General features: G+C 71.3%; 75 protein-coding genes (1 of these 75 running past the window's edge). 24 read left to right on the top strand and 51 right to left on the bottom strand.

Going from position 1 to position 115,343, the window contains the following annotated elements; genetic code table 11:
• On the top strand, positions 1 to 674 hold the 3' portion of the coding sequence (locus tag ACWD0F_RS09845) for a class I adenylate-forming enzyme family protein (RefSeq protein ID WP_449873733.1). Its footprint begins 646 nt before the window's first position; only the last 674 of its 1,320 coding nucleotides appear in the window; its start codon lies off the left edge, out of view; the stop codon is at positions 672 to 674.
• Here the strand turns inward: ACWD0F_RS09845 and ACWD0F_RS09840 are convergent.
• From ACWD0F_RS09840 to ACWD0F_RS09795, 10 genes are all read right to left on the bottom strand, one after another.
• Entirely contained in the window at positions 671 to 1,204 is a 534-nt protein-coding gene (locus tag ACWD0F_RS09840) for a DUF1697 domain-containing protein (RefSeq protein ID WP_449873731.1), read from the bottom strand. The genes ACWD0F_RS09845 and ACWD0F_RS09840 overlap by 4 nt on opposite strands.
• A gap of 5 nt (positions 1,205 to 1,209) precedes the next feature.
• Positions 1,210 to 2,271, bottom strand: coding sequence for a flavin-containing monooxygenase (locus tag ACWD0F_RS09835; RefSeq protein WP_449873729.1), 1,062 nt, complete (start codon positions 2,269 to 2,271; stop codon positions 1,210 to 1,212).
• Between the two features lie 107 nt (positions 2,272 to 2,378).
• Complete coding sequence (locus ACWD0F_RS09830; protein ID WP_449873727.1) at positions 2,379 to 2,777, bottom strand: DUF3224 domain-containing protein; 399 nt, start codon at positions 2,775 to 2,777, stop codon at positions 2,379 to 2,381.
• A gap of 56 nt (positions 2,778 to 2,833) precedes the next feature.
• Entirely contained in the window at positions 2,834 to 4,087 is a 1,254-nt protein-coding gene (locus ACWD0F_RS09825) for a beta-ketoacyl synthase N-terminal-like domain-containing protein (protein WP_449873725.1), read from the bottom strand.
• Positions 4,084 to 4,323, bottom strand: a complete 240-nt coding sequence (locus ACWD0F_RS09820) for a phosphopantetheine-binding protein (RefSeq protein ID WP_449873723.1) — start codon at positions 4,321 to 4,323, stop codon at positions 4,084 to 4,086. Before ACWD0F_RS09820 ends, ACWD0F_RS09825 begins: the two co-directional genes overlap by 4 nt.
• Positions 4,320 to 5,537 (bottom strand): hydroxymethylglutaryl-CoA synthase family protein, encoded by a 1,218-nt coding sequence (locus ACWD0F_RS09815; RefSeq protein ID WP_449873721.1) that lies wholly within the window; start codon positions 5,535 to 5,537, stop codon positions 4,320 to 4,322. The genes ACWD0F_RS09820 and ACWD0F_RS09815 overlap by 4 nt, the downstream gene beginning before the upstream one ends.
• Positions 5,534 to 5,770, bottom strand: a complete 237-nt coding sequence (locus ACWD0F_RS09810) for a phosphopantetheine-binding protein (protein WP_449873719.1) — start codon at positions 5,768 to 5,770, stop codon at positions 5,534 to 5,536. Before ACWD0F_RS09810 ends, ACWD0F_RS09815 begins: the two co-directional genes overlap by 4 nt.
• Entirely contained in the window at positions 5,757 to 6,689 is a 933-nt protein-coding gene (locus tag ACWD0F_RS09805) for an LnmK family bifunctional acyltransferase/decarboxylase (RefSeq protein ID WP_449873718.1), read from the bottom strand. Before ACWD0F_RS09805 ends, ACWD0F_RS09810 begins: the two co-directional genes overlap by 14 nt.
• Positions 6,673 to 27,312, bottom strand: a complete 20,640-nt coding sequence (locus ACWD0F_RS09800; protein ID WP_449873716.1) for an SDR family NAD(P)-dependent oxidoreductase — start codon at positions 27,310 to 27,312, stop codon at positions 6,673 to 6,675. The genes ACWD0F_RS09805 and ACWD0F_RS09800 overlap by 17 nt, the downstream gene beginning before the upstream one ends.
• A gap of 4 nt (positions 27,313 to 27,316) precedes the next feature.
• A complete protein-coding gene (locus tag ACWD0F_RS09795; protein ID WP_449873714.1) occupies positions 27,317 to 40,048 on the bottom strand; it encodes an amino acid adenylation domain-containing protein in 12,732 nt (4,243 codons plus the stop codon).
• A 98-nt stretch (positions 40,049 to 40,146) separates the two neighbouring features.
• Here ACWD0F_RS09795 and ACWD0F_RS09790 point away from each other — a divergent pair, with 98 nt between their 5' ends.
• Positions 40,147 to 40,884, top strand: coding sequence for a thioesterase II family protein (locus tag ACWD0F_RS09790; protein ID WP_449873712.1), 738 nt, complete (start codon positions 40,147 to 40,149; stop codon positions 40,882 to 40,884).
• Here ACWD0F_RS09790 and fabD read toward each other — a convergent pair.
• From fabD to ACWD0F_RS09770, 4 genes are read right to left on the bottom strand one after another with little or no spacing between them, the layout of a single operon-like run.
• Positions 40,881 to 43,076, bottom strand: coding sequence for an ACP S-malonyltransferase (gene fabD / locus ACWD0F_RS09785; protein ID WP_449873710.1), 2,196 nt, complete (start codon positions 43,074 to 43,076; stop codon positions 40,881 to 40,883). The two genes, ACWD0F_RS09790 and fabD, sit on opposite strands and share 4 nt — an antisense overlap.
• Positions 43,077 to 43,091: 15 nt before the next feature.
• Entirely contained in the window at positions 43,092 to 43,814 is a 723-nt protein-coding gene (locus ACWD0F_RS09780) for an enoyl-CoA hydratase-related protein (protein ID WP_449873708.1), read from the bottom strand.
• Complete coding sequence (locus ACWD0F_RS09775; protein ID WP_449873706.1) at positions 43,805 to 45,022, bottom strand: hydroxymethylglutaryl-CoA synthase family protein; 1,218 nt, start codon at positions 45,020 to 45,022, stop codon at positions 43,805 to 43,807. Before ACWD0F_RS09775 ends, ACWD0F_RS09780 begins: the two co-directional genes overlap by 10 nt.
• 3 nt (positions 45,023 to 45,025) lie before the next feature.
• Positions 45,026 to 45,859 carry a DUF6039 family protein gene (locus ACWD0F_RS09770; protein ID WP_449873704.1) on the bottom strand — a complete coding sequence of 278 codons (834 nt, stop codon included), beginning with the start codon at positions 45,857 to 45,859 and terminating at the stop codon, positions 45,026 to 45,028.
• Between the two features lie 127 nt (positions 45,860 to 45,986).
• Between ACWD0F_RS09770 and ACWD0F_RS09765 the strand changes: the two genes are divergently transcribed.
• The 3 genes from ACWD0F_RS09765 to ACWD0F_RS09755 all read left to right on the top strand — a co-directional run bounded on the left by ACWD0F_RS09765 (position 45,987) and on the right by ACWD0F_RS09755 (position 52,481).
• Entirely contained in the window at positions 45,987 to 47,258 is a 1,272-nt protein-coding gene (locus ACWD0F_RS09765) for a cation:proton antiporter (protein WP_449873702.1), read from the top strand.
• Between the two features lie 173 nt (positions 47,259 to 47,431).
• Positions 47,432 to 50,725, top strand: a complete 3,294-nt coding sequence (locus tag ACWD0F_RS09760; RefSeq protein ID WP_449873700.1) for an NACHT domain-containing protein — start codon at positions 47,432 to 47,434, stop codon at positions 50,723 to 50,725.
• Between the two features lie 49 nt (positions 50,726 to 50,774).
• Positions 50,775 to 52,481, top strand: a complete 1,707-nt coding sequence (locus ACWD0F_RS09755; RefSeq protein WP_449873698.1) for an SPFH domain-containing protein — start codon at positions 50,775 to 50,777, stop codon at positions 52,479 to 52,481.
• An 11-nt stretch (positions 52,482 to 52,492) separates the two neighbouring features.
• Here the strand turns inward: ACWD0F_RS09755 and ACWD0F_RS09750 are convergent, their stop codons facing one another.
• From ACWD0F_RS09750 to ACWD0F_RS09725, 6 genes are all read right to left on the bottom strand, one after another.
• On the bottom strand, positions 52,493 to 53,548 hold the full coding sequence (locus ACWD0F_RS09750) for a VWA domain-containing protein (protein ID WP_449873696.1): 1,056 nt from the start codon (positions 53,546 to 53,548) through the stop codon (positions 52,493 to 52,495).
• Positions 53,549 to 54,499, bottom strand: a complete 951-nt coding sequence (locus ACWD0F_RS09745) for a VWA domain-containing protein (RefSeq protein WP_449873694.1) — start codon at positions 54,497 to 54,499, stop codon at positions 53,549 to 53,551. It lies immediately after the preceding gene.
• A gap of 43 nt (positions 54,500 to 54,542) precedes the next feature.
• Positions 54,543 to 55,511 carry a DUF58 domain-containing protein gene (locus ACWD0F_RS09740; RefSeq protein ID WP_449873692.1) on the bottom strand — a complete coding sequence of 323 codons (969 nt, stop codon included), beginning with the start codon at positions 55,509 to 55,511 and terminating at the stop codon, positions 54,543 to 54,545.
• A gap of 3 nt (positions 55,512 to 55,514) precedes the next feature.
• Positions 55,515 to 56,504 (bottom strand): AAA family ATPase, encoded by a 990-nt coding sequence (locus ACWD0F_RS09735; RefSeq protein ID WP_449873691.1) that lies wholly within the window; start codon positions 56,502 to 56,504, stop codon positions 55,515 to 55,517.
• Between the two features lie 83 nt (positions 56,505 to 56,587).
• A complete protein-coding gene (locus tag ACWD0F_RS09730; protein ID WP_449873689.1) occupies positions 56,588 to 57,373 on the bottom strand; it encodes a S1C family serine protease in 786 nt (261 codons plus the stop codon).
• A 102-nt stretch (positions 57,374 to 57,475) separates the two neighbouring features.
• Positions 57,476 to 58,006 (bottom strand): GNAT family N-acetyltransferase, encoded by a 531-nt coding sequence (locus ACWD0F_RS09725; protein ID WP_449873687.1) that lies wholly within the window; start codon positions 58,004 to 58,006, stop codon positions 57,476 to 57,478.
• A gap of 73 nt (positions 58,007 to 58,079) precedes the next feature.
• On the opposite strand from ACWD0F_RS09725, the gene ACWD0F_RS09720 reads away from it, so the two are divergent.
• Positions 58,080 to 59,213: an FHA domain-containing protein gene (locus ACWD0F_RS09720; protein ID WP_449873686.1), complete on the top strand. Its 1,134-nt coding sequence runs from the start codon at positions 58,080 to 58,082 to the stop codon at positions 59,211 to 59,213.
• A complete protein-coding gene (locus ACWD0F_RS09715; RefSeq protein ID WP_449873684.1) occupies positions 59,206 to 60,240 on the top strand; it encodes a serine/threonine-protein kinase in 1,035 nt (344 codons plus the stop codon). The genes ACWD0F_RS09720 and ACWD0F_RS09715 overlap by 8 nt, the downstream gene beginning before the upstream one ends.
• On the opposite strand, the gene ACWD0F_RS09710 is transcribed toward ACWD0F_RS09715, so the two are convergent.
• A complete protein-coding gene (locus tag ACWD0F_RS09710) occupies positions 60,224 to 61,828 on the bottom strand; it encodes a protein kinase domain-containing protein (protein ID WP_449873682.1) in 1,605 nt (534 codons plus the stop codon). The two genes, ACWD0F_RS09715 and ACWD0F_RS09710, sit on opposite strands and share 17 nt — an antisense overlap.
• Positions 61,829 to 61,936: 108 nt before the next feature.
• Between ACWD0F_RS09710 and ACWD0F_RS09705 the strand changes: the two genes are divergently transcribed.
• Positions 61,937 to 62,179 carry a hypothetical protein gene (locus ACWD0F_RS09705; protein ID WP_449873680.1) on the top strand — a complete coding sequence of 81 codons (243 nt, stop codon included), beginning with the start codon at positions 61,937 to 61,939 and terminating at the stop codon, positions 62,177 to 62,179.
• Between the two features lie 118 nt (positions 62,180 to 62,297).
• Here ACWD0F_RS09705 and ACWD0F_RS09700 read toward each other — a convergent pair whose 3' ends face one another.
• Entirely contained in the window at positions 62,298 to 63,050 is a 753-nt protein-coding gene (locus ACWD0F_RS09700; protein ID WP_449873678.1) for a glucose 1-dehydrogenase, read from the bottom strand.
• Between the two features lie 165 nt (positions 63,051 to 63,215).
• The gene (locus tag ACWD0F_RS09695) at positions 63,216 to 64,109 is read right to left on the bottom strand and encodes a helix-turn-helix domain-containing protein (protein ID WP_449873676.1); all 894 of its coding nucleotides are present in this window, start codon (positions 64,107 to 64,109) and stop codon (positions 63,216 to 63,218) included.
• Between the two features lie 262 nt (positions 64,110 to 64,371).
• On the opposite strand from ACWD0F_RS09695, the gene ACWD0F_RS09690 reads away from it, so the two are divergent.
• The 4 genes from ACWD0F_RS09690 to ACWD0F_RS09675 all read left to right on the top strand — a co-directional run bounded on the left by ACWD0F_RS09690 (position 64,372) and on the right by ACWD0F_RS09675 (position 66,224).
• Positions 64,372 to 64,695, top strand: a complete 324-nt coding sequence (locus tag ACWD0F_RS09690; RefSeq protein ID WP_449873674.1) for a sigma-70 family RNA polymerase sigma factor — start codon at positions 64,372 to 64,374, stop codon at positions 64,693 to 64,695.
• Positions 64,692 to 65,831: a hypothetical protein gene (locus ACWD0F_RS09685; RefSeq protein ID WP_449873672.1), complete on the top strand. Its 1,140-nt coding sequence runs from the start codon at positions 64,692 to 64,694 to the stop codon at positions 65,829 to 65,831. The genes ACWD0F_RS09690 and ACWD0F_RS09685 overlap by 4 nt, the downstream gene beginning before the upstream one ends.
• Before the next feature lie 73 nt (positions 65,832 to 65,904).
• Positions 65,905 to 66,054 carry a hypothetical protein gene (locus ACWD0F_RS09680; protein ID WP_449873670.1) on the top strand — a complete coding sequence of 50 codons (150 nt, stop codon included), beginning with the start codon at positions 65,905 to 65,907 and terminating at the stop codon, positions 66,052 to 66,054.
• Between the two features lie 38 nt (positions 66,055 to 66,092).
• Positions 66,093 to 66,224 (top strand): hypothetical protein, encoded by a 132-nt coding sequence (locus ACWD0F_RS09675; protein ID WP_449873668.1) that lies wholly within the window; start codon positions 66,093 to 66,095, stop codon positions 66,222 to 66,224.
• A gap of 7 nt (positions 66,225 to 66,231) precedes the next feature.
• Here the strand turns inward: ACWD0F_RS09675 and ACWD0F_RS09670 are convergent, their stop codons facing one another.
• Both ACWD0F_RS09670 and ACWD0F_RS09665 read right to left on the bottom strand, forming a co-directional pair.
• On the bottom strand, positions 66,232 to 66,861 hold the full coding sequence (locus ACWD0F_RS09670) for an isochorismatase family cysteine hydrolase (protein WP_449873666.1): 630 nt from the start codon (positions 66,859 to 66,861) through the stop codon (positions 66,232 to 66,234).
• Positions 66,862 to 67,060: 199 nt separating this feature from the next.
• Positions 67,061 to 76,195: a SpvB/TcaC N-terminal domain-containing protein gene (locus ACWD0F_RS09665; RefSeq protein ID WP_449873664.1), complete on the bottom strand. Its 9,135-nt coding sequence runs from the start codon at positions 76,193 to 76,195 to the stop codon at positions 67,061 to 67,063.
• A gap of 315 nt (positions 76,196 to 76,510) precedes the next feature.
• Between ACWD0F_RS09665 and ACWD0F_RS09660 the strand changes: the two genes are divergently transcribed.
• Complete coding sequence (locus tag ACWD0F_RS09660) at positions 76,511 to 77,782, top strand: cryptochrome/photolyase family protein (protein WP_449873662.1); 1,272 nt, start codon at positions 76,511 to 76,513, stop codon at positions 77,780 to 77,782.
• Between the two features lie 61 nt (positions 77,783 to 77,843).
• Here the strand turns inward: ACWD0F_RS09660 and ACWD0F_RS09655 are convergent, their stop codons facing one another.
• From ACWD0F_RS09655 to ACWD0F_RS09635, 5 genes are read right to left on the bottom strand one after another with little or no spacing between them, the layout of a single operon-like run.
• On the bottom strand, positions 77,844 to 78,800 hold the full coding sequence (locus ACWD0F_RS09655) for an LLM class flavin-dependent oxidoreductase (RefSeq protein ID WP_449873660.1): 957 nt from the start codon (positions 78,798 to 78,800) through the stop codon (positions 77,844 to 77,846).
• The gene (locus ACWD0F_RS09650; protein ID WP_449873658.1) at positions 78,797 to 80,044 is read right to left on the bottom strand and encodes a threonine synthase; all 1,248 of its coding nucleotides are present in this window, start codon (positions 80,042 to 80,044) and stop codon (positions 78,797 to 78,799) included. Before ACWD0F_RS09650 ends, ACWD0F_RS09655 begins: the two co-directional genes overlap by 4 nt.
• Entirely contained in the window at positions 80,041 to 81,219 is a 1,179-nt protein-coding gene (locus ACWD0F_RS09645) for a M24 family metallopeptidase (RefSeq protein ID WP_449873656.1), read from the bottom strand. The genes ACWD0F_RS09650 and ACWD0F_RS09645 overlap by 4 nt, the downstream gene beginning before the upstream one ends.
• A complete protein-coding gene (locus ACWD0F_RS09640; protein WP_449873654.1) occupies positions 81,216 to 82,208 on the bottom strand; it encodes a TIGR03619 family F420-dependent LLM class oxidoreductase in 993 nt (330 codons plus the stop codon). Before ACWD0F_RS09640 ends, ACWD0F_RS09645 begins: the two co-directional genes overlap by 4 nt.
• On the bottom strand, positions 82,205 to 83,530 hold the full coding sequence (locus ACWD0F_RS09635) for a cytosine permease (protein ID WP_449873652.1): 1,326 nt from the start codon (positions 83,528 to 83,530) through the stop codon (positions 82,205 to 82,207). The genes ACWD0F_RS09640 and ACWD0F_RS09635 overlap by 4 nt, the downstream gene beginning before the upstream one ends.
• 95 nt (positions 83,531 to 83,625) lie before the next feature.
• Between ACWD0F_RS09635 and ACWD0F_RS09630 the strand changes: the two genes are divergently transcribed.
• Complete coding sequence (locus tag ACWD0F_RS09630) at positions 83,626 to 84,846, top strand: PucR family transcriptional regulator (RefSeq protein ID WP_449873650.1); 1,221 nt, start codon at positions 83,626 to 83,628, stop codon at positions 84,844 to 84,846.
• An 87-nt stretch (positions 84,847 to 84,933) separates the two neighbouring features.
• Here ACWD0F_RS09630 and ACWD0F_RS09625 read toward each other — a convergent pair whose 3' ends face one another.
• The 6 genes from ACWD0F_RS09625 to ACWD0F_RS09600 form a co-directional block, all read right to left on the bottom strand.
• On the bottom strand, positions 84,934 to 85,071 hold the full coding sequence (locus ACWD0F_RS09625) for a hypothetical protein (protein WP_449873648.1): 138 nt from the start codon (positions 85,069 to 85,071) through the stop codon (positions 84,934 to 84,936).
• 3 nt (positions 85,072 to 85,074) lie between these two features.
• Positions 85,075 to 86,223, bottom strand: a complete 1,149-nt coding sequence (locus ACWD0F_RS09620; protein ID WP_449873646.1) for a 5'-methylthioadenosine/S-adenosylhomocysteine nucleosidase family protein — start codon at positions 86,221 to 86,223, stop codon at positions 85,075 to 85,077.
• A gap of 7 nt (positions 86,224 to 86,230) precedes the next feature.
• The gene (locus ACWD0F_RS09615; RefSeq protein ID WP_449873644.1) at positions 86,231 to 86,926 is read right to left on the bottom strand and encodes an NUDIX hydrolase; all 696 of its coding nucleotides are present in this window, start codon (positions 86,924 to 86,926) and stop codon (positions 86,231 to 86,233) included.
• A 99-nt stretch (positions 86,927 to 87,025) separates the two neighbouring features.
• Positions 87,026 to 87,535 (bottom strand): DinB family protein, encoded by a 510-nt coding sequence (locus ACWD0F_RS09610; protein ID WP_449873642.1) that lies wholly within the window; start codon positions 87,533 to 87,535, stop codon positions 87,026 to 87,028.
• Positions 87,532 to 88,065: a hypothetical protein gene (locus tag ACWD0F_RS09605; protein ID WP_449873640.1), complete on the bottom strand. Its 534-nt coding sequence runs from the start codon at positions 88,063 to 88,065 to the stop codon at positions 87,532 to 87,534. The genes ACWD0F_RS09610 and ACWD0F_RS09605 overlap by 4 nt, the downstream gene beginning before the upstream one ends.
• 85 nt (positions 88,066 to 88,150) lie before the next feature.
• Positions 88,151 to 88,825, bottom strand: a complete 675-nt coding sequence (locus ACWD0F_RS09600) for a TetR/AcrR family transcriptional regulator (protein WP_449873638.1) — start codon at positions 88,823 to 88,825, stop codon at positions 88,151 to 88,153.
• 166 nt (positions 88,826 to 88,991) lie between these two features.
• On the opposite strand from ACWD0F_RS09600, the gene ACWD0F_RS09595 reads away from it, so the two are divergent.
• A complete protein-coding gene (locus ACWD0F_RS09595; protein WP_449873636.1) occupies positions 88,992 to 91,463 on the top strand; it encodes an MMPL family transporter in 2,472 nt (823 codons plus the stop codon).
• A 36-nt stretch (positions 91,464 to 91,499) separates the two neighbouring features.
• On the opposite strand, the gene ACWD0F_RS09590 is transcribed toward ACWD0F_RS09595, so the two are convergent.
• Positions 91,500 to 92,090, bottom strand: a complete 591-nt coding sequence (locus ACWD0F_RS09590) for a TetR/AcrR family transcriptional regulator C-terminal domain-containing protein (RefSeq protein ID WP_449873634.1) — start codon at positions 92,088 to 92,090, stop codon at positions 91,500 to 91,502.
• Positions 92,091 to 92,174: 84 nt separating this feature from the next.
• On the opposite strand from ACWD0F_RS09590, the gene ACWD0F_RS09585 reads away from it, so the two are divergent.
• Positions 92,175 to 93,338 carry an FAD-dependent oxidoreductase gene (locus ACWD0F_RS09585; RefSeq protein WP_449873632.1) on the top strand — a complete coding sequence of 388 codons (1,164 nt, stop codon included), beginning with the start codon at positions 92,175 to 92,177 and terminating at the stop codon, positions 93,336 to 93,338.
• Positions 93,335 to 94,201 carry an alpha/beta fold hydrolase gene (locus ACWD0F_RS09580; protein ID WP_449873630.1) on the top strand — a complete coding sequence of 289 codons (867 nt, stop codon included), beginning with the start codon at positions 93,335 to 93,337 and terminating at the stop codon, positions 94,199 to 94,201. Before ACWD0F_RS09585 ends, ACWD0F_RS09580 begins: the two co-directional genes overlap by 4 nt.
• A gap of 42 nt (positions 94,202 to 94,243) precedes the next feature.
• Here the strand turns inward: ACWD0F_RS09580 and ACWD0F_RS09575 are convergent, their stop codons facing one another.
• On the bottom strand, positions 94,244 to 94,633 hold the full coding sequence (locus ACWD0F_RS09575; RefSeq protein WP_449873629.1) for a RidA family protein: 390 nt from the start codon (positions 94,631 to 94,633) through the stop codon (positions 94,244 to 94,246).
• 69 nt (positions 94,634 to 94,702) lie between these two features.
• On the opposite strand from ACWD0F_RS09575, the gene ACWD0F_RS09570 reads away from it, so the two are divergent.
• Together ACWD0F_RS09570 and ACWD0F_RS09565 are read left to right on the top strand one after the other, a co-directional pair.
• Positions 94,703 to 95,305: a CGNR zinc finger domain-containing protein gene (locus tag ACWD0F_RS09570; RefSeq protein WP_449873627.1), complete on the top strand. Its 603-nt coding sequence runs from the start codon at positions 94,703 to 94,705 to the stop codon at positions 95,303 to 95,305.
• Positions 95,306 to 95,436: 131 nt separating this feature from the next.
• Complete coding sequence (locus ACWD0F_RS09565) at positions 95,437 to 96,180, top strand: hypothetical protein (protein WP_449873625.1); 744 nt, start codon at positions 95,437 to 95,439, stop codon at positions 96,178 to 96,180.
• Between the two features lie 62 nt (positions 96,181 to 96,242).
• On the opposite strand, the gene ACWD0F_RS09560 is transcribed toward ACWD0F_RS09565, so the two are convergent.
• Positions 96,243 to 97,793, bottom strand: coding sequence for a M4 family metallopeptidase (locus tag ACWD0F_RS09560; protein ID WP_449873624.1), 1,551 nt, complete (start codon positions 97,791 to 97,793; stop codon positions 96,243 to 96,245).
• Positions 97,794 to 97,981: 188 nt separating this feature from the next.
• Positions 97,982 to 99,808 carry a hypothetical protein gene (locus ACWD0F_RS09555; RefSeq protein WP_449873622.1) on the bottom strand — a complete coding sequence of 609 codons (1,827 nt, stop codon included), beginning with the start codon at positions 99,806 to 99,808 and terminating at the stop codon, positions 97,982 to 97,984.
• A gap of 75 nt (positions 99,809 to 99,883) precedes the next feature.
• Between ACWD0F_RS09555 and ACWD0F_RS09550 the strand changes: the two genes are divergently transcribed.
• Positions 99,884 to 100,018, top strand: a complete 135-nt coding sequence (locus tag ACWD0F_RS09550) for a hypothetical protein (RefSeq protein WP_449873621.1) — start codon at positions 99,884 to 99,886, stop codon at positions 100,016 to 100,018.
• 38 nt (positions 100,019 to 100,056) lie between these two features.
• On the opposite strand, the gene ACWD0F_RS09545 is transcribed toward ACWD0F_RS09550, so the two are convergent.
• Positions 100,057 to 100,614: a hypothetical protein gene (locus ACWD0F_RS09545; RefSeq protein WP_449873619.1), complete on the bottom strand. Its 558-nt coding sequence runs from the start codon at positions 100,612 to 100,614 to the stop codon at positions 100,057 to 100,059.
• Between the two features lie 211 nt (positions 100,615 to 100,825).
• Positions 100,826 to 101,167: a VOC family protein gene (locus tag ACWD0F_RS09540; RefSeq protein ID WP_449873617.1), complete on the bottom strand. Its 342-nt coding sequence runs from the start codon at positions 101,165 to 101,167 to the stop codon at positions 100,826 to 100,828.
• Positions 101,168 to 101,252: 85 nt separating this feature from the next.
• Between ACWD0F_RS09540 and ACWD0F_RS09535 the strand changes: the two genes are divergently transcribed.
• Complete coding sequence (locus tag ACWD0F_RS09535; protein WP_449873615.1) at positions 101,253 to 101,861, top strand: CGNR zinc finger domain-containing protein; 609 nt, start codon at positions 101,253 to 101,255, stop codon at positions 101,859 to 101,861.
• Positions 101,862 to 101,956: 95 nt separating this feature from the next.
• Here the strand turns inward: ACWD0F_RS09535 and ACWD0F_RS09530 are convergent, their stop codons facing one another.
• The gene (locus ACWD0F_RS09530) at positions 101,957 to 102,754 is read right to left on the bottom strand and encodes an alpha/beta fold hydrolase (protein WP_449873613.1); all 798 of its coding nucleotides are present in this window, start codon (positions 102,752 to 102,754) and stop codon (positions 101,957 to 101,959) included.
• Positions 102,755 to 103,139: 385 nt separating this feature from the next.
• Between ACWD0F_RS09530 and ACWD0F_RS09525 the strand changes: the two genes are divergently transcribed.
• Complete coding sequence (locus ACWD0F_RS09525) at positions 103,140 to 104,552, top strand: dihydrolipoyl dehydrogenase family protein (RefSeq protein WP_449873611.1); 1,413 nt, start codon at positions 103,140 to 103,142, stop codon at positions 104,550 to 104,552.
• Positions 104,553 to 104,627: 75 nt separating this feature from the next.
• Here the strand turns inward: ACWD0F_RS09525 and ACWD0F_RS09520 are convergent, their stop codons facing one another.
• On the bottom strand, positions 104,628 to 104,969 hold the full coding sequence (locus ACWD0F_RS09520) for a UBP-type zinc finger domain-containing protein (RefSeq protein WP_449873609.1): 342 nt from the start codon (positions 104,967 to 104,969) through the stop codon (positions 104,628 to 104,630).
• 261 nt (positions 104,970 to 105,230) lie between these two features.
• Here ACWD0F_RS09520 and ACWD0F_RS09515 point away from each other — a divergent pair, with 261 nt between their 5' ends.
• Positions 105,231 to 105,623, top strand: a complete 393-nt coding sequence (locus ACWD0F_RS09515) for a PPOX class F420-dependent oxidoreductase (RefSeq protein ID WP_449873607.1) — start codon at positions 105,231 to 105,233, stop codon at positions 105,621 to 105,623.
• Positions 105,624 to 105,664: 41 nt separating this feature from the next.
• Here ACWD0F_RS09515 and ACWD0F_RS09510 read toward each other — a convergent pair whose 3' ends face one another.
• From ACWD0F_RS09510 to ACWD0F_RS09480, 7 genes are read right to left on the bottom strand one after another with little or no spacing between them, the layout of a single operon-like run.
• A complete protein-coding gene (locus ACWD0F_RS09510) occupies positions 105,665 to 106,330 on the bottom strand; it encodes a hypothetical protein (RefSeq protein ID WP_449873605.1) in 666 nt (221 codons plus the stop codon).
• A 14-nt stretch (positions 106,331 to 106,344) separates the two neighbouring features.
• Entirely contained in the window at positions 106,345 to 107,955 is a 1,611-nt protein-coding gene (locus tag ACWD0F_RS09505; RefSeq protein WP_449873603.1) for an FAD-dependent oxidoreductase, read from the bottom strand.
• 1 nt (position 107,956) lies between these two features.
• On the bottom strand, positions 107,957 to 109,012 hold the full coding sequence (locus ACWD0F_RS09500) for a LacI family DNA-binding transcriptional regulator (protein WP_449873601.1): 1,056 nt from the start codon (positions 109,010 to 109,012) through the stop codon (positions 107,957 to 107,959).
• On the bottom strand, positions 109,009 to 110,502 hold the full coding sequence (locus ACWD0F_RS09495) for a DUF4127 family protein (protein WP_449873599.1): 1,494 nt from the start codon (positions 110,500 to 110,502) through the stop codon (positions 109,009 to 109,011). Before ACWD0F_RS09495 ends, ACWD0F_RS09500 begins: the two co-directional genes overlap by 4 nt.
• On the bottom strand, positions 110,499 to 111,383 hold the full coding sequence (locus tag ACWD0F_RS09490) for a carbohydrate ABC transporter permease (RefSeq protein ID WP_449873597.1): 885 nt from the start codon (positions 111,381 to 111,383) through the stop codon (positions 110,499 to 110,501). Before ACWD0F_RS09490 ends, ACWD0F_RS09495 begins: the two co-directional genes overlap by 4 nt.
• Positions 111,380 to 112,327, bottom strand: coding sequence for a carbohydrate ABC transporter permease (locus tag ACWD0F_RS09485; protein WP_449873595.1), 948 nt, complete (start codon positions 112,325 to 112,327; stop codon positions 111,380 to 111,382). Before ACWD0F_RS09485 ends, ACWD0F_RS09490 begins: the two co-directional genes overlap by 4 nt.
• A 42-nt stretch (positions 112,328 to 112,369) precedes the next feature.
• A complete protein-coding gene (locus tag ACWD0F_RS09480) occupies positions 112,370 to 113,671 on the bottom strand; it encodes an ABC transporter substrate-binding protein (RefSeq protein ID WP_449873593.1) in 1,302 nt (433 codons plus the stop codon).
• 263 nt (positions 113,672 to 113,934) lie between these two features.
• On the opposite strand from ACWD0F_RS09480, the gene ACWD0F_RS09475 reads away from it, so the two are divergent.
• A complete protein-coding gene (locus ACWD0F_RS09475; RefSeq protein ID WP_449873591.1) occupies positions 113,935 to 115,314 on the top strand; it encodes a hypothetical protein in 1,380 nt (459 codons plus the stop codon).
• Positions 115,315 to 115,343: the final 29 nt, after the last annotated feature.

Raw genomic sequence — 115,343 nt, 5'->3', positions numbered from 1 at the left:
ACGAGCGGTTCGACCTGTCCGGATTGCGGGCGCTCATGCTGGGCTCGGCGCCGGTGCCGATGGCCACGGTCGCCCGGCTCATGGAGGCCCTGCCGGGCGTCCGGATCGTCATCGGCTACGGCTCGACGGAGTCGGCCCCGGCCTTCGTGCACCGTCCGGTGGAGACGCTTCCCACGGAGGCCGACGAAGGGCTGCTGGGCCGGCCGAGCGCGGGCACCGAAGTGAAGATCACCGACGCGGGTGAGATCTGCCTGCGCTCCGACGCCCCGCCCCGCTTCTACCTGACCGACGCCGCCGCCAACGAGCGGACCTTCCGCGACGGCTGGACCCACATGGGCGACCTGGGCGAACTGGACGGGGAGGGGCGGCTGCGCTTCTTCGACCGCGCCGCCGACGCCATCATGTCCGGCGGGCGCCGGATCTCCTCGCTGCGGGTCGAGCACGCGCTGCACTGGCATCCCGAGGTGGTCGAGGCCGCCGCGTTCGAGGGGCCGCAGGGCGTCACCGCGGCCGTCGTCCTGCGTTCCGCCGTGCCCGAGAGCGAGCTGAGCGCCTTCGCCGCCGACCGGCTCGAACCGGCCGAGCGGCCCGCGCGTTACGTCGTCACCGAGACGCTGCCGCGCGGCCCGATCGGCAAGACCCTCAAGCGCGAGCTGGCCCGCACGGCGGGCTAGCTCGCGAGTTCGTGCAGCTTGGTGACGGTCTTCCAGTTGCGGGCGGTGGCGGTCAGGCCGAGCTTCTTCTCCCAGAAGGAGTACGACAACTTGGTGTTGCGCACCCCGTTGGGGCACCAGACGTAGATCTCCTTGCCGACCTGCCGGAACACGTCCGGCTTGAAGGTGTCCGGATCGAGGTCCTTGATCGGCTTGCCGGCCGGCTTCCCGGACAGGAACGTCACCAGGTAGAGGGAGTCGTTGCCGGCCACGTCGCCGAGCGGGTTCGCCTTGAGTATCTCGCCGAGCTGGGTGCCCGTCCTGGCCAGGACGGGCACGTCGACGTCCAGGTCGCGGGCGAGCGCGGCCTTGATCTCGGCCGCCGCCTTGTCGGGGCTCTTGCCGCTGGTGTAGACGACGTTGCCGCTCTGCAGATGCGTCTTGACGTCCTCGAAGCCGAGGCCCTCCAGCAGTTCGCGGAGCTTCGGCATGCTCACCATGTTCCGGCCGCCGACGTTCACGCCGCGCAGCAGCGCCACCTGCCTGGACATGTCGCTCAACCCCTCCTGCCGGCCACCGCTTGGGGACGGAACTGCCTGATGCGCTCAACGAGGTAGGCCGCGTCGTCCTTTACCCACCAGATGAGCGCCGAACCGTAGGAGTGCTGGCACTGCATGCCCAGGACGTAGAGCCCGGGGGCGGCCGTCACGCCGCGCTCCTGCACCGGGGCGCCGCCGTCGTCCAGCACCGGCACGTGCGCCCAGGAGTAGTCGTAGCGGAAGCCGGTGGCCCAGACGACGGCGTCGACCTCGGCCGAGCTGCCGTCCTCGAAGCGCATGGTGCGGCCCTCGGCGCCGACCGCGCGGCCCACGAGCTCGAAGCCGTGCCGCTTGGCCAGCTTCTTCAGGCTCGGCCCGACCAGGATCGTCTTCTTGTGCAGGCGGTCGCGCTCGCCCATCAGCGGCTTGGCGATCAGCCCGAACTTGTCGCCCCACCAGTGCAGGCCCTTGCCCAGGAAGCGGCGGCCGAAGTGCGGCAGCGGCGAGCCCTGCGCCAGCAGGACGCGGCGGCCGGCGGCCAGCTCGGGCGCGATCTGGGCGCCGGAGTTGGCGGCGCCGACCACGACGACCGTCCCGCCGGGCACCTGCGACGGCCTGCGGTAGCGGCCGGTGTGCACCTGGAAGACCTCGGGGTCCAGCCTGCTCGCGAGGTCCGGCAGCTTCGGCAGCCGGTAGGCGCCGGTCGCGATGATCACCTGGGGCGCCTCGAACGTGCCCTTCGTGGTCTCCAGCCGGTAGCCGCCTTCGATGGGCTCCAGGGAGGTGACGCGGGTGCCGAGCTTGACCGGCAGGTCGAACTCCTTGCCGTACGCCTCCACGTAGTCGGCCATCTCCTCCTTGGTCGGGAAGCGGTTCTTCCTGCCGGGGAAGCGCCGGCCCGGCAGGGCGCAGTACTCGGCGATCGTGAAGAGCTCCAGCGAGTCCCAGCGCTGGCGCCACGCCTCGCCGAGCCGGGGTTCCTCGTCCAGGATGATGAAGGGGATGCCGGCCTGCTTCAGGTAGTAGCCGGCGACGAGCCCGCTCTGGCCGCCGCCGACGACGATCACTTCAGTGTCCATGCGGCCATCGTTCCGCGCGGGCGCGGGCCGGTCTGCTCAACACTGAGCATCTCCTGACATGCGAGTACGCGGGGCGCGCGGCCCCGCGTACTCGATGCCGCCGGTGCCTACTTGAGGTTGAAGTTGAGGGTGACGTCCGCCGAGCCATCGCTCTTGGAGACGTAACCCCCCTTGCCGCTCAGCCCCTTCAGGTCGTCGGTGCCGGAGTCCGGCACGACGAACCAGTCGGCCTTGGCCACACCGCCGTCGAAGGTGCCCGTCGTCTGCAGCACGAAGGAGCCCTTCTTGCCACGGACGCTCCCGACGACCTTCTGCAGGCCGACGAAGCTGGCGTCGGTGTCGCTGGCGTAGGCCATGAGGTACTCGGCCCGGCCCTCTCCTTCGATGTCACCGGTCCATGCGTTGGTGACGTGGGCCTGAGTGAGCTTGGGCTGGCCCTTCTTCTCCTCGTAGGGCTTCTCGTCCCATCCGGTGATCTGGTACGAGCCCTTACCTTGGGTAGTCATGTCAGCTCCTTTTTTGCTCTGTTTTTGCGCTACCCCTAAGCCGGGGCGCTATGCGTTCACCGCGCACGCCCCAGGACGATGCAGGTGTTGAAGCCGCCGAAACCGAAGCTGTTGGACAGCGCGTAGCGGATGTCGGCCTTGCGGAGTTTGCCGGGCGCCAGCCGGCAGTCGTCGTTGATCGGATGGCGCAGGTTCAGGTTGGGATGGACGAAGCCGTGGCGGATCTGCACCACGGTGGCGATGGCCTCCACCACGCCGGCCGCGCACATGCAGTGCCCGACCAGCCCCTTGGTGGAGTTGACCCACGGCCGGGCGAAGCTGTCGCCCAGCGCCCGGCGCAGCGCGGCCATCTCGGCCACGTCGCCGATCGGCGTCGCCGTGGCGTGGGCGTTGACGTAGTCGATGTCGCGCGCCCCCACGCCCGCGTTGGCCATGGCGTTGACCATCACCTTGGTCTCGCCCTCCTCGCGCGGGTCGGGCAGGCTGTTGGCGTCCAGCTTCAGGTCGTAGCCGCACAACTCCGCCAGGACCGTCGCGCCCCGGGCGGCGGCCGAGCGGGCGCTCTCCAGCACCATGCAGGCGGCGCCCTGGCCCGGCACGAACCCCTCGTTGTCCTCGTCGAACGGCCGGCACCGGGCCTCCTGCGGCTCCTCGACGCCGGCGACCGCGCCCAGCGTGGCCAGGCCGCGCTTCTCCATCGGCGACAGGTCGGTCATGGCGCCCACCACCAGGCAGACGTCCACGGCCCCCGACTCCACCAGCCGGGCGCCGTTGATGATGCCCACGTTCCCGCTGGCCGAGGCGCCGCCCACGGTGTAGCCCTCGCCTCTGACGCCGAACACCTCGCTGAGCGTGCCGACCCGGTCGGTGTCCATGAAGTGCAGGGCGAACCTGGCCGGCAGGTGGGCCGGGTTGTCCTCGTACTTGGGGTGCAGGTCGTGCGCGTAACCGGAGCTGAGGTTGTGCCCGGCCACGACCAGGCCCATCCGCTCCGGGTCGGCCTTCGCCTCGTGCAGCCCCGCCTGCTCGAACGCCTGCATGGCGGCGACCAGGTCCATCTGCACCGGCTCCGGCGAGCGGCTCGCGGCACGCAGCGCGCTGCGCCGCGTCTCCTCGGGCAGGCGATGGCGGGCCGCCACGGCGTCCTTGAAGCGGAAGCCTTTGACCAGCGCGGCCAGCCGCGGCCCGCCGTCGCCGGGGTCGGCCACGGGGCCGATCCCGCACCGGCCCGCCCGCAGCGCCCTGGTGAACGACGGCACGGTGGAGGCGATCGAGCAGACGATGCCCATGCCGGTGACGACGGTCCTCATGAGTGCCTCGCCAGCAGGTTCACCAGGGACCGGATGTCGTGCACCTCCTGGAACTCCGACACTGGCACGGTCAGTCCGAGGTCCTCCATGCTCATGGTGACCACGTCGGCCCTGTCGATGCTGTTGGCCCCCAGATCGGTCAAGGTGCCCTCGGTCGTCACGTCCTGGGGCCGCAGGTCCGGCAGCACCTTCAGGACATTCTGTTTGACGGTCTCGAAAATCTGCGCGTCGGTCATGGTGTCAACCATTCGTAGGTTCGGTGATAGTCCTTCGTCCCGGTGTTCACCAGGAGGTCCCGATCGAAGCGGGCCCGGCCGAGCAGGTGCTCGTACGCGCCCACGTCGACCTCCTTGTCCCGTTCCGGCACGAGGCAGGTGAGGGTGGCGGGCAGCAGCGCCGCGTACTCGTCGAAGCCGAGCTCGCAGCGGCCGTCCAGATGCTCGCCGATCCGCATCTCGGCCAGCGTCCGCGCCGACTCCTCGTCCACCAGGCCGCTGAAGAACTCCGAGGAGCAGCCGGAGCCGTAGGAGTAGAGGCCGACCCGGGCCGTGCCGTCCAGGGCGGCGTGGTCGATCAGGCTGGCCAGCGCCAGGTAGACCGAGCCGGAGCAGAGGTTGCCCACCCGGCTCGGGTAGGCCAGCGACGGTGACATCCGCCGCTCGAAGTCCTCCTCGACCGACGCTGCCGCTCCCCCTGACTCCCTCATCAGCTTGCGGTGTGCGGCCTTGACCATCCCGGCGAACGGGGTGTGCATCGCCAGATAGTCGAAGGTGGTGGCGAAGTCGGCGTCCTCGACCCTGGCCCGGTAGCCGGCCAGGCAGCTCGTGAGGCAGTCGAGGTAGGCGAACAGCGAGCGGTCGGAGTCGGCGACGTCGAACGTCGGCCCCGGCCGCGCCGAGTCCATCGTCTCGTAGCTGTGGTTGCCGAACGCCCCCAGGTCCAGGTCCAGGATGCGCGGCCGGTCACTGATCAGCACGGCGGCCGCCCCGGCGCCCATCGCGGGCTCGGCGTAGGCGGCCCGCTCGTCCACCAGCGCCACGTCCGTCGCGATCACCAGCGCCTTCGCGCCGGGCGACACACCCGAGGCGACGTACGCGGCGGCGAGCTGGACCGCGGCCGTCGCCGCGTAGCACGCCTGCTTGACCTCCACGACGCGGCAGCTCTTCGGCAGGCCGAGGTACTCGTGCACATAGGACGCCACCGACTTGCTGTAGTCCAGGCCGGACTCGGTCGAGGTGATCAGGATCTCGATACGGTCGTCGCCGGCGATCGGCCGGGCGGCGTTGACCGCGTTCGTCACCGGGTCCTCGAAGGGCAGGCCGACCGAGCGGTTGTGCATCATCAGGTTGCCCAGGCGCTCCGCGTCCAGCCCGCGCCCCTCGAACAGGGCCGGTACCGGGATCTGGGCCAGGCCGCAATAGACGTTGAGCGCCTCGATTCCGACGTTCATCTCACACGCTCCCACAGGAAGTCGACCAAGGCGTCGATGCTGGGCACGCCGCCGAAGGAGGACAGCGGCTCGGAGACGCCGAGCCGGTCGAGCACGGCCAGGATGATCTCGACCCGGTCCACGGAGTCCGCGCCCAGGTCCTTCAGGTGCGCCCCGCCGTCGATCTCGACGCCGGGCAGGATCTCGTCGATCGCCTTGTGCACGACGCCTTCGACGTGTTCACGCGTCGCCATCGGTGTCTCCCCTCCTGAGCACGTGCAGGGTGCTGACCGCGATCGTGCGGCCCCGGTCCTCCATGACGAGGTTGACGATCTCCTCGTTCTCGTTCGCGTTCTCGGTCGGCGCCGGCCAGCTCTCCAGGCGGACGCGCAACACCGAGTCGGCGTTCGCGTTGCCCAGGTAGCAGAGCCGCTGGTCGAGCACGACCCGGCCGAGGAAGTCCGCGACGCTGAAGCCCCGGTGCCGCCAGAAGCGCAGCAGCGCCCAGTCGATGATCGAGAAGTAGGAGGCGAAGTAGAGCAGGCCCACGCCGTTGAGGTCCCTGGACGGCTCCACCGGGTAGTCGGCGGTGAAGGTGACCGGATCGTCCAGCTTGCGGGCCAGGAAGGTGCCGGTGCTCCGCGCGTGGCTGTAGACCCTCCTCGGCGAGTACGCGCCGGGCAGCGTCGGCAGGTGCTCATGCCGGAAGTCCACCGGCGACGACTTGACCAGACCCTCGTTGCTGCCCGGGGCGCTCCGCGAGATCCAGCGGTTGAAGGTCTCCACGTAGATGCGGCCGGGGTCGTCGAAGGCGTAGAAGCGGTCCGGGTCCAGCGCCTCCGCCTGGCCGCCGCCGCGGCCGATCCGGTGCAGGGCCAGCACCGACTCGCTGCCGAAGCCGAACAGCCGGGAGGTGACCTCCAGCTCGTCGCCGAACGTCAGCGCGTTGACGTGCAGGTCCCGGCTGCCCCGGACGTGGAAGTAGTAGAACGACAGGTACGTCGGATCGCCGGCCGCGTTCTTCGCGTCGAAGGCGTTCGTGCCGCACAACGCGCTGACCGTGTCCCAGGTCCAGTCGCCGACCTCGCCCATGAACAGCGAGTTGTGCCCGCACATGCCGGGTTTCACCAGCGCGGTCCTGGTCACGGTGCTCTCGTCAATTCTGTTCATCATGGACCTCGCTGAACTCGCAGAAGTCGAGGATGAGCCGGTTGACCCGGTCGGGACTGGTGAGCTGCGGGAAGTGCCCCGCGTCGGGGATCTCCTCGTAGCGGGCGTCGGGGATCGTGCCGTGCAGCAGGTGCGCGGTCTTGGCCGGGATCACGGTGTCGTGCCGGCCCTGGATGATCAGGGTGCGCGCCCGTACCTCCTCCAGCCGGTCGCCGAGGTCGGGACGCTCGGCGAACACGTCCAGGTAGCGCAGGCCGACCTGCGGAGCCATGCTCTCGGCGCGCAGCAGCAGCCGCATCAGCCCGGCCCGCCGCTTGCGCAGCCGCTTCGAACCGCTGCCCTCGATGACCCGGTCGAAGTCCTGGGTGGCCACCACCTCCAGCTTGTCGATGTCGCCGGCGCGGTTGCCGATGCGGTAGGAGCTGCCGATCAGGATCAGCGACTCGGTGTCCTCCGGGTAGGCCAGCGCGTACGTCAGGGCGATCAGGCCGCCGAACGACGCCCCGGCCACGTGCGCGGGGCCGCCCGCGACGTCGTGGCAGAGCCTGGCCAGGCCGTCGAGTGACAGGTCGGCGGCGGCCGTGGTGTGGCCGACACCCGGATGGTGCACGCTCGTCACCCGGAAGCGGTGCGCCAGGCCCTCGAACTGCCGGGCGTAGACGCCGGCGCCGATGTTGAACGGGTGCATGAGCAGGAGCGGCGGCCCCGAACCGGCGCTGAACATCTCGACGTCCCCGTCCGGGGTGTGCACGATCTCGTGCTCCACGTCGGCGTGGTGCTCGCGCAGGATCGCCAGGTTGAGGTTGTCCGCGTCCTTGCTCCGCTGCTCGGGATGAGCGTCCTTTCTCCGTTGTTCGGGTGCTTTGTTGGAATGAGCGTCCTTTCTCCGTTTTTCCGTGGACCTCTTGGCAGGAGCGTCGCCGCCGAGGACCGTACCCAGGCGGGCGGCGGCCTCCTTGGCCTCCTCAACGCTCAGACCGACCGGCACCGCGAGCCGCACCAGGCCCGCGCGGCCGAAGTGCGGAGCGCCCCTGATGCCCGTCTCCCGGAAGATCCGGACGTGGTCGGCGTCCTTGAGCAGCACGCAGTGGCCGCCGGCCGGGCCGTCCAGCGGCACGCCCGACTCCGACAGGCCCTGCCAGAGCGCCGTCACCGCGTCCATCCGGGCACGCACCTGCTCGACCACCGTCTCGCGATCCTCCAGCGCGGTCGCGATGATCCTGCGGTTGGCCAGAGCGACGTCCCGGCCCCACGTCTCCAGCCGTTCGTCGACCCGCCGCCGCAACGCCTCGTCGCGGGTGGCGAGCAGCCCGCCGAACGGCACCCCGAAGTCCTTGGACAGGCTGATCGTCGCGCTGTCGGCCAGGCCCAGGATCTCACGGACGACCTCCCACACGTCCCGGCCGTCCGCGACCGCCACCGCGTTCTCCACCACGCGGGCACCGTCGATCACCAGCGGGACGCCGTGCCCGGCCGCGGCCTCCTTGACCGCGCGCAGGTTCGCAAGGGAGGCCGGCCGGCCGCCGGCCGCGTTGTTGCTCACCTCCACGCAGACGAACGACACCGGCTCGTCCCCGGCCAGCTCCGACCGGAGCGCCTCGACGTCGACCTCCGCGCCGCCCGGGATCTCGACCGGCTTGAACCCGTTGTCGGCCAGGCTCAGGAACCACGTCGGGAACAGGCCGTTGTGCAGCACCCGTCCCCGCCGCCCCGGCCACGACCGGCACAGCAGCGCCTCCGCCGACCGTCCGGAGCCCGTCGGGACCACGAAGGGGAACGGCAGGACCTCGGTGCCGGGCGTGTCCGGGCGGGTGGCCGACCGATCCGTCAGCCGCCGCAGCCGCTCGGCGATCCAGGGGGCGTCCAGCTCGGCCCAGGAGTCGGTGATCAGGTCGGTGGTGATGTGGTGGGCGGGGATGCGGGCCGGCTCGTCGCCGTGCGCGGCGAGCAGCCTGTCCCTGGCGGCCGGCTGGTCGTCGGTGTCCCCGGAGGGCTCCTCTTCCACGACAGGCGTACGCGCGTCGGGCTTCGCTTCCACGACCGGCTTCTGCTCCGTGGCGAGCTTCGCTTCCGGCTTCTCATCGGCGGCGGGCTTTCTGTCCGCAGCAGGCTCTTCTTCTGCGGCGGTGCTGATGTTCGGGTCCGCGATCATCAAGATGATCTCGGACACCGGAGTACGGTCCGGCCCTTCCGGCTGGCACAGGTAGATGGGCACGTTGACCGGCCGGAACTTGTTCTTGAACTGGAAGTTCCCCTCGCCGAAGATCCCCACCGAGCGCAGCTCGTCCAGCGCCTCCCTGACGTCCGGGGCCGCGTTGGCCGACTCCTCCGTCTCCACGCCGAAGCTCGCGCCGAAGCTGAACATCGTGCACCCCTCGTCCACGAGCTGCTCGATGACGCGCACGATCGCGAACTCCAGCCCGCCGAGCGGCATGCCCTTCGGATAGAACTCGACGTCCAGCAGGTAGCCGTGCTCCGACGGGATCTCCGTGATGACGACGGCGTTGGCCACCTCGTCGCCCAGATACGTGACGAAGACGCGATGCCTGCGGTCAAGCCGGCCCTCCTCGATCTCCCGCCGGACGACCGACACGTACGGGTTGACCATCTGCTTGCGGTCGGCCCACTCGTTCACCAGCTCGGCCAGCCTGCGGTCCATCGCGGGGTCGTCGCCCGAGCGGTACTCGACCGTCCGGCACTCGCCCGCCTTGCAGAAGCGCCGCACCATGTAGCGCAGGCGTTCCATCCGGCCGCCCTTGAGGGTGAAGGAGCCCAGGTCCTCAAGCCGCTGCACGGCCCCGAACGGCGTCGCACTGTACGGCTGCCCGGCCACCTCGCGCACCGGGATGAGGGAGAGGAAGTTGGGCCGCAGGCCGTTCGCCTTCGCGTATCCGGCGTACTCCTCGACCAGCTCGTGGAAGTACTCTTCCGAACCCGCGTAGTTCCAGGCCAGCATGTTGCCGCCACCCTCGGAGAAGTGCAGGTATCCCTTTCTGGCCGAGCCGATGAAGGCCAGCGGCGCGATGTCGCGTCCGGCCAGGCCACCCTCCTTGGCGTGGCGGCGGTCGATGTCCGCCACCAGTTCGCGCAGCTCCGGATGCCGGTGCAGGTCCCGCTTCAGCAGCACGACCGGCTCGCCGTCGCGCGCCTCCGCCTCGTGCAGCGCGGGCTCGTCCGGCTCCAGCGTGCTCTGAACGGCGTCGGTGCCGCACTCTTCGCGCAGGTGCGCGGCCAGCTCCGCGAGCGTGGGGTGGTCGAACAGCAGGGTCTTGTGCAACGCACCGACCTGCTTCTCCAGGGCGCTCACCACGCGCAGCATCTCGAAGGAGGTGAGCCCGTTGCTAGCGAAGTCGCGGTCGCGGTCGAGCGGGCGCTCGATGATCGAGCCGATCAACTCCGCGAGCTGCCCGTCCAGACCGGTCGCCACCTCCTCCCGCACGGACTCCTGCTCCGGCTTGGGGTCCGGCTTCGAGGCCGGCTTGGGGTCCGGCTTGGTTCTCAGCTCCGGCTTGGGGTCCGGCTCGGGCCGGGGGGTGTCGGTGATGGCCGCCTCCACGGCACCGGCGAGCCGGTCCACCGTGTCGTACTCGTACAGCTCCGCTGCCTGCAGATCGAGGGAGAAGGCGGTGTTGATCGCCTTGACCAGCTCCATCCTGAAGATGGAGTCGAGCCCCAGGTCCCCGAAGGGGGTGTCCACGTCCACGCCGGCCGGGTCGGTGTTCAGGATCGAGGAGAGCCGTTCGCGCAGCATCTCCTCCACCCCGGCGGGCCCGCCGGCGCTCCCGGCGGGCGCGACCGGCGTCTCGTCCAGTTCCACGGCCTCCGCCCGCTCGGCCGGGCCGGCCACGCTCCGCGCCTGGCCGCCCTTGGCGGCGCGCAGGCGCACCTTCCCGTCGCTCGTCCGCTGGACGACCCCGCCAACCCCGCCGACCTGCTGGAGGAGTCCGTCGGCCTGCGGAGCGATCCGGTCGGCCTGCGGGGCAGCCCCATCATCCTGCGAGGCGGGCCGCGTCGGCGTGGGAACCGTGAACCAGTGCTCGGTGCGGGCGAAGGGCGGGCCGGGGAGCGAGACCCGCACCGGGCGCGGGTCCTGCCACATGTGCAGCCAGTCCACCTCGCTGCCGGAGACCCACGCCTCCGCGACGTCCTCCAGCCCGGTGCCCCACGGCGCCGGGGCGTCCTTGCGGGCGGTGCCCCTCTGCACCTCGTCCAGCTCACCGCTCAGCGCCCGGACCGCCTGCTCGCGATCGCGGACGACCACGGCGAGCCGCTCGGCGAGGGGGCGGCGTCCGACCTGCAAGGTGTACGCGATGCGGTCGAGCCCGATCTCCGGATGTTCGCGCAGGTGGCGGGCGACGCTCGCCGCGTACTCCTCCAGGGCCTCCTTACTGGCCGCCGACAGGACCAGCAGCCGCGGCTCCCCTTCGGCGTCCGCCGGGATCTCCTGCCGGTACGCCTCCAGCACCACGTGCGCGTTCGTGCCGCCGAAGCCGAACGAGCTGAGCCCGGCCACCCGGTCCGCCCCGTCCCACGGTGTGAGCTTCGTGTGGATGGCGAACGGAGTCCCTTCCAGCCGCACGTACGGGTTGGGGCGCTCGTAGTTGATCGTCGGTGGCAGCGCCCCGTGACGCATGCAGAGCAGCACCTTGAGCAGCCCGGCGATGCCGGACGCCGCCTCCAGGTGGCCGATGTTGGTCTTCACGGAGGCGAGGGCGATGTGCGGGGCGTCGGGCGCGGGCCGCCCCCGGTCGGCGTACAGCCGGGCGAACGCCTTCTTCAGGCCCTCGATCTCGATCGGGTCGCCGAGCCTGGTGCCGGTGCCGTGCGCCTCGATGTAGCTCACCCGCGCGGGATCGACGTCCGCCTTGCGGTAGGCGTCGAGCAGCACGCGCGCCTGCGCCTCGGGGTTCGGCGCGGTGAGCGAGCTGGCCCGGCCTCCGTGATTGACCGCGCTGCCCCTGACCACGGCGAGGATCTGGTCGCCGTCCGCCAGCGCCGCCTTCAGCGGCTTGAGCAGCACGGCTCCGCAGCCCTCGCCCCGGCCGTAGCCGTCGGCGCGCTCGTCGAACGTCTTGCAGACGCCGTCCTCGCTGGTCATGCCGGACTGGGCGAACGCGATGTAGAGCCCCGGGCTCAGCGTCAGGTTGACGCCACCGGCGATGGCCGCGTCGCATTCGCCGTCCTCGATGGCGCGCACCGCGTGGTGCAGGGCGACGAGGGAGCTGGAGCAGGCGGTGTCCACCGCCTCGCTCGGGCCGCGCAGGTCCAGCAGGTGCGAGACGCGGTTCGCCAGGATGCAGTTGGCCACGCCGCTGGCCGTGTGCGCCTCGACCGGCACCCCGTACTCGCGCAGCAGGTCGTCGTAGTCGCAGGCGGACACGCCCGCGAACAGGCCCGTCCTGGTCCCCGCCAGGTCGGCGGGCCGGTAGCCGGCGTCCTCGACGGCCCGCCAGACGGTCTGCAGGAACAGCCGCTGCTGCGGGTCCATCATCGCCGCCTCCTTGGGCGAGATGCCGAACAGCGCGGCGTCGAAGGAGCGGACATCGTCGAGGAACCCGGCGCGGACGTTCGCCGTCTCGGGGTTCTCGCGCAGCTCGCGCCGGTCCTCGGGGACCGAGCGGGTGAGGTCGTGTCCTTCGGCCAGGTGCCGCCAGAAGTCGGTCAGGTCGGCGGAGCCGGGCAGACTGCCCGCCATGCCGACGATCGCGACGCCGCCGAGGGGGGAGGTCCCGGCGCCGGGCCGTGAGGGCGAGTTCACGGTCTCCGGCGCCGGGCCTGGCTCGGCGTTCTCCCGCTGGTCAGCGGGCTCTGCGACAGGTAGTACGGAAGGTGTGTGGACGGCAGGCTCTTCAGCAGGTACGGGCGGCGTGTGGACGGCAGGCTCTTCAGCAGGCACGGGCGGCGTGTGGGCGGCGGCCACTTCGGCCGGGTGCTCCGTGAGCAGGTGGTCGCAGAAGGCGGCCAGGTTGGACGCCTCGAAGAGCACGGTCGGCAGCAGGTCCAGCGAGTAGCGCTCGTTGACCTGGTCCACCAGCTCGGTCAGGGAGATCGAGTCGAACCCCATGTCCATGAGCTCGGCGTCGAGGTCCACGTGCTCCTCGCCCACCAGCAGGAATCCGGCCGCCGCCCGGCGCAGCTCCGCCTGGACCGCCTCGCTCGGATCGTCGCCTGACCTGGTCGTCTCCGGCGCGGACATGGGCTCGCTCATCTCCATAACCTCGGGTTCGGGGGTCGTGGGCGGCTGGGACTGTTCGGGGGCGGGGGCGGAGGGGCCCTCGACCACGGCGAAGCTCGTCTCGGATCCGGCGAGCCCCCTGGTGAAGGCGGTGAGCCCGGCGGCGGTGCCCATCGGGACGCTGCCCCAGCGGCGTTCGAACAGCCGGCGGGTGGCGTCGTCCACCGTCATGCCGCCTTCCTCCCACAGCGGCCAGCCGACGGCGAGCGTCCTGCCGTACCCGAGCCGCTCGCGCCGGTCGGCGAAGTGGTTGAGGAAGGCGTTGGCGTAGGCGTAGTCGATCTGCCCGATGTTGCCGGTCTCGGCCGCCACGGACGAGAACAGCGCCAGGAAGCCCAGCGGCTGCCCGCGCAGGGCCTCGTCGAGCAGTGTGGTGCCGAGGATCTTGGGGCTCAGGACGGCCCGCGTGTCCTCGGGACGTTTGCGCACGGCTCGGGCGTCCCGGTGGATTCCGGCGGCGTGGATGACGCCGTGGAAGGGGCCGTACTGATCGAGCAGGTCGCGCAGGTCGCCGGCCGAGCACACGTCGGCGCGCACGTAGACGGCGGGCAGCCCGGCGATCCGCCGTGCGGTGTCGTCACCGGGCTCGGACCGTCCGGTCAGGACCAGCTTCGCCGCCCCCCGCTCGGCGAGGAAGCGGGCGAAGGTCAGCCCGATGGCGCCGGCGCCGCCGGTGATCAGGTACGTGCCGTCCCGGCGGACGTCCAGGCCCGGCGGGGGCGGCTCGTACGGTTCCATGCCCTTCAGCAGGCGGGTGCCGTCACGGTAGGCGACCTCGGAGACCCGCTGCTCCGGACCGGTGCCGGCGGCGGGCGCACGCAGCTCGGCCGCGACCTGCTCCGGGCCGGCCCCCGTGACGCACACGCCGCTGAACTTGGTGTGCTCCAGGGCCAGCGTTCTCAGCGCGGCGGCCAGGGCGGTGTGGTGCGGCTCGCCGGTCGAGGCGGACACCACCACCCGCAGCGGTCCCCCTTCGCGCAGGACGGCCGTGGCGGTCCACAGCAGGGCTTCGAAGGCGGCGCTGCCGGGGAACGGGTCCGACGGGGCGATCACGAGCGCGTCCGGCGCCTCGTCCAGGTCACTGAGCAGGCGGGCGGCGTGCTCGGGCTCGGCGGGGTCGATGGTGTACGAGCCCGCGTCCACGGCGAACGCGTCCCCGAGCCGGACCCGGACGCCGCCGAGCACCTCGGCGAGCCGGTCGTCCTCGGTGACCACCAGGACCGCGCTCGGCTCCCAGGTCTTGCCGGGAAGCGGGGCAGGCGTCCAGACCGGCCGCAGATAGGTGCAACGCACGTCGGCGGCTTCCCGCCCCACCGGCTCACCCTCGGGGGTCGATACGGAAACCGGCGCGGGGACCGGCGCTGCGGCCGGTTCAGTGGCCGGTTCAGCCTTCACTGCAGCCGCCGGTTCAGTGGCCGGTTCAGCCGCCGGTGCAGTGGCCGGACCCGCCTCTGCGGACTCCGAACGCTGCACGGACCCGGCCGGCTGCGCCGGTGCCGGCTGCTGGGCGGAGTCCGACGGCAGCCAGTAGCGGCGCCGGTCGAAGGGGTAGGGCGGCAGCGTGACGCGGCGCGGGTGCGGCGCGGGCCACCTCGTCCCCCAGTCCACCCGGGCGCCCGCGACCCATCTCTCCGCGAGCCGCCAGGCGCCGTCGTCCGGCGGAACCTCGTCCGACCCGGCTTCCGCCATACCTGCGATCATTCTCTCGTCCGACCCGGCTTCCGCCGTACCCGCGATCACTCCCTCGGCCTCGCCGGCCTCCGCGAAGGACCGCAGCCGGGCGGTGAGCTCGTCCAGGTTGCCGGCCCGCACGGCGAGCCGTTCGGGCAGCTCCGCCCGGCCCACCTGGGTGGTGTAGGCCAGCTCGGCCATCCTGCTCGCGGCGACGTCGGCGGCATCGGCGACCCCGCCCGCCATGGCGCGGAGCTGGTCGTGGGTGCGCGCCGAGAGCAGCACCACGTGCTCGCCCGCGTCGGCGGGCGGCGCTCCGGTGACGGGCACGTACTCCTCCAGGACCACGTGCGCGTTGGCTCCACCGGCCCCGAACGAGCTCACCCCCGCCCGGCGCGGGAACGTCTCATCGTCCAGGACGGGCCGGTGCCAGTCGGTCAGCCGGTCCGGCGGACGGAAGGGTGACGCGGCGAAGTCGATCTTCGTGTTGGGGGTCACCAGGTTCGCGCAGGGAGCCACCTGCCCGTGCTGGAACTGCAGCAGCACCTTCGTCAGCCCGGCGATGCCCGCCGCCCCCTCCAAGTGCCCGATGTTGGCCTTGACGGAGCCGACCATGCGGTCCACGCCGTCTCCGTCGTCGGAGCCGAACGCCCTGGTCAGGCTGGCGATCTCGATGGGGTCGCCGAGCGCGGTGCCCGTTCCGTGCGCCTCGACGTAGGAGATGGTCCGCGGGTCCAGCCCGGCCCGCCGCACCGTCTCGGAGACCAGATCGGCCTGGGCGGCCGGGTTGGGCACGGTGTAGCCGGCGGTCTTCCCGCCGGCGTTGGCGAAGGCGCCCTTGATGACGCCGTAGATCCGGTCGCCGTCCGCCTCGGCGGCGGCCAGGGGCTTGAGCAGCACCGCGCCGACACCTTCACCCGGCACGAAGCCGTCCGCCGCCTCGTCGAACACCTTGCAGGCGTCGTCGGCGGCGAGCATGTTCAGCGAGCAGAGCGCGACGAAGTGGGCGGGGTGCAGGATGAGGTTCACGCCGCCGGCGATGGCGTGCGCGCATTCGCCGCGCCGCAGGCTCTCGCAGGCGAGCTGGATCGCGGTCAGCGAGGACGAGCAGGCCGAGTCGACGGCGAAGCTCGGCCCGCGCAGGTCGAAGAAGTACGACACCCGGTTGGCGATCGACCAGTACGCCGAGTGCGCCCCGGCGAACCTGCCGCGCGGCCAGCCTTCGGCCGCCGCCATCCGGCCGTAGGAGCCGTACATGGTGCCGACGAAGACACCGGTGCGCTGCTGTCTGGTGTGCTCGCTCAGGTAGCCGGCGTCTTCGAGCAGGGTCCAGGCGGTCTCCAGGAACAGGCGCTCCTGCGGGTCGGTGATCTCGGCGTCGCGCGGGAGGATGCCGAAGAACGGCGCGTCGAACTCCTCGACGCCCTCGATGAACCCGCCCCACCGGCTGTAGGTGCGTTGCTTGCGGCCGCGTTTGGGGTCGTACAGGGCGTCCAGGTCGAAGCGGTCCGCCTCGGTGATGCAGTTCGTCCCCTCCGCGAGGTTGCGCCAGAAGGCGGGCAGATCAGGAGAGGCCGGGTAGCGGCCGGTCACCGCGACCACGGCGATGTCGAGGGCCTGCGTATCGGGCTCCCGCCGCCGTGTGACCGGCGCCGGCTCCTCCCGCGCGGGCTCCTGTCCCAGGGCCGCGCGCAGGCGCTCGCCGTGCTCGGCCTCCAGGTGCGCGGCCAGCTCCTCGATGGTCAGGTTCTCGAACAGGAGGGTGGACGGCAACGGGCCGAGGTCCTGTTCGAACCGGTGGATGACGTTCTGGCTCACCAGCGAGTCGATGCCGAACGTCTCGAACGTAGCGCGCTCGTCCAGGTCGGCCGAGCCGTACTTGAGCACCTCGGCGAAGACCCGCTTGACGTAGTCGCGCGCGCCGGTGCCGGTGGCGGCCGCCGCCGCGCCCACCAGGACGCACTGGTCGAGCTCCTCGACGGGCGTGCCGGGGATGCCCAGCGTGCGGGCGGGCGTGAGACCGGCGTCCCTGAACGCCCGGTGCCACTGGACGGCGCTGAGCAGCGGGCTGTGCGGCAGCCGCAGCTCCTCGTCCGTGGCGCGCCACCATCCCGGGGTCAGCCCGAAGGTGAGGGTCAGGAAGTCGGCCGCCCGGGTCACCTCGTTGACCAGCAGCCGCCCGCCGGGGCGCAGCAGGGCCGCGGCGTTGCGCAGCGTCCGGCCGAGGTCGGCGGTGGCATGCAGCACGTTCGTGGCCAGCACGACGTCGTACGTCCCGGTCTCGAAGCCCTGCTCGGACGGGTCCCGCTCCACGTCGAAGAGCTCGTAGCGGAGGTCCGGGCGGCGTTCGCCGAACTCCCGCTCGCCGTGGCGCAGGAACCCGGCCGAGATGTCGGTGTAGGTGTACTCGACGTCCCGGCCTTCGAGGGCGTCCAGGACGAAGCCGGTGCTGGCGCCCGTACCGGCCCCGATCTCCAGAACGCGTCCGGGCCCGCCGCGGGCGACCTCTTCGCCGAGCAGCCGGTTGAAGTGGTCCGAGACCGCCTGCCCCTTGTAGACCTGCTCGACCAGGGTCATCGACCCGCCGGGGAACAGCACCTCCATGGGGTCGCGCGCACCCGACAGCACGCCGGGCAGCGCCTCGACGCAGGCGGTCAGCAGCTTGACGTGCGGTTCCAGGTCGGGGAAGCGGGCCAGCACCTCCTGCGGCGACGGCTCCCGCGCCGGCCTGTCCAGCAGGTGGAGGACGGCGGCGTGCAGCCGCCCGCGGCCCTCCCGTACGTCCTGAATGGCGCGGATCTGGTCCGCCGAGCGGCGCAGCAGGCCGCGGGCCAGCTCGTCGAGCTCGGCGAACGCCGCCCGAGCCCGCTCCAACGTGGCACGCTCGCCACCGTTCCCACGCTCGCCGTGACCGCGCTCGCCGTGACCGCGCTCGCCACCTTGGCCGTGCTCGCCGGTGCCGGCGGTGCGCACGCCGATGCGGGCCAGGCCCTCAGGCTCCGCCTTGACGACGAGCGCCTGCCGCACCCCCGCTGCCAAGATGGCAGCCAGCGCCGCCATGCCCTCCTCGGGCTCGATCGAGGCGATGCCCAGCTCGGCGAACCTGCCGTCGTAGCCGCCGCCCGAAACCGCGCCGACGCTGCCCCAGTAACCCCAGTTGATCACACTCACCGGCCGGTCGCGCAGGCTCAGCGCGTAGGCGTCCTCGAACGTGCTGGCGGCCGCGTAGTTCGCCTGCCCGCCCACCTCGACGAACGAGGCCGCCGAGGAGAAGTAGGCCAGGAAGTCGAGCGGCTCGTCCGCGAGCGCCGCCGCGAAGACGGCCGCTCCGGCGACCTTGGGCGCCAGCACCTCGGCGAACGCGGCGTCGTCCATGTTGGCGAGCGTCATGTCGCGCAGCACCAGAGCCGCGTGGAAAGCGCCGTGGATCTCGCCGAACCGCTCCCGCGCCGCTTCGACGGCCCGGCCGAACGCGGCCCGGTCGGCGACGTCGGCCGCCAGGTACACGGCCTGGCCCCCGAGCGACTCGATCTCGGCGAGCTGCTCCTGGATCTCCGGCGTGACCTCGCGGCGCCCGACGAGCGCGAGCCGCGCGCCGGCGGTGGCGGCCAGATGCCTGCTCAGCGTGCGGCCGAGACCGCCCGTCCCGCCCACGATCAGGTACGTCCCGCCGTCCCGGAACGGGCTGCCCTGGGCGTCCAGGGTCAGCGGCTCCAGCGTGCGGACGTACCGGCGGCCGGCGCGCAGCGCCACCAGGTCATCGGTGCAGCCCTCGGCGCGCACCAGGCGGGCGAGTTCTGCGGGACGCGGGGATGTGGTGCCCACGTCGATGGTTCCGACGGTCCAGCGCGGGTGCTCGGCGGCCACTGCTCTGGTCAGGCCGATCACACCCGCCGCGTGCGAGACGGTCTCCTCGTCCCCGACTCGCACGGCTCCCGCGAGAACCACCTTCACTGTCGGCGCCCATCCGCCGCGTCCCTGCTCGGAAAGTCGTTTGACCAGGCGGAACACGTCACGCGTGGTCGGGTCGTCCGCCGGTGCCGAGCCGTCCTGGCCGGTCGCGGCGAGGACGTACACGGTGTCGTACCGCTCCTGCGGCAGGCCGGAGCCGTCCAGCGGCGCCAGGCGGCCGTCCTCGTGCGCGGCCAGCAGGGCGCGGGCGAGCGGCTCGCCGGCGGGGGTGTGCAGCACGAGCGCCCGCCCGCCACCCGCGGCCGGTCCGGCGTTCTCTTCTTCGCGCCAGACCGGCGCGAAGATCATGCCGTCGGTCGTGGCGCGGGGTGGCCTGCTCCGCAGGACGACTCCCCGGAACTCGGCCCGGACCTGCCCGCCGGCGTCCGCGAGCCGGACCGTGTACCTGTCCCGGCCCTCGTCGGTCACGTGCGCGTAGGCGGGGCCGGTGACCGGCCCGTCCAGCTCGGCCGACTCCACGCTGAACGGCATCGCGGGCTCGGCGCCCTCCGGACGCAGCGCCACGATGCTCTGGAGTGCGCCGTCCAGGAGCGCTTCCCAGCGCGCGCCGTCCCGCAGGACGCCGAGGGCCTCGCCGGTGCCGACGCGGATCTCGCGCAGTACCCGGAACGCGGGGCCGTACCGCAGGCCGGCGCGGTCGAAGGCGCGGTAGAGGTCCTCGGCGCTGCGGCGGCCCGCGCAGCGCGTCTCGATCTCGGCGATGTCCAGCCGCCGCCGCTCACCGCTCACGCTCCGCAGGGTGCCGCCGACGTGCCCGCCCAGCTCGAAACCGCCGTCGTCATGCACGACGACGTCCAGGGGCCGGGCCTCGCGCACCTCGAACGGACGCAACCAGCGGACCCGCTCGAACCGCACCGGCGCGGGCAGCCCGCTACGGGCGGCGGCGATCGTCAGAGAAGCCACACCGGGCAACACGGGAGTGCCACCGATCCGATGATCGGCCACCAGCCAGTCATCAGGACGAACCCACCCTTCACGACCGTCCTGAGCGGACACGTTCTGAGCGGACACGTTTTCAGCGGACGCGGGCTGAGCAGGCGTGGGCTGGGCCGGGTGGCCGTCGCGGCCGACCCAGTGGCGCTGGTCGTCCGCGAACGGGTACACCGGCAGTGGCACCCGCCGCCCGCCTGCGGTCAGGTCATTCCAGTCGAGATCTTCCCCGGACGCGTACCTCTCGGCGAGGCGTCCCGCCTCGCCCCGCGCCGCGCGGGCGCCGTCACGCAGTTGCCCGCGCAGATCCGCGACATCCCTGACCACGTACGCGCTCCGCGCCCCCGCCAGGTGCGACCGGCCGACGGCGAGCGTGTGGGCGACGTCCCGCACGTCGAGCTCCGGGTGACCGTCCAGGTGGCCGGCCAGTTCGGTACACAGCCGTGCCAGGGTCCGCTCGTTCGACGCCGACAGGGGCACGACGACGTCCTGACTGCCGTGCGCGCCGGTGCGGGGTTCGCGGGAGGGCGCCTCGGAGAGCACGACGTGGCAGTTCGTCCCGCTGAAGCCGAAGCTGCTCACGGCCGCCACCCGTTCCCCGGAGCCCTGGGCCGTCCACTCCGACAACTCCGTGACCACTTCGAGCGCGCCGTCCGCAAAGTCGATCTTCGGGTTCGCCCGCACGTACCCCGGCGACGGCGGCAGTTGCCGGTGCCGCAGCGCCAGCAGCGTCTTGAGCAGCCCGCCGATCCCGGCCGCCATCGTGGTGTGGCCCACGTTCGCCTTGAGCGATCCGATGCGGCACGGGCGCTCGCGGACCTCGCCGAACACCTTCGCCAGAGCCTTGACCTCGATCGGGTCACCCAGCTCCGTCCCGGTGCCGTGCGTCTCGACGTAGTCGACCGCGCCGGGCCTGATGCCAGCCCGCCGGTGCACCTCGGTGAGCAGCTCCGCCTGTGAGGAGGCGCTGGGGGCGGTGATGCCGTTCGACGCGCCGTCGCCGTTGACGCCGCTGGCCCGGATGACGCCGTGCACGTGGTCGCCGTCCGCCAGCGCCCGGTCGAGGCGCTTCAGCACGACCACGCCGACGCCCTCGCCCAGCACGATGCCGTCCGCCGACTCGTCGAAGGGCGCGCAGGTCCCGGTCGGCGAGAGCATCCCGGCCTTGCTGCACCAGACGTGCATCCTCGGGGTGTTCATCACGGCCACACCGCCGGCGACCGCCGCCTCGCACTCCCCGCGCCGGATGCTCTCGCAGGCCAGGTGCACGGCCACCAGCGAGGACGAGCACGCGGTGTCCACGGCCATGGTGGGCCCGCCGAAGTCCAGCAGGTACGCGATCCGCGCGGGCAGCACCGACGAGGCGTTGCCGAGAAAGGCGTGCCCGGTGTCGTCGCGCCCGGCCGCCGCGAGCAGGCTCGCGTAGTCGCCCGCTCCGCAGCCCACGAAACATCCCCACGGCCTGCGGCCCGACCTGCCCGCGTACCCGGCGTCCTCCAGGGCGTGCCACGCCTCCTGCAGGAACAACCGCTGCTGCGGGTCCATCAACTCCGCCTCAAGGGGTGAGAGCTTGAAGAAGCCCGCGTCGAAGGCGTCGACGTCGGCGAGCATGGCCCCCCACTTGCTGTACGTCCTGCCCGGCGCCATCCGGTCGCTGTCGTACACCTCCGACACGTCGAACCGCTCGGGCGGCACCTCCCGGATGCTGCATCGCCCGGCCGCCAGGTTCTCCCAGAACGCCTGGAGGTCCGGCGCGTCCGGGAAGCGCCCGGCCATCCCGATGACGGCGATGTCCCCGTCACGTCCCGGAACTTCTTCGACGGTCTCCACCGACTCCAGCGTGACCACCTTGCCGGCCGGCGTGGGCGTCTCCTCGGCCGCGATTTCCGGCTCGGCGCGGTCACCGTCAAGCGACGGCAGCTGAACACGACCTGCCCGCTCCGGCTCGGCGCGGTCACCGTCGAGCGACGGCAGCCGAACACGGTCTGCCCGCTCCGGCTCGGCGGACTCCGATGGCTCGGCCCGCTCGCTCTGCTCGGTCCGTTCGGTCTGTTCGGTCCGTTCGGTCCGTTCGGTCTGCTCGGTCTGCTCGGTCGCGGGAGCGTCCTCCTCCGTGGTCTGCCGCCCGGGGGCGGGTTGCGGTGAAGGAAGGCGCAGGCCGTCGGCGGTCGCGGCGTCGCGGACGGCGTCCACCAGGGCGGCGATGGTCGGGTGGTCATAGACGGCGACGGAGTCCAGATCCAGGCCGAAGCTGCGGTTCAGGTCCCGGACGATCTCCACGGCGCCGATCGAGTCCAGCCCCATCTCGCTGAAGCTCAGCGAGATGTCCACCTCGTGGGCTTCCAGGTAGAGGTGGTTCATGAGCGTGCCCTCGATGACCCGCCGCACCTCCGCCGGATCGGGACCGCCATCCGTGGAAACCGGCTCCTCGCGGCGTCCGCTCTGCTCATCACGTGCGTGTTCGCTCTGGTCATTACGTGCGGGCGCGGGGCGCTCGGTCCTGGGCTCGTTCCTGAAGGTGTCCACCTTGGCGAAGTACTCGTCGACCCGGGCCAGCGACTCCTCCCCCAGCACGCGCTCGTGCATCCCGGACTCCCCGGCGATGACGCCGGACAGCCGGTCGAGCACCCGTCCGGCCAGCTCGGACTTGAGCGCCCGCAGGGCGGGCAGCGGCAGGGCGGCGATCGAGCGGGCGTGCCTGAGCGCCGCCTTGAGCACGTCCCGCTGCGGCAGGACGGTCACCCCGGCGCCTCGCCCGGCGAGCTCCTCGCCCGTGACGGAACGGCCGGTGTAGAGCATCTCGTGCGCCGCCGAACGGCCGAGCCGCTCTTCGAGGATGTACGTCGCGCCCATGCCCGGCGTGAAGCCGAACTTCATGAAGTTGGCGCTGTAGACACCTTCGGCGGCCATGATGACGAGGTCGGCGAACAGCCCGAAGGCCAGCCCGCCGCCCGACGCGTGCCCCTGGACGGCGGCGATGACCGGCCGGTCGCACCGCAACAACCCTTCGTACAGGAACGGCACGTCCGTGAAGCGTCCTTCGCCGCCCGCGAGCGTGCGCAGCGCCTCCGGCGTGGCACCCATGCTGAAGACGTTGCCGCTGCCGGTGAGCACGACCGCCTTGACGTCCTCGCGCCCGGCGATCTCGGCGAACACGCGCTGCAGGTCGTCGATGACCTCCCGCGTGAACATGGACGTCCCGGAGCCCATCACCACCAGGGCCACCCCTTCGGGCAGCACCTCGAACCGCACCCCTTCCCCGTCCGGCGAAACGTCCTCGGCCGCACCCGGCCGCTCGACGGGCACGGAGGCGGTGGGGGACGCAGTGGATTCGACGGGCCTGGCGGCGACGGGAGGCCCGGAAGATTCGACGGGCCTGGAGACGGTGAGAGGCTCAGGAGCCTCGACGGGCGTGGCAGCGGTGGGCGGCACGGGAGTGTCGCCGGCCGTGGCGGTCGCGCCGCGCTGCCAGTGGCCGAGCCAGCAGGTCTCCTCCTGGAACGGGTAGACCGGCAGCGACAACAACCGCCCGCCGTCGTGGCAGTCGCGCCACGGCACCTTGGCTCCCCCGGCCCAGGCCGCCGCCACCTCCGCCAGCCGTCCGGCCCGGAACAGCCGCACACATTCCTCTCCCGCCGGTGTCCCGTCCCCGCTGTCCGAGCCGGTGAAGGCGCCGGAGCCGAGGCTCTCGTTCCGCGCGTACGCCTCCAGCTTGGTCCGCAGCTCGGCCACGTCGTTCACGACGAGCGCCAGCCGTGCCGCCATGCCGGTCCGTCCCACCTGGGAGGTGTAGGCGAGGTCGGCCAGGGCGGGTCCGGGACCGGCCAGGTCGGCCACGGTGTCGTCGAGCGAGAGCCCCCGCCCCAGCTCCATCAGCGCGGCGGGGTCGAGACCGAGGTCGCCCAGCGAGTCGGCGGGGTCGAGCTGGTCGGCGGGGATGCCGAGCAGCTCGGCCACCCTCGCCACGGCCGCGGCGGAGCCGGACGGCGACAGGATGCCGGTGTCGGCGTAGTCGGCCGAGGACAGGGAGCCGGTGTAGTCGGCCGACGACAGAAAATCGGTGTAGGCGCGGGCGTAGTCGCGCAGCGCCTCGGGTGTGCGGGCGGAGAGCACGAAGAGACAGGGCCCGTCCGGGCCGCTCTCGGGAGCGGGTTCCGCATGCTCCTCGACCAGAACGTGCGCGTTCGTGCCTCCCGCGCCGAACGCGCTGACCCCGGCCCGCCGAGGGGTGCCGTCCGTACGGGCCCAGGGTTCGAGCGCGCGCTGCACGTGGAAGGGCGTGGCGTCGAAGTCGATCTTGGGGTTGAGCTCCTCCGTGTGCAGGGACGGCACGAGCCGCCCGTGCTGGAGTTGCAGCAGCACCTTGGTGAGCCCGGCGATCCCGGCGGCGCCCTCCAGGTGGCCGATGTTGGACTTGACCGAGCCGATCGCGCAGTCCGCGCCCTGCGGCAGGGCCTGGCGCATGCCCTCGACCTCGATCGGGTCGCCGAGCGAGGTGCCGGTGCCGTGCGCCTCGATGTAGCCGATGCTCGCCGGATCCCAGCCGGACCTGCGGATCGCCGTGTCGATGAGCGCGGCCTGGGAGCGCGGGCTCGGAACGGTGGCGCCGCTGGTCTTGCCGGTGTGGTTGACGGCGGTGGCGGCGATGACACCGTAGATGTGGTCGCCGTCCGCCGTGGCCCGCGACAGCGGCTTGAGCAGGACGGCCCCGACGCCCTCGCCGGGGACGTACCCGCTGCCGCCGGCGCCGAAGGCGCGGCACCGGCCGTCCTCCGACAGCCAGTGCCCCTGGGCGAGCTGCAGGTACTTCTGCGGGTGCACGGTCGCGTTCACGCCGCCGGCCAGGGCGAGGGTGCATTCGCCGCGCCGCAGGCTCTCGACGGCCAGATGTACGGCGGTCAGCGAGGAGGAGCAGGCGGTGTCCAGCGCGAGGCTCGGCCCGTGGAGGTCGAAGGTGTAGGAGACGCGGTTGGCGATGGAGGCGTGCATGGCCGTGGGGGCGACGCCGCCCTCCCCGCCCTCGACCAGCTGGTAGTGGTTCCACATGACGCCCGCGAACACGCCGACGCTCTCCTCCGGCAGCGCGTCCGGCGGGTAGCCGGCGTCCTCCAGCGTGTGCCAGCAGGTCTGCAGGAACAGCCGCTCCTGCGGGTCCATGCGTTCGGCGTCGCGGCGGGAGATGCCGAAGAAGGCGGGGTCGAAGCGGTCGACGCCGTCGAGGAAGCCGCCCCATTTGCCGTACGTCCTGCCTTCGCTGCCCTTCTCGGGATCGAAGATCTCGTCGTGGTTCCAGCGGCCGGCCGGGACCTCCTCGATGCAGTCGCGTCCTTCGGCGAGGTTGCGCCAGAAGGCGCGGAGGTCGGGCGCCTGGGGGTAGCGCCCCGCCAGGCCGATGATGGCGATGGGCTCATCGCCCCCGCGTCCCGCCGGCTCCTCGATGGCAGGGCGGGTGACCGGACGCGCGTCCGTTGACGGCGGGTTCGGCAGCAGGGTGGTGATGCGGTCAGCGTCGCCGTACAGCACCGCCAGGACGTCGTCGGTGCCGCTCAGGGCGCGGTCGAGCACGTCCAGCGCGGCCTCGCTGGGTAGCGGGACCATGCCGGTGGCCATGCGGGAGCGCTCGATCGTGTCCGGCCCGACCCGCATCCCACCCTCGGCCCAGTACGGCCACGCGACGGCCAGGGTCCGGCCGGGCCGGTCCGCCCGCTCGGCGCGCCGGCGGGCGAAGTCCTCCAGGTAGGCGTTCGCGAAGGCGTAGTCGGCCTGGCCGGGGTTCGCCAGGGACGCCGAGACGGACGAGAACACCACGAAGCAGTCGAGGTCGTCGTCCCTGGTCGCGGCGTCGAGGTGGCGCACGCTCTGGGCCTTGGCCGCCACCACGGCCTCGATGTCGGCGGCCCGCTTGCCGGGGTAGAACCCGTCGCGGTTGACGCCCGCGCAGTGGATGACGCCGTCGATGCGGCCGTGGCGCTCGCGTACCGTGGCGAGGGCGCGCTCGACCTCGTCCGGGCTGGTCAGGTCGGCGGCGATCTCCGCGCTCCTGCTGATCGGCACGGGCCTGGCCTGGTGGCGGCGTTCCAGGTGGTCGGCGATGATGCGGCCGATCCCGCCCGTCCCGCCGGCGATCACGTACACGCCGCCCTTCCGGAACGGGGCGGCGGCGTCCTCGGGACGCGGCTCGGCCTTGGCACGCGGGTCGGCTTCGGCACGCGGCTCGGCTGGAAGCCAGCGGCGCACCAGGCGCTCACCCCGCACGTAGCGGATCTCGGACTCGCTGGAGGCGTCCCTGAGCGCGTCGGCCGGGGCGGCATCGTCCAGGCGGATGCTCCGGCAACGGATCAGCGGGGTCTCCGCGGTGATCGTTCTGGCCAGCGCGCCGACGGCCTCGTGGGCGGGGTCGTCGCCGGTGTGCGCGTACGTGATGGTGACCGGCCGCTCCGGCTTCGTGGCGTGAACGGCCCGCGCCAGCTCCCAGACGGCCAGGCAGGGATCGGCGGGCTCCCCGGCCATGCCCCGGATCAGGAAATGCCGGGAACCGTCCGGCTGGGTGCCGGGGGTGATCTCGCGGTACTCGCCGGGATCGTCCCCGTCCAGCGGCATCGGTACCCAGACGTCACGGAAGCACCGCGTCTCGCCCCCGCCTGACTCCGGCTCCCGCGTCTCGCCCTCGCTCTCCGGCACCTGCGTCTCGTCCCCGCTCTCCGGCTCCGGCAGCGTGACGTCGTAGGCCGAGGACAGGTGGGCGGCGAGCGTGTCGATGTCGCCGTACTCGAAGAGCAGCGTCGGGTAGAGCCGCCGCCCGACGACCTTTTCGAGCTGCTCGCTGATGTCCACGAGCGTGACCGAGTCCAGGCCGAGGTCGTAGAAGCCGGTGTCGGTGGGCACCTCGCCGGGAGAGCGGCCGAGCGGCCCTGCGACGAGGGCCCGCAGGTGGCCGGCCAGGTCGCCGGCGCCGTTGTGGCTCACGACGGGCCGCTCCGGCTGCCCGGCGTCCTCAAGCAGCCGCTCGATCAGCCGCGGCGACCTGATGCGCTTGCACGACAGCCCGCTGAACCCCGCGACGAAGCGCCCCTGCTCGTCGTAGAGCCCGAAGTCGTTGGTGATGACGTCCCCGGACGGCGCGATGGTCTCCGGCCGCGGCGCGTACACGTAAAAGGCGGAGCCGAGCCGCTCGGGCGCCCGGAACTCGGCGATGTACACCGGGATGAACGGCTCCTCGCCCGACGCCTTCGTCTGCCCCAGCCCGGCCAGCGTGGCCGCGTCCAGCCGGGCGGGGTGCAGGTGGAAGCCCTCGTGGCCCGGAGCCGGCGACTCCTGCCGCAGCTCGGCGAGCAGGTAGCCGTCGCCGTGGTGCAGCCGCCCGGCGCACTTCATCGGCTCGCCGTGGTTGATGTCCTCGGCTCTGGCGCGGGCGTACAAATCCTCCATGTCGCTCTGCCGCCGCGCGCCCCGCCGGAGCGCGTCCACGTCGATCGGGGCGGGCGCGGGCTCGCCAGGGGTGCCCACCTTGCCGGTGAAGTTCCGCCGCCAGCCGGACAGCGGCGTCCCGTCCCTGATCCAGCGGCTCTCCGCCTGAACGTCCTCGCCGTCGATGGTGATGCGGATCTCGCGGTCGGTGTCCGGCTTGGTGACGATCGCCTCGGTGAACAGCACCTCGCGCAGGACGATCTCCCCGGGGTCGCGCCCGGTCGCGATCAGCGTCCGGAACACGAGGTCGAGGAACGTCACCCCGGGCAAGACGGATATGTCGTGCACCCGGTGGTTCCGCAGGATGAAGTCCGTGTGCTTCAGCGTCGTGTGGCACTCGATCGCGGGCATGGAGTCAGCGCCTCCCCGTGGTGATGTTCAGGTCGAGCAGCGAGCTGGCGTCGTCCGGCGGGCTGAGATCGCGGCCGGGATCACGTCCGGCAGCAGCGCCGGGATCAGGACCGGGATCGACGCTGCCCGCCGTGCCGGGATCCCGGACGGCGCCGGTGCCGGGATCAGGACCGGGATCGCGGTCCAGCCACAGCCGCCTGCGGTGGAAGACCGGCGCGGGGGCGGGCTCGCGTTCCGGTTGCACGCGCAACCGAGGATCGAGCTCGCTCAGTACGAGATGCGCGTTGGTGCCCCCGAGCCCGAACGAGCTCACGCCCGCGACCCGCGGCGAGGGCCAGTCCCGCAGCTCGGTGGCGGGCTCGAAGGGCGAGGCGCCGAAGTCGAAGCGCGGGTTGGGCCGCTCGCAGGACAGCGTCGGCGGGATCTGCCCGTGCTTGACGGCCAGCGCCGCCTTGAGCAGGCCGGCGATCCCGGCCGCGCTCAGCGTGTGCCCGATGTTGGTCTTCACGCTGCCGATCGCGCACGTGCCCGGGTCGCCGCCGCCCTCGCCGAACACCCGGGTCAGGGCACGCAGCTCGATGGGGTCGCCGATGAGCGTACCGGTGCCGTGCGCCTCGACCAGGCCGATCTCGCGCGGTGTGCGCCCTGCCGCCGCCAGGGCCCGGCGGACCACGTCGGCCTGCGCCTCAGGGTTGGGCGTGGTGACGCCCATGGTGCGGCCGTCGTTGTTCACGGCGACCGCCTCGATGACCGCGTACACCCGGTCGCCGTCGGCCAGAGCCGCACGCAGCGGCTTGAGCAGGACGACCCCGCACCCCTCACCGGGCACGAATCCGTCGGCGCGTTCGTCGAAGGTGTGGCACCGGCCGGTGGGCGACAGCGCCTTGGCCGCGCTGAGCTGCAGGTAGTCGTTCTCCTCCAGGAGCACCTCCACCCCGCCCGCCAGAGCGACCTCCGCCTCTCCTGCGAGCAGGCTCTGCCCGGCCAGTTGCACGCCGACCAGGGAGGACGAGCAGGCGCTGTCCACGACGAGGTTGGGGCCGCGCAAGTCGAAGTGGTGAGCGACCCTGGCCGCGATGAAGTTCTGGTCGGAGGCGAGCCCGCCCGGCCGGATGCCGACCCGCCGCCCATAGTCGGACATACGGGCCCCCGCGAACACGCCGACCCGGCGCCCGCGCAGCCCGCCGGGCTCGTAGCCGGCGTCGGCGAGGCAGGCGGCGCAGCACTCCAGGAACATGCGGATGGCCGGGTCCAGGGCGCGGGCCTCGTCCTCACCCAGCTCGAAGTAGTCGTTGTCGAAGTCCTCGATGCCGTCGACGAACCCGCCCCACTTGCTGATGCTGAGCCCGAGCGCGGGCTCGGGCCGATACAGCTCGCGGTGGTCCCAGCGGGAGGCGGGCACCTCGCCCACGTCGCACCGGCCCGCGGTCAGGTTCCGCCAGAAGGCGGCCACGTCGGGGGCGCCGGGCAGCCGGCAGGCCATCCCGATGATCGCGATCCTGCGGTCCTCGGGCCCAGGCCGCCCACGCTCCTCGACGGGTCCGGAGGACACGGGCTCCAGCACGGGCCCCGGCTCCACCGGCTCCCGCACAGGGCCGGACTTCGAAACGGGGTGCGGCACGGGCTTGGGCTCGGGCTCCGGCACGGGCCCGGCAGCGTCCCGGACGGCCTCAGCGGGAGTGCCGAGCCGCTCGCGGAGCTGCTCCAGCGTCGGGTAGTCCAGCAGCAGGGACGGCTCGACACTCTCCCCCAGCCGCTCCTCGATCCGCTGCACCAGCTCGGCCAGCATCACCGACTCGACGCCGAGGTCCCCGAACTCCGCCGCCGGGTCCAGCGCGTCCACGGGGATGCCGATCGTCTCGGAGAACAGGACGGCCAGCCAGTCGGGCCCCATGTCGTGCGCGGGCTCGGGGACCGGACGGCGTTCCGGCCGCTCGGGCAGCCTGATCAGCGCCGGGACGTCCACGGCCGCGCCGGCCGGCGGGCACGGCAGCACGGTCGCACCGCGCGCGAGCCCGATCACCCGGTCCAGCACCCGCAGCCCGTCCCGGTCGCCGAGCGCCGCGATCCCGACGGGCTCGCAGACGTTCGGCTTCCCGCGTGCCCCGCCGGACTCCTGCCACTGCGGCCAGTTCACCGAGCGGAACTCGGGCCGCCCGTCCCGCCGCCTGGCCCCGGCGTACAGGTCGAGGAAGGTGTTGGCGGCCGCGTAGTCCGCCACGCCGGCGGCCAGCGCGGGCACGGCGGCGCAGACGGAGGAGAAGGTGACGAAGAAGGCGAGGCGGTCCCCGGCGCACGCCTCGTCCAGCGCCTCCAGGCCGTCGGCCTTGGGCGCGAGCACGGTGCGGAGGTCTTCCTGGTCCTTGTGCGCCAGCGACGGACGGCCCTGGCTGGAGCGGCCGGCGCAGTGCACGACGCCGCCGATCGGTCCCAGCTCGCGCCGCACGCCGTTCAGGAAGTCGGTCAGCTCGGCGCGCTCGGACAGCGGCCCGCTGTGCACGGCCACCCGGGCGCCCATGCGCTCCAGATCGAGGACAGTGGCGACGGCCTCTGCCCCAGGGACACCGGCGACGGCCTCCACACCGGAGCCGTCCCATTGGTCGCGCGGCGGCAGCGGCCGCACGCCGAGCAGCGCGAGCCGGCGCGCGCCGCGATCGGCCAGGTGGCGGGCCACCAGTGCGCCCAGCCCTCTGGTGCCGCCGCTCACGACGTAAACGGCCTCGGGGTCGAGATCCGGCTCCACGTACGGTGCGGGCAGCTCGCGCAGATCGGGACGATACCGCCCGCCGTCGCGATAGCAGACCTCCCCGTACGGCTCGGTGGCCGCCCACTCGGCGCGGATCTGCTGCGCGCAAGGCCGGTCGCTGTCCAGCACGGTGGCCGTAACCGCCGGGTACTCGGCGGCGAGCATCCGCACGAAGCCCGCCATCCGCGCCCCGGCCAGGCTCGTCCGTGCTCCGTCGAGGTCCAGCAGACCGCTGGTGACGTGCAGGATCGTCAGCGGACGGCGTCGGGCCAGGGCGTCCTGAAGGATCGCCAGACGTTCCAGCTCACGTCCGGGGCGCGCCTCGCCCAGATCGCACAGGTCGATCCAGCCGGCGAACGCCTCCGGGACCGGCTCCCCCTCGCGTACGAGCACGACCTGCTCGCCGAGTGACCGCGCGAGCTCCTCACTGGCGTCGTTGTACAGGCACACCACGGTTCCGCCGCCGAGCGTTCCCGGGTCGTGCGCGAGATGCTCGCACGCGCTCCAGGTCCGCTCGAAAAGCGGCGTCTCAGCCACGGCCGGCGCGGAGGCGGCCCCAGTCGGATCGGAGGCTTGGTCGGTCAGCGCGGAGGTGGTCTCGGGTGCGGTCGCGGCGGCCTCGAAGGGCCAGCACCGCATCCGGTCGAACGGGTACGACGGCAGCCCCACCAGGCGCGCACCCACGGGAGGCGTCCAGTCCACGTGGCCGCCGTTCACCCAGTGCCGCCCCAGCTCCGCCAGGCCGCCGGGCTGCGCGGCCGGCGGGCTGCCCGCCCGGACCCGGCCCCGCAACACGTCGTCAGGCTCCGACCGGGCGAACCGCTCCAGCCGCTCACACAGCTCCCCCACCTCGGAGACGACCAGCGCGAGCCGCTCGCGCAGCGGCTCCCGTCCGGTCTGGAGCGTGTAAGCGACGTCGGCGAGGCTTTCAGGCGTCGCGCGCAGGTGCCCGGCCAGCCGACCGGCCATGGCGTACAACCGCTTGTCGTCATGCGCCGACAACACGATCAGCTGCGGTGCTCCGCCAGGCACGCCTGTCTCGGCGGGCGCACCCGTCTCAGCGCGCGTGCCGGCCCCAGCAGGCGTGCCCGTCTCGGCGGGCGGCGGTTCTTCGAGTACGGCGTGCGCGATCGTCCCTCCGGCGCCGAACGAGCTGATGCCCGCCCGCCGGGGCGCGCCGCCGGGCCCCTCGGGCCAGTCGGCCGCTTCGCGCTGCACCCGGAAGGGGATCCCGTCCCAGTCGATGTCCGGGTTCAGCTCATCGGCGTGCAGGGAGGGCACGAGCCGCCGGTGCCGCATCTGCAGCACGATCTTGGTGAGCCCGGCGATGCCGGCACCCGACTCGACGTGCCCGAGGTTGGACTTGACCGACCCGATCGGGATGCTCCCCGAAACCAGCCCGGCCTGCCCGAACACCCGCATGAGGGCGTTGATCTCAATGGGGTCGCCGAGCGCGGTGCCCGCGCCGTGGCATTCCAGGTAGCCGATGTCGGCGGGCTCCACCCCGGCGTCGGCGAGCGCGCGGGCCACGAGGTCGCCCTCCTCGACCGGGCTGGGCACCACCCAGCCGTTGGTCCTGCCGGAGTGCACCACGGCGGTGCCCCTGATCACGGCGTGGATCCGGTCGCCGTCCGCCTGCGCCCTGGACAGCGGCTTGAGCAGGACGACCCCGGCGCCCTCTGCGGGCACGAAGCCGTCGCCGCCCGCCCCGAAGCTGTGGCAGCGCCGGTCGCCGGCGGTCAGCCGCATGCGGGCGTGCTGGATGAACTTGTTCGGGTGCAGGTTGAGGTTGACGCCGCCGGCGATCGCCAGCTCGCACTCCCCCTGGCGCAGCGACCGGACCGCGAGGTGCAGCGCGGCCAGCGAGGACGAGCACATCGTGTCGATCGACATGCTGGGCCCCTTGAGGTCCAGGTGGTAGGAGACGCGGTTGGCCACGCCGCCCGGGGTCGCGCCGGTGTCCTGGGGCGTGCCGCGCAGAGTCTGCTCGACCCCGAAGAAGGGGTACTCGTTGTACATCACGCCCGCGTAGACGGCCACGCTCGATCCGTGCCGGTCGCGCAGCCGGGTGCGCGGGTAGCCCGCGTCCTCCAGCGCCTCCCAGGCGACCTCGAGGAAGACGCGCTCCTGCGGGTCCATGAGGGCCGCGTCGCGTGGGGTGATGCCGAACAGCAGCGGGTCGAAGTCGGTCACGCCATCGAGGAAGCCGCCCCACATCAGGTCCACCGGCCAGCCGTCGCGGGTCCGGTCGTCCGGGACACGGGAGAGTGAGTGCCGCCCGGCGGCCAGGTTCTCCCAGAACGCCGCCAGGTCGGGGGCGTCGGGGTAACGCCCGGCGATCCCGATCACGGCGATCGCGTCGTCATCACCCGGTCCGGGCCGCTCGGACTCGGATGACTGCAGAACAGGCCCTTCGGCGGTCTGCGGAACGGGCTGTGCGGACTCGGAGGTCTGCGGCGCGGGCGCTTTGGCGGACAGCGCCGCGGCGACCCCGGCGAGGTCCAAATGCTCGAAGAAGAGCGTCCGCGACTGCTCGCCCAGGTCCCGCTCCAGCCGCTCGTTGAGCTGGACGATCTGGTACGAGGTCAGCCCGTACTGCTCCAGCGGCACGCGCAGGCCCAGCCGGTCCACGTCGATGCCCGAGACCTCGGCGTAGACACCCTTGAGGTACTCCTCCATCTTGCCCGTGGCGACCTGAGGCGCGGCCGGCTCCGTCCGCTCGATCCAGTACGGCTCGGCCGCGAACGGGTAGGCGGGCAGCGCCACCCGCCCCGGGACCTCCGGCCAGAATCGCTCCCAGTCCACCTCCTGCCCGGACACCCAGGCGGCGGCCGCCTCGGCTTCCGTCGCCTCCAGGCCGGCGGCCCCGCCGGTGCGGTCAGCACCACCGGGGCGGCCAGCGTCACCTGAGCGGCTGGCGTCACCTGGGTGGTCAGCGTCGCCGGTGAGCACAGATGCGTGCGCCTTGCCCGCCGCGAACGCCTCCAGCCCCTCCCGCAGTCCGTCCACGTCGGAACAGACCACGGCGAGCCGGTGCGCGAGGGCGGCGCGCCCGGTCTGGGTGGTGTAGGCGACACGGCTCAGCACCAGCTCGGCGGTCTGAGCGGTCTGAGCGGTCTGAGCGGTCTGAGCGGTCCCGGCGGTCCCGGCGGTCCCTGCGGTCCCGGCGGTCTGGACGGGCTCGGCGGACTCAGCGAACTCGACGGGCTCGGCGGTCTTGGCGGCGAGTCGGCGGGCGGCGGACACGAGTTGCCGGCTGGTCGCGGCGGACAGCAGCACGGCGTGCTCCCGGCCGTCGTCGGGCGCGGTTCCCTGGGACTCCTCGGGAAGGGGCGCGCGCACGACGGCGTGCGCGTGCGTCCCGGTCGCCCCGAAGGCGTTGATCAGTGCGCGCCGCCGCTCGCCGGTCCACGGCCGCACCTGCTCGGGCACGGTTATCGCGTCGGTGGGCGACTCCGCGAGGAGGGTGGGCGCCAGCCGTCCATGCCGGATCTGCAGCAGCACCTTGGTGAGCTGGGAAGCGCCTGAGGCGGCTTCGAGGTGGCCGATGTTCGGCTTGAGCGTGCCCGCCGCGACAGGCTCGGCCCGCTCGGCGAAGACCTCGGTGAGCGCCTCTGCCTCGGCCGCGTCGGCCAGGACGGCGCCGGCCGCCGCGCACTCGACATAACAGACATCGTCGGGCCCGGCCCCGGCTTGCTCCAGGGTGCGGCGCATGGACTCGGCCATCGCTTCGGCGCTCGGCGCGGTGAAGCGCCCGCTGCGACCGGTGTGCGCGACCCAGGTGGCCTCGACCACGCCGTGGACGGAGTCCCCCTCCCGGACGGCGTCCGCGACGGGCCGCAGCAGGAAGGAGCCGACGCCCTCGCCCGTTGTCCAGCCCGGCCGGTCGGTGTCGAAGGCACCGACGCCGACCGCGCCAGGCTCGCCAGCCGCGCCGCGCACGCCAGCCGCGCCGGGCACCTCGGGCGCGCCGACTGCGCCGGGCTCGTTGGTCAGCAGGCCGAGCCCGGCCAGCAGCGCGGCGTGGTAGGGGTCGGCGAGCAGGTTGACGCCCGCGACCACGGCCGCCTCGCAGTCACCCGCGCGAACGGCCTGGGCGGCCAGATGCAGAGCGGTCAGCGTGGAGGAGCACGAAGTGTCCACCGCGATGCTCGGCCCGGTGAAGCCGAAGAAGTACGAGACGCGGTTGACCATGTCGGAGGCGGTCGCCGAGACCACCGCCGGGCTGCCCGCGCGCCAGGCGGTGGCGCCCGCGTGCTGGTAGTCGTGCCACATCGAGCCGACGAAGACGCCCACCCTGGGTGCACTCCTGTGCAGCGAGGCAGGGGTGTGCCCGGCGTGCTCCAGGCACTCCCAGACGCTGTGCAGCAACAACCGGAGCTGCGGGTCCAGCGTCGCGGCCTCCTTCGGCGAGACGTGGAAGAGCAGGCTGTCGAAGCGATCGATGTGCTCCAGGTAGCCGCCGGGCCGCTCGCCTCTGGCGTTCGGGCCGACGCTGCGGGTGCCGGTCCGGAGGTTGTGCCAGAAGCGGTCCAGGTCGTCGGCACCGGGATAGCGCCCGGCCATGCCGATCACGGCGAGCCCAGCCGGCTCCGTCTCAGGAGCGGGCTCTGTTCGCGGTGCGGACTCCGATCGCGGCACGGAAGACGGGGCGGACTCCAATCGCGGGGCGGACTCTGATCGCGAGGCGGACTCCAAAGACGGGGCGGACTCCGATCGCAGGGCGGGCTCCGGTTGTGGGGTGGAGAACACGGGTGCGGTCTCGTGGGGCGCGTACTCGGTGGGGCCGCCCAGGAACGCCTGCAGGAAGTGGTGTCCGTCGTCGAGGTCGAACTGGTCGCGGACGCGGTCGAAGGCCACCTCGCCGATGGGGCAGAGCCCGATGCCGCAGGCCGCCTGGCCGGTCATCAGCAACTGCCCGAGGTAGCCCGCCTCCAGGGTCAGGTAGCGCAGGCTCTGCTCGCCGTACAGCGGCTCGATGCCCTTGACCTGGCCGATCAGGTAGAGGCTGAAGCCGGCGCGGTCGTACAGGTCGCGGTTGTAGACGAAGTGTGCCGAGCGGTCGATCTCCGGGCGGCCGTTCACCAGGTGGAGGGCGTGCTCGCTCGGGTTGTAGTAGTAGATCCCCTCGGCGACGCCGTCGATCGCGCCTCTGGTGACGTGCAGGTACGCCTGCACCGCGTAGGTGTCTCCGGCCGACGGGTACAGGTGGCGCTCGCGGTCGCCGAGCCGCCGCTCGCGCAGCAGGCCGAGCAACCGGCACAGTGACCGGTACGGCAGGGAGCCGGGCTCGAAGTCGCGCACGCTGGTCCGCCACGCGAAGTGCTCCTCGGGCACGTCGATCCGGTCCAGCCGGATGAGGCTGGCGTCCGGCTCCAGCGGGCGCAGGTTCCACCGGCCGGCCTTGAACGCCTCCCGGTCCTCGGCCGAGAAGAAGTCGACCTCGCCCGGCTCGCTCACTTCGGCAGCAGGCACTTCGGCCGGCCGCACAGGCTTGTCGGCAGAAGGCTCCTGAGCGGACTGCTTCCCGGCAGACGGCTCCTGGGCGGGCTGCTTCTCGACGGACTGCTGCTCGGTGGCCGACTTCTCGACAGGCGACTTCTCAGCAGGTCGCTGCTCGGCAGGCGGCTTTTCGACGGGCCGCTGCTCGGCGGGCTGCTTCTCGGCGGCCGGCTTCTCAGCGGGCTGCCTTTCGGCGGGCGGTTCGTTGGAGCCGCCCACCATCGCGGCGATGCCGCTGACGGTCGGGTTCTCCAGCAGCAGCGCTACCGGGATGCGCTTGCCGTACCGCTTCCGCAGGGCCTTGGAGACCTGGACCATGGTGAAGGAGGTGACGCCCTGGTCCCACAGGTCCTGCCCGACATCGACCTCCTCGACACCGAGCAACTCGGCGAACAGCTCCGCGATCTCCGTCACCGCCTGCCCCACCGCTTCAGCGGCGGGCTCCGGAGCGGGCTCCGGGACGGGCTCGCCGAGCGGCCACGGCAGCGCGTCACGGTCCAGCTTGCCGTTGGAGGTGGCCGGGAACGTGGTCACGAACGCCACGTGATTAGGCACCATGTACGCCGGCAGCGTCTCCCCCGCGTACCCACGCAACTCCCCGACATCAGGCTCCCCACCGTCGGCCACCACGTACGCGACCAGCTTCCGCTCGCCGGAGCGGTCATCGCGGGCAAGGACGACGACGTCCCGCACGCCGGGGTGCTGCCGCAGCCGGTGCTCGATCTCGCCCAGTTCGACCCGGAAGCCGCGGATCTTGACCTGGTTGTCGGCCCGGCCGAGGAAGGTGATGTTCCCGTCGGGCAGCAGGGCGGCCCGGTCGCCGGTCATGTACATGCGCCCGCCCGCGAACGGGTCGGGCACGAACCGTTCGGCGGTCAGCTCGGGCTGGTTGCGGTAGCCGAGGCTCAGGCAGCGGCCGCCGATGAACAGGTCGCCTTCGACGCCTTCGGGGCAGGGCCGCCGGTTCTCGTCGAGGATGTAGTAGAGGGCGTCGTCGATCGGCCGGCCGTACGGGATGCTCCGCCACGACGGGTCGATCTCTCCCACTTCGTACCAGTTCGACCAGACCGTGGCCTCGGTGGCGCCGCCCAGGCTGACCACCCGCGCGTGCGGGAAGGTCGCACGGACGGCGTCCGGCAGCGGCAGCGGCGTGTAGTCGCCGCTGAGGAAGACCAGCCGCAGGTCACCGACGCCCTCGTGGTCCTGCCGGTCGGCGAGCAGCGGGGCGAGCTGGTTGAGCGTGGTGGGCGCGGAGTTCCAGAACGTGATGGGCTCGTCGAGCAGGACGTCCAGCAGCAGCTCGGGGTCGCGCTGCTGACCCTCGTCGGCGATGTAGAGCGAGGCGCCCCGGCCGAGCAGGCCGAAGATGTCGAAGACCGACAGGTCGAAGCCGAGCGAGGTGACGCAGAGCCCGACGTCGGAGGCGTCGAACGCGAAGGTGCGGTAGCACCAGTCGAGCAGGTTGAGCAGCGGCCGGTGGCTGACCTCGACGCCCTTGGGCTTGCCGGTGCTGCCCGAGGTGAAGATCACGTAGGCGAGGTCGTCCACGGTGTTCACCAGGGGCGGGTCGCCGCGGTCGTCCCCGTCCGGGTCCATTTCGACGGTGCGCACGCCCTCGGGCACGGCCCAGCCGGGCGTCTCCGGGCAGGTGAGCACGATCCCGGCGGCGGCGTCGTCCAGCATGACGGCGGCCCGCTCGTCCGGCAGCGACGGCTCGACGGGCAGGTAGGCGCCGCCCGCCTTGAGTATCCCGAGGACGGCGGCCACCATGTCCGGCCCGCGGCACAGGCGCACGCCGACCACCGTCCCCGGCCCCACGTTCAGTTCCTTCAGCCGCCAGGCGGTGGCGTTGGCCCGGCGGTTCAGCTCCCCGTACGTCATGGTCCCGCCGGTGTGCCGTAGCGCGACCGCGTCCGGCCGGGCGGCGGCCTGCCGCTCGAACAGCACGTGCGCGGGACGCAGCCGGTCCTCGAAGGCCGCGAACAACTCGGCGAGGTCGGGGAACTCCGGCTCCAGCGCGTCCCAGTGGTAGTACAGCCGGTCGCCTTCCCTGATGACGATGCAGTCGAGCGCGACGTCCGGGGTGTAGGTCATCCACGGCCCGGCCTCGACGCCGTCCGGCAGCGGGTGCGCGGTCAGGTCGAGGGTGCTGGTGTAGACGACGGGGAAGGCGTAGGTGCGGCGGCGGCGCTCCTTCATGACGTGCCCGCGCAGCGTGGCCAGGCCGGTCAGCGCGCCGTTCGCGGCGTCGGCCTCGATGCGGTCCGGATAGGACTCCTCGTCGGTGACCCAGCTCAGCGCGGTGTGCTCGCCGGGGCGCAGCGGCTCGGACTCGGCGGTCCAGCGCACCACGGACACGCTGAACGGGTCGGTGAAGCGCCTGCCCAGCGCGCCGGTCAGGGCTGCGAAGACGGTCTCGTCGGAGACCGCGGCGACGCTGCCGCTCAGCCGGACCCGGCGGGCGGGCGTGGTGGCCACCTCGGGTCCTGGCGGCAGGTCGCGGAAGCGATCGGTCCAGTAGCCGGCTTCCCCGGTGTCGGCGAGGGAGTGCTCCTCCGGCGGGCGCGGCTCGGCGGACGGGTCGGCGTACAGCCGGAACAGCTCGCGCAGCACGATGTGGATGCTGCGCCCGTCGAGCACGGTGAGGTCGACGGCCACGTGCACCGTCTCACCGGTGACCCGCAACTCCCACTGCGGCCAGCGGCCCAGCGGGAAGGACCGGCCCGTCATCTCGTCGACGTCGACCCCGGAGGCCCCGGAGGATGTGGAGGTCTCGGAGGTCCCGGCGGTCTCGGGGATGCTCCAGCTCTCCGGCGCGTCCGGTCTGACCCGCAACGTCCCGTCGTGCGTGACCTCCGTGCGCAGCGCGTCATAGGCGGCCACCAGGCGCAACCAGGCGTATTCGAGCCGGTCGCGGTCCAGATCGCGGACGTGGAAGCTGTGGTAGACCTGACAGCCGTCGTATCGGCACGAACCGGCCGCGCGGGCGACGTAGTACGCCTTCTGCAGCTCGTTCAGGGGCCGGATCTCGCCGGCGGCGTCAACGCTGAGGGCGCGCAGCGCGTTGGTGAAACGGGCGAACAGGGTCTCCGGCTCGCCGGGCGCGAAGCAGCCGGGCACGAGGTCCCAGCGCAGCCGCAGCTCGCCGTCGAGCTCCCACATCTGGTGGTCGAGCGCGACGCCGGAGGTCTGGCTGAGCGCGTACGACACCGGCGGCACGGCCTCGTCGAGCCGGGCGTCCAGCAGGCTGGTGAAGACCACGGGCAGCGCCGTCCGCTCGCGCAGCTCGCGCATGACGGTCACGCCGGGGACGGCCGCGTGGCCGAGGTCGCGCCACAACCACCGGTGCACCTCCTGGGCCGCCTCTTCCAGCGGCTCGCCGAGGGTGCTCTCGGCGGCGAACACGGCCGTGCTGGTGAACGGGCCGACGACCTCGTCCACCTCGCGCGGCAACCACGCCCGGCCGGTCGTGGTGACGGCCAGCGAGCAGTCCTCGCCCCTGCCCACCGTCTCGGCGAACAGGGTCAGCACCAGGGCGGTCGGCGAGACGTCCAGCGCGGCGGCCTTGGCGCGCACGGCGCTCCATTGAGCGGCGCTCAGCGAGCCGGTCAGCGCGGACCGCGGCGACCCGTCCGGCACGCCGGCGGCGGGTCCGGGCGGCAGGCCCGTCAGGCGTTCCCGCCAATAGTCCAGGTCTTCCTTCCGCCGGTACGCCGCCAGCGCGCGCAGGCAGTCGCGGAGGGCGGGGCCGCGGTCCTCAAGGCGGTGGCCGGGGTCGCGGTAGCAGCGCCACCAGTCGCGCAGGAGCACGTCGAGCCCGCGCCCGTCGGTCACACTCGCGTCGATGCTGAAGTGCACGGTCCCGGGGGTGGTGACCTCGACGGCGAACGGCGGCCAGACGCCGGGCTCGTAGCGCCGGTGCGCGAGACGCTCGCGCGCGCCGGGCTCGTCCACCGGCAGCTCCCATGAGGGGGCCCGCTCCAGCACCCGCTGGGTGCCGTCCTCCCCCAGCTCCAGGCGCAGGGCGTCGTGCTGGTCGACGACACGCTGCCAGGCTTCGCGCAGGCGTCCCGCGTCGACGCCGGGCACCTCGAACTCCCGGTAGACCTGGCAGCCGACCGGGTCGGGGGTGACGTCCTCGTCCGCGCCCATGACGTAGGCCTGCTGCAGCGGCGTCAGAGGGAACGGCTCGTGCCGCTCCTCAGGGGCCGGGCTGATCACTGGGCCGGCCGGGGCGGCGTCCTGCTCCGTCCCGGCCAGCTCGGCGATCCGCTCGGCCAGCTGCGCCGGCGTCGCGCATTCGCCCAGTCGCTCGACGGGGAAGTCCAGCGAGAACTCCCGCTGGATCTCGAACCACACCCGTACGGCGGAGATCGAGTCGAGTCCGCTGTCCTTGAGTGACGCGTCAGGGGTCAGGTCCGCGCCGCCGGGCAGCACCTCGGCCAGCAGGCGGACGACCGTCTCGGTCACGCGCTCGTTGTGCTTCATAAGCCTCCTCCGTCTTTGCGACGCTAGTGAGGAGACCGCGCCCTGCCTGCTCAAGACTGAGCAGTCACCGGCAGGCGTCCAGCCGTAGCTTTCCGACCATGCCTGATTCCTGGATTGCGGGCGGAGAGCCCAGGGCCGACGCTCGGATCAGACTGTTCTGCTTCGCGCACGCGGGAGGCGGGTCTGCGCTGTTCCGTAAGTGGGACGAGCACCTGTCGCCGGAGATCGACGTCTGCCCGGTGGTGCTGCCGGGGCGCGAGTCGCGTATCCGCGAGCGGCCCTACGACCGGATGGAGCAGCTCGTGGGCCCGCTGTCGGAGGCCATCGAGCCGTACACCGACCGGCCCTTCGCGCTGTTCGGGCACAGCATGGGCGCCGCCGTGGCCTGGGAGACGGCCCGCCGGTTCCCCCCTGCCGTGCTGTTCGTGTCGGGGCGGCGCGCGCCGCAACTGCCGACGCGCCGCCGCCGCTTCAGCGACCTGTCCGAGGACGAGCTGCTGACCGAGCTCGGCAAGCTGAACGGCACGCCGTCGGAGGTGATGGGCCAGCGCAGCCTGCTGGAGTTGTTCCTGCCGAGCCTGCGCGCCGACTTCGAGCTGAACGAGTCGTACACGCCGCTGCCCGGCACGCGGCCGGACTGCCCGATCTCGGCGCTGCTCGGCGACGCCGACCCGGAGGTGGACCCGGACGAGATCGCCGCCTGGGCCGACGCCACCGGCGGCGGCTTCACGCTGCGCGTGTTCGGCGGCGACCACTTCTACCTCAAGGGCCCGCGGGCCGAGGTGCTGACGGCGATCCAGGAGGACCTGGACCGCCATCTCCTCAACGTGCGCTAACCCTCCTTGACCAGGTCGCGCAGCCGGGCTTCGAGCAGCCCGGCGGCGGCCTCCATCAGCCGGTCGGCGATGACGTCCACGTGCCTGGCCCGCCAGTCGGCCAGCTCCGTGCCCGCGACCCACCGGTTGAACGCGCCCATCGCCGGGCCGCAGTGGACCTGGTAGTCCACCTGCCGCCCGGCCTCGCCGCGCAACGCCAGCCTGATCGTGTGGACGAAGTACCAGCGGAAGACGAGCGCCATCCGGTGCTTGGGGTCGCGCTCGGCGCGGGCCAGCTCGCCCGGTCTGCGCGCGGCCAGGAACGCCCGCGTCTCCTCCCACACCTCGTCGAAGGAGCGGCGGAAGAACTTGTCCTGGATCGTCCGCCTGGTCTTCTCGTCGATCTCCTCCAGCGAGCCGTACTGACGGTAGAGCTGGTAGAGCTTCCCGGCCCGGGCCGGGAAGAGCGTGCCCTTCCTGGCCACCTGCACCTGCGCGCCCAGCTCGAACATGTCGCCGGCCGGGGCGTAGGCGGTGTCCTGCACGTCGAGCCCGGCGAGCAGGTCCTTGACGGCGTCGGACGTCCCCGCCTCCGGCGTGCACTGGTTGACGCTGCCGGTGACGATGAAGTCGGCGCCGAGCACGAACGCGGCGGCGGCCGCCTCCGGAGCGCCGATCCCGCCCGACGCGCCGACCCTGATGCGCCGGCCGTAGCCGTGCGCGGCCATCTCCTCGTCGCGCAGCCGCAGGATCGCGGGCATCAGCGCGTACGGCGAGCGCCCGTCGGTGTGCCCGGCCGAGTCGGCCTCGACGCAGAGGTCCCCGCTGACCGGCAGCTCCCGGGCGACCTCCGCCTCGGCCGCGCTCAGCGCCCCCTCCCGCACGAGCTTGTCCAGGACGGCTTGCGGCGCGGGCCGCATGAAGGCGCTCGCGACCTCGGGCCTGGAGACCTTGGCCAGCACGTGCCGGACGGCGACCGGCCGGCCGGCCGCGTCGCGGTGGGCGCCGCTGTAGCGGTAGCGCACGAGGGGCGCGGTGACGCGCGCGTAGGCGGCGGCCTCGACGTGGCGGACGTCGCGCCGCAGCAGCAGCTCCACCGTCTCGCGTTCCAGGCCGTCCTCGTCGAAGCCGTAGAGCAGGTTCACGCCGTACGCGCCGTCCGGCCCGAGTGCGCTCTCGATCTGGTCGAGCGCCTTGCCGATCTCGTCCAGGGTGAGCCCGCCGGCGCCGAAGAAGCCCATCAGCCCGGCGCGGCCCATCCGGATCACGAGGTCGGCCGACGCGATGCCCTTGAACATCGACCCGGCCAGGTAGGCGTGGCGGACGCGGTAGTCCGCGCGGAACTCGGCGGACCCGAGCGCGACCCCGGAGTCCCGCGCCGCCGGCGTCTCGACCGGATAGCGCCCGGTGACCTCCCACAACTTGCCGAGCACGTCGCCGGGGCCGATCTCCTCCAGCTCGGAAACGCCCTGGCTCATCAGGTAACGCAGGCCGTCCACCCACCGCACCGGGTTGCAGATCTGGCGGCGCAGCAGGTCGGCCGCCTCCCCCGCCTCGTACGGGCGGCCGGTCACGTTGGAGATGACGGGCACGCGCGGCTCGGCGATGTGGACGCCGTCCAGCGTCTCGGCGAAGGCGGCGGCGGCCGGCTCCATGTAGCGCGAGTGCGAGGGGACGCTGACGCTCAGCGGCACCCATTTGCCGGGGACGCCGGCGCGCAGCGCGTCGAGCTCGTCCTTGGGCCCGGCGATGACCATCTGCTCCGGGGAGTTGTAGTTGGCGATGTCGACGCCGGTGCCCGCCAGCAGTTTCTCCAGCTGTTCCGGGTCGGCCCCGAGCACCGCCGCCATGGCGCCGCCGGACGCCTCGGACATCAGCTCGCCGCGCCGCTTGACCAGGCGGAGCCCGGTCTCGAAGTCGAAGCAGCCGGCCGCGAACAGCGCCGTGTACTCGCCCAGGCTGTGCCCGGCCAGGTAGTCCGGCCGGCCGCCCTCCTCCTGCCGGGCGAGGAAGCTCAGGGCGTTGACGGTGAAGAGCGCCGGCTGCACGTAGCGGGTGTCACGCAGCCGCACCGGGTCGTCGCACAACTCCGCGACGGAGTAGCCGAGGATCTCGTCGGCGCGGGCGCACAGGTCGGGATACCGCTCCAGGAGGCCCGCCCCCATGCCCTTGCGCTGCGACCCCTGCCCGGGGAAAACCCACACGACGGACATCAGGCGTGTTCCTCTCTAGCGTTCCCAGGGGAATCTCTTCTCGGTCGCGTAGTCGACGAGCCGCTGGTGCACCTCCGGGCTGGACATGAGCCGGCCGAACTCCTTGACCGCCACCTGCTCGGTCTCGTCCGAGACGATCCACAACGCGCGGAAATAGCGCTTCATGTCCGTGACGATCGACCGGTCCAGCTTCGTCAGCCGGTACGCCAGCCGCCGCACGAGCGCCTCCGGGTCGTCCGACACCTCGTCCACCAGGTGGAAGGTGGCGGCCTCCGCGGCGCTCACCGGCTGGGTGCTCAACGTCATCGCGTACGCCTTCTGAAAGCCGGTGCGCCGGATCAGGAACGGCAGCACGCAGCACGGCAGCAGCCCCCACAACGCCTCGGGGAGACTGAAGGCGCTGCGCTCGCTGGCGAAGACGAAGTCGCTGGCCGCGGCCAGCCCCACGCCGCCGCCCGCCGCCCGGCCGTCCACCCGCGCGACCACCGTCACCGGCGTCTCGGTGAAACGCCGCAGCAGCCCGTAGAACGCCCGGCCGCCGTCCGCGACGTCGCCGCCGGCCGCCTCCTCCAGGTCCATGCCCGTGCAGAAGACGCCGTCCCCGCCCTCCAGCAGGAGGATGCGGCACTCGGGCGTGCGCTCGGCCTCGTCCAGGGCGGCGTCGATCTCCTTGACGACGCGGTCGTCGATCGTGCCGCGCCGCAGCCGATACCGCATCGTCGCCGACGTCAGCTCCATCTGTACTCCCGGTGGAAGTCCGCGATGCGGTCCAGCACCAGCAGGCCCCGCCCGCCGAAGGCGTCCTCGTACAGGTCGCCGTACGGCTTGGGGTCCAGCACCGAGTCCCGCACCCCGAACGCGCGGTCGGCGCTCAGCTCGGTCAGCGCGTCCAGCTCCTCGACGCTGATCTCGCGCCGGTCGTCCAGCGCCGCGGCGATGCCGCTGGGCCGCTGGGCCGGGATCACGCCGCTGAAGAACTCCGACGCGCAGCCCGACCCGTACGAGAACAGTCCCGCCCGCTTCGGCGCGTCGAAGTCGCCGTTGTCGATGAGCGAGCACAGCGCCAGGTAGAGCGCGGCCGAGTAGGTGTTGCCCACCCGCATCCCATAGACCAGGGACGGCACGACCCGCGCGTCGAAATCGGCCTCGATCTCGCGCGGCCCCAGCCCCTTGAGCTTGCGCAGCAACATCCGGTGCGCGCCCTTCACCATGCCGGCGAACGGCGTGTGCAGCGCCAGGTAGTCGAAGGTGTGCACGATGTCGGCCCCGGTCACCCGCTGCTCGTAGACCGCGAAGCACTCCTCGACGCAGCGCATGTACGCCAGCAGCGACAGGTCGGGATCGACCGCGTCCGTGTCGTGCCGCGGCCGGGCCGTGTCCATCACCTCGAAGGTGTGGTAGCCGCTGGCGCCCGGATCGAGCCGCAACACCCGCGCGTCCTCACCGACGAGCATCGCCACCGCCCCGGCGCCCTCCGACGGCTCCCAGTAGGTGGACTTCGCCGTGCCGCTGGCCGCGTCCGTGGCGATGGCCAGCGCCTTCACCCCGGGGATCGGGCTCGCGCCCACGACGGCCGCCGCGCTCTGCAGCGCGGCCGTCCCGCCGTAACAGGCGTGCTTGACCTCGAACGAGCGGCAGGCCGGGTTCAGCCCCAGATGGTGGTGGATGTACGTGCTGATCGGCTTGCCGAAGTCGAGCCCCGACTCCGTGCCGACGACCAGCAGCTCGATCCGGTCCTTCTCCTCCTGGGTGAGCGCGTCCACCAGCGGCCTGGCGGCGTTCACCGCGTTGGTGACCGGGTCCTCGCAGGGCAGGTTGACCGAGCGCTGCTCCATCATCAGGTTGCCGAAGCGGTTCACGTCCAGGCCGCGCGCGTCGAACAGGGCGCGCACGTCCGTGTACGCCCTGCCGACATAGGCGTTGATCGCCTCGATCCCGGGAGCCATGGGTCAGGGCACCATCAGGACGTCGTTGATGCTGGTCGGCATGAACAGCCGGTCCCACTGCCCGCCGCCGTGCCGTTCCGGCACCCGCTCCAGGTCGTAGACCTCTTTACGCATGCCGTCGCCCCGGTCCAGCTCGCGCACCGCCTGGTAGTCGTCCAGCTCGCGCAGGTGGATGAGGGCGTGGATGCGGTCCTGCTGGCCCCACGTCTGCTCGTAGATGTAGGCCGTGGCCCGGCCTTCGAGGCTGTCGTTGACGTACCGCGACCAGTCGTAGAGGAACTGCCGCCCCTCCTCGCGCAGCTCGTAGCGCACGTCGGCGCTGCGCAGCACGATCGCCCCGGCGGTCGCCGAGTTGAGCTGCTCCTTCTGCGTGGTCTGGTAGGTCGCGGGCGGCACGAACGTGCCCGGCACGTCGTGCACGTCGTCGGTGAACCCGTGTTGCGGGCACATGATCGTCTCGCGCAGGCTGCCGTAGACGAACATCTTCTCCCAGTTGCCGCCGCCCTTCTTGGGCAGCCGGTCCTTGAGCGAGATGTCCTGGAACGCCTCGTCGTGGTCGACCATGTCGAGGAGCTTGCTGTACTTCTCGGGGGACTTCATGTGCACGAACCAGTGCAGCCGCTCGCGGACGCCGAAGACCTCCTCGTAACAGAAGGTCGTGGCGACGCCGGCCTGCGCGCGGTTCATGTAGTCGAGCAGGTCGACGCTGAAGTCGCGGCCCTCGCGGGCCATGCCGTACTCCAGCATCCCCACGCGATGGATGATCAAGCCCGCGTTGCCCGAGTGCAGCAACTGGTCGGGAGGCAGGGTGGTCTGATACTGCGCCGACTTCGTCATGCCCCGAATGTCGCCCACGGGCGCGGGGACGTCCGCTCAATATTGAGCAGGCCCCTCGCGAACGGCTGGGCTCAATATTGAGCAGCAGGACGATCGCCCGATCGGCTTACCCTCTCATGTGCCTGACATGCCTCTGAGTGCCCACGAGTTGCTGATCTTCATGCTGCAACTGGGCCTGCTCCTCGGTCTCGCCGTCGTTCTCGGCCGCCTGGCCGTGCGCCTGCGCATGCCCGCCATCGTCGGAGAGCTGACCGTGGGCGTGCTGCTGGGCCCGTCCCTCCTCAACCACCTGGCCCCCGGCCTGAAGTTCACCCAGCTCCACCTGCTGGACGCGGTGGGCCAGGTCGGCGTGCTGCTGCTCGTCGCCATCACCGGCATCCAGCTCGACTTCGGCCTCGTCCGCCGCCGCGGCGCCACCGCCGCCAAGGTGAGCATCGCCGGCCTGGTCGTCCCGCTGGCGCTCGGCGTGGCCACCGGCTACCTGCTGCCCGCCGCCCTCCTCGCCGAGGGCACGAACGTCACCGTCTTCGCCCTGTTCCTGGGCGTGGCCACCTGCGTCAGCGCCATCCCGGTGATCGCCAAGACGCTGACGGACATGAAACTCCTGCACCGCAACGTGGGCCAGCTCTGCCTGACGGCCGGGATGGTGGACGACGCGTTCGGCTGGTTCATGCTCTCGATCGTCTCCGCCATGGCGACCACCGGCGTGCGTACCGGCCAGATCGTGTTGTCGCTGGTCTCCCTCGTCGCCCTGGTGCCGTTCGCCGTCTGGATCGGCCGCCCGATCGTCCGCTGGACGATGCGGGCCGCCACCCGATCCGCGGAGCCCGGCCCCGCTGTCGCCGTCGCCGTGGTCCTGGTGCTCCTGTCGGCCGCCGGCACGCACGCGCTCGGCCTGGAGGCCATTCTGGGGGCGTTCGTCTGCGGCGCCCTCATCGGCCGCTCGGGCCACGCCGACGCCGAATGGCTGGCCCCGCTGCGGACGATCGTCCTCAGCGTCCTCGCGCCCGTCTTCTTCGCGACGGCCGGTCTGCGCATGGACCTCACCCTCCTGGCCCAGCCCGCCGTCCTGGCCGCGTCCGGCGTCGTCCTGGGCGTGGCCATCATCGGCAAGTTCCTCGGCGCCTACCTGGGGGCCCTGCTGAGCCGGATGAGCGGCTGGGAGGCCCTCGCGCTCGGGGCCGGCATGAACGCCCGCGGGGTCATCGAGGTCATCGTGGCGATGGTCGGCCTGCGCCTCGGCATCATCAACACGGAGATGTACACCATCGTGATCGTCGTCGCGATCGTCACCTCCCTCATGGCCCCGCCGCTGCTCCGCGTCGCGATGCGACGCGTCGAGCTCACGAGCGAGGAACGCCTCCGCCGAGCCGCACAGGATGAACTCGTCGAGCCCTGATGTCGTCGTTTCCGGCGGTCGACGACATCGCATGGCCCAGCCGCGAAACGCCCGCCATGCCGCACCTCTCCGAAGAATCTCGGTTCGGCCGACGGCCGGAGGTGAGATAAGGGTCGTTACCGACGGCTGTTCGTGGTACCTCTGCAGTGACCGCTCTGGAGCCGGGAGTGCGTGTGCGCCGGGTTGCCCAACTGTTCATCGGAGCCTGCTCGGCCGTGATAGTGGCCGTGGCGAGCGACCAGATCCTCACCGAGGGTCGCCTGAGCTTCACCTGGGCGTACCTCGCTCTCGGGTTCGCCGTGCTGGCCTCGATGTTCACGGCCGCCACGGCGCAGCAGCAGGACGGCAGCGCCGCACCCGCCCGCCGGGATCTGCGGGGGACGCGTGCGACGTATCTGCGGCAGTTACGCGCCAGCGTCTCGGCGATGGAGACCATCGGGGTGCGGACACGGGGCGAGTTCGTGCTGATGATGCGCCAGGTGTACGTGGACATGCTCCTGCGCCCGCGCCCGCCGCAGGACGCCGCGCAGGCGGACGGCACGGACCGGCCGGAGGAGAGTCCGGTCAAGCGCCGGCCGCTCATCGATCACCTGGGCGACGGCGGCGTGTTCGTGGTCCTCGGCGGCCCGGGCTCGGGCAAGACCACCCTGCTCCGCCATACCGTGCTGACCCTGTGCGACAGGGCCTCGTACCGTCCCCGGCGGCCCCTGCCGGTGCTGATCTACCTGCGCGACCACGCGGCCTCGATCCTGGAGGCGGATCCTCCGCGTCTGCCGGCGGTGGCGGCCACGGCGGGCTGGCTGGACGGCAAGATCCGCGGCGAGTGGCTGGAGCAGCGCCTCGACCGGCGGCGGTGCGTGGTGTTGCTGGACGGCCTCGATGAGATCGTGGGCGAGCAGGATCGTATGCGGGCGGTCGCGTGGGTCCGCCGGCAGATGGAGCGTTATCCGGGCAACGTCTGGGTGCTGACCTCCCGTCCGTACGGCTATCTGACCAATCCGCTGCCGAACGCGAACGTCCTGCAGGTGGAGCGCTTCAGCGGCGGCCAGATCTCGGCGTTCCTGCACGCGTGGTACTACGCGAACGAGAGCCGCGCCCGCGACGAGTCCGGGCAGCGGGTCCGCGAGCTGGCCGCCCGGAACGCGGACGACCTGCTGGCCCAGGTGCACGGCCTGCCCGCCCTGTACGAGCTGGGCACCAACCCGCTGCTCCTCACCATGATCGCGAACGTGCACCGCTACCGTGGCGCGCTGCCGGGCAGCCGCGCCGAGTTGTACGCGGAGATGTGCGACGTGCTCGTCCACCGCCGCCAGCAGGCGAAACCCCTTCCCGACCGCACCGGGCTAGAAGGTCCCAAGAAGGAGATCGTCATCCGGCATCTGGCGCTGCACATGATGCGACGCCAGGTGCGAGCCATCCCCCTCGCGGAGGCTCAGGAGGCGGTGGCCGAGCCGCTGCGGCTGGTCACGGAGGAAGGGCGGGTCACACCGCAGATGTTCCTGGACGACGTGCGCAAGGGCGGGCTGATCATGGAGCACGAGCAGGGCGCCTACGGTTTCGCCCACTTCACCTTTCAGGAGTATCTAGCCGCCGCGCTCATCCGGGACCAGCCCGGCGACCACCTGGAGCTGCTGACAGACGGCGTGGACGACCTCTGGTGGCGGGAGACGTCGCTGCTGTGGGCCGCGCTCGGCGATGCGACCCCGGTCATCGAGGCTTGCCTCGGCCTGGGCAGCACCCGCGCGCTCGCCCTCGCCTTCGACTGCGGCGACGAGGCCCGGCTCATCCAGCCGGACACCCGCGCCGGCCTGAATAACCTCCTCCTGGTCCCCGACGGCGGCCACGACGGGGCCAGGGAGCACCATCGGCTGATCGCCGCGGTGACGGCTTCGCGGAGCTTGCGCAAGGTCATCTGGCTGGGTGGCACCATTCCGGTCTGCGCCCAGCCTGTGACCCGCGCCCTGTATCACCTGTTCGTCCTGGCAGAGACGGCCGCCGGCCGCCGGCATCCGGCACTCGACGCCACCGCCGGCCGCGACGGTGACGGGCCTGCCGTCGGGATGGAGGTGGGCGACGTGACCCGATTCCTCGGCTGGCTCAACGGCCTGTTCACCGACGGGATGGGGTTCCGGCTGGTCAGGCGGGAGGAGCTGGGCCACCGCGACGCCGAGCTGATCGCCTGTCTCAAGGAGCACACCGTCTGGACAGGGCCAGGAGCGGTACTGCACCAGCCGGACGCTGTCGCCTGGCCCTACACCCCCAGCGCCGAACAACTCGCACGCTACCCGGCCATCGTCCGCAACTATGTGGAGCTGGCCCTGCGCCTGACCCGGGTCACCGCGAACCGCGCCTCCCTGGAGCCCTCCCACGTGCTGGCGTACACCCACGCGTTCATCACCCAGCGCACCACCAACGATCCGCACCCACCCAACCTGGAGCTGGTGCTCAACCTCGACCTCGCCCGCGACCTCACCCGCGACCTCGTCCTCGACCTGCGGCTGGCCGTACGCGAGGGCGGGCAACCGACGCTGGAACGAGCCCGGGCCGTCACCCGCGACCTCGACCGGGCGCTGCGTTACACGCTCGGGCTGACCCTGGCGCTCGATCACATGCAGGACCTCACCTTGACCTTCGACCACTTCCAGGCCCTGTCCCGCGATCTGGCGCAGGCCAGGGAGCTGGGCGTCCTCGACCTGGACCGGGCGCTGGACCTGGCCGGCGACCTGGACCGGGCGCTCGCCCGCGAGCTCTCCCGGGCCCTGACCCGCGCGCACGACCAGGTACGCGGATCGGCCGGGCTCACCCTCGACCTCGAACGTGCCCTGACCCTGACCCACGCCCGCGACGCCGACCTGGGCGGCGACCTCGCCCGCGGCCTCATCCATGACCTGGCGCTGGCCAGGACCAGCGTGCCCGGCTCCGATCCCAGCCTCGACCTGGCGCGCGATCTCGCGATCGACGTGGGCACCTACCACCCGGACCTGCTGACCAGCGCCGTGACCGCCTTCAACTGCCTGTCGCGCTGCTGGGCGACCGCGAGCCAGGGGCGGCGGACGCCGCGCGCCGGACAAGTCCGCCGATCCTTCGAAGAGTTCCTGGCAGGGCTGCTGGCCGACGGCGCCCTGCTGGCGCCGCGGCCCGCCGCCGACCCGTCCGGCACCATCCGTCAGGCGTTGCGAGCGCTGGCGAGCGGGGTGCCCGCCCCCTACGAGGCGGACGTGCGCCATCTCGCCGAGCACGCGCTCGGCCTCATCAACCCCCTGCTGGAGCGGAAGACACCCATGTTGCCGCGTGTCCTGACCACCGCCAGCGTCGAACTGCTGGCCGCCCTGGCGTTGTCGCGCCACGGCGCCACTCCGCGTCCCGACGTCTCGGGACCGATCGCCGAGGCCCTGTTCGCACTCATCACCCTGGCGGATCGGGGGTCCTCCGCCTCGAACGCCGTCCTGCTCCTGGTCCATGTCTGATGGGAAATCTCACGCCGACGATTCGCTCAAGTGAAGCCGGAGAACACCGATGAGCACGTTGCCGATCCTCCTGGCCGGAGCCGTGGCCGCGGTCGTGGCCGCGGGGTATCTCGCCTGGCGCGGCCTCGTCAGGGTGCCCGCCGGACACGTGGGCATCGTGGTACGCCACTTCGGCCCGGCCGACCGGCACCTACGCCGTGTCGTTCCCGACGGCGGCGCTCGCGGCATCCAGGCCAGGACCTTGCCGGGGGGCCGGACGTGGTGGCTGCTTCCGTGGCTCTACTCGGTGGAGTTCGTGCCCCACGTCCAGATTCCCGAGGACCAGGTCGGTGTGGTCGTCGCGCTGGCCGGTGAGCGCCGTCCGCCCGGGGCGCCGCTGGGCCGGCGCGTGGCGTGCGACTACTTCCAGGACAGCCAGGCGTTCCTGCTCAACGGCGGCCAGCAGGGGCCTCAGGTGGCGATCCTGCCCGGCGGCGCCTTCTACGCCATCAACACGCGCATGTTCGAGATCGAGCTGGCGCCGCGCACCTCCGTTCCGGCGGGCACCGTGGGGCTGGTGATCGCCCGGGCCGGACGCGTGCGGCCCACCGACCAGCCGTTCGCCGGACACGTCGAGTGCAACCACTTCCAGGACGGCCAGGCGTTCCTCGACCGGGGCGGCGAGCAGGGCCGGCAGCTCGCCGTGCTCGGCGGTGGCGCCGTCTACGACATCAATCCCCGGTTGTTCACGGTGCTGACCGTGCACGACATCGCGAACGCCGGCGACGGCCTGACCGCCGAACATCTGAGGGAGATCGAGGTTCCGTACGGCTACGCGGGAGTGGTCGTCACGCTCGACGGCACCGACCCGCAGCCTTTCAGCGACGCGGAGGTCGGCCCGGCCGTGCCGGGCCACCGCAACTTCCGCCTCCCGTGGGTCTTCTTGCGGCAAGGGGGCGTACGCGGCGTGCAGGAGGAGATCCTCGACGAAGGCGGCGTGTACGCACTCAACCCATGGTTCGTCCGGGTCGTGCTGGTTCCCGTCCGCGTCCTCGTCGTGGAGTGGCGGGAGAGGTCACCGGACGAGGCCGACACCTACGACTCGGAGCTGGAGCAGATCACCCTCACGATCGAGGGTCACCGGGTGCGGGCCGAACTGAGCCAGACACTGCGGATCACGCCGAGCGCGGCGCCCCGGCTGGTCAGAGCCTACGGCGGCGCCTCCGGGCTCGGCGGCCTGGTCCACGACCCGCTGCCCGTCCGCCGTTTCCTGGACATGACCCTCGGCGCGACGGTCGCGTCCTTCTTCAGCCACCTGGCCGCCACGTCCACGATCCACGACTTCTTCGCGGGTTATGCCGCCATGCGAAACGACCTGGCCTCGGCGATCAGGAACGCCCTGTCCGCGTGGGGGGTCGAAGCGCTGCAGACGACCCTCGGCGAGCCCGGCGCCGAGGATCAGGCGCTGACCGAGGCGTTCCAGGACCTGGCCCGCCGCGCTCTCGAAGACCGGATCGACGAGGTATGGGTACGCGCCGAGCGGCGTCGTGCCGCGCTGGAGGTGGAGGCGCAGGCCGCCGAGCTCGGCCTGGACAAGAGCGCGGCGATGGCCCTCCTTCGTGAGTTCGCCGAGATGCCGGTGCCGACCACCGTCGGGAACCTCTCGAGTCTGGCGGACGCCCTTCCGACGTCGGTGTTGCGGGAGGTGCTGGACCGGCTGCGCGAGCTGCGCGCGAGCCAGGAGGTCCGAGCGGAGAACGACGAACGCGGCAGCTGAGGCCGGCACCGTCAGCGGGCGGGGGTCCGGGGGCGGTTCCACCAGAGGGAGAGGGACAGGGCCGCGGTGACGAGGACCGCGCCGCCGGCCGCGAAGACGGCGGCGGCGTCGACCTGCCGGCGGATGACGGTGAAGCTGGCGGGCAGGGCGTCGAGGGCGCTCTGGAGCTGGTCGGCGTTCTCCGCGCGGTGATAGGAGCCGCCGGTGGTCGCGGCGATCTGCTTGAGTGCGGGCTCGTCGATGATGCGGGGGCTGCGGCCCCGGTCGAATCCGCCGCGACCACCGAAACCGCCGCCCCAGCCACCCCAGCCGCCGTCGAACTGTGAGCTGTCGCACACCATGGGGGCCGGGTTCGTGGTGCCGAAGCCGATGGTGAAGACGCGGACCCGGCGCAGAGCCGCCTCCTGCGCGGCGATCTGCGGGTCGACGCCCTGGGTGTTGGCGCCGTCGGTGAGCACGACGATCGCGGCGCCGGCGTAGCCTTCGCCGCCACTGACGGGATCCGCGCCGGTGGGGGCGACCGACGGGTCGACCTCCGCGATCGCGTCGATCGAGGCGATGATGGCCTGCCCGATCGCGGTGCCACGGGCCACGGTGAGGTTGTCCAGCGCCTTGAGCAGCGCGTCGGTGTCGTCGGTGGGCGGGACGAGCAGACCCGCCGTGCCCTTGAAGCTGACCAGGCCGATGCGCGGCCCGTCCCGCTGCGACTCGATGAACTCCGCGGCGGCCTTCCGCGCGGCGGTGAGACGGTTGGGGTCGACGTCCGTGGCGCACATGGAGGCGGAGGCGTCGATCGCGAGCAGGATCGTCGTCGACGTCTGCGGCACCGGCACCGACGCCTGCGGTCGCGCGGCCCCGACCGCGAGCAGCGCGAGCCCGGCGACGAACAGTGCGACGGGGATCTTCCGCGTCCAGCGGGTACGGCCGGGCAGGGCGCTGCGCACGAGCGCGATCGAGGTGACGCGCACGGCGGCCCGCCGGCGGCGGCGCAGCGCCCACCAGCGGACGGCGAAGATCAGCGGGATGATCAGCACGGACAGCAGCGCCCACGGCCACGAGAACGTCATTCAGATCACCCGTCCAGACCGGAGCACGGTGAGCGCCGCTCCTGCGGTGAGCAGCGCGAGGGCGAGCCAGATCAGCCCGCCGGCGAGGGGCAGCGGCTCGTCGGAGACGGTGAGCCGCAGATCGATCGTGTCGGCGATCCCGTCGAGCCGCGCAGGGTCGGAGGCGGGGTGGTAACCGCCGCCGGTGGTCTGCGCGATCTGGGTGAGGGTGTCCTCGTCGAGCGAGGTCTGCAGGTGGTAGCCGTCGACGCGCACCGTCGCCCCCGCCGTGGTGCCGACCCCGACGGTGTGGATCTGGACGCCGCCCCGCTGGGCCACTTCGGCGGCTTGGCCGACGTCCGCGCCCTGGTTCTGGCCGTCGGAGAACATCACGATCGTCGCCGACGGCCAGTAGCCGATGTCGGGCGCGCTGCCGTCGCCGCCGATGGCCACCTGCTTGCCGGTGATCGCCGTCAGCGCGGCCGTGATGGCCGCGACGAGCGAGGTGCCGCCGGCGACCTTCAGCCGGTCGATGGCCTTGAGAGCGACGGAGTGGTCGGCGGCGGGCCGTGCGGTGGTGAGCGCACCCCGTTCGAACGCGACCACGCCGATGTCGACGCTGTCCGGCTGCGCCGCCACGAACGCGCGGGCCGCCCGCTGCGCGGCCGCCAGCCGGGTGGGCGCGACGTCGTCGGCGCCCATGCTGTTGGAGACGTCGATGGCGAGGATGACGGTGCCCGCGGTCCGCGGGATCGGCACCATGGCCGCCGGTCCGGCGGTGGCGATCGCGAGCGCCCCGACGCCGGCGATCGTCAGGCCGACTCCGAGATGCGCCCGGCGGCGGCCCGGCACGGCGACGCCGGCCGCGGCGAGCGCGGCCGTCCGCCGGCGCGCCGAGACGACGGCGGCCCAGACGAGCACCGCCGTGACGAGCAGTCCGACGGCCAGCAGCAGCGGCGAGGACAGAGTCACGAGACCTCCTTCGCCGGCCTCATGTGCCTGGTGACGGGCTCGGTCATGCCGACCGGTCCCGGGTTCGGGCGACGACCTCGACCAGCGCCTCGGCCAGATCGCGGTCGGTGCCGATGCGGTGGACGGGCACCCCGGCCCGGCGCATCCCCCTCGTGAGCCGGGCGTCGCGGGCGTCGACGGCGGCGCGGAAACGCACCCGGAGCAGCGGGTCGGCGGAGTCGACGACGAGCTGCTCGCCGGTCTCGGCGTCCTCGACCACGATCAGCCCGGCTTCGGGCAGCACGTCGTCGGCGGTGTCCACGATCCGCAGGGCGACCACCTCATGCCGCCGGGCCAGGCGCTGGAGCGAGCGCTCCCAGTCGCCGTCGCCGATGAAGTCCGACAACACGACGATGAGCGCGCGGCGGCGCGCGAGCCGGCCGGCCGCGTCGAGCATCTCCGCCAGGTCGGTGGTGGCACCACCACGCGCCCCTGCGGTGCGCTCGGCGGCGCGCTTGGCCGCTCGGTCGGCGGCGCGATTGGCGGCACGTCCAGAGGTGCGTCCGGCGGTGCGCTCGGCGGTGCGTTCCAGCTCGGCGCCGATCCGCAGCGCGTGCCGCCGGGTGGCGCCGGGCGGCACGACGCGTACCATCCCGGTGTCGAACAGCAGGGCGCCGACCCGGTTGCCGCCCCGGCCGAACAGCCGGGCGAGGACGAGCGCGAGCTCGGCGAGCACGTCGTGCTTGCCGCGCCCCGGCCGGCCGGCCGCCATCGACGCCGACCGGTCGAGCACGAGCCACACCGTCAGCTCGCGATCCTCGGTGAACACACGCAAGTGCGGCTCGTCCAGCCGGGCGGTCACGTTCCAGTCGATGTGCCGGGCGTCGTCGCCGTCGCTGTAGGGGCGTAACCCGGTGAAGTCGATGCCGGAGCCACGGTGCGCGGTGCGGTGGGCGCCCTGGAGCCGGCCGTCGAGCCTGCGGACGACCTTCCACTCCAGGCGGAGCAGGAGCCTCTCGGGGGCGGTGGCCATGGCTCAGCGCTTCTGCAGGACGACGTCGGGCGCCCGGACGGCCCCGAGCACCCTGGTGACGATCGTGTCGGCGTCGACGTCGTCCGCCAGGGCCTCATAGGACAGCACGAGGCGGTGGCGCAGCACGTCGAGCGCGAGCTCGGACAGGTCGTGCGGCAGGACGTAGTCGCGGCCGCGCAGGAACGCCAGTGCCCGGGCGCCCGTGACGAGCGCGATGGACGCCCGCGGGCTCGCCCCGTAGGTGACGTACCGTTCCAGCTCGCCGAGCCCCGCCGTCGCGGGGGAACGCGTCACGGCGACCAGCCGTACCGCGTAGTCGACGATCGCCGGATCGACGTACACCTGCTGAGCGCGGGCCCGCATCGCGATCAGCTCCTCGGCCGTCACCATCGGCTGCGGCTGCTCGGGCGGACGCAGCGCCCGGTCGACGATCGCCTGCTCTTCGGCCTGCGTCGGATAGTCGACGACCACCTTCATCATGAAACGGTCGACCTGCGCTTCGGGCAGCGGGTAGGTGCCCTCCGACTCGATCGGGTTCTCCGTCGCCATGACCAGGAACGGCTCCGGCACCCGGAACGTCTCACGGCCGATCGTCACCTGATGCTCCTGCATCACTTCCAGCAGGGCGCTCTGCACCTTGGCGGGGGCGCGGTTGATCTCGTCGGCCAGCAGCAGGTTCGCGAACACCGGGCCGAGCTCGGTCTTGAACTCCCCGGAGTGCTGGTGGTAGACCCGCGTGCCCACAAGGTCGGCGGGCACCAGGTCGGGGGTGAACTGGACGCGCTGGAAACTCCCGGCGATCGCGGCGGCCAGCGACCGCACCGCGAGCGTCTTGGCCAGGCCCGGCACGCCCTCCACCAGCAGGTGACCGTCGGCGATCAGCGCGACGGCCATGCGCTCCAGCAAGGCGCCCTGCCCGACGATCGTGCGTTTGACCTCGAACAGCACATGTTCGAGCGGATGGGCCGACTCGGAGGACTTGGTCGAGGTCATATGGTGTTCCTTCTCGTGGCGCTTCGGTGGTGGCGCTTCGGTGGTGGCGCTTCGGTCAGGGCGGTTCGGTCGCGGCGGTTCGGTCAGATCAGGAGCCCGTCGCCTGGGCCGTCACCTTCACCGCCGCCCAGGGCCACGCCGATCGGCACCGCGAACGCGATGCCGGCGAACGCCTCGTCACCTCCCGGATCGGCGATCGAGACGACGATCCCGATGACCAGGCCGCGAGCGTCCAGGAGGGGACCGCCGGAGCTGCCCGGGTTGACGGAGGCGTCGAACTGGATGAGCCCGCTCAGGTCGCCGCCTACGGAGCTCCGGTTCAGGCCCGACACGACGCCGGTGGAGACGCTGTAGGTCAGGCCCAGCGGATTGCCGATCGCCACCACGGGCGCGCCCACGGTCACGGCGCCGCCGAGCGTCGCCGGCACGACGATCTCCGGCAACTGCGCGGGCTTGAGGGTCGCGACGTCGCGCTTGGGATTCGACGACACGACGACGGCCCTCGCCTTGGTGCCGTCAGCGAACGTGAGGTTGACGTCCTTCGTGCCCTTGATGACGTGGTGCGCCGTCAGAATCGTCCCGTCCTCGGCCGCGATCACCCCGGTTCCGAGCGACTTCCCGGCCTGGATGACCACCACCGACGGCCCGACCCTCTTGAAGACGTCGGGCACCGGGAGCGTCGCGCTGGGCGTCGGCGTCGCGCTCGGCCTGGGCGCGGCAGCTCCGCCGCTCCCCCCGCCGCTGCCCAGCCAGTACGCCAGCACCGCCACGACGACCAGCGCGCCACCTCCGGCGACGAACCGCCGAGCCCTTCCGGCTCCAGCTCCCTGAGCCTCGGCCGCACCCGCCTCCGGCGGCACGCGCTCCATTACCCCATATTCATAAATCTCAGTCGAAAGTGCTACAAAGTCCGCCTGAGAACTCCATGAGAACCGGCTCCGCCCTCAGCGCGCGCGAGCCGGCCGGCGTGGTCAGGTCGCCTGGAGAGGGCGGGGCCAGGCGGAGAAGGAGGCGTGCAGCGGAAGGATCATGGTGTGCGTGTCGCCGGCCACGACCGGCGAAGAGGAGAGCTGATGCCAGCCCGCACCCTCATAGAACCGGACCACGGCGGGACTGCAGGTCAGGAAGCCGAAGGACAACGCCAGACCGGCCAGCTCCGTGGCGGTCTGCGCGAGCAGCTTGCGGCCGAGGCCCCGGCCCTGGACATCGGGGTCGACCGCGACCAGGCCCACCTCGCCGACCAGCAGGCGCTCGCCGCTCTCACTCATCTGCTCGAACTGCCGCAGCAGGCCCAGATGGGCGACGGGGCGACCGTCCGCCATGCCGATCATGCGGGCCTCCGGACGGGCCCAGGCCCAGCTTCGCCTGCCACTGAAGATCCCCGCGTACGCCGGGTACGCCCGGGCCAGCATTCCGGCGAGGGCCTTGTGCGTGCCGGAGGAGACGTTGGTTTCCCGGACCATGGCCCATTGCAGGCGATCTTGACGATGCAGGCGTTTCACCTGGCCGTTCTATCACCCGCCGCACACCGGAATAGCCGTCCAAAAGATCACGAAGGCTGGTATTTTTCGTGATATGCGGTCGGAGGACTACCTCAGCACCAATGTCATGCGAGCCGGCTTCGCCGTCGACATGTCGAACATCGTGCGCGAACGTGCCCTGGGCGGCGAGCGCCTTGCTGACCTGCGCCGATTTCTCGGGCTGATCAAGGGCCTGGTGGCCTATACCAAGGATGCGTCGCTCAGGATCTACGGGGTGGCCGACTGGTCGCTGCTGCGCAAAAGCGACCTGTTGTCCGACGACGAACGCGACAGACTGCACCGCTGGCGGAAAGCCGGGCTGATCGAGGTCCTGGAGGGGGCGGACGGCCGGCTGATCGAGCTGGCGGAGACCGGCGGCCTGATGGTGGTGTGCTTCGACAATTACCTCGACTTCCACCGGAGTCACCCGTGGCTGCCCGGTAACGAGGACCGTTTTCTGCTGCCCTTTCTCGGGCCGCGGGGCATCAGCGTCCGGCCTCGGGAGATTCCGATCAGGCCGGAATGGCAGTTGTCGCGCAAGGAAGAGGAAAGCCTCCTGAAGAAGGAGGGGCTTTACGGTGCGCCGCGGCGGGAGCTGCTGAACCGGTTGTGGTTGTGCGCCGTACCCGGCTGTCCCCTGTTCGGTAAGGACCGGGGCGATCACCAGCCGCTGCCCCGCTACCGCTCCGGCTCGGCGCGATGCCCCAGTCACGGGCAGCCGCTCACGGACATCGGCACCCGCCCGCGCCGAGTCCAGGTGAAGGTACGCGTGGGCGACGGCGTCGCCACGCGCTTCACTCTCGATCCCGGTCAGACGATGAACGTGGGCCGGGCGCCGGGCCCGGAAGGATTCGCGCTCACGCCGGAGCTGGGCGTGGCGGCCGACTCCGGGATCAGCCGTGACCATGCCGGCCTGCGCTGGACAGGCTCGAAACTGTTCGTCACCGACCACAGCCGCTTCGGCACCCACGTCCGGCGCAACGGGGCCGAACCCTTCGCGCTGGCCAGAGGACGTAGCTGCCCGGTGCGGGCGGGTGACGAGATCATTCTGGCCGACGGGGTGGAGCTGCTGCTCAGCGGCCGGGAGTTCCTGTTCGAGGGGAGTTCGCCCGTGCCCACGCCTTCGGACGATCTGGCCGCGGAGGCGGCCCGTGTCACCCGGTTACCGCAGGGAGGCCAGGATGCCTGAGCAGGGTGACACGCTGTGCGGGCGCTACCGTCTGATCAGTGAGCTCGGCAGAGGCGGGATGGGGACGGTCTGGCTCGGCCACGACGAAGAGCTGAGCCGCGAGGTCGCCGTCAAACTGCTGAACCCCGGGGACGTCAAGCAGGAGCCGGTCGCCAGATTCAAGCGCGAAGCCCGCGTGATGGCGATGGTCAAGCACCCCAACATCGTGGTGATCCACGACGTGGGCGAAGATCAAGGCACTGTCTTCCTCGTCATGGAACGACTGCTCGGTGTCGATCTGAGCAAGCTCCTGCGCGAGCGGAACCCGCTGCCGATTCCCTCGATCGTGGAGTACGGCAGGCAGACCGCAGCCGCCTTGTCGTGCCTGCACGGTGCCCCCGCCACGGTGGTGCACCGCGACCTCAAACCGGCCAACCTGGTGCTCGATCAGGACGGCGTGCTGAAACTGTGCGATTTCGGCATCGCCTCGCTGCCCACCATGGACATGAGCCGGTACACCGGCACCGGCGCACCAATCGGCACCGTCGCTTACATGTCACCCGAGCAGTGCAGGAGTCATGAGGTAGGGCCGCCGTCCGATGTCTACTCCTTCGGCGTGGTGCTGTACGAGCTTCTCACGGGCAGATTGCCGTACTTCGTGGCCAACAGCAAAGCGGCGGCCTACATGAAACAGGTGCTGGACACGCTGCCTGCACCTGTGGAGGACCACCGGGCCGACACGCCCCCGGAGCTGGCCGAGCTGGTGCACGCGATGCTCGCCAAAGGAGAAGACGACCGGCCCGACGCGGCGGCCGTGCACGCCGCGTTGTCGAAGATGCGGGGCGGCACCGGACGAGGCGAGACGCACGAGGAGAACGACCTGCTCGCCGAGCTCGACAAGGTCCGCACCAGGCTCCAGGCCGGACGCCAGGCGGAGGCCGGGATGCGCCTGGTCCGGCTGATCGATCGAGCGGTGACCACGCTCGGCCCCGATCACGAGGTGACCCGGCGGATCCAGGCGTTCGGTGCGTCTAGTCAGACTCGGTGAGCTCCCATACCTTGACCGTGCCGACCACGCCGGAGAAGTCGGTGGGGAATTTCACGACCTTCAAGACCGCGACGCGCTCCTCGTCGGTGATGACGCACACGTAATCGCCCTTGACGGCCTTCGCCCTGTCGCTGCCCTGGGTTGACACGATCTCCCTGCACTGCTGCGGCGTGGGTTCCCCCGCTTCCGTCCAGACCCGCATCATGCCGTCTTGCGAGTGAAGCTGGGACAACGGCGCGGAGAGCGCTTCCCTGAGGTCTTCCGGAGTGCTGGGGTCCACGGCCGGAGGCACGGTGTCGAGGTCGATTCCGTCGTCATTGAAGCGGATCGTGCCACTCCACTGCACCTTTTCGGCCGGCGGGGTGCTCGGTTCTGGGGTGCTGGAGGCCGGGGGTGTCGTGGTCTGGCCGGAGGACTGCGGCGTACTGGTGGCGGGCAGCGCGGCCTGGTTGGAGGCAGGCTGGGATTGTTGCGGCTGGGCTCCTCCGCCGCCGCCGTTCAGTACCTGGATGGCCCATGCGCCCAGCCCGGCGCCCGCCAGTACGAGCCCTGCGGCGCCCGCCACGATGAGCGTGCGACCACGACCGGCCGACGGCCGAGATCCGGTGCGGGTGAGTGCGGCCGGCGACAGGGGCCCGGTGCCGGTGTGTGCGGCAGACGGCAGGGGCCCGGTGACGTGTTCGGGGACGGCCGGCACAGGTTCTGCCGCCGACGCGGACACGGCCGCCTGCCGCGTCTGGATCGCCTGGGCGAGCGCGGGAGGCAACGGCAGGCCCGGCATCGCGCAGGCCGCGATCACCTCCTCCAGCGTGGGGCGGTCCATCGGCTCGCTCGCCATGCAGGCGCTGATGATGCCGCGTAATTCCGGTGGGCAACCGGTCAGCGGCGGAACGCCGCTGTGGATCCGCAGCACGATGTCGAAATCGGGTCCCTCGCCGAAGGGCTGCCGGCCGGTGGCCACGTGGTACATGACCGCGCCGAGCGCGAAGACGTCGGTCGCCGGCGTCGTCGGCCGGCCGCGTACCTGTTCAGGGCTCATGTACTGCGGCGAGCCGACCGACGAGCCGCTCAAGGTGAGGTGGGTGCCGTCGGTCGCCCTGGCCACGCCGAAGTCGATGACTCTGGGGCCGTCCGTCCCGAGGATCACGTTGTTCGGTTTGAGGTCGCGGTGGATGATTCTGGCGGCGTGCACGGCTTGCAGGGCTTTGGCGACGGCGCCGGCCAGGTTCGCCACCACCGGCACCGGCAGGGGGCCGGCCAGACGGACGGCCTCGGCCAAAGACGGGCCCGGGATGTAGGCGGACGCCAGCCAGGGAGGCGTGGCGGCCGGATCGGCGTCCAGAAGCTGGGCGATGTAGATCCCGTTCACCTGCTGCGCGGCCCTGACCTCCTGGGCGAAGCGTGCGCGGAACGCCGGATCCTCGGCGAACTGCGGCCAGAGCATCTTGACCGCGACCGGCCGCCCGCCTGGGCTGAAGGACAGGAAGACCTGCCCCATGCCTCCGGCGCCCACCCGGGCACGCAACCGGTAGCCGCCGGCGGTTCGCGGGTCATTCTCACGCAGGGGTTCGAACACCTGATTCGTCACGGACAACCCCGTTCATACCCTCAGCCGAAATCCGCGCCAATTATAACGATCACCGCAATATACATACACACCAAGCGCACCAAGCGGCCAGACGGCAACAACTAGGCGATGGCCGACCATTTTCCGGAACTGCTGGTGTCCATCCATTCGAGGACTTACGGGAAAGAAGGAGTTGAAATGGGAGAAATCCCACCATTCGGGGGCACCGATACCAGCGCTCGCCCGAAGATCTGTTGGCTGGAGCCCTACCCCGACGTGCTGCTCAACGAGATCGCCGACCACCTGCCAGGGCCGGAGGCCCGCTACGAGGTCAGGGAGTCACTCTCCGCAGGAGCGCCGGATTGTGGCTGATTTCAGCCGCGCGTACGCGCAATCCTCGCAGATGACGCCGGGCCTGATCTCGTCATCCGCGAAGTCGCTGGACGATGTCACTTCTGCACTTCCCGTTCGGCAGCGTATTGACCGAACCTCACATCTGGGCGAGACCACCATCGACGAAGAGTTCAGCGCCTGTGGTGAAGGAGCTCTGGCCGGAGGCGAGGAAGAGCACGGCGGAAGCTACTTCGTCCGCATGCCCCAGTCGCCTGAGAGGGATGGAGTGGGCGAAGTCCTCCCTGAGTTCGCGCCTCGCATCGGCATCGTCGCCGGCGAAGCCGAGGAGGCCGGGGGTTTCGATGGGACCGGGGCTGATCGCGTTGACCCGGATTCCACGCCCCGCCAGCTCGGCCGCCCAGGACCGGGCGAAGTTGCGGGCAGCCGCCTTGGTGGCGCTGTAAACGCTCATCGCCGGAATCCCCTGGGAGGCGTTGGTGGAGGACGCGAGGATGACAGAGGCGCCGTCAGACAGGAGTGGCAGGGCCTTCTGCATGGTGAAGAACATGCCCTTCACGTTGATGGCGAACGTGCGATCGTATTCTTCCTCGGTGACCTCTTCGAGCGCCATGAGGCCGCCCACTCCCGCGTTCGCGAACAGAACGTCGAGCCGTCCGCTGCGTTCCTTGATGGTGGCGAACAGCGCGTCGAGGTCCGGCAGCCTGGAGACGTCGCTCCGCACACCGATGGCACCCGCGCCGATCGTCGCCACCGCGGCATCGAGTTCCGGCTCACGGCGCCCCGTGATGTAGACGGTGGCGCCTTCGCGCGCGAAGCGCTGGGCCGCACCCAGACCGATGCCGGCAGTCCCGCCTGTGACCAGGGCGATCTTCCCGTCAAGCTGTCCCATTGCCCGTCCTCCTTGAAGGGACATGTCCTGTGACGACTACAGCCGCAGGCCGCCTTCGCTATAAGTGAGATATGTGTTCTTACACTTACACAGGGCGATCGGCGGCCACGTATCGACGCACCCGGAGGCGCGGAACTCACCACGTGGACGAGGCACACCCCGTTCTCAGGGGATGGCCGGATGGCTCGGTCGCAGGCGTTGCCGGCGGCCCCAGGCGGCGAGCCGCCGGAGGGCGGCGTGGTCGGGGCTGCCCGGAGGCGCGGTGATGAGCACGACGATCTGTTCCTGATCGTCGACGCTGGTCAGCGCCTGCCAGTCGAGGTTGAACGGTCCGGCGATGGGGTGGTGGACGTGATTGTGGCCGAAGGGCTGCACCGTGACCAGGTGCTGGCTCCACCAGGTGCGGAAGTCGTCGTCGTGGACGGACAACTCGCCGACGAGTTCGTGCAGCCGGGACTGGTCAGGGTAGGCGCCGGCGGCCATGCGCAAACTGGAGACGGCTTCGCGGGCGCGGGCGGGCCAGTCGCTCTGCATGGCCCGGACCTGCGCGTCGAGGAAGATCATGCGGACGTAGTTACGATGTTTGGGCGGCAGGGCGGCGAGGTCGCCGAGCAGGGCCGCGGCGAGCTGATTCCAGGCCAGGACGTCCATGTAGCGGCCGAGCACCAGGGCGGGGGTGTCGACGAGGTTGGCCAGCAGCCGCACCGTTTGCGGGGTGACCCGCTGCTCGGCCGCGTCCGGCTGCTCCGCGACGACGGGGTCGGCGAGGTGGAACAGGTGCCGCTGCTGATCGTCGTTCAGCAACATGGCCCGGCCGATCGCGGTGAGGACCGCGCGGGAGGCGGTGCGGACCCTGCCTTGCTCCAGCCGGGTGTAATAGTCGGTGCTGATGCCGGCGAGCTGGGCGACCTCCTCCCGGCGCAGTCCGGGCACTCGGCGCGGGTAGGCCGGTTCGGGCAGTCCGTGCTCGGCTGCGGTGACTGCGGCGCGCCGGGCGGCCAGGAAGTCGGCCAGCAGCCCTTTCTGTGAAGCGAGGGGGGTACTGTCCGGGCTGTCCATGTCAGCCAATGATGGCATCCGGCTGGCCATACTTCCGGGGAAAACCATTCCCAGGAACAACTGGCTCTTCCAGCTCAGCACGTAGTCGGCAACGGTAGAGAAGGAAGGGCGGCCGACCCTGCAGAACTTGGAGGGGGGCTGTGGGGCCGGCCGCTCTCCGCTGCGCCAAGCGGTGCCGCAGGTTTCCCCGGGCCGGTGCGATGGCATGCAACACTTCGCGGTCTTTCCTTCTCTTGGAAGTGACGGACGAGGAAAGGCGACAGTGTTGGAGACAGACCCCCGCTTCGCCGACTTCGTCGCCACTCGCGGGGACGCGCTGCTGCGCTACGCCTATCTGCTCACCGGGAACCCGCATGACGCGGCCGACCTGGTCCAGGAGGCGCTGCTGAAGCTGTGGTCGGCGCTGGCCGAGCTGCCCCGCAAACAGCGTGCGGTGCTGGTGCTGCGCTACTACGAGCAGCTCGCCGACGCCGAGATCGCCTCGGTCCTGGGCGTCTCGCGCGGCACGGTACGCAGTCAGGCCTCCAGGGCCTTGGACAAGCTCCGCTCCGTCCTTCCCGCCGACACTGACAGGAGCACCTTGTGACCGACCTCGAAGATGCTCTCCGGCGAACGCTGATCCGAGCGGTCCCGTACGCTCCGCGCACGTCGGAGGCGCTGCTCACGCGCGTGGAAGCGCGTTATCGCGCCCGAAGGCGGCCCTGGAGCGCGCTGACCATCGCCGCGGCCGCCGTCGCCGCCGTCGCCACCGTGGTGAGCGTGACGGCCCTGGTCCAGCATCGAGCCGCGCCGGCCGGTCCGGCGACCGGCCGGGCCGTTCCGTCGGCTACGGCGACCGTCCGGCCCGTACCCGTGGGGACGGTCTGGCCCCAGGCCGTCACCCGCGTTCCGGCCCGGCTGCCGGACGGCCGCCGGTACGTGCCGCTGCGGTTCCTCGGTGACCGCACCCTGCTCGTCATGAGCTGGGACAGCCAGGAGAGGCGCGCGCTGCACAACTACGACCTGGCGACCGGAACGGCCGAGCAGATCACGTCGGTGACCGGCCGGTCGCCGGAGAACTTCGCCACGGGCGGGCACGACGTGGCCTGGTGGACCATCGACGGTGCGCGCGCCGCCGTCTGGGTCGCACCGCTGGCGGGCGGCCCGCCCCGGAAGGTGACCACCTTCCGGGGCGTCCCCGACCATCTGGCCGTCGCCGGCGGAAAGGTGTTCCTCTCCGCCACGAGCGGCGGTCTCTTCGCCGCGCCGCTGACCGGCGGCACCGCCGAGCCCGTCACCGAGGCCGGCGAAGCCTCCCTGCTGGACTATCCGTGGGTGGGTACGGACGAGCCGGCCTTCACCGACCTGCTCAACCTGCGAACCGGCAAGCGGAACCGCGCCGTCGTCCGTGCGGGTGAGAAGGACATCGTCTGTGACAGCGGCTACTGCGCGCTGTCGCGGGAAGGTCAGCGGTTCGTCCGCCGCCGCGACGGCTCCCAGGAGCGGCCCATGGGCCAGACCGGCATGCAGCCGGCCGTTCCCTTCGCCGGCCGTCTCCACCTGGCCGCCACCACCACCGGCTACGCACTCATCGACCTGGCCACCGGCAGGGCGGGCGACTTCGGCATCCGTCCGGGCGCGGACGGCGGGCTGGTCATCTCCGGGCTGGTCACCAACGGCAGGCTGATGAGCTACGAACTGGGCGCCGAGCGCATCGTCATCGATCTGAAGAACATCCCCTAGACCCCTCCTGAGGAGGCGCGGATTGATGACCGCTTCCGGCTTCGAACAGAGCGTGCCGGGTAGAGGGACGCGCATGGCCACATTAATAGACCGGGTACGCGCGTATCTGCGCAGCCCCAAAGGCAGAGCCAACGTCGAAAAGGCCAAGCGCATGGCCCGCGACCCCCGTAACCAGCAGAAGGCCAGGAGTTTCCTGGAGCGGTTCCGGGGGCGGCGTCACTGATATCCGGCGACCATCACTCTGAGGTCAGGACAGGGGCGGTGAGGCCGAGATCGGCGAGCGCGGCCGGCTCCGCCCAGGAGGGCACCGGATCGCACCGGATCGTGCTCGGCGGCGACGCCGGGCCCTTCACCGACCCGGACGGATTCGTGTGGGAGACCGCCTCCGCATGAGGCGGGATCACGACCGCGCTTCCTCGAACGCGGTGCCGACCTCCCCCGTGGTGAGGATGGCATGGGCGAAGGTGGGGCCGTTCAGTTCGTGGGCGGCGTGCATCATCTCGGGGAGAAAGGCGGCGGTGGCGTCGCGGACGAGCGTCACGTGATAGCCGAGCTCCATCGCGAAACGTCCGGTGGACTCGATGCAGGTGTTCGCCAGCACACCGGCGAGCACCACGTGGGTGATGCCGTGCTGTTTGAGCTGCATGTCCAGGTCGGTGTTGGCGAACCCGCTCTGCGCCCAGTGCTCATGGACGACGACGTCCCCCGCCCGCACCTGGAGGTCGGGGTGGAACTCGCCGCCCCAGGTGCCCCGGGCGAAGGAGTGCCGCTGCTGGATGCCGCGCTGGGTCGGATTCGGATGGTCCCAGGTGTCGTAGTCGCCGGGCTCCCAGCGGCGGTGCGGGACGAACATCACCTGGACGCCGGTCTCGCGGGCGGCGGCGATCAGCGAACGCAGGTGGTCCAGCAGGCCGACCTCCTTCGCCACGGGCTCCAGACGCGGCCAGAGCTTGCCGCCTTCGGAGATGAAGTCGTTGTAGGGATCGACCAGCAGCACCGCCGTGCGGCGGAGGTCGTAAGCCTGGGCCATGGTGTCTCCTTGGGTCACGGAGCAGGACGGCGCCGGCGCCGGGCTGCCGGGCGGACCTGCGCGGCGTCCGCCCCTTCAGCGGGTCTACCCGCGCCCGAGCATCGTGACCTGGGCGAAGACTTCTGTTTGGGTCATCGGGGACAGGCCGGAGCCTCGGCACGCCCTTCGCGGGCCTGCCGAGGCTCTCGGGTTCAGCGCGTCACTGGTTGCCGGATCGCGACAGGAACTTCAGGGCGGCTTCCAGGTATTCGGAACGCCTGCCGTGATCGGCGTCGATCGCGCGGCGGTCGGTGAGTATGGGCTTGTAGTAGTCCTCGACCAGCTGTTCCAGGCCGCGTCTCTCGTCGCGGGTGTCCGTCCGGTAGAGGACCACGCCCTTGAGACCGGGATAGCTCCGCCGATGCTGGCCGAGCCGGTCCTGCAGGTCGGTGGCCATGCCGGTCCTGACCACCTGCCCGTTCTCGGTCACCAGGGCGTAGACGCCGCCCCTGGCGTTCGGATCGCCGACGGTCCTGAAGTCCGCCGGGTTGATCCTGTCGGGCAGACCGAGACAGTTGACGTTGTGCACCAGGACCGGGGTGGCGGCCGCCAGCACGTAGTAGGTGTGCAGGCCGTCGACGGTCAAGTTGTGCACCCGCCGCGACGCGCTCCATGCGCTGATCGCGTCGACCCGCACGTACGTGCCGGCCGACGTCCGCAACCACATGCCGGGCTCGAGGGCTCCGGCGTCGACCCAGCGGCCCAGGCTCGCCACCCAGAACGGGTGGCCGTCGGTCGCGGTGATGCCGGCGGTCTCGCCGCCCTGCTCGCCGTCGACGTCCACGGTGACCTGCACCAGGCTCTTGGCGCCGTCGCCGGTGATGACGCCGGTGACGGGCCTGGGTTCGGTGCGGCCGGTCGCGGGGTCGGTGGCGAGGACCTCGTCACCGATCTCGATCTCCTCGATCGGCCGGGTGCTGCCGTCGGCCATCAGGACGCCGGTACCGGGGGCGAAGCTGTTGAACGCGCACCCGCCGGGAGCGTCGGTCCTGCGGAATCGCTGGGCGATGTCGCTGGCCCTGTCGCCCACGTAGTCGACGGCGCGGCGGCCGACCGAGGTGTTGGCGACCCAGCCGGCGGTGCGTTCGACGACTCTCAGCCTGCTCAGGGCGGCCTCGGCGCCTGCTTCGACCGCCACCCAGCCGGCTTCCGTGGCCCCTTCCTGCCAGGTCTTGCGGCCCTCGGCGACGTCGCTGACCGTGCTCGCGATGCTTCTGGCGCCCTGGTAGGCGCTGTAGGCGGTCATGCCCCACATGACGCCCTTGCCGACCAGGATGGCGGCGGGGACGAGGAAGACAAGGTTGCCGTCGGGGTCGGTGTTCTGGACGGGATTCTGATAGCCGTAGCCGTACAGGTTGAGGTTGCCCGGGTTGTAGACGCCGTCGTTGCCCTCGCCGGCGAGATAGTCCTCGACGATGGGATCGGCGGACTTCCACAGGCCCATGCGCGCGTCGTAGTAGCGGGCGCCGTGGTAGTAGTAGCCGGTCTCCGGGTCGAGCTCCTTGCCAGTGAACTGGTACGGGTTCGGCTGACCGGGGCTCTCCTCGACCCACGTCTCACCACCGGGGAAGTAGTTGAGGTGCTCGGCCAGCCGCCCGGTGCCGTCGGTGCCGAAGGTGGTCGAGCCGATCTGGTCGCCGTGGTAGAAGAACTGGTCCTTCTCGAAGGCGGCACCCGGCTTGGCCGTCTTCGAGGCGATCCGGGTGGTGCCGACGAAGACGTGCTTGTACTCGGTCTCGTTGCGGGCCGTGAAGTTCTGGTTCGGGTACAGGGTGGTCTGGGGGCCGTCCTTGACGACCCGCCCGCCCTGGTCGTCGTAGGTGAAGCGGACCGTGGGCGGCTTGCGGTGGTCGTCGCAGGCGGAGGGGTCCTGCGGCTGGGTGTCGTTCTTGGCGGTGTCGTGCACGCAGGCCAGGCGGTTGTCCTCATCCCAGATCAACTGCCGGCGGGGTTTGCCGGGCGTGTCGGAGTCCTGGTCGATGAGGTTGCCGTTGTCGTCGTAGCGCAGCTTGTCCGGGCCCACCTCGGTGGGCGCGTGCGGGCGCGAGCCGAAGCCGTACTCGTGCGTGTAGGTGGTGTCCTGCTGCACGTGCTCGTTGCCGTCGGCCCCGATGACGGCGTGGCGCTGGTGCTTGCCGACGATGTTGTGGATCGTGTCGTACGTCAGGCGGAACGCGTACGAGTCGGTCTTGTGGATGTCCGGCGTGTACTGGCCACTGGCCTGGGTGAGCCGGTACAGGTTGTCGTAGATGTAGGTCTGCGTGGACGGCCCGCCCAGCTTGGGCGTGGTGGAGCTGTCGGGGATGCTGGTGTCGTTCTGCAGCCGGGTGATGTTGCCGACGTCGTCGTAGCTGTAGCGGTAACGCTGGAACTCGTACCCGGTCGGCAGCGTGGAGCTGAGCAGTGCCAGGCTCCGGTCGGCGGCGTCGTAGGCGAACGTGGTGGTGGTGCCGTTGCCCAGCGCCATGCGGACCCGCTGCTCGAACTTGTCGTACTGCATGTCGCGCAGATACGGGTAGGTATGGCCGCCCTTGACACCGGTGGCCGAGATCACCTGCCCGCCGGAGTCGTAGCCGTAGGTCAGGACCTCCCCGTCGGGGTAGGTGAGCTGGCGCACCCGGCCGAAGCTGTCGTAGCGGTAGGCCGTGGTGAAGATCTTGGTGTGCGGGCCGGGGCCGGGCAGCGTCTTGGTCTCGGCGACGACCTCGCCGAGCGGCCCGTACTGGCGGGTGGTCACGCCGCCGGCGTCCTCGATCTTGGTCATCCGGCCCGCGCCGTTGTACTCCGCGCCCGGCGCGCCGTAGGTGTAGCGGATGTCGTTGTCGTTGAAGATCGGATAGTCGACCTTGACCAGCCGGGTGAAGTCGTACTCGTAACTGATCTTCTTGTCCCGGTCCGCCAGGTTGGCGCTGACCTTGCTGGTCATGTTGCCGGCCAGGTCGTAGCCGGTGGTGGCGCGGCCGGCGTCGGGGCTGGTCACCGTGGTGCGGCGGCCGAAGTCGTCGTAGGCGGTGGTGGTCTGGTTGTTCTGGTCGTCGGTGACCTTGGTGAGCTGGCGCAGCGGGTCGTAGACGTAGTTCGTCCACAGCGGCGGGCCGCCGTTGACCGGGTTCGGCTCGCGGATGGAGGTGATCTGCTCCCGCACGTCGGTGAAGGTGGCCTTGGTGTTGCCCTCGGCGTCGGTCACCGCACTGGAGAACTGCCGGGTGCCGGAGCGGTCGTTGCCGAAGCCGTAGGCCGTGGTGCTGCCCGTGCCGTCCGGCAGGACGGTCCGCACCATGCGGTCCAGCACGTCGAAGTCGTTGACGGTCGGGTAGACCCGGTCGAAGGCCGCGTTGAACGCGAGGTTGCCCGCGCCCTTCGCCTCGCTGACCGGGTAGGACTGCTCGGCCGTGCGGCCGAACTCGTCGAAGACCGTTCGCCCGGAGACCGTCATCGCGTCGGCGCCGCCGATCCTGGCGTCCTTCTTGGTCTGCACGACCCGGGCCAGGCCGTCGACGAAGGTGACGGTGTCGATGGTGTCGGTCTTGACCGTTCCGTCCGCGGCGCGGTCCAGGTGGCGGGTGACGGCGTACGGGACCGTCGCCTCGGGGTGGTACTCGAAGGCGATGGTCGGCTTTCCGGCTCCGTGGTCGTGCGGGCCGGTCAGGGTGGCGATCCGTCCGACGTCGTCGTAGGTGTAGACCAGCCGCTGGTTGTTGATGTCGACCGAGGTCTCGATCGCACCGAACTTGAGGTTGTACGTGGCCGAGGACGCGTAGCCGTAGCTGTCCCGGGTCGAGATGACGTAGGAGCCGGTCGTCTCGTCGTAGCCGTAGGTCTGCTGGTAACGCTGTCCCTTGTGGTTGGCCGGCCCGGTCAGCGTGGCCAGCATGCCGTCCGGGTGGTAGGTCGCGTCCGTCACCGCGACCTTCTGGTCGTCCAGCCTGGCCCGATGCCGGGTCAGGTTGCCGGTGGCGCAGTCGAGGTCGGCGTCGCTGCGCCGCATCACCTTGCCGCCGCCACGCACCTCGGAGGAGATGGCGACACCGACGACGTAGGTGGCGGCGCAGGCGGCGAAGCCGGTGGCCGTGACCACGTCGTCGGCGGCGCCGCTCTCGCCGTAGTCGGTGTTCTTGGTGAGGTTGCCGTACTTGTCGTAGACCATCTCGGTGCGGGTCTGCTTGCCCGGTGTGCTCTGACCCTCGTACCAGCGCTGGTCCGCGCGGACCAGCATGGGGAAGATCGCCGCGCTGGTGCTGGCGCCGTTGCCGGTCCCGCCGGTGGCGACGTCGCGCAGCTCGTACGTCTGCAGCGTCTCGACGAACGGCTTGGCCGCCCCGTCGGCCGCGAGCGTCCGGGTGACCAGGCCGCGCGTGTAGTAACTGCGGTTGTCGTACTCGGAGGTGGCGGTCCGGTAGACGGCGCCGGCGCGGTCGCGGCTCTGGGTCGTCACCGTGGCGTAGCCGCGGAACTCCCGCTCCAGCCGGTCGAACACGCCGCCCGCGTAGGTGAAGGTGCTGTGCTGGACGTCCGGGCCGTCGCCGGCCAGGCCGTCGTGGACCTTGACCGAGCTCAGCACGAACCGCGAACTCGGCAGCTCGTAGGTGTTGCCGTCCCGGGTGTAGTCGATCTCGATGGTGGAACCCAGGGGCCTTCTGACGCTCTTGAGCAGGTTGGTGCGGCCGGTCTGGTTGGCCGCCACGGTGAGCTGGTCGTCCGCGTTCGAGGCCAGGTGGTCGGCGAAGCCGTCGCCGTTGATGTCCCGGATGATCTGCGTGGCTCGTGACGCGCCGGTCGAGGTGTCGGCACCGGGGTTGATGATGACGAACCCGCCGAACCCGAACGCGATCGGGATCGAGACGGTGAAGTACGCTCCCGCGCCCAGCCGGGCGTTGACGTCGCTGTTCAGCCCGGACAGGCTGCCGCCGAAGTCGACGGGGGCGGCGAACCCGCTGCCGGTGTTGATCGCCACCTTGATCGGCGAGCCGGCGAAGACCCGGTCGGCCAGGTTGTCGCCGTTGACGTCGGCCAGGGTGGCGGAGGTGGTGCTGTCGCCCTGGTTGAGCGACGCGCCGCCGGCGAAGCCGTAGAAGTCGGTGTTGAAGCCGACGTTGACGCCGGAGTTGCCGCTGCTGCCGTCGTTGAGCGGCCCGCCCGGCCACGGCTCCGGCGCGGCGAAGCGGTAGCCGAGGTTCAGCGCCGCGCGCCCGTCCTCGAAGACCCGGTCGGGCAGGCCGTCGCCGTTGATGTCCAGCAGGTCGCTCTCGGCGTCCGAGGTGCCGGAGCCGAGGTTGCCGCCGAGTCCCAGGGGCGGCATGTCGTTGCCGGTGGAGGAGGTGTTGGCCGACCTCGCGCCACTGGGCGCGGCGTCGCCGCGGCCGGTGGTGATCGTCCGGGCCGCGCTGCCCGCGCTGGCGTTGCCCGACACGTTCTCGGAGGACCGCACGGCCCCGCCGGGCAGGTCGCCCCGGGTGGCGCCGAGCACGCCGGACGGGTCGGTGTACTGGATGCCGCCGGTGCCGACCACGTCGGGGAAGTTGTCGCCGTTCATGTCGAGGTAGTCCAGCTCGCCGGTGGAGGTGCCCCTGGCGACGCTGCCGCCGACGGTGCCCACGCCGCCGCCGACGCCGCCGGTCACCGAGATCTGCTGCGAACGCGACATCCTCGGCACCGCCCGCACGCCGGAGACGTCGGCCGTGGTGGGCAGCCCGATCGCCTGCCCGCCCAGCCGCGAGCTGGTCACCGTCGCACGGGAGATCCACAGATCCTCGCCCGACGCCCAGCGGTCGCGGTCCGGCTGCGGCACGAAGAGGATCGCCTTCGGCGGGGTGACCCGCGGGTCCTGCTCGAACGCCGCGCGATCCCGGTCCACGTCGACGTCCTGCGGCAGTTGCGCCTGGATGTCGTCCACCTTCACCAGGTCGGCCTGGCGGATCGGCTGGGTGGCCCGGTCGCCGTTGCCGTTGTAGCCGACGTAGGCCCAGCCTCGGTACGGGCGGCCGTAGACGCCCTCGGGGGCGGGCTCGTACACCGTGGCCGCCGCGTCGGCGCCGTTGACCAGCACCGACGCCCCGGTGAGCAGGCCGGGCGCGGTGGTGGTGAACTCGAAGAACAGTTTGTCGCCGGCCGCGGCCTCGACCTGCACCGGGACCGGTTCCGAGCCCAGGGTGACGCTCTGCTTGGCCAGCAGCGCGCCCTGCTTCTTGACCGTGAAGACCACCTGGCCGGTGGCGCCGTCCGCGACGACCGGCTGCGGCGTGACGCTCAGCGGCCCGGCGGCGGAGACGTCGTACGGCTGCGGCGGCGCCGAGGCGGTGAAGACCGGGTAGGTGTCGATGTCGTACGGCGCGCTGAACTCCTGCCCGAACTCATCCGGCACGGGCGAGGTCTCGGTGTAGGCGGCGGTGGGCTGCCACGTCAGCGTGGTCACGTCGATCGGCGAGTCCGTCTTGACCCGCCACGCCAGCTCCTGCCCCTGGCTCACCTGGATCGTCGCCGCCACCGGCACCTCACCGGTGAATCCGGCCGCCACCTGCTTCTCGAAGACGGTCGCATTCGCGCGGGTGATGCGGATGGTGAGGTCGTCGGTGGTGACGGCGCTCTTGGTGAGCGCGCCGGCCAGGTTCAGGGTGCCGTCCCTCGGGACCGTCACCGTGGCCGCGCGCCCGGCCAGCGTGAAGTCCGCCGACGCGGTGTAGGAGGTCAGCGACAGGCCGTTGGCGTCGGCGGTCTCCGGCAGGCTCGTGTAGGTGACCTTCGGGTCCCAGGTCACCCGGTCGGCGGAGCCGTCCTGGACCGAGCCGACCCGGAAGTACAGGTGCTCGCCCTTGCCGACCTGGATCGTGTCCACCCCTTGCGGGGCGTGCTCGGCATGGTCGGTGACGCGGGCCGACCACAACTCGTCGTCCTGGTGCTGGACGGCCACCCGGACCCCGTCGGGGTCGGCGAACGCCGGCAGCTCGCCCTCGACCTCGGCCAGCTTGACGGCGCCGGTGACGCTGACCGTGCCATCGAACGGCGCGGTCCACCGGCGCACCGTGTCCACCAGCGGGAACGACTGCTCCCGCCGCTCGCGGTCGGCCGCGTAGTCGGGCAGCAGGCCGTCGGCGTCCACCTCGCTGTCGCCGATCGGCACCGGGGTGTCGGACGCCGCCCCGAACACCGGCACTCCGTCAGGGCCGATCCGGCCGAACAACACGCTGTCGCGGTTGACCAGGTCGGTGATGCCGTCGGCGTTGACGTCGCTGAAGTACCGGTCCTGGGTGCTGATCGTGTCCACGTAGTCGAGCTGCACCGCCGCGGCGCCCGGGTACGCTTCGGCGCCGACCGTGCGGGAGCTGGAGCTCTGCGCGAAGATGCCCGGCAGGTTGCGCAGCGGCGTGGTCTGCTCGGCGAAGCGGAGCTCGCCGCCGGGCCGCGACAGGTTCTTGCGGAAGACGTACCCGCCGCCGCCCCGGAAGACCTTGTCCGGCAGGGAGTCGCCGTCCACGTCCGCCAGAGCCAGCAGGCCCTCGTCCGAGCTGCGGCTGAAGCCGGTCTTCACACCGACCGAGTTGCGCTTGCTCGGCAGCGGCCCCCACCCGGTGTACAAGTGGCCGCCCGCGCTGGTCGAGGTGTTGCCGTTCAGCGCGCCCGCCTCACCCGCGCCGGGCCGCACCCCGTTGACCAGACCGTTGGACAGGCCGTCGTCCGGCGAGGCCCAGGTCACCCGCTCGAAGGCCGTGTACGTGCCGGCGGCGTCGCGGATGTCGTCGTAATAGCCCAGCTCATGGCTGTCGAACAACTTCCCGGCGGCGTCGTACTGCTGAATCGTCTTCAGCAGCGTCTTGTTGAAGGCGCCCTCGGTGTAGACGAAGTCGTAGCGGCGGACCAGTTCGTCGCTCAGCCGCACCTCGATCCGGCGCAGCAGGTCGGCCTGCACGCGCTTGAACCCGCCCAGCGCGTCGATCAGCACATCGGGCCGGCGCTGCTCGGACAGCTCACGGTCGCGGACGAACGTGACGGCGTACGGGCCGTCGGCGTCCCCGCGCCCGGTGTAGGTGATCTTCTTCGGGTAGAGCGCGCGGCCGGCGACCGATCCGCCCGCCACCCCGGCGTCCTCGACGGTCACGTGCTGGTAGCGCATCGTGTTGCCGTTGAGGTCGCGCATCTCGCGCAGCGCCCAGGAGAAGACGTTGCCGGCGTCGTCGGCCAGCGTGGCGCCGTCGCCGCCGTACAGCCACTTCGTGCCGGACTTGTCGGTCACCTCCCACCGGTAGTTCTTCGGCGAATCACCCTTGCGTACGATCTGCGCGAACCGGCCCTCCACCCGCTGGTGGAACACCTTGTCGGCGGTACGGGGCCGCGCCGCGCCGCGGTGCGCCACCGGGGCGAGCTGCTCACCGCCGAGCGTGTACGTCTCGGTCTCGTTCTCGGCGGAGTAACGGGGCACGCCCCACCGCGTGTCGATCGAGATCGACGGCAGCGCCAGGTTCCAGCCCACGCCCATCCAGCCGTTGGCCGCCGACGACGCGTAGTCCACGGTCAGCGACGGCTCCACGCCCGCCCGGCCGGCCGGTGTCTCGATCGGGTACGACGTCCGGGCCTCGCCGAGATCGGTGGCCGTCGGCGCGCCGACCTGGTTCACGTTCGCGGACGGGTCGGCGGCCTGGATGCCACTGATCTTCGTCGGGTCGAACGAGACCTGATCCGGGCCCTCCGGGGGGTTCACCGTGGCGTTCACCATGTCGGTGAAGTGGTCGGTCTTGGAGACGATGAGCTGCTGCTCGGTGTCCACCGCGACCCGCAACAACGCCCGCCAGCAACTGCTCTGCTCGTCGAAGAAGAAGGTCCGCACGTCCTGCGGCGTCAGCCCGGCCGTCGCCAGCTTCGCCGGGTCGTACGGCAGGCTGATCGTGATGTCCTGCTCGAACGTGAACGGCGTCGGCGTGAACCGGTAGCCGGCGCGCGGCCCCTCGGTCACGTTCTCCATCCCGGCGCCCAGCACCGGCACCTGCCCCTCGGTCAGGGGGGTGATCCCGATCTCGGCCGGCTCGTCCAGCGCCGTGCTGCCGAGGTCCAGCCGGACGTCGTCGTAGGTGATCGTCTTGGCCGACTTGGCGTCGGCGGTGGTCCGATAGGCCTGCGGAACGGGCGCCGCCAAGGGCGTCTGGCTGAGCGGAACCTGCGCCGGCGCCGGCGCACCCGGCACGCAGTCGGGCGAGACCGACTGCGCGGTCGCGCTCTGCGTCGCCACCGAGGCCAGCCCGGTCGTCAATAAGGATAAACAGGTGACCACGCATAAGACACGCGAGCGCAGGCTGATCACGTTCACCACTCCAAGCTCGGGACAGTGCACTGAGGGGGTGCGAGAGCTGAGGTGCAGGACCTGGCATAAGAGCGGCATAAGTGATCAGGGCCGCGCCTTACAGATAACACCGGCATCACTCGTTGTCCAGTGGCGAGTTCGGACGCAGTAGAACGCGCTGAGTCACCGGCACGCCGCCGACCAAGCACATCAGGAAAGATGCTTGGTCGCACCCGGCGCAGAGGTGTCCGGAACTTGCCACGGCCGGGTGCGTGTCATGCGGACACGCGTGGCGGACATCTGCCAGGAATGGGGTCAGGTGACGCGACCGGGGAGGCGTTGATGGATACGGCGATCGTCCTGTTCAACAGGGACCTGCGGGTGCACGACCACCCTGCTCTCTCGGCTGCCTGCGACCGCGCCCGCGCGGTGATCCCGCTGTTCGTGCTGGACGAGGCGATCCCCGCCGGCTGCCGCCGCGGCTTCCTGCTGGAGTGCCTGGCCGATCTCCGCGCCGGCCTGCGGGCGCGCGGCGGGGAGCTGATCGTGCGGCACGGCGACGTGGTGGGCGAGACCATGAAGCTGGCCCGGCGGACCGGGGCCGAGGCGGTCTTCGCCAGTGCCGACGTCACCGGTCTGGCCAGGCGGAGGGAGGACCGGCTGGCCCGGGAACGTATCTCCTACCTCCGCTTCCCTGGCCTCACCGTGGTGCCTTCCGGCACGCTGAAGCCGTCCGGCGGCGGCGATCACTACCGGGTCTTCACGCCGTACTGGCGCGCCTGGAGCCGCCACGAACACCGTCCGCTGCTCGCGCCGCCCCGCCACGTGCCGACACCGCGCGACCTCGACGCCGGGCGCCTGCCGAGCGGGGCGGAACCGCAGGCCATGCCCGGCGGGGAGAGCGCCGCCAGGGACCGCGCCGAAAAGTGGCTGCACCGCGGCCTGCGGGACTACGCCGGCGGTCATGACGATCTGGCCGGTGACCGCACCTCGCGGCTCAGTCCGTATCTGCGGTTCGGCTGCCTGTCACCGCTGGAACTGGCCCACCTGGCGGCCGGCAGCGAGGAGTTCGTCCGCCAGCTGTGCTGGCGCGACTTCTACTACCAGGTCACCTACGCCTTCCCCGAGATCAACCGGACCGACTACCGCCCCCGTGGCCACCGCTGGGGCGACGACGAGGACGCCCTGCAGGCCTGGTGCGCGGGCATGACGGGACTGCCCATCGTGGACGCCGGGATGCGCCAGTTGCTCGCCGAGGGCTGGATGCACAACCGGGCCCGGCTCATCGTGGCCTCCTACCTGGTCAAGCTGCTCAAGATCGATTGGCGCGCCGGTGCCCGGCACTTCTTCGAGCACCTGCTCGACGGCGACGTGGCCAACAACTCCGGCAACTGGCAGTGGGTCGCGGGCACCGGCAACGACACCCGCCCCAACCGCGCCTTCAACCCGCTGCGCCAGGCTCAGCGGTTCGACCCGGCGGGCGACTACGTGCGCCGCTACGTCCCCGAACTCGCCGACGTGCCCGCCGCCCACGTCCATCAGCCTTGGCGGCTGCCCGCGCTGCCGAGCGGCTACCCGCGCCGGCTCAAGGCAGACTCGTTCGGCATGTCCTGACGGGTGACCCTTGCCGATCAGGAGGCCAGTGACCCGCCACGACCGGCAAGAGCCCCATCCGTCAGCCGCCGGCCAGCTCGGCGGCGGTGCGGAGCAGATCGGGCACGTCCGCGGCCGGATCGTCGCGGACCACCGCGACGTCGAGCCCGCTGTCGGCGAGCCGCGCCAGATAACGGGCCGCGTCGGCGCGGGATCCGGCGGCGGTGAACAGATCCAGCACCTGGTCGTCGACCAGGTCGACGCGCGGCGCACCGTCGCGCCAGCCCTGACGGAACGCCGTGCAGAGCTCGGGGTCGAGCCCCGCCGTCCGGGTGATCTCGTGGTCGCCGTGCACGCCCAGGTACGTCGCCACGCCGAGCCGGGCGCGATCACGCGCTCCCGCCGGATCTCCGTCGGCCACCGACAGGCCGACGTACGCCGCGAGCTCGACACCGGCGCCGACCCGCTCCCGGACCGACGCGACGTACGGCGGTGCGGACAGGATCGACAGCAGCAGCCCGTCGGCGCGCTGCGCCGCCATCGCCATCGCCTTCGGTCCCTTGACCCCCAGCACGATGGGCGGACGGGTACGCAGGGGCGTGAAGGCGAGCGTCGCGTCCACGGTGAAGTGGTCGCCGGTGTGGCGCACGGGCTCGCCGGTCATCATCGCGCGGACCACGTCGACGGCCTCGGCGAGCCGCCCGATCGGCCGATCGAACGGGATCCCGAGCTGGTCGGTCATCCATCGCGAGTTGCTCGCGCCGAGCCCGAGCAGGGACCGTCCGCCGCTGATCTCCTCAAGCGCGGCGAACTCCATGGCGATGACCGCGGGATGCCGGGTGAACGGGTTCACCACACCGATGCCGACCTTGATCCGTTCGGTCACGGCCGCGATGGCGCCGGCGAGGGTGAACGCGCCGCGCTCGCAGTAGTCCTCGGTGACCCAGACGGTCTCGTAGCCCGCGTCCTCGGCCGCGCGCGCGATCCGCACGGCGGAGGACGCCGTACGGTGACCGGAGATCGAGAACGCGAGCCTCACCGCAGCGCCCGGTCCAGCGCGGACGGCGTGGGCTCGATCACCGGCACGCCGGGCAGCCCGGCCGCCGTGGCGCCGACGTCCTTCAGCCCCGTCGACGTGCCGATCAGCACGACCGTCGCGTCCGCGGCGACCTCACCCTGCGCGACGAGCTCCTCCAGGGCCACCAGGGTGGTGATCGAGGACGCCTCCAGGTAGAGCCCCGCCTCGGTGCCGAACCGGCGCTGAGCGTCGAGGATCCGCTCGTCGTCCGGCACGGCGACGGCCTGCCCCGAGGTGGCGCGCAGCGCGGCCAGCCCCTGGTAGGTGCCGAACGGCGAGGCGATCGAGAACGCCACCGAAGGCGCGGCCGGGACCGGTCCCGCGACCTCGGCGCCGCGGGCGAGCGCGTCCCGGTGCGGCCCGAACGGCTCGGCCGCGACCAGCCGGGGCAGCCGGTCCGTGACGCCGAGCGCGACCAGGTCGGCGAAGCCGCGCCAGATCCCGGTCAGGCCGTCGGCGTACGCCACCGGCACCACCACGAAGTCGGGCACCCTGCCGAGGTCGGCGACGATCTCGTAGGCGATGCTCTTGTATCCGTCCAGCCCGTAGCTGATCGAGCCCACGGGCGGGCTGGCGTGACCGGACATCGGCAGCCAGCCGCGCTCCTCCGTCAGCCGGCGCATCAGCACCCAGCGGTCGGGCGCGCGGTCCAGGGCCACCACGTCGGCGCCGAACACCTGCATCAGCGTCTTCATGGTGCTCGGCACGGAGGCGACGGTGAGGACGACGCACTTCAGGCCGGCCCGCGCGGCGTACGCCGCGACCGCCGCGCCGTGGTTGCCGGTGCTGGCCACCACGACCGCCTCCACGCCCAGCTCGACGGCCTTCGTCATCGCGACGGCCGCGAGCCGGTCCTTGTACGACCAGGTCGGATTGCGCGTCTCATCCTTGACGTAGACCGCGCCGAGGCCCAGGCGTTCGGCTGTCGCCGGCAGCTCGACGAGCGGGGTCCCGCCCTCGCCGAGGCTCACCGCGGCCGTGTCGTCGCGGAGCGGGAGCAGTGCCCGGTAGCGGAACAGGCCCGGTTGGCCGTCGTCGGCCGGGATCTCGCCGAGCGCCGGGATCTCGTAGTCGGTGACCAGGTTCGCCGGCACGCCGTCGTGCTCGCACGCCGGGCAGCCGCGGCCGAGCAGCTCGACGCTGGGATCGGGGTAGGTCCGCTTGCAGCGCAGGCAGCTGAGCCGGTCGAGGTAATGCTTCGTCATGCGTTCACCACCAGGAGCTCGCGGGGCGACTCGATGAACCGCTCGACGCCGTCCTCGGTCACCACGAGCGTGTCCTCGACCATCATCCCGCCCCAGCCGATCTCGTAGTACGGCGTCTCGAAGCAGAAGGTCATCCCCGGCTCGACCGGGGTGCCGGCACCGGGGGCGACGATCGGCGGCTCGTAGACCGCGGCGCCGATGCCGTGCCCGCAGTGCTGGCGGCGGTAGTGGCCGATGCCACCGCGGCGGACCGCGTCCATGGCCACGTCGAACAGCTCCTCCGCGAGGACGCCGGGCTTGGCCAGCGCGAGCTGCTGGTCCAGGCCGTCGAGGATCGCGGCGTACCGGCTCGCCTGGGTCGCGTCGGGCTGACCCAGCACCGCGGTACGGCCGATGTCGGACCAGTAGCCGGCGTACAGGCAGCCCACGTCGAACCGGGCCAGCTCACCGGGACGCCAGGCCCGGCCGCCCGCGTGGGCGTCGGCGAGGGCGGAGCGCGGGCCGGTCGTCACGACCAGGAAGCGGGGCTCGGCACCGCCGGCGATCATGGTTTGGGCCACGATCCCGGCCAGCTCGCGCTCGGTGACCCCTGGTGCGGCGGCGTCGATCGCGGCCTCCACGCCGGCCAGCGCGAGCCGTGCCGCGTACCGCAGCAGCTCGATCTCGCCGGGCAGCTTCACGCCGCGTACGGCGGAGATCCAGCCGGCGGCGTCGACCGCGCCGGGCAGCTCCGCGGCGGCGAGGCTCTCGATGCCGAAGCGGAGCCCGCTGCCCGCGGCCGCGACCGCGGTGGCGAGCGCGGACGCCAGGTCCGGGTGCCGATCGGCCATCGCGGCGAGCGGCGAGCCCGTGGCCGTCTCGAAGTAGAAGCGGCCGAACGGAACCAGGCGGTCCTCCGGCAGGCCCAGGTCGGCGGCCGGCGCGGTGTCGGCGGCCGGGCAGACCAGCCAGAGGTCGTCCGCGGTCACCACCGCCGCCATCGCATGGGCACGGAACAGCGGCGTCGCCACGGCCCGGTACCCGGTGGCGTAGAAGACGCTCTCCGGGGTGGTGAGCACCACGGCGTCGAAGGGCGCGCCGGCCAGTGCGGACCGCAGCCGCCGCAGCCGCTCCGCCGCCAGCTCGGCCTGGTCGACGCCGGGGGCGCCGGGCGTTCCCGTCACACGCTCAGTCACATGATCACCTCGCTGAACTCGCTCATCGCGTCGATGGTCTCCGCCACGGTGTTGGCGGCGAACAGCAGGCCGGCGAGCGTGCCGACGCCCGCCGCGCGGTACGCCTCCACCTGCTCGCGGACGCTCTCCGGGGTGCCGATCAGGTTGCGCGTCGCCAGGTCCTCGACACCCTGATCCTTCAGCGTGGTCTTCGACAACGAGACCATGTGGTTGTGCAGTTGCGAGGCGCGGAACTTCTGCCACGCCTGCTCCATGGTCGGCGCCACGCACACCGCGAGCTGCAGGGCGACCTCGAAATCGGCCGGCAGACCGCCGCGTGCGGTCTCGGCCTGGGCGCGGATGTCGCCGAGGCCCCGGGCGACCTCCTCCGGGGTGAGGCAGGCCGGCAACCAGCCGTCGCCGTACAGCGCGGCCCGGGTCCGCGAGCCCGGCGCGTTGCCACCCGACAGGATCGGCAGCGTCGACACCGGCTTGGGATAGGACTCCACGTCGTCGAACGACACCCAGGTGCCGTGGAAGCTCGCCCGGCGCTCGGTGAACAGCGCCTTGAGCGCCTGGATCGCCTCGGCCGCGTGCTCGCCCCGGTGCAGCTTGGCGCCGGGGTTCATCGCGGTGTACTCCTCGCGGTACGCGCCGATGCCGACGCCGAGGACGGCGCGCCCGCCGGACAGCCGGTCCAGCGTCGCGGCCTGCTTGGCGGCCACCACCGGGTTGCGGAACGGCAGCACCATGATCGCGGTGGCCAGCCGGATCCGCTCGGTGACGGCCGCGACATAGCTGAGGTACCCGAACGGGTCGTAGTAGCGCGGCGGTTCGGCGAACTCCTCCCGCACGTACGCCTGGGTCGTCACATGGTCGTTGCCCCAGATCGAGTCGAAGCCCAGCCGCTCGGCCTCGAGCGCGAGCTGGACGGCCTGGTCGATGTCGGCATACGGCACCGGGTACATCAGGCCCTCGGTGCCGGTCGGCACGCCGAGTCCGAACTTCATGACGCGTCTCCCATCTGCAGCGCGGGCGCGCTCGCGCGGCGTTTGACCCGGATCACACCCCAGCCGAGTACCGCGTAGATCACGAAACCGAACACCAGGCCCTCGATGGGGTCGGCGAGCAGCACGTCGGTGAACTTGGACAGGACGGCGGCGGCCAGCCACGCGACCAGCGCCTCGACTCGCACCGCGGGTGCGGTCTCCAGCAGCTCACGGCCGGAGCTGTGCCGCGCCAGCACCCAGAAGTGGGCGATCAGCACGCCCGCGAACGGCGGCGCGACCAGCCCGATGATGGTGAGGAAGGTCAGGAACGAGTTCGCCAGCCCGGCGAACGCCACGATGACCGCGATCACGATCGACACGATGTTCCAGACCGGCTTGCGCAGGCGCAGCCGGATGCTGGTCGAGGCGTTGGTGAACGCCAGCGAGGCCGAGTAGAGGTTGTTGTCCGCGGTGTTCCACAGCGCGAGCACCAGCATCACCGCGGCCGGGGCCAGCAGCCCGAGACCCTGCATGACGAGCACGAAGTTGCTGTTGCCGACCTTCATCGCCGAGATCGTGGCGATCGTCTCGAACACCCCGGCGCCGACGATGAACCCGCAGAAACTGGAGATGAGCACGTCGCGCGGACGTTTGGCGTATCTGGCCACGTCGCCGACGAGCGCGGCACCGGTGACCCAGGTCGCGATCACCGCTCCGACCGCGGCGGCGAACCCGATCGGCACCACCGGTGTGTGGTGGAGGACATCGGCGAAGCCGCCGTCGCCGCCGCCGATCTTGACCAGCGCCACCAGCGCGATGGCGATCTCGATGGGCACCGCGATCGCCGAGAACCGGGCCAGCCCCTTGATCCCGAAGATCGACGTGGACGTGATCCCGACCGCGAAGGCGAGCACGAACGCCCATGGGGGCACGGCGGGGATGAGCTTGCTGACCGCGCCGCCCCAGGTGTCCATCAGTACGCCGATGAAACCCATCGCGATGACGCCGAGCATCAGTGACACCAGCGCCGCGCCGTGCCGGCCGAAGACCGCCCGCGCCGCCAGATAGCTGGACAGCCCGGTGCGGTAACCGACCAGCCCGACCAGCCCGGCGACGATCGCCAGCACGAGGTTGCCGACCACGATGGCCGCCATTCCCTCGCCGAACGTCGTTCCGCCGCCGACGACACCGCCCACCAAGAAACTGCTGACGCTGATGTTCCAGCCGATCTGGATGATGATCATCTGCGGCAGGGACTTGCGACGATCTCTCGGCACCGGTTCGAGCGCGTGGTCGTCGAGATCGCTGGCCAGCGTGCTCCGGTCCGCCGTCTGTGTACTCATCGCACCTCCCATGCCCGTATTGTGCTGTTCCATAGTCGGACAGCCGCTCGTCACCTCACCACGTGGGGTGCTGGGAAGTTGAAAGGCGGTCCTTTGTGGATTTCACACAACGAGCCCGGATCCTCCTCACCCAACTCGACGATATTGCAGCGTCGCGGGTGGTCGCGGTATGGGAGCACCTGCCCGGCTACGACGACGCGCGGATGGACGTCGCCGACCTGGCCAACGTGGTCGCGCGGAACGTGCGGACTCTGATCATGGCCGTGGCCGAACGCCGTACCCCGCAGGGGGCGGAGCTGGCGCCCGCGGCCGCGCTCGGCGAACGGCGCGCGATCCAGGGCGTGCCGGTGGAGGGCGTGGTCGCGTCCTGGCACGCCGCCGAGCGCGACCTGCTGGAGCGCTTCGCCGCGGCCGGCCCCCCGCTGGACACCATCGGCCTGATGGACCTCTCGCGCCGGCTGGCCACGGTCACCGACGCCATGATCGAGGCGACGCTGGACGCCTACCGGGCGACCCGCACCGAATCGGCCGGTCACCTCGACCAGATCGCCACCGACCTGGTGTCCCGGCTGGCCGGCGGGGAACCGCTCGACCCCGCCGACGTCGAGGAACGCGCGCGGCTGGTCGGCGTGCAGGCGCAGCGGCCGCACCGCGGGGTCGCGATCGACCTGCCCGGAGGGGCGTCACCGCTCGCGCTCGCCGGCGCCCGGCGGATCATCGTGGACGCGATCCGGCCGAGGCTGCGCAGCCGGCTGCTCGTCGGAGGCATGGGCTCCGCGCTGCTCCTCGTGCTGGCCGACATCGACGGGATCGAGGACCTGCTCGGGCGCGCGACGGGACGGCCGGGCCTGCCGGCGGGACTCGTCATCGGCCTGGGACAACCCCGGCCGCGGCTGGGCGAGGTCGGCGCCTCGTGCCGGGAGGCGCTCTCCGCGCTGGAGGCCGGGCTGCGGATGAAAGCCGACCGGACGGTCGTCCCGTTCGAGCGGGTCATCCCCGAGGTGCTGCTGATCGGCAACCCGCTGGACGCCACGCGGCTCACCGAGACGATCCTCGGCCCGCTGCGGGCCAGCCCGGCGCTGGTGACGACCTTGCGGGTGCATCTCGCGGGCGGGCTGTCCACCCGCGCCACGGCCCAGGCACTGTCGGTCCACGAGAACACCGTCGGCTACCGGCTGCGCCGCATCCTGCAGCTGCTGAACGTCGAGCAGCCGGCCGACCTGGTGCGTCCGGACGTCCTCCTCGCCTTGCGAGCCGACGAACTCATGATCACCGAACCGGCCGGCACGCCGCCTCCCGGCTCCAGCGCGACGTGACCGGAGGAGTTCCTGCGCTATGTCGGCAGACCCGTCCTCCGCAGGACGGGACGTCAGAAGGTGGTCGACCAGCTTGATCGCGTCGGCTCACTCATCGTCGTCCTTGACGGCGCCGTGCACGCGGCGCAGCAGGGTGATCTCCGTCGGCGGCACCTGCTGCAGGCTGCGTCCGCTGAGCAGGGCCAGCCGAGTCCGCGGCGACGTTGGCCGGGCCGGAGCGGGCATCGTTCACAGGACGCCCCGGATGGCCGCGATGACGGCCGACACGTGCGCCGCCAGCTCCGCCACGTCCGCCAGGAGCCCGCGCAGTCTCTTGAGCGCGATCACCGCCTTGCTCCTGCCCGCCCCGGTGCTCTCCGACAGCGACTCGGCGGCGACGGCGATCTCCTCCTCCGCCGCGGCGAACGTGTCCTCGTCCACCTCCTGGGCCTTGCGCGCCCTGGCGAGCCGCTCGCGCAGCTCGGCGAGCTGGGCGGCCGGGTCGGCCGCCTGCGTCTGGGGCGGGCGGCCGATGGTGACGTCGCCGTGGATGTGCCCGGCCTGCACGCCCACCCGGGCGTTGTCGCGGGCGATGTTCCGCACCCTGTCGGTCATGCCTTTCGCCTCTCTCGCCTTGTTCGCCGGAGGGTTCTCGTCGGCCACGGCCAGTTCCTGAGCGAGGGCCGCGGCGAAGGCGGCGGCGTTGGCCGCCGCCCTCGGCTGCCAGCTCAGGCCGTCGGTCGCGATCTTGGTGCCGTCGGCGCGGTCGCTGATGCCGCGTATCACGGCCATGGGCAGCGACCTGTTGTGATGGGCGGCCTGCGCCACGCCGGCCGACTCCATCTCGATCGCGAGCGCGTCGTTGTAGGTCTGGCGCACCCACCGGGCGTGCGCGGAGAGCGCGGAGTCCTGGACGACCTCGCCGGCCGCGATCGGGCCGAAGCGCACCGCGGGCACCCCAGCGCCCGCGGGCAGGCGGCGGGTCCAGGACTCGGTGCGGTAGAGGTGGCGGGCGATCTGGTCGGTCTCGTGGGCGATCTCCCAGACGCGCGGGCGGGCTTTGAGTCCGTCGTCCTCGCTGGTGCCGCCGTGGTAGGCGTACACGTGCGTGGCCACCACGACGTCGCCCAGGCCGATGCCGGGCCACAGGGCCCCGGCGACCCCCACGAACAGCAGCGCCGACGGCGAGAACTCGGCGATCGCCCGCTCGGTGATCACCGCCGACGGATGGTTGCCCTTGCCGACCAGGCCCAGGGCCACCCGGCGCCCGTCGCCGGCCAGGCGGCCGACCTCGAAGCGGGTGCCGGCGGTGTGGCGGTGCACACGCGGGTCGGTCAGGTGCCCGCGGACGGCCTGATACTCCAGATCCAGCGCGGTGAGGATCACGATCATGACCATCGACCTCCTAAGGCCGAGTCATCGGGGGATTGAGGACGTGAACCGGGCCCGCCTTGAAGAGCCGGGAGGGCCGCCCGTTCGGGGTCTTGCGCATCGGGCCGTCGGCGACGATGAAGCCGCGGGTGCCCTGGACCTTGCGGTAGAAGTTGCGGGGATCGAGACGGACGCCCCAGACCGCCTCGTACACCTGCTGGAGCTCCGAGATGGTGAAGGGCTCGGCGCAGAACGCGGCGGCCAGGGCGGTGTGCTCCAGCTTGGCACGCGCGCGCTCGACCCCGTCGATGACGATGCGGCGATGGTCGAAGGCCAGCTTCGCGCCCGGGGCCAGGGCGTCGTCCACCGAGGTCCAGGAGGCGTCGGCGGCGTCGGTGCCGGCGACCGGCTCCGGCAGGCGGGGCGCGATGGCCAGGTAGGCGACGGACACGACGCGGCCGCGCGGGTCGCGGCCCGGCTCGCCGTAGACGGCCAGGGGCTCCAGGTGCACGTCGGACAGGCCCGCCTCCTCCGCCAGCTCGCGCCGCGCCGCCGCCTCGATGTCCTCGTGCTCGTCGCGCAGGAAGCCGCCCGGCAGGGCGAGGGCCCCGAGGAACGGGTCGATGCCGCGTTCCACGAGCAGGACGTGCAGGCGCGCGTCGCGCAGGGTCAGGATCACGAGGTCGACCGCGAGCAGGATGCGCGGCGGCTGCCATGGGTCGTCGGGCATGAGCACACCCTAGCTTTTTGTCAGATCGACAGGAAGTCCTTTTCGCGCGCCTGCCGGGCTCGTAGCCGAAAGCATCGGTTCGACGAGGTCGTCACAGAACTAGCCGGCGTAGGGGTTGCCGCCGAGCCAGGTGGTGCCGTCGATCAGTTCGCGCACCGCGTCCAAGTGACCGCTGTGGCAGGCGACTTCCGTGAGCACGTGGATCAGGATGTGCCGCACGTCAGGCAGCCGCCAGGCCGGCCAGATCTCCACGGGCCAGGCGGCCGGCTCCTGTTCGGGCACGGCGGCGGCGAGCACGGCGTCCGCGCGCGCGATGGCCGCCCGGTAGTCGGCGAAAACCTCCTCGGCGCCCATCCCCTCGGGTACGTGCCAGTGTGCCTCCGTGCCCGCCGTGAGCTGTCCGGCCACATCCGGCTCCCCCGCGATCACCCCGGCGAACCAGAAACGTTCGACGTCCAGGGTGAGGTGGCGGAGCAATGCCAGGCAGCTCCAGCCGCTGGGCAGCACCGGCCGCCGCAGATCCTTGTCCGAGAGCCCTTCGAGGATCCCGAGGACGTGCTCGCGCTGGCGGTCCAGGGCGCCCTTGAGTGCGTCGAGTTCGGCGTTCACCGGGCGGCGCACAGTCCGGCGAGGCGTTCCAAGGTGCTCGTCATCTGTGTCTGCCACCAGGCGCGCCCGCTGTCCACTTCCGCGCGTTTGTCCTCCGGCATGCGCGAACCGTCGAAGATCTCGGTCACGACCGTCGCCCCGGCCCCGTCCGGGAGCAGGTCGAAGATCCACCGGTGGCCCCAGGCGGTCCCGGGCGTGGCGGCGTCCGGGTGCCCGCGGCCGGGTCTCGGCTCCCAGCCGATGCGGCGGTCCTGCTCGTACTCGACGACGTGGTTGTTCATCTCGTAGTCGCCGTAGCGCTCAACGTGCATGCGCATCACGAAGACGTCTCCGACGCCCGCGACCACGGCGTCGGAGAGCCCACGGCGCAACATCCCCGAGCCGTCGAGGGCCGGGTGCCGTCCGGGGTCGGCCAGGATCCGGAAGATGTCCCCCGCCGGGGCGCCGGGGCGCCGGCGCGCCGGGACACCACCACCAGGGGCTCGCCTGTCGCGCTCGCCATCCCCGCTCCTCCGTCGACCGCAGAGCATGAACCTGACTCCGGCCTGGACGCTACACCGGGGGTACGACAACGCCCGTCCACGCCGACCCGGTGATCGTTTCCGGGTCACAACCCTAGGTGGGCGCGCCGGCCCAGCGCCGGCAGATCGTCAGCGCCTGCTGCTCGGTGGGCATCTCCACCAGCGGTGTTCTCCCCGGCCAGGATCGCAGCCCGTCGAGCATGACCTGCAGATAGCGCCGGTACAGCCCCGGGCGCACCTGGGCGGAATGTTGCGCCAGGTCGGTCACCAGCCACAGGATCATCGTCACGTCGTCGCCGACGACACCATCACGCAAATCTCCCTCGGCGCGCGCCCGGTCGAGCAGATGCTTCATCACCTCCGCGACGCGCTCGCCGGCGGACCTGCCGAGCTGCCATTCACCACCGCCCAGCGCCACGTCCCGCAGCCCGAGGTTGTCGACCAGGAGCTCGGTGATGCGCCGCAGGAGAAGGTCGAGTCCGTCCCAGGCCCGCTCGGCCTCGCCCGCGCGCTGCGCGACCTCCGCCAGCTCGGCCAGCGGCTTCTCAAGCGCCGCGCGGATGAGCTCCTCCTTGTCGGCGAAGCGCCGGTAGACGGTGCCGACGCCGACGCCGGCGTGGTGGGCGACCTCGTTGAAGCCGACGGCGAGGCCGCGTTCGGCGAAGAGCTCCTGGGCGGCGCGCACGATGCGCTCCCGGTTGCGCTCGGCATCCCGGCGCAGCGCGCCACGGTCCGCCGGCTCATGGGCGGCAACGGGTGGCTGCGTCACGCCGCAAGAGTACCCCTCAACGGACAGGTGGGATCAACATCACAGCCCGTGATCCGATGAAACGGATGGTTTCTATCCACTTTTTACTAGACTGCGCAATCGGATATGGCTTATCCACTTACCCCCCGTCAGCCCCGCGTATCAGCAGCTAGAAAGCGAGTCCACGATGGCCGAACTGCTCTACCGGCTGGGCCGGTTCACCGCCCGCCGGGGCTGGTGGGTGATCACCGCTTGGGTCGTCGTGCTCGCCCTGGCCGTCGGAGCGTTCCTGGCCTTCAGCGGGACCATGAGCTCGACGATGACCATCCCCGGCACGCCCACGGCGGAGGTGACCGACCGTCTCAAGACGGAGCTGCCCGTGGCCAGCGGCGGCACCGGGTCGATCGTCATCCAGGCCAGGAACGGTGCCAAGCTCACCGGCGCCCAGCGCGAGGGCATCAGCGCCGCGCTGCGGAAGGTCGCCGGCCTCGACGGCGTCGACCAGGTCGCCGACCCGTTCACCTCCGCCGGCACGCGCGCGGACCAGGCGAAGAAGGTCACGGACGGCCTGGCCAAGGTCGAGGACGGCCGCGCCCGGCTCGGCAAGGGCCAGGAGCAGCTCGACCGGGCCCGTACGCAGACCGAGGCGGCCATCGCCCAGGCCGGCGCCAACCCGCAGCTCAAGGCGGCCATCGCCCAGCTCGACGCGCAGCAGGCCGAGCTCGACAAGCAGACCGCCACCCTGGAGAAGTCCGAGCAGCAACTGCTCGTCGGACGCGGCCTGCTGACCATGGCGGAGGGGATCCGCACGGTCTCCTCCGACGGCTCGACCGCGACCGCGACCGTCGTCTTCGACCTGCCGCAGCAGGAGATCACCCCGGAGACCAAGGAAACCGTCACCAAGACCATCGACGCCGCGCTCCCCGGCAGCGTCACCGCCGACTACTCCGCCGAGATCATGCAGGGCGAGATGCAGCTGGGTGGCGTCGGCGAGGCGGTCGGCCTGGTCGTCGCCGCGCTCGTGCTCATCGTCATGACCGGCACCCTCGTGGCCGCCGGACTGCCGCTCCTCAACGCGCTCTTCGGCGTGGGCGTGGCCGTCGCGGGCGCCATGGCCCTGTCCGGCACGATCGAGATGACGTCGGTGACGCCCATCCTGGGCGCCATGCTCGGCCTGGCCGTCGGCATCGACTACTCACTGTTCATCCTGCACCGCCACCGCCGCCAGTTGCGGGCGGGCATGACCGTGGAAGAGTCCATCGGGCTGGCCAACGGCACCAGCGGCAACGCCGTCGTCTTCGCGGGCAGCACCGTGCTCATCGCGCTGCTGGCACTCAACGTCACGGGCATCCCATTCCTCGCGCTGATGGGCACCGTCGGCGCCGTCGCCATCGCCATCGCGGTGCTCCTCACCGTGACCATGACCCCGGCGCTGCTCGGCCTGCTCGGGCACCGGCTGCTGCCACGGCGTGACAGGAAGGCCGCCGCCGGCCGCGCCACGACCCTGACCGCGCCGAAGCACGTGCAGCCGATGACCATCGGCCGGGCCGTCCTGCGCATCGTGATCGGAGTCGGCGCACTCGCCGTCATCGCGCTGCCCGCCGCCTCGATGCGGCTCGGCCTGCCGACCGGCGCGTCCGAGGCCGCCGACTCCACGCAGTATCGCGCCTACAGCACGATCACCGAGAAGTTCGGCGCCGGCGCCAACGGGCCGCTGATCGTCGTCGCCGACCTCGGCAACGGCGTGACCGGGAACGACCTCGCGCCCGCACAGGAGGACCTCGGCAAGCAGCTCATGGACGTCGACAACGTGACCGCGGTCGCCCCCATCGGCGCCAACGACAAGGGCACCGTCCTGGTCTTCCAGGTCGTCCCGACCGGCGGGCCGACCTCGGAGTCCACCGAGCACCTCGTCCACGACCTGCGCGACCGTACCCTTGACCTCGGGTCCGACGACGTCTCCCTGTCCGTCGCGGGCAGCGCCAGCGCCAACATCGACATCTCCGAGAAGCTCGCCGGCGCCCTGCCGGCCTACCTCGCGCTCGTCGTCGGCCTGTCGCTGCTCATCCTGATCGTGGTGTTCCGCTCGATCCTGGTGCCCCTCATCGCCACGGGCGGCTTCGTCCTGTCGCTGTTCGCGGCGCTCGGCGGTGTCACGGCCGTCTACCAGTGGGGGTGGCTCGGCGGCGTCTTCGGCGTCACCGATCCCGCGCCGATTCTCAACTTCCTGCCGACCCTGCTGGTGGGCATCCTGTTCGGGCTCGCCATGGACTACCAGCTCTTCCTCACCTCGGGGATGCGTGAGGCCTACGCGCACGGTGCTCCCGCCCGGCAGGCGGTCACCGAGGGCCTGCGGGCGGGCCGGGCCGTGGTCACCGCCGCCGCGGTCATCATGATCTCGGTCTTCGGCGGGTTCATGTTCTCCCACATGACGATGATCCGGCCGGTCGGATTCGCCCTGGCCTTCGGCGTGCTCGTCGACGCCTTCGTCGTGCGCATGCTGATCATTCCGGCGGTCATGCATCTGGCGGGTGACAAGGCCTGGTGGCTGCCGCGCTGGCTCGACCGGGTCCTGCCGGACGTGGACGTCGAGGGCGCCAAGCTGGAGCATCACCATCAGGCCGCGCCGGTGCGGGTCCCCGAGGCCGCTGTGCGCTGACGGCGGGGCGGGCAGCGTGAACGGGCCCCGGAAGCCTCAGGTCGATAGCGATCGGCCGCTGTCGCCGGCGACGGGAACGCCGCGGCAGACGGCCTCGACCCCGGTGATGATGAGGTCGAGGCCGTCCTGGAAGGCACGGTCGCGGAGCTCTCTGGGCCGGGCGCCGGCACCGGCCGCGCGGGCCTGTTCCTCGGTCGTGTAGCCGTTGACGTAGGCCATGACGGTGTCCACGGCGACCGCGGCCGTGTGCGCGGGGACGCCCGCGGCCGACAAGGTGGCGATGAGGCCATGGTAGGAGGCGACGGCCGAGCTGCCCGGGTCCCGGAACGTGGACATGAGGCGCGCGCCGTCGCGGTGGGCCAGCATGAGCTCGCGCGTGCCGATCGCGACGGCGCGCAGCCGCTCGTCCCAGGGGCCGTCGGGTGGCGGGACGGCATCGGGCGGCGGGGTGCCCAGGTGCGCGACCATGGCGTCCTGCAGCGCCTGCTTGCTGGGGTAATGCCGGTACAGCGCGCTTGCTCGCACGCCGAGCCGCCCGGCCAGGAGCCGCATGGTCAGACCGTCCAGCCCGACCTCGTCGAGCAGCTCGATCGCCGCCTGAAGCACCTGGGCGCGTCGCTGTCCCATCGCATCCTCCTGGTTGACAAGTCGGCCCCGCGTACGTGAACAATGTACACGTGAACGTTGTTCACGTAGGGGATGGAGGATGTCATGACCGAGCAAGGCGTGGGACGGGTGCTGGTGATCGGGGCGGGGCTCGGCGGGCTGACGCTCGCGCACGCGCTCGTCCGTGCCGGCATCGACGTGCGGGTCTACGAGGCGGACGACGGCAGCGGGGAGCGGTTCCAGGGATACCGGATCGGGCTGGAGCAACCCGGGCTGGCGGCGTTGCGGGCGAGCCTGCCGCGGCGGCTCTACGAGCTGGTCGAGATCACCAGCGGGAGCTTGACCGGGCCGGGGCTGCTGTTCGACGAGCAGCTCACGGTGCTCAGCCGCGACCTGGACGGGCCGCCGGCGACGGCCAGGGCGATGGATCGGCAGGTGCTGCGGCGGATCCTGCTCGGCGATCTAGGGGACCGGGTCGCGCACGGCAAGCGGCTGACAGGCTTCACGGAGGGACCGGGCGGGACCGTGACCGCCCGTTTCGCCGACGGCACGGAGGCCACGGGCGAGGTTCTGGTCGGCGCCGACGGCGGGAACTCCGCGGTGCGGCGGCACCTGGTGCCCGAGGTCAGGCTCGTCGATGCGGACCTGTGCGGAGCGATGGGGCGTATCCCCATGACCGACCGCTTCCTCCGTCTGGTGCCGGGGCGCGGCACGATGGTGAAGGGGCCCGGGGTCACGTTGATGCTGGGGCGGATGCAGTTCGGCAGGGAACCGGCCGCGGCCGCGGCCGAGCTCGCTCCGGGGCTGGACATGCCACATCGCGACAGCTACGTACGGTGGGTGCTGCTGGTGCCGCCGGACCGTCCGGCGCCCGCCGACCCGGGGGACGCGCGCGAGCTGGTGCTGGACCTCATCGACGGCTGGCATCCCGACCTGCGGGAGCTGGTGCGCTCCGCCGACATGAGCGCCGTCGGCCGGTCCAAGGTCTACGACCGGCCGATGCCGTCCTGGCCGGTGGGCCGGGTCACGCTGCTCGGCGACGCCGCCCATCTGACGCCGGCCAGCGGCGGGAACGGCGCGAGCACCGCGATGCAGGATGCCGTGCGGCTGTGCGCCCGGCTGGAAGAGGTCGGCCGGGACGAGCGAGCCCTGACCTCGGCGCTGGCCGAGTACCAGGACGACCTGCTGGAACGCGGGAACGCGGCCGTGGAGGCCGGCAAGCAGGCGCAGCAGAGGTTCGTCCCGGCCGCGGACGAGGTGACACGGTGAAGGGCTCGCCGCAGGTCGTGTACACCAAAGGCCAGGTTCGTTCCGCCGACGGCACGACGATCGGCTACCGGCAGCGTGGTCGCGGCCCCGCACTGATCCTCGTGCACGGCGCAATGCAGGCATCGCACCACTTCTCCAGACTCGCCGCCGCGCTGTCGGCCGACTTCACCGTCTATGTGCCCGATCGGCGTGGACGCGGGCTGAGCGGACCCCACGGTGACCACTTCGGCGTCCTGCGGGAGGTCGAAGACCTGCAGGCGCTCGTCGCCGCGACCGGCGCATCGCAGCTCTTCGGGCTGAGCTCGGGCGCGCTCGTCGTCCTGCGCACGGCCCTGCTCACACCCGGCCTTGACCGGATCGCCCTGTATGAGCCGCCGCTGTCGATCGGCGGCTCGGTGCCGGTGGACTGGGCGGCGCGCTTCGACCACGAGATCGCCACGGGGAGATCCGCGTCCGCGCTGGTCACGGGGCTCAAGGGCCTGGCCGCCGAGCCGTCGATGTTCACCAGGGTCCCCCGCTTCGCCCTCGTGCCGCTCCTGGCGGCCGGGGCGCGCCTGCAGGGCGACGGGGCCCCCGATGAGGTGCCGGTCGAGGCGCTCATCCCTACGCTCCACTTCGACGCGCAGGTGATCAGGGAGATGGCCGACACGGTCGCGGACTACGCGGCGCTCGACGCGCAGGTGCTGCTCCTCGGCGGCACCAGAAGCGCGGCATACTTCGGTGTCGCCTTCGCGGAACTCGCCGAGGTGCTCACGCATGCGCGCAGCATCGCCCTGCTGGGACTCGGGCATTCGGGACCGGAGGACGACGGAGCCCCGCTCGTCGTGGCCCAGGCGCTGCGTGATTTCTTCGGCGCAGCATGACGGGCTCGACACCGGTCTGACCTCCCGGGAAGAGGACGAGCGTCACACGACGGCGACGGCGTCGATCTCGATGAGGATCCCGGGACCCGAGCCGGCGATGAAGTGGACCGTGATGGCCGGCGGCGGGTCGGACTGGTCCCACACCTCCTGGAAGGCGGCCACACCCTCCTCGATCGAGTTTCCGTCCACCACGGCGAGGCGCCAGTGCACGATGTTCGCCAAACTTGCCCCCTCGCTCTCCAGGATGGTCGCGAGGTTGCGGAACGCCTGCCTGGCCTGCTCTCCGAGCGTGGGGCCGACGACCTTGCCGTCGGAGTCGACGCCGTTCTGGCCGCCGATGTAGATCGTCTTCGTCGGCTGTTCGACCACGACGGCCTGGCTGAAGGCCGGGCTGCGGTGGAGTCCCTCGGGGTTGATGTGCCGAACACCCATGTGTCGCCCTCCTCGGTCGATGACACCGGTATAAGTGGTGTCGCTCACAACACCACTTATACTGGTTTCATGCGAGCTGACGCAACTGGACGTGTGCTGGACAACCCCCGGGGAGGGTCGTTCTTCTTCGACGCCGGCGCCGTCTGCCTGGACTTCGCCCACACCGGCGGCGAGGGCGAGTATGCGATGTACGAGACCCTTCACGAGCCTTCCGACCTGGCCGAATGGCTGGCCCAACCGCCGCTGGCCGCGGTCATGACGGTCCCCGTGACAGCCCGGGAGCTGACCGCGGCCAAGACACTCCGCCAGGCGATCTGGGACGCGGCGCACGCCCGGGCGGCGCAGCGCCCCCTCCCCGCCGAGGCGGTCGGGACCATCAACCGGGCCGCGGCCGCGATGCCGCTGACCCCCGAACTGGCCGCCGACGGCACGACCGCCGGCTGGGTGACGCCGGTGCGGGCGACACAAGTGCTGTCGACACTGGCGCGGCAGATGATCGAGCTGCTGTCCGGCCCGCTCTCCGGGCGCATCCGCGAGTGCGGGAGCGACAACTGCCCCCTGGTGTTCGTCGACTCCTCTCGCCCCGGCACCCGGCGCTGGTGCACGATGGAGCGTTGCGGCAACCGCCACAAGCTCCGGGCTCTCCGCGCCCGGCAGGCCACCGATGCATGACCCGGCCATACCGTCTGCGCCATCGGAGCGACCGAAAGTGAGGCAGCATGGTGCGCCCGCTCACGTGTGCGGCGCTGGTCCTCGCCTGCCTGATGTCGGCGAGCTGCACGACTAGCGCGCCTCCTGGAACGGTGGATCACAAGGCGCTCGTCTGGGTCAACGCGCTCGCCGTGTCCCGGCCCGATTACGCGGTGGCGCACGATGAACGGCTGCTCTCCAGGGCGTGGAACGAACATGGTGAAATCGTTCGTGTCCCCCTCGAACCGCGATGGCCGAGGCGCTCTTCCGACGAAATCTTCGGTCGGCAGGACGTAGAAATGCAGTACAGCTCTGATGGCTCCGTCAGCGTTCCACGCCTGAGAGAGTGGAAACTCACGGAGTCCATCCACGCGCTATTGAGTAAGCCGGACCACCCAAGGTTGACCAAAGAGGCGGCAGACTTACTTGGCAAGCTCCCGCACATCGAAGACCTGAGGGTCACCTTGGTCGTCGGATTCAAGAATCCCATGAGGGAAGAGGACGTTCACAAGGTCTGGCCATCGATACCTGACGTCGCTCTGCTCTCGCCACCTCGCGACGAGCACCTGCCGATATCATGGGATTATTCTGGTTTTTGCGATGCCCGTGGATTCGACGACTGCAATCCCGACATCAGGACATCCCTCACCTCAAGCTTCAGGCAGTGGGTGGAGCTGCTACAACCTCAAGACGAAGAAGCCCTTGACTCCTTCGGCCTCGACCTTCCCGAATTGAAGAAGAGAGCGGCTGACGGCTTGTGGTATGGAATGATTCTCAACACAACACCCGAACGCGCAGGAGCAGTTGTCAAGGACTCTCGAATAAGTGTGATTTCGGTTGGACAAGTGGCGCTCTAGCCCGTTGCGCCCTGCTCAGGCGGATGGCGGACGATCCGCGCTGAGCAGGCCGCCGTCGTTGCTCAGGGACAGGTCGGCTCGCCGCTCTGCGCGGGTACGTTCACCCCGCTCCAGGCCGCCTTGACGACGTTGAACTCGACACAGCCGGTGTACAGCGTCCTGGCCGCCCGCAGCGTGGCCACGCGCGCCTTGGCGTGCGTCCACGGCGCGGTCTTCATGTTCAGGCCGGTCATGAAGATCTGGCCCGCCTTGCGGATGCCGACGCCGGTGATGGCCGCGCCGCCGTCGCACCGGCTGCTGGCCGGCTTCCCGCTCGGGTTCGTGCCCTCGGCCAGCAGGTAGAGCCAGTGATTCTGCGGTCCGGCCGCCGCGTGCACCTCGGTGCTCGGGATGGAGGAGCTGTAGCAGTTCGGGTGACCCAGGGCCGACGGGTTGTACATGTTCCTGATCGCGCCGCGGCCCGACAGGTTGACCTCCTCGCCGACCAGGTAGTCGGGCGGGTCGAGGCTGGCCGGCTCGTTGACGTACGCCTCGGTCAGCGCGCCGAAGATGTCACCCGTCGACTCGTTCAGGCCGCCGGACTCGTTGCCGCCGCCGCCGCTGCCGCCGGAGAACTGGAAGATGCCGTGGCCGAACTCGTGCCCGACGACGTCCATCGAGACGGCCTGCTGGCTGCCCGCGGAGTTACGGCCGAAGGAGGCGTACGAACCGTTCCAGAAGGCGTTGGCCTGGTTCAGCCCGACCCTCGCGGGGTAGCCGCGGCCCGAGCCGTTGATGCCGTTGCGGCCGAGCCAGTCGCGGAGCATGTTCCACTCACGCTGCGCCGCGAAGAGCGCGTCGACGCAGGCCGTCTCCAGGTTCGTGCCGCTGCCGTTGCCCCAGCTGTCGGTCGACTTGGTGTACGGCGAGCCGTTCTGGCCGCCGCACTGGACGCCGGTGCGCGTGGGGTCGCGCATCACGTACGACGGGGAGGTGTCGATGGTGACCGGGTTGCCGTTGTAGTAGCTGTTGCCGGTGCCGTCGACCACCTGGTCCCACTGCTCGATGACCTGGCCGTCACGCGCGTCCACGTACACGTGCACGATGCTGGACCGGTCGTCGGCGGTGGCCACCACCTCCCACGCCAGGCGTGGCGTGGCCGTGGCGGCGTGCACCACGAGAGCCGGCGTGCCGATCGAGGTGGCCTTGGGCGCCACGTCGCGGGCCGTGTCCGCCGCCGCCTGCGCGGCGATCTGCGGCTTGGTGTCCAGAGCGACCTTCGTCTGCTGGCCGGTGTCGATCGTGCTGATGGCCTTGCCGGACTTGTCGGTCGTCACGACCACCTCGCCGCCGAAGACGGGCAGACCGGCGTAGGTACGCGTGTACGTGAGGTGCTGGATGCCGTTGACGCCGGCGATGGCCGACGACAGGGAGAAGGCGTCCTGGTCGGCGGCCAGGAGCTGCGTGCGGTTGGCGGCGATGACGCTCTGCGCGGTCGCCACCGCGGTGCCGCGCTCGGAGGGTGAGGGCGGGTCGGCCGCCAGGGCGTTCGCTCCTGTGGCGCCCGCCGGTGCGGTGATGGTCAGGGCTAACGCGAGTATGGCGGCAGTGCCCAACCTGAGCTTGGGGTTCACGCTCGTTGCTCCTCAGGGGAGTGGAGTGGACGAGCCCCGGCCGGCTGGGGATGCACTCAGATTGACATTTCGAGTGACCTACGTGATACCTCCCAATTTGCCCATAACGCCGTGGTATGGATCGACAACACACCCCCGCGCAGGGAGCTCGGCGGGGACCGTCCGTGCTGCCGTCGATCCCGCTCGCCTCAGTCGTCCCAGTCGTCCTCGTCGTCGTCCCACAGATCGCTGGACGGCAGCGGGTTCTCGTCGTCGATGAGGGAGTCGTCCACCGAGCGCCGCCAGGCGCGGCTCTCGTCCGGGTCGGCCCATTCCTCCTCGGTGATCCTCGGGATGGGGATGGTCGCCTGCCGGTGGCCGGCCATCCAGGAGTTGCGGAAGAAGTCGAACCGCAGGTGGTAGCAGCCGGTGGACTCGGCGAAGATGATGGGCGGGACAAGGAACTGCGCCACGCCGACCTTGCCCGCGACGACCACATAGTCCTCGGGGATGGATTCGTCGTTCCAGCAGGCGGCGAAGTTCACCGGCTTGAGTGCGCCCTTGCCGAGCACGTGGATGAGGTTGTCCTGGAGGACGAACCGGTCCGGGTCGAGGGCCACGTCCTCGCCGAGCATGAGGATCGGCGCGGGCAGGATGTGCGCCTTGGCGAAGGACTGCGCCTCGGTGTAGACGTCGATGATCTCGTCGTGGCGCGTGGGGTCGTAGCGTTCGGAGGAGTGGAACGGGCAGCAGATCGTGTTGTTGGGCCGCTCCGGCTCGGGGAAGAAGGCGGGCTTGTCCACCCGCGTCATGGCGGACCCGCTGCCCTTGGCCCGCAGGAACTCCGGAATCCAGCCGGCGTCGTCGGACTCGATCACCTCTGTCCGGCAGAGCGCCCGGAACGCGGTGTCGCCGAGCTTGCAGTTGAAGTAGTCGAGCAGGGTGAGCGCGGCGCACTCCGCCGGCGACAACGCCTCGGTCTTGGCGAACCAGAAGTCGTAGCCGTTGGCCACGAAGTGCACCCCGCGGAACTCCTTGTGCACGAAGGTCTCGCGGGTGGGGCCCTCCCCCAGACCGCTCCAATGGGCGGCCGCCACCTGGTTGTAGTAGGCGTCGGCGTGCCGGGCCAGCTCCGGCGCGAACACGCTCTCACCGGTCAGGTAGCACGCCTTGCTGAACAGCTCACCGATCTCCGGCGCCTCGGTGACCTCGTCAGCGGCGAAGATGAGTTCGGTACGCAGGAACACCTTGCGGCCGTCGCGGTAGGGGGCGCCTTCGTGCTCGTACCGCTGATCGAAGATCACACACGTGAAGGCGCCGATCTCGCTGAGCGCGGCGCCGCCGGCCAGGTCAAGCGCCGGCGACCCCGTACCGCCGGTCAGGTACAGCAGCACCGTGTACCGGGAGATGTGCCGCCGTGCCGCGTCGAAGTACGGCGTGTCCCGATGCCGGTGGAAGTTCGCGTCGCCGGGCTCGAACCGGTTGCACCGGAACACCGGGTTCACATGCGAGAACCCTGCCACCGCCGCCGGCGGCAACGCGTCGGCCACCGCCGCGGTCAACGCCTCCGCCAGCAGCGCCGAGTGGAAGATGAACCGTTCGCCGCCCCGGGAGCCGGCGTTCAGCGGCGGCACGTACAGCTTCAGCTCGTCGAGCCGTGCCAGCCGGGCCTGAGCCTCCGCCGGCAACCGCAACGCGAACGAGAACACCCCCTCCGCGTGCTCCGCCCGCCCGGCCGGCTCAGCCTCCAAGGGCACGTCCTCGAACAGGCGGTCCAGCGGGACGATGTTCTCGAACGTGCGGAACGACAACTCGTGCGGGTCGACGAACACTGCCGCCAGGTACGGCGCGTCCGCGCTGGGCCGGGCGAACAGCTCCCGTACCCGCTCGTCGATGCGCTCGGCGTCGATGAACCGCACCGCTTTGAACCGCGCCGACGGATGCCAGGAAAGGTCGAGTCCGTCCACCGTCGCGGCCGCCTCGGCATCGGTCGCGTCCACCTCCGCCCGATAGCGGGCGACCTCCTCGGCGGGCACGTCCCCGGCCGACAGGACGAAGAAACGATCCCGTTCTTCACCCCAGAGCGCTTCGGCGGTGGGATGGTGCTCGGCGTGCTGACCGTCGCAGAGGATGCGACCGCCTACCTCGCGCACCCCGAACACGCCTACACCGGCATCGCGCCGGGCACCTACGAGCTGCGGCGCCAGCGCGAGCAGGCCGACAAAGCCCGGCTCGTCGCCGATTGAGGGTTGTGGCCGCACGAGCCAGGGGGCGTGGCGGCGGGTCACCGGATGCCCGCGTCGTGGAGCCGCCGGGTGGCGGCGGGGTCGATGCTGGTCCTCGCCTGCGAACCGGCCGGCGCTCCCCCAGCACCACCCAGCGCGCCCGCTATCACCACGATGAACAGCAACGGCATGAACAACGTTCTGACCAACATGGCCCAGGACGCTTTGCCGCCGACGCGACCGCCGTCCTTGACCCGCACGAGCTGAGTGCTGGTGAGGACCGCGCCGAGCGCCCGGCCGTCGCCGTAGCACAGGCCGTACAGCAACGGCACCACGAACAACAACGAGAGCGACAGCACGAGCAAGACCCCCTCGGGGAGGCCCGCCGCGACGTACACGAGTGACACGATGGCGAAACCCACCCCGACACCCAGCACGAACACCACGAAGTCCACGAGCCACGCCAGGAACTGCGCTCCCTCACCGGGCTGGACGTACAGGGTGCCGTTGTCGAACTCCGCGAGCCGTCGGGCGGTTCGCCGTCCGAGCGTGCGCTCCGTGTGCTCCTTGGCGATCTCCAGCCGGGTCAATGACCGGCTGGATCTGCGGAATCTCACAACACTTCCCTGTGTCGCGTCAGCTCTTGGGGCGGTCGGCCACTCGTCTCCGGCCGTAAGACAAGACGCGATCGAGAACGATAACGCGGTACACAGGCCGGCGTGGTGACTGCTTTCTTCATGACCGACGATCATGCCTGAAGATCTGAATCCTGGACCATCTTGGGCCAAACCGGCTCGTGAGTGGTCCCGTCATCGGCTCCAGGCACGCCTAAGCGGCGACGACGCAGAACTGGTTGCCCTCGGGGTCGGCCAGCACCACCCATCCACCGTCATCGAAGCGCCGCACTTCGGTCGCGCCGAGGGCCCGAATCCGGTCGACCTCGCCTGCCAGGTCGTCGGTGAACAGGTCCAGGTGCAGCCGATTCTTGCCCTCCCGGCCTTCGGGCACGGCCTGCAGGGACAGGCCCACGCCGCTCTTGTTCGAGTCCTCCAGATAGGTGGTGCCCTCATCCGAGGAAGCGACCTGGTATCCGGTGACCGCCTGCCAGAAGGCGGTGCCGCCTGCCAGGTCGTTGGTGTCGATGCAGATGTTGCCGATGTTGACGCTCAACAGGGAGCCTTTCTCATCTAACCGACGTAGGAGTTACGTCGGTTACGTACCTTACCATCGTCGATAGTTGGTTAGGCTGTGAAATATGGCGAATGAGCGTGCCCAGCCCGTGGCGGACGACCTCGCGGCCAGGACGGCGCCGATGCCGCTGCGCGTGATCGAGGAGTTCGTCAACACGCGCCGCCGGGACGACGACGAGATCGGCACTCCACACCATCTGACGGAGTGGTTGCACGCCCGCGGCCTGATACCTGGCGGCGCGGTGGTGACCGCTGAGCAGCGCGACCGTGCCGAACGCATACGCGAGGGACTGCGCGCGCTGATCGCCGAGAACAACGCCGAGCCGGTCTCCAGCCCGCGTCCGGACGGCCTCAACCCCGCTGCCCGCGCCGAACTCGCCGAACTCGCCCGCGACTTCCCGCTGATGCTCGACGTGACCGTGGTTCCGCCCCGGCTGGTGGCCCGCGCCCAGGCGCCGGTGGATGCGGCGCTGGCCGGGCTGCTCGCCGTCGTCGCCGAGGCCGTGGCGGCCGGCACGTGGACGCGGCTCAAGGCCTGCCGGGAGCCGAGCTGCCGGTGGGCCTACTACGACTACTCCCGCAATCGGCGCCGGACCTGGTGCTCCATGGACCTGTGCGGTAACCGCGCCAAGGCCCGCGCCTCTCACCATCGCAAATCCGCCGCGCGCCCTTGACCGCGAGCCGCGCGGAACAACCGGGAGAAGGGCGTGGCCATGGCCGACCCCCTGGAGGACGAGGGCCGGCCGTGGCGGTGCCGATCAGGTGGTGATCACCTGCTGGCGCGGGCCGCGGTTTCGATGAGCTGGGCGACCTGGCCGGAGTGAGAGATCAGCGCGGCGTGCGAGCCGTTGACCTCGACGGTACGGGACTTGGCGCGGGCGGTCATGAAGCGCTGGGCCTGCAGCGGGATGGCCTGGTCCGCTCGGGAGATGAGCGCCCAGGACGGGATGGTCTTCCAGGCAGGTGTGCCGGACGGTTCGGCGAGCGCGCCGTACGTGACCGGCCGCTGCGTGATCGCGAGAACGGCGCTGGTGGAGCGGGGTAGGTCGGCGGCGAAGATGTCGCTGAAGTTCTCGGTCTTGAGGTAGACGTCGGCGTCGCCGGAGGGCAAGGGCACTGTCTTGATCGTGTCGTTACCGATCTTGCTGCCTTGGTACTTGTTGGCCAGGTCGAACGCATTCTCGCCTTGGTCGGGGATGAACGCCGACACGTAGACCAGAGCCTTGACGTCAGGATCGTTGCCTGCGGCGTTGGTCGCGACGGAGCCGCCGTAGGAGTGGCCGACCAGCACGATGGGGCCGTCCACGGAGGCCAGGGTGCTGCTGAGGTAGGCGGCGTCGGACGCCAGGCCGCGCATCGGATTGGCGGGCGCGAGCACCGGATAGCCGTCGCTCCTGAGGCGGGCGATCACGCCGTTCCAGCCGGAGGCGTCGGCCCACGCGCCGTGCACCAGCACGACAGTGGGCAGAGCGGCCGTGCTCTCCGCCGTCGCGGCTGGGGTGGCGGTCAAGGTGAGTGCGGCCAGGCTGAGCGCCGCTGTGGACAGACGCACCGTGGATCGAGACATGTGCTTCATGGCAAGCCTTTCAAGAGGGGTGCGGAGGCTGCGCCGGTGCGATCCCCCGTGGCCGTGCCGGCGGCCTCCGCACCGGTGTGTTCTCACCGTGCCGCGAGCGGCGGAACGGAACATCACACGAAGACTTGACATCGCGGGCGCCATCGCCGTCCCACCGGTGGCGCTGCCGGGGCCGATCGGGCGTGATCCCCGTGGCGAAGCGCCGATCCGGACGATCCCGGCCGTGGTGATGTCAAGCCTTCGTGCGATGCGGAGCCGCTCCGCCCGCTGACACGGTGATGCCACCGCCTCCCGTCCGGTGAGGCCGACATTGATCTCCTGCGGCAGGAGCGGCCCCGCACTGTGCCGAGGAGTCATCCCCTCAAGGAGTAACCCCATGACCGAAGAGTTCGACGTCATCGTGATCGGCGCAGGCCCGGCCGGCGAGAATGTGGTCGCACGTGCCGCTCGCGGCGGGCTGAGCACCGCGATCGTGGAGGAGAGCCTGGTCGGCGGCGAATGCTCGTACTTCGCCTGTATCCCCAGCAAGGCTCTGTTGCGGCCGGTCGGGCTGGCCGCGGAGGCGAGCAGGACGCCCGGCCTCTCCCCCGGCCCGATCGACGCCGACGCGGTGCTGGCCCGCAGGGACGAGGTCGTCTCCCATCTGTCCGACACCCGCGCCGCCGCCGCGCTCAAGGAGGTGCCGGCCCGGTTGTTCCGTGGGCGCGGCCGGCTCGCGGGCCCCAAGCGGGTCGAGGTCGCCCTGACCGGCGGCGGCACCGCGCGGCTGACCGCCCGCCATGCCGTGGTGCTGGCCACCGGCACCCGGCCGCTGATGCCCGGCATCCCCGGGCTGGCCCAGGCGAACCCGTGGACCAGTCACGAGGCCACGGCGGTCCGTACCGTGCCCCGGCGCCTGGCCGTGCTCGGCGGCGGCCCGATCGCCTGCGAGATGGCCCAGGCACTGCACGGCCTCGGCGCGGTGGAGACGACCATGGTCATCCGTGGCCAGGCGCCGCTGGGCCACCTGGAGCCGTTCGCCGGGCGACTCGTGGCGGGCGCCCTCGCCGCCGCCGGCGTCGACGTGCGCACCGGCGTCCAGGTGACCGGGGTCGAGCGGCCGGTGCGCAACGGCGCGGTCACCGTCCACCTGACCGAGGGCCCGCCCATCGTGGCGGACGAACTGCTGGTGGCCACCGGCCGCGGGCCGGCCAGCGCCGACCTCGGCGTGGACAGCGTCGGGCTGCGGGCCGGTGCGCCGGTGCGGGTGGACGACAGCATGCGCGCCACCGGCGTCGAAGAAGGCTGGCTGTACGCGGTCAGCGACGTCAGCGGCCGTAACCTGCTCACCCACATGGGCAAGTACCAGGCCCGCCTGTGCGGGGACGTGATCGTCGCCCGCGCCAAGGGCGACCCGGACGACCTGCCCGGCATGCGGGACGTGGCCACCGCGTTCGGCGCACCGCAGGTGATCTTCACCGACCCGCAGATCGGCGCCGTGGGCCTGACCGAGGCGGCGGCGCGGGAGGCGGGTCACAACGTCCGGGCGGTGGAGTACGACCTGGGCGCGGTCTCCGGCGCCTATTTGCGCGAGCCCGGCTACCGGGGCCGGGCCAAGGCCGTGGTCGACGAGGACCGCAAGGTGCTGCTCGGGGTGACCTTCGCCGGTCCCGGCGTGGCCGAGCTGGTGCATTCGGCCACCATCGCCGTCACCGCGCAGGTGCCGCTGGAGCGGCTCTGGCATGCCGTGCCGTCGTTCCCCACGGTGAGCGAGGTGTGGCTGCGGCTGCTGGAGACGTACGGGCTGTAGGTGAGAGGAAACGGCCGGCCCCCTTTGCGGGGGCCGGCGCCGAAGTCATGCCACCGGAAACCTGGTACACAGCGGTCAGGCCGTGGTGATCTGCGCAGTCCGGTCTCTGCCACGCCGGGACGCGCGGCCGCGCCGCACGAACCCGAGATATCTCTGTTCGGCGTAACACCAGCCCCACCGGTCGCCCAGTTCCAGGGAAGCGACCGCCGGATGCCCCGTCGTCCGCCAATGCGCGGCCGCGTGCCGGCCGGGAGAGGAATCAGAACACCCCACGTGCCCGCAACCGAGGCATTCGCGGAGTTCCACCCACGTGCCGCCGCTACGCAGGCACTCCTCGCAAGCGCCGGTGTAGCCGGCCGGGACGGGCGGACTCGTCCCGATCACATGGCTGCACGGCTTGGGCCACTCATGGTTCATGATGCGCGCCTTCTCATACCGATGAGGCTCTCCTGGCGCGACGCCGCGCACATCACATGAAGACATGAGGGCTCCTGCTCCGGGGTTGGGCTCTGCGGACAACCGGTCCCGCCGCTTCGACCGAGGTGCCCCAGTTCACACGATCGTGCGATGCGGCCGTCCGGGGTGGCCGCGGTCCGTGCCCGTCCCCCATCCCGGCAGAATTCGATCTTGGTGTATCAAGGAGGCTTCCGGTCATTCCGTACGACGTCTGAGAGACCCGTGACACTCAGTGAAGATCTGCTCGACCTGCTGCGCGGGCCGAGCGTCTGCTATCTCGCCACCACGATGGCCGACGGCTCGCCGCAGGTGACCCAGACCTGGGTGGACACCGACGGCAAGCACGTACTGATCAACAGCGTGAAGACCCACGTGAAGACCAGGAACATCGAGCGGGACCCGCGAGTGGCCCTCGCGGTGTCCTCCCCGGAGAGCCCCTCGCGCTACGTCCAGGTGCGCGGCCACGTGATCGACATCACCACGCTGGACGCGGTCGACCACATCGAGAAGCTCTCCCACAAGTACACGGGCAAGCCCTACCCCTGGTACGGAGGCCGCGACCAGGAACGAGTGATCTTCGTCATCGAGCCGGTGAGCGTCAGCCGCACCGGGTGACACGACGCCCGCGGCGCGCCGATCCGGCTGACACCGCCCGGCTAGCGGGCGGCGGCGACGTACGGCGCGATCCGCGCACCGAACTCCGCCGTGTCGGCGCCCGTCACCACGGCCCCCAGCAACACCGCGGCCGCACCCGCGTCCCGGAGGAGCGCGAGGTCGTCCGGGAGCAGCGCGTGCTGGCTCGGCACGATGACGGGGATGTCGACCGCCGACGCCACCGCCTCCAGCCGTGCCAGGGTCGCCAGCGTCAGCGGCGTGCCGTACCTCTCGGGTTCGAGCGTGGACAGTTCGAGCGCCCGGCTCCCCCGCCGCGCCAGGGCCCGCGCCTGGGACGGGCCGTCGCCCGGCCCCAGGGCCACCATGGGCGTCACCGGCCCGCACGCCTCGACGTAGCCCGCGGGCGCGTCGGCGGCGTAGACGTCGAAGTAGTCGAACCCCATCTCCCGCGCCGCGACCATCTCCGCGATCGACACCGATCCGGCCGCGCCGACGACGAGGCCCGTCGGGATGCCGAGCGTGAGGATGCCGAGCAGCCGCTCACGTTCGGCGTCCAGCGGCCCGAAGGCCGTTCCCGAGGCCCGGTGCAGCACGTTCGTGTGCACCTTCAGGCCGTCGGCTCCCGCACGCGACGCCGCCTCCGCGAGAGCGGTCTCATTGCTCGGCAGACTGACCAGGACGGCCAGCCGCGATTCGGGCAAACGCATTCGAGAACTCCGTCTCAGTAGTGGGTGACATGCGGCCAGCCCAGCTCCATGCCCTGGCCGGCCATCGATTCCTGAACCTCGGCCAGCAGGCCCGGCGTCGCGGTGACCTGGTGCGGCTCGGTGTCCCTGGCCACGCAGAACGACGCCAGATGACCGGCCGCCTCGCCCACGGTCCACTCGACCGGGTGGACCCGGTAGCAGCCGTTGGTGATGTGCGTGGTGCTGATGTTCTTGCCCGCGGCGATCACGTTCCGCATGCGCTCGGGAACCAGCGCGCGCATCGGGACCTGGAACGGCCAGGCCGGTACGTCGATGTAGTTGTCCCCGCCGGTCGAGGGGTGCAGGTCGATCCGGTACGCGCCGATCCCGACGCTGTCGTGATAGGAGACGGACCCCTCGGGGCGTCCGGCCACCGCGAGGTCCTGCTCCACGATCCGGTACTGCCCGCGGATCCGCCGCGACTCCCTGATGTACGGGCGCATCGCCAGGCCGTCGGCGGTGCCGGTGACGTCGGGACGCAACCGCAGGCCGGGCCAGCCGGAGCCGCCGTCGGGCCGGGGCGCCTCGGCCTGCAGCCAGTAGAGGAAGCTCAGGCTCTGCGCCCGCGCCGCCGCGGTGTGGGCCGCGTTCTGCTCGGCGGTGCCGCCGATGACCGGCCCGCCCAGGTAGTCGATCATCGGCCAGTTCACGATGGTGATGTCGCTGTCGAACGCGCCCGGCCGGAAGTGGTTGCGGGCCAGGATCCGCCGGAACGTCCACAACTCGTCCGACCCCGGGTCCTTGCTCTGGTCGGCGATGATGCCCGTCGGGTCGTCGTCCGGGTTCGGGGTGAAGCCGTAGTGCCGGGGTTCCAGCGTGTGCGGGTGCGGGGCGACCCAGCCGAGCTGGGGGCCGTGCCACCACTCGGGAGTCAGCGCCCGCCAGGTGGCGTAGTCGTCCGGCTTGTCGATCGTGTGGTTCTCCCCCGCGTGGTGCGAGAGCGCGAAGCACACCGACACCGCCTGCATGTTGTCCGGCCGCGCGGTCGCCGCGGCGTGCGGCTCGCCCGTGTCGGCCTGCGACTCGGTGCCGGTCGCGAACTCGGTGCCGGTGAGCGGCAGCACGTCCCCGGTCTCCGTGGCGTCCAGGATGAAGGTGGCCGTGACGGTGACGTCGCCGCCCGTCTCCAGGTCGTGGAACCCCATCGCCGTCACATGGTCGCCGTCGACCTGGGCGGTCGCCGGGACGTGCCGGCGCAGCACGGTGATCCGCCCGGCCGCCTGCCACGGAGCGAGCATGGCCTCGATCACCGCCAGGGCCACCCGCGGCTCGTGGCACAGCGGGCCGACCCGGCCCGCGCCGGGGTTCAGGTGCGGCAGCGACCTCGACGCGGACCGCAGCGGGTACCCGCGCCGGTAGTACTCACGGATCCCTTCGCGTAGCCGCCGGTAGCTCGCGGTGCTGCCGAACGCCTCGATCCAGGGATGTTCGTCGGGCGGGACGAGCTGCGTCGTGAGCTGCCCGCCCAGCCAGGCCGTCTCCTCGGTGAGCACCACCTGCGCGCCGTTCCCGGCCGCGGCCAGCGCGGCCGCGACGCCGCCCAACCCCCCACCGACCACCAGTACGTCTGCGCGGAACTCGGTCAACTCATGATTCCTTTCGATTGGGGCCGCTGGTCTGTCCAGCGACGAAGGCGCATGACAGCGCGACGGCCTGCGGCTCGGCCTCTTCCTCCGACTCGAGCTGCTGGACCAGCAGCTCGACCGCGCGCATCCCCATCTCCCGTCCGGGTATCCGGAAGCAGGTGAGCTCAGGACCCGGCACGTCGTCCGGCGGGTCGCTGAGCGCGGCCACCGAGCACTGGCCGGGCACGTCGACGCCCATTTCGCCGAGGAGGTCGAGCAGCCGGAGCGCGACCACCGACTCGTGGGCGACGAACGCGGTGGCGCCGGCCGCCAGCAGCCGCCGTACCTCCTCGGCCGACGGTCCCTCCTCCTTGCGGACCGACAGGACGAGCCCGCCGGTGTCGAGCCCGTGCCGGCTCTGGGCGGCCTGGAACCCGGCGTCACGGTCGGCGGACGGTTCGCTCGGATCCGCCGCCGTCAGGTAGGCGATGCGCTCGTGCCCGAGGCCCACCAGGTGGTCGATGACCTCCCCGGTCGCGGTCGCGTAGTCCGCGGTGACGTAGGTGATGGGGCCGGGCACGTCACGACGGCCGATCAGCGCGAATTTGAACCCCTCGTCGCGCAGCCGGACGATGTCGTCCCGGTTGGTCTCCTTGCCGAGCAGCACACATCCGTCGGCGAGCCCCAGCCGGTTGACGCCGTCGCGGTATATCGACCTGCTGCCGTCCGAGCCGGTGGCGCTGGTGAACATCAGCATGTCGTAGCCGAGCGCCTCGGCCGCGGCCTCGATGCCCACCAGGAACGGGTAGTAGAAGTCGTGATGGTCCATCGGGAACATCGACTCGAACGTGTAGACCCCGACCAGGCGGTTCATCCCGCCGGCCAGGCTGCGCGCCACCGGATCGACGACGTAGCCCAGGGATCGGGCCACCTCGAAGACGTGCTGCCTGGTCTCCGGAGGGATCCGGATCGTGTCCGACTCCCTGCCGTTGATCACGATGGAGACCGTGGTCTGCGAGACGCCGGCCGCCTTGGCGATGTCGGACTGGCGCGGCCTGCGGCGGGGTGGTTCCTTCACCGGCGATCGTTCCCTTCCTCAAGGTGCTGCAACTCAAAGGAAATCTCGAACGGACGATCCCACGGGAAGCACACGCTGCCGGGCACAATGCGAAACATGTCGGCCGGCGGGCCGAGATCCGCGAGCAGGCCGCCCAGTTCCCGCTCCACCAGGTCCGGCCGGAGGGCCGTCCCGGCGGCGAGAAACCCGCGCCGCGCGGAGGTCTGGTACCCCCAGTCGTCGAGCAGACGATGGGTGAGGGTGCGGGCGTGCTCGGCCAGCCGCCGGTCGCCGGTGGCCAGCTGGCGGCTGCACCCCTGGGCCAGCGCGCTGCCGATCGTGTTGCCCGCGGTGTTCCACGCCGCATACCCGGCGAGGCGCTGGAGCAGGCCGGCCTCGCGCAACGCCATGACCAGCGCGGGGTCGGCGCCGTTCGCGTCGGCGACGTCCGCCACCGCGACCGGGCGCCCCGCGTCCAGCAGGTCGCGCACCCGTCCGGCGAGGCGCACCGCGTCGCCGCCCGGCCGCTCCGGCTGGTCCGGCCCGGAGCACCAGTCGCGCGGGGGCAGGCCCGGAGGGTGCACCGCGAGCACCAGGTCGGCCTGGGCGGCGTCTTCGACCAGGACCGCGCCGATGGCGGCGACCTGGTCGACGATCGTGTCGCGGACGGGCACGTCCTCGTACGCCGCGATCCGCCCGAGGGCGTCCGGGTCGATGCAGACGACGGCCACCCTCGGGCGCAGGCCGGCGTGCTCCAGCGCGGCCCGCGTGGTCAGCACGGCGCCGGCCTCGTCGGCGCCCGGGAAGCAGCGGATCCGGTCGCCCAGGCCGAGGCGGCCGATCCAGGCTTCCAGCCACTCCCGCTCGCTCGTGGACACGCTCTCGACCGTGCTGTCCTCCACCAGGATCGACAGCGTGTCGACGACTCCCTCCGCCACCAGCTCGACGCAGGCCAGGTGCATGGCGTGCAGGCGCATCCGCCGGGTGAAGAAGTCCGCGACGAACGGCTCGGGGATCTCCGCCCTGGCGTGCGCCGCCGCGTCCGGGCGTCCGTGTTCGGCCCGGTAGAGCTCCTCGGACAGGGCGAAGATCCGCCGGCCGTGCCGGTCCCAGTACGCCGGCTCGGCCCCGGCGCCGTCGGACTTCCTGGTCCGCATCAGCGTCACGAAGGCGTGGACGGGCAGGTCCGGCCGGCCCGCCCGGATCCGGCGCAGCACGTCCAGGCGGGCCAGCGTCCGGGCCAGCGGCTCGGTGGTGCGCCGTGAGGCGACGAATCCGCCGTGGGCGAGCTGGTTGACGCTGACCACGACGGCGTCGCTGTCACCGGCGGCGTCCTCCAGCCACCGGGCCGTGCCGTCCATGTCCGCGGGCACGCCGCCGGCCGGCAGGAGCCCGGCCGGGGGGAGCCGCAGCCGGGTTCCGGCGGTGCCGGCCAGCCCGGCGACGTGGCCGGTGTTCACCGGCCGGTCGTCGAGCGGGAGCAGCGTCACGACCGGTTCGTGGTGACTCACCCCTTCACCCCGCCCGCGCCCAGTCCCTGCACGAAATGCCGCTGACCCGCGACGAAGATCACCAGGACGGGGACGATCGCGAGGAACGTCCCGGCCATCAGCGGGCCGTACTGGGTCACGCCGCTGCCCGCGAACGAGCTGAGCGCCAGCGGCAGCGTCTGCATCTGCGGCGACGACACCGTCACCAGCGGCCACAGGAAGTCCTCCCAGGCGCCGGTGAAGGAGAGGATGGCGATGGTGGCGACGATCGGCCGGGCCAGCGGCATATAGATCTGCCAGAAGATGCGCAGCTCGCCGGCGCCGTCCAGCCGGCCGGCCTCCGCCAGCTCCCCCGGCATGTCGAGGAAGTACTGCCGGGCCAGGTAGATGTTCAGCGGCTGCACCAGCATCGGCAGCACGAGCCCGAGGTGCGAGTCCAGCAGCCCGGTGCCGCCCTGGCCGAACAGGTCGTTGCCGCCGGCCAGCGGGAAGCCCTTGACGATGAGGAACAGCGGGATGAGCTGCACGATGGACGGCACCATGGCGCTGCCCAGCACCGTGGTGAACAGCAGGCGCGAGCCGCGGAAGTCGATCCGCGCCAGGGCGTAGCCCGCCGCCGTCGCCGCGACGCAGTTGCCCACGACCGTGAGCGTCGCGACGATCAGGCTGTTGACCATCGCGCCGGAGATGTTCGTGTTGTTCCAGACGTACGCGAAGTTGTCCAGCGTCGCCTGGTCGGGCAGCAACTTCGGCGGGTAGCTGAACACCTCGGTCTTCGGCTTGAAGGCCAGCGACACCATCCAGACGAACGGCATCGCCACCAGCAGGGTGACCACCCCGGCGAGGAGCGTCCTGCGCCGGCCGGTCCCCTGTCGTGCCATGGGGGCTGTTCGTACGTTCACCGCCGGCCTCCTCTCGCCATCGTGCGGATGCTGAAGTAGGCGAGGCCGAAGATCAGGCAGAACAGCAGGAACGCCATGGCACTCGCGTTGCCGAGCTGGTAGTGCTCGAAGGCCTCGTTGTAGATCAGCATGTTCAGGACGGTCGTGGAGGACAGCGGACCTCCGGAGGTCAGGACGTAGATCTCCGAGAAGGACTGGGCGAGGTAGATGAGGTCGACCACGACCACGTACGTCGTGATCGGCACGAGCAGCGGCAGGGTCACGTGCCGCAATGTCCGCCAGCGCCCGCAGCCGTCCACGGACGCGGCCTCCAGCAGCGAGGCCGGGACCGCCTGGAGTCCCGCCAGGAAAATGATCATGCTGCCGCCGAGCGCCTTCCACGCCCGCATCCCGATCAGCGACACCAGGGAGGTGTCCTCGTCGGTGAGGAAGTCCACCGGTGGCAGCCCGACCAGATCCAGCAGGTAGTTGAACAGCCCGTCGTGGGAGTACAGCCACAACCAGATCATGCTCACCGCCACCAGCGGCACCACGCGCGGCAGGTAGAGCACCGCACGGAACAGAGCCACACCCGGAAACCGGCCGTTGACCAGGAGCGCCAGGGCGAGGGCCGCCGGCACGGCCAGGATCAGCGTGCCGAAGGAGTACTGGACGGTGATCCAGATGGCGTGCCAGAACTCGCCGGACTGGAGCACGGCGAGGTAGCCGTCCAGACCGTGGAACCTGGGCCCGCCGCGTTCGACGGGGTTGTACGAGGTCAGGCTCAGGTAGAAGCCGTACCCGATCGGGACGATCGTGACCAGCGACAGCGCGAGGACGGCGGGCAGGACCAGGATCCAGCCCGCTCTGCGCTGGGCCGAGAGGAGCGGGCTCCGCCTCGGCCGGCGTGCCGCCATGGGATCGGGCCTGGGGGATGTTCCCGGCGGCCGGGTCTCAGTCTTCATGATGTGGCTTCATCCGTTTCGAGATCCGTTCGAGTCGGCCGATCAGCTCTGCTTCGCCAGGCCCGCGGCCTCCGCCGCCGAGTGGTCGAGCGCCTCACCGGCGGACGTCTTGCCGCGCAGCGCGGCCTCGATCTCCTTGGCCAGCACCTCGCGCTGCTGCGTCCAGGTCTCGACGTTGGGGTTCCCGCGGAACTGGGCGGCGGCGTCCATGTAGGGCTTGATGTACGGCTGGGCGGAGAGCTCGGGGTCGGCGGCCAGGGAGGCGCGCGCCGGGATGCCGCCGACGGCCTGGACGTACGCCTTGGCGTTCGCCGGCTTGAGCAGGTACTCGATGAACTCCCACGCCTGGTCCTTGTGGCTGGAGTCGGCGCTGATGAACAGCCCGTTGCCGGCTCCGCCGAACGACGCCGCGGTGGTGTCCTTCAGCGGCGGGGCCAGCTTGATCTTGGCGGCGACGTCGGGAGACTGCTCGTGGATGCTCTTGAGCGTCGCCTCGTCGATCACGGCCATGGCCGCACGTCCGGTGACCAGCGGATGCTGCGCCCCGGCCCCGCTCGTCGCCTCGCCCAGGCCGGTGGACACCGCCTTCGGGCCGTTGTAGAAGTCGGCGAGGAACCCGAGCGCGCGCTTGCCCGCCTCGGAGTTCCAGGTGACCTTCGTGCCGCTCTCGTCGACGAAGGTCCCGCCGGCCTGGAACAGGAAGCTGCCGAACGCCTGCGACATGCTCGTCGGGTCGTCGGCGGGGAAGATCACGCCGGAGCGGGTGATCTTGTCGCCGTCGCGGACGACGAGCCGGTCCGCCGCCGAGCGCAGGTCCTGCCACGTCGCGGGCGGGGCGGCCGGGTCGAGGCCCGCCTCCTGGAACAGGTCGGTGCGGTAGGCGAGCAGGTGGCCGAAGCCGCGCAGCGGCATGATGATCTGCTTGCCGCCCACCTTGCCCTGGTCGAGGAACGTCAGATCCTTGACGTCCGCCGCGGGCATCTTGGCGAGGTAGTCGTCCAGCGCGATCACCCGGTTGTTGGCGGCGTATCCGGCCGCCGCGGCGTTGCCGTGCCCGAAGATGTCAGGCGCGGTGCCGCCGGCGAAGGCGGTCGACAGCCGCGTGGCGAGGTTGGCCCAGTCGACGAACTCGACCTGGACGTCGACCTTGTGCTCCGCCTCGAACGCGGGGACCAGCTTCTCGTTCACCCAGGAGACCTCCTCGGCGAGATTGCCGGGGAACCAGACCCGCAGCGTGCTCGCGTCATCGCCGGAGCCGCCGTTGCCGGCGGCGGTGCCGCCGCCGCATCCGCTCAGAACCAGCGCGGCGATGAGACCGGCCGCCAGGCGCGATTTCGTGATCATTCGTACCTCCTCAAGGGGCTGCACCCAGCCCGATAATGCGCATCATCATGATGGTGATGCGCATTATCGGTCAAGACCAGATCTTGACAGGCGGACGATCCGGTCGGAACACTGGCCGAACTTGCAGCCGCGATAATGCGCAACACCAGAAGAGGAGGGACCGTCCCTTGGTTCCCGCTCGCCGAGCAGCTCGCTCGGACAAAACGCACGCCACTCCCCACACCACCACAAACCGCCGACGCCATCGCAGCCGGCTGTTGTGGGTGAGCCTCGCGGCGGTGGCGGTGCTCGCCCCCGCCACCGCGGCCGGCGCGTCGTCCCTCGGGCCCAACCCGCCCCACCACGGCGGCGCCCCTGTCGGCATCACCAACATCGTGGGAGCGCCGATCCCCCCGCAGGCCAGGCCGGAGAACCATCCGCGCTTCGTCGAGCAGTTCAGCGTCGAGATCGACAACTCCACCGGCGGCGCCATCGAGCACGTCGCGCTGGACGGCACGCGGACGGTGCTCGGACACGTGCAGCGGCCGGCGACCGGCACCGTCAAGGCCGACGACGGCTTCTGGGCGTCGAAGTACTCGCACGCCATCGACGGCTCCGCGGGACACCTGCTCGCCACGTCGGTCTACGTGCTGCGCTCCAAGGTCTGGCCGGAGGAGAGCTACGACCCGCTGCGCTACGAGGGCTTCGACCCGGCCACCGGCGTGCGCGACTGGACCACCAAGTTGCTCAACGTCCGTCCCGACCGGTTCATCGGTGCTGACTGGGGCAACTGGTCGGCCGACACCATCTACACCGACATCGCGGGCGGCTCGGGGATCTTCGGCGGGAAGAGCTCGCTGCCCACCGGCGCACCGCTGTCCTACTTCGACGAGGCGAAGCAGTCCTGGCTTCCCATCGCCGACCACTTCCGCGCCAACCCGGACGTGGCACCCCCGCAGAAGCTGCGCTTCACCGCCTACAAGCCCCTGGTGGGCAACGCCTCGCCGAACACCCTCGAGTTCGAGAACTGGGCCGCGGGCGACACGGTCGCGGGCAAGACGCACAAGAAGAACGGCGGGATCTACGTCGGCTACGCCCGGGGTGAGAAGCGCCGGATCGCCGACGTCGTCCAGCGGGTCCAGGGCACCGGGCGCTTCGGCGGCACGGAGTTCGCCCACATCGGCCAGATGGACACCAACCATCCCGGCGCGATGACCTTCGCGACCTCGCCGTACGACGGTTTCAGCTGGGACGAGAACGTCCGCGGCGGCTTCCAGATCGTCCCCGCGAACCACGTGAAGTTCCTCAGCAACGAGCTCAACCAGAACTCGTTCATGGGCCGGCCCCAGTGGCTCATCGTCGGCCCGGTCGGCGCCGACCCGAAGAAGCTGTTCGACGAGCGGTACATCATCGACGGCAAGACCTCGTTCTCCCCCGGCTGGGAGGCGATCGCGCCGGTGTTCGGCATGTACGCCCGGACCACGTTCGACCCGGCCAACCTCGACGAGTCCACCTACTTCGAGGTCTCCTACGACTACGGCAAGACCTGGCAGCTGAGCCCGGAGTTCACCGGAGTGGTCGACCCCACCACCTGCCAGACGGAGAACTGCCCGCAGAACTGGACCAACATCCGGGTCCACCTCGTCTACCCCGAAGGCCCCTGAGTGATCGCCGGCCCGCCGACCACGCGGTC

It is taken from the genome of Nonomuraea sp. NPDC002799 (genome assembly GCF_053592075.1).
This window is presented reverse-complemented; position numbering and strand designations above follow the sequence as displayed.

Bases quoted from the DNA above. Each gene is read 5' to 3' on its own strand.
- ACWD0F_RS09615 (WP_449873644.1), bottom strand. From the start codon at position 86,926: ATGCCCGACGACCCATGGCAGCCGCCGCGCATCCTGCTCGCGGTCGAC.
- ACWD0F_RS09570 (WP_449873627.1), top strand. From the start codon at position 94,703: ATGCGAGCTGACGCAACTGGACGTGTGCTGGACAACCCCCGGGGAGGG.
- ACWD0F_RS09535 (WP_449873615.1), top strand. From the start codon at position 101,253: ATGGCGAATGAGCGTGCCCAGCCCGTGGCGGACGACCTCGCGGCCAGG.
- ACWD0F_RS09790 (WP_449873712.1), top strand. From the start codon at position 40,147: ATGCCTGATTCCTGGATTGCGGGCGGAGAGCCCAGGGCCGACGCTCGG.
- ACWD0F_RS09765 (WP_449873702.1), top strand. From the start codon at position 45,987: ATGCCTCTGAGTGCCCACGAGTTGCTGATCTTCATGCTGCAACTGGGC.
- fabD (WP_449873710.1), bottom strand. From the start codon at position 43,076: ATGTCCGTCGTGTGGGTTTTCCCCGGGCAGGGGTCGCAGCGCAAGGGC.
- ACWD0F_RS09825 (WP_449873725.1), bottom strand. From the start codon at position 4,087: ATGAGGACCGTCGTCACCGGCATGGGCATCGTCTGCTCGATCGCCTCC.
- ACWD0F_RS09750 (WP_449873696.1), bottom strand. From the start codon at position 53,548: ATGACGTTCTCGTGGCCGTGGGCGCTGCTGTCCGTGCTGATCATCCCG.
- ACWD0F_RS09620 (WP_449873646.1), bottom strand. From the start codon at position 86,223: ATGGTCATGATCGTGATCCTCACCGCGCTGGATCTGGAGTATCAGGCC.
- ACWD0F_RS09810 (WP_449873719.1), bottom strand. From the start codon at position 5,770: ATGGCGACGCGTGAACACGTCGAAGGCGTCGTGCACAAGGCGATCGAC.
- ACWD0F_RS09805 (WP_449873718.1), bottom strand. From the start codon at position 6,689: ATGATGAACAGAATTGACGAGAGCACCGTGACCAGGACCGCGCTGGTG.
- ACWD0F_RS09670 (WP_449873666.1), bottom strand. From the start codon at position 66,861: ATGGCCCAGGCTTACGACCTCCGCCGCACGGCGGTGCTGCTGGTCGAT.
- ACWD0F_RS09780 (WP_449873708.1), bottom strand. From the start codon at position 43,814: ATGGAGCTGACGTCGGCGACGATGCGGTATCGGCTGCGGCGCGGCACG.
- ACWD0F_RS09680 (WP_449873670.1), top strand. From the start codon at position 65,905: ATGGCCACATTAATAGACCGGGTACGCGCGTATCTGCGCAGCCCCAAA.
- ACWD0F_RS09740 (WP_449873692.1), bottom strand. From the start codon at position 55,511: ATGGCCACCGCCCCCGAGAGGCTCCTGCTCCGCCTGGAGTGGAAGGTC.
- ACWD0F_RS09605 (WP_449873640.1), bottom strand. From the start codon at position 88,065: ATGCTCTGCGGTCGACGGAGGAGCGGGGATGGCGAGCGCGACAGGCGA.
- ACWD0F_RS09835 (WP_449873729.1), bottom strand. From the start codon at position 2,271: ATGGACACTGAAGTGATCGTCGTCGGCGGCGGCCAGAGCGGGCTCGTC.
- ACWD0F_RS09735 (WP_449873691.1), bottom strand. From the start codon at position 56,504: ATGACCTCGACCAAGTCCTCCGAGTCGGCCCATCCGCTCGAACATGTG.
- ACWD0F_RS09530 (WP_449873613.1), bottom strand. From the start codon at position 102,754: ATGTCTCGATCCACGGTGCGTCTGTCCACAGCGGCGCTCAGCCTGGCC.
- ACWD0F_RS09590 (WP_449873634.1), bottom strand. From the start codon at position 92,090: ATGGGACAGCGACGCGCCCAGGTGCTTCAGGCGGCGATCGAGCTGCTC.
- ACWD0F_RS09815 (WP_449873721.1), bottom strand. From the start codon at position 5,537: ATGAACGTCGGAATCGAGGCGCTCAACGTCTATTGCGGCCTGGCCCAG.
- ACWD0F_RS09510 (WP_449873605.1), bottom strand. From the start codon at position 106,330: ATGCGTTTGCCCGAATCGCGGCTGGCCGTCCTGGTCAGTCTGCCGAGC.
- ACWD0F_RS09595 (WP_449873636.1), top strand. From the start codon at position 88,992: ATGGCCGAACTGCTCTACCGGCTGGGCCGGTTCACCGCCCGCCGGGGC.
- ACWD0F_RS09715 (WP_449873684.1), top strand. From the start codon at position 59,206: ATGCCTGAGCAGGGTGACACGCTGTGCGGGCGCTACCGTCTGATCAGT.
- ACWD0F_RS09660 (WP_449873662.1), top strand. From the start codon at position 76,511: ATGGATACGGCGATCGTCCTGTTCAACAGGGACCTGCGGGTGCACGAC.
- ACWD0F_RS09575 (WP_449873629.1), bottom strand. From the start codon at position 94,633: ATGGGTGTTCGGCACATCAACCCCGAGGGACTCCACCGCAGCCCGGCC.
- ACWD0F_RS09705 (WP_449873680.1), top strand. From the start codon at position 61,937: ATGGCCGACCATTTTCCGGAACTGCTGGTGTCCATCCATTCGAGGACT.
- ACWD0F_RS09640 (WP_449873654.1), bottom strand. From the start codon at position 82,208: ATGAAGTTCGGACTCGGCGTGCCGACCGGCACCGAGGGCCTGATGTAC.
- ACWD0F_RS09755 (WP_449873698.1), top strand. From the start codon at position 50,775: ATGAGCACGTTGCCGATCCTCCTGGCCGGAGCCGTGGCCGCGGTCGTG.
- ACWD0F_RS09730 (WP_449873689.1), bottom strand. From the start codon at position 57,373: ATGGAGCGCGTGCCGCCGGAGGCGGGTGCGGCCGAGGCTCAGGGAGCT.
- ACWD0F_RS09800 (WP_449873716.1), bottom strand. From the start codon at position 27,312: ATGCCCGCGATCGAGTGCCACACGACGCTGAAGCACACGGACTTCATC.
- ACWD0F_RS09585 (WP_449873632.1), top strand. From the start codon at position 92,175: ATGACCGAGCAAGGCGTGGGACGGGTGCTGGTGATCGGGGCGGGGCTC.
- ACWD0F_RS09775 (WP_449873706.1), bottom strand. From the start codon at position 45,022: ATGGCTCCCGGGATCGAGGCGATCAACGCCTATGTCGGCAGGGCGTAC.
- ACWD0F_RS09635 (WP_449873652.1), bottom strand. From the start codon at position 83,530: ATGAGTACACAGACGGCGGACCGGAGCACGCTGGCCAGCGATCTCGAC.
- ACWD0F_RS09525 (WP_449873611.1), top strand. From the start codon at position 103,140: ATGACCGAAGAGTTCGACGTCATCGTGATCGGCGCAGGCCCGGCCGGC.
- ACWD0F_RS09625 (WP_449873648.1), bottom strand. From the start codon at position 85,071: ATGCCCGCTCCGGCCCGGCCAACGTCGCCGCGGACTCGGCTGGCCCTG.
- ACWD0F_RS09695 (WP_449873676.1), bottom strand. From the start codon at position 64,109: ATGGACAGCCCGGACAGTACCCCCCTCGCTTCACAGAAAGGGCTGCTG.
- ACWD0F_RS09520 (WP_449873609.1), bottom strand. From the start codon at position 104,969: ATGAACCATGAGTGGCCCAAGCCGTGCAGCCATGTGATCGGGACGAGT.
- ACWD0F_RS09480 (WP_449873593.1), bottom strand. From the start codon at position 113,671: ATGATCACGAAATCGCGCCTGGCGGCCGGTCTCATCGCCGCGCTGGTT.
- ACWD0F_RS09650 (WP_449873658.1), bottom strand. From the start codon at position 80,044: ATGACGAAGCATTACCTCGACCGGCTCAGCTGCCTGCGCTGCAAGCGG.
- ACWD0F_RS09770 (WP_449873704.1), bottom strand. From the start codon at position 45,859: ATGACGAAGTCGGCGCAGTATCAGACCACCCTGCCTCCCGACCAGTTG.
- ACWD0F_RS09830 (WP_449873727.1), bottom strand. From the start codon at position 2,777: ATGACTACCCAAGGTAAGGGCTCGTACCAGATCACCGGATGGGACGAG.
- ACWD0F_RS09795 (WP_449873714.1), bottom strand. From the start codon at position 40,048: ATGAAGCACAACGAGCGCGTGACCGAGACGGTCGTCCGCCTGCTGGCC.
- ACWD0F_RS09820 (WP_449873723.1), bottom strand. From the start codon at position 4,323: ATGACCGACGCGCAGATTTTCGAGACCGTCAAACAGAATGTCCTGAAG.
- ACWD0F_RS09700 (WP_449873678.1), bottom strand. From the start codon at position 63,050: ATGGGACAGCTTGACGGGAAGATCGCCCTGGTCACAGGCGGGACTGCC.
- ACWD0F_RS09720 (WP_449873686.1), top strand. From the start codon at position 58,080: ATGCGGTCGGAGGACTACCTCAGCACCAATGTCATGCGAGCCGGCTTC.
- ACWD0F_RS09485 (WP_449873595.1), bottom strand. From the start codon at position 112,327: ATGAAGACTGAGACCCGGCCGCCGGGAACATCCCCCAGGCCCGATCCC.
- ACWD0F_RS09840 (WP_449873731.1), bottom strand. From the start codon at position 1,204: ATGTCCAGGCAGGTGGCGCTGCTGCGCGGCGTGAACGTCGGCGGCCGG.